Here is a 115343-nt window from a genome sequence, read left to right on the forward strand (position 1 = left end):
GGTTGCTCAGCGGGGGCAACCTGCGTCTCTTGTAGGAGAGATTCCACGGTTGTGTCCGCGGCCTGGGGTACTCCTGAGGTCACGCGGGGAAAAGACGGGTCGTCGAGTTCCTCTTGGTGATTGCGGCGGCTGGGAAGTGTGCGTGGCGTCGGCTCGGACGCGGGATTGGAGGACTGAGAGGGTGCCACCTGGGGCGGAAGTTCCGGGTTCGAGGGGGCTGGCGAGTCACTCTGGGGCAACGCGGCTTGACCGTGCTGCGCTAAATACCGGCGTCGGCGTCGCGGTCCCATCGATGCTAAATCTTCAGTGTCTGACATGTACTTCCCTCGTTACGTGGTTTACTCAATGATAACCAACTCGCCAGGTAAGTTCCCTGTTTGAGTCAAAGTTTCTAAAGCTCGAGTAAGGATGGTCACAGCGGCGAGTTGGTCAACCATCTCCTTTTGCCGACGGGAACTAACCCCGGCCTCGCGCAATTTGGAGTGGGCGTCAGCCGAGCTCAAACGTTCATCAATGAGATGGACCGGCAGTGTGTCAAGCCGTCTGACCAGACGTCGGGCGTAAGACCGCGCCATCCGGGCAGCCTCGCCCTCTTTGCCGCTCATCAATTTCGGTAAACCCACGAATACGGCCTGTGGGTCACTTTCCGTAATAATGTCCACCAGTTCGTCCAGCTCAGAACCGTCCGGCCTAACCTGCAAGGTTTCCACTGGCAACGCCAGGGACGTCCCCGCTACCGAGCGGGCGACACCCACGCGCGCCTTACCCACGTCTATGGCGAGAAAGTTTCCGGCGACCATCCTGTGCGTTATCCCCTATCGGTGTGCCGGTTCGGCGCAAAGCCCGAACCGGCAGTTGTTTACTTGGCGAGTACTGACTGCAATGCGGCCACTACGGCGTCCAAACCGGCTTCCGGTTTGCCTGCAGGAGCTCCGCCGCCTTGCGCCAAGTCATCCTTGCCACCGCCGCCACCACCCATGGCTGCGGCACCGGCCTTCACCAACGCTCCGGCCTTCACACCCTTGTCGCGAGCCGCTTCGTTGCTGGCCACGACCAGCATCGGTTTTCCACCGATATCGGCCGCTAGCGCAACGACCACGGGATCCGCGTTAGAGAACCGCCCGCGCAGAGTGGTGGCAGCCTGACGCAAGTCGTCCACAGAACCTGCCTGAGCGACCTGGTGAATGACCTGCACGCCACGGAGTGGTTCGGCGGATTTGACGTAATCGTCCAGATTGGACAGCAATGCGGCCAACCGGGTCTTTTCAAGTTCTTTTTCCGCAGCCTTGAGCCGATCCATCAGGGAAGTAATGCGCTCCACCAGGGTATCCTGCTTGGCGCCGACCAGCTGGGTAATCTGAGACACCAAGGCGTGCTCTTTGGCTTGGAATCCGGAAGCACCATTTCCTACCAGCGCTTCGATACGCCGTACTCCAGAACCAATCGACGATTCTCCCAACACCGCTATAGAGCCGATATGCCCGGTCAGCGGTACGTGGGTGCCGCCGCAGAACTCGCGAGACCAGCCATCGCCGATATCAACGATGCGCACAATCTTGCCGTACTTTTCCCCGAAAATGGCCTGAGCGCCGGTCTTTCGTGCCTCCTCAATGGGCATCTGGTAGTCGGTAACAGTCATATTGGTCTGGACTCGTTCATTTGCTTCTGCCTCAACGTCCGCCACCAAAGAATCCGGCAAAGCCGTCGCGTTACGGAAATCGAAACGGACGTGCCACGGGGCGTTTTCCGACCCGGCTTGGGTCGCGCCCTGCCCCAGGGAATCCAACAGAATTTGGTGAATGACGTGGGTAGACGTGTGGGCACGGGCAATCGCGCCGCGGCGCTCCACATCAATCGTGGCTTGGGCGTCCTCACCGAGAGTAACCTGACCTTCCGTCAAAGTCCCCCGATGCATGGGCAGTCCCTTCACTGGAGCTTGCACATCAGCCACATCCAGCACTCCGCCGCCCGCGAAGGTCACCTGCCCTTGGTCAGCCAGCTGCCCGCCGGCTTCTGCATAGAACGGGGTCCGGTCCAACAGGACTTCAACGGTAGCTGGGGCTGTTGCGACCGGTACCGGTTTGCCGTCCTGCAGAATGCCGACCACCCGCGCCGGAGCGCTGGTTTCGGTGTATCCCAGGAACTCCACTGTGTTGCTCTCACCAAGTTTTGCCGCCATCTCATGGTAGACGTGGGCGTCGACGTGACCGGTTTTCTTGGCCACCGCATCCGCCCGAGCGCGTTGCTTTTGTTCGTTCATCAACTCGGTGAAACGTTTTTCGTCCACCTTGACCCCAGCCTCTGCCGCAATTTCCAGCGTCAGGGAGAGAGGGAAACCGTAGGTGTCGTGCAGTTGGAAGGCGTCGTCGCCGCTCAGGGCCGCACCCGACTGTTTCGCTTTCGTCACAGCGGTATCCAATATGACGGTTCCGGCATCGAGGGTGCGGCGGAAAGCGTCCTCTTCAGCGTAAGCCACATCGGAAATGGTGTTCCAGTCCTTTTCAAGCTCGGGATAGGAGGCTTTCATTACGTTCATCGAAGCGGGTAGAAGCTGCGGCATGACGGCCTCGGACACGCCCAACAGCCGCATGGAACGCACCGCGCGACGCATGAGGCGACGCAACACATAGCCCCGTCCCTCATTGCTGGGACGAACTCCATCGCCAATCAGCATCAGGCTGGAACGCACGTGGTCAGCCACGATACGGAAGTGCACGTCCATCGGGTTAGGGCTGGAAGTGTAGCGGCGCCCGGACATTTCCTGAGCGACTTCGATGACGGGGAACACCTCGTCGATTTCGTACATATTGTCTTTGCCCTGGAGGACAAAAGCCAGACGTTCCAAGCCCAAGCCCGTATCGATAGCGGTTTGGTCCAGCTTGCCCAACAGTGGGTAGTCTTTGCCGGAGCCTTCGCCGCGCAGGAACTCATCAAAAACCAGATTCCACAGTTCCAGGTAACGGTCGCCTTGCGTGTCAACTTCCGGACCACCCTCGGGACCGTATTCAGGTCCGCGGTCCAGGTGAATTTCCGCACAAGGGCCGGCGGGGCCGGGTTGGCCGGTATCCCAAAAGATTTCTTCGCGCGGAAGTTTTTGGACGTGGGTCGGATCCAAACCGATTTGCCGCGTCCAAATATCCCAAGCGGCCTCGTCTTCCTCCCAAATCGTGACCCAGAGCTTGTCGCCGTCCAAGCCGTAGCCACCGTCCTTTTGACTTCCGGTCAGCAAATCCCAAGCATAATGAGACGCGCCTTCCTTAAAGTAGTCACCGAAAGAAAAGTTCCCGCACATCTGAAAGAAAGTACCGTGACGAGTGGTTTTCCCGACCTCGTCGATGTCGTTGGTGCGGATGCATTTTTGCACCGAGGTGGCACGCGGCCACGGCGCCGGTTCGGTTCCCACAATGTAGGGAATGAACGGAACCATGCCCGCAATGGTGAACAAAATCGAGGGGTCGGGCGAAATGAGCGGGACTGAGGGGCGAACCTCATGACCGTTCTTTGCAAAAAAATCCAGCCAACGCTGACGAACTTCCGCAGTACGCATGTATATGTATCTTTCCTTCGTGTCCGGGCAGTTCCCGGATTATCTGTCCTGGTCCCCCGGTCAGTTTGCTCCGGGCAACTTTCGTTTATTGTCAGTTAGTTTCGCTAAAAGTCCAGTTCGTCGTCCAGCGTGGAGTCACGGTGACGTCCCCGTCCGACTTTAAAGCCGCCGCGATCTTCCTTTCGGGCGCTCCAAGTGTCGTGGGCTTGCTCAATCTCTGAATCGCTGGAGCTCAGAGCCTCGATGAGTTCCTCCTCGCGCTGTGACATATCCGCACGAAACCCCTGGGTCATCTGATCGACAGTCTGCCGGAACGGGGTCACGGTAAAGTACGCAGCCAGCGCCGCTCCTGCGGAAAGCAGCAGCGTCGCCCCGACCGCTTTTGCTGTATTCGACATCGGTCCCCCTACTTCGATTTCTTCTTGTCGATACCCATGGCTTTACGCACCGCGTAGTTAAACGCAGCGACTTTAATGAGCGGCCGTCCCAGCGTTGCCGTAAACAAGGTCGTCAGAGCCGAGAGATCCTCCACAGAACGATTTGCCGCCGAGGTCATAGAATCGACCCGTTCCAACTGATTGTTGACCTGATCCAAAGACGTCTGTCCCTGTTTGACCGCCACCACCGCTTCATCGGTAACAGTTTTGATGGATTGCTCCAATTGGGAAAACACCCCGCCCAATTTCCACAGCGGCACTGCCAAAAATAGCACCAATACCGCGAAAGCCACGGCGGCAATAATCCCGGCAATTTCACCAATCATGTCATTCTCCTGTCCCGGTGTAGCGAGCGAATTCTGCGCTGTCTGCGCGAAACGCACCGTGATATTCTAACTTTAAACAAGTGACCCCGGGAAAATCCCGGGGTCACTGAAAGTTTTAGCGGGAATAGTGCTCCACAACCAGTTGCACTTCACACTGAATCGGAACTTCTTCACGCTTCGGCTGGCGATCCAGAGTAAAACGCAGCTTTTCCAAATCTACCTTGAGGTAGTCCGGTACAGGAGGCAGCACATCGCGGTGCGAACCGCGGGCAGCCACTACGAAGGGATCCTTGACCTGTGAAGACGGCTTGACCTGGACGGTCTGACCGGGACGCACCTTGTAAGAGGGGCGATCCACAATCTTGCCGTCAACCAAGATGTGACGGTGAGTTACCGCCTGACGAGCCTGGAACATGGTGCGTCCGAAACCGGCACGCAACACCAGGGCATCAAGCCGCGTTTCCAACAACTCCACCAGGTTGTCACCGGTCTGGCCTTCCATGCGGCGCGCCTCCTGGAAGGTCTTGACCAGCTGCGCCTCACGAATCGCGTACTGTGCGCGCAAACGCTGTTTTTCCTTCAAACGGACCGCGTAGTCAGATTCGCTGCGGCGACGGGCACGGCCGTGTTCACCGGGTCCGTAAGGACGACGTTCAAAGTACCGCTTAGCTTTCGGGGTCAGCGGCATCCCCAAGGCGCGCGACAATCGCACCATTTTCCGAGAACGGTTTCCCATTTATATTCTTCCTGTCTTATTGCAAAGTCACCCCGCGAGGGCATCTCGACGGGGAGGGGTCACCTTTATGGCTAAGACCCCAGGTGTCCGGACGTCGACCAATCGGGAGTTGGACAATGCGCCGGGCAACTTGGCTATCTTACCGCATTTTTTGAATCTTGCGTATTTTGGTCAGTCTCTCGCCCAAGGTGACTTCCCACCCGTGGGTGGAAGGTTCGTAATAAATCTTGTCTTTCAGCGGGTCAGGCAGGTATTGCTGCGCGACTATGCCGCGGGTGTCGTCGTGGGGATAGCTATAGGTCCCTAGAGCTTTCCTATCGGCGTCAGCCCCCGGATAATGCTGGTCACGCAGATAGGTCGGAACGACGCCTATGTTTCCGGCCTCCACATCGGCTATAGCGGTGTTGATGCCGACATAAGCCCGATTCGACTTCGGGGCCGTCGCTACCGCGACCACCGCCTCAGCCAGCGGAATCCGCCCTTCCGGCATCCCAATCAACTGCACCGCTTGTGCCGCCGCGACCGCGAGGGGCAGCACGGTGGGATCAGCCAACCCGACATCTTCGGCCGCCGCAATGACGACTCGGCGGGCAATGAAACGCGGATCTTCCCCGGCTTTAATCATCCGCGCCAAATAGTGCAGGGCGGCATCGGGATCGGAACCGCGCATCGACTTGATAAACGCCGAAGCCACGTCATAATGCTCGTCAATGCCGTAACGCACCACGGCCGTGTCCGCCGCAACCGCGACATCATCTTCAGTAATCTCGCTGGCGTCGCGGGAATCCGCTCCCCCGGCGGCAGCTTCCAACAGTGTCAAGGCTTTACGCCCGTCGGCGCCGGCCAATCTGATGAGGCTTTCCCTAGCGTCCGAGGTCAGGGTGTACTTTCCGGCCAGTCCGCGTTCATCCGCCAAAGCCCGGTCCATAATGGTCTCGATATCCTGGTTTGTCAGTGGTTTCAAAGTCAGCAGCAAGGAACGGGACAACAGTGGAGAGATAACGGAAAAAGCCGGATTTTCGGTGGTGGCGGCGACCAGGATAACCCACCGGTTTTCCACTGCCGGCAACAGCGAGTCCTGCTGCGATTTAGAAAACCGATGAACCTCGTCTAAAAACAAAATGGTTTCTTGACCGCTCAGGCTCAGCCGTTGTTTCGCCGCGTTAATGACCTCACGGACTTCCTTCACTCCCGCGTTGATGGCGGAAAGCTGGGCGTATTCCCGGCCTCCTGCCTGCGCCACCAGATATGCCAAGGTTGTTTTGCCAGTTCCAGGCGGACCGTAGAGAATCACAGACGAAGTCATCTCGCTGTCTGCCCGCAACAGCCGCTGTAACGGCGAATTGGGTGCCAATAGGTGTGACTGTCCCACCAATTCTGCTACGTTACGTGGACGCATCCGCACCGCCAGAGGAGCATCCGGACGAAACTCCGGAACTCCTCTTCCGGTGTCACTCAAGGAATCAAACAAGTCCATGAAACCACCCTAGTGAAAATTACCCTAAAGTGTGTGAGACAATGCATAACATGTTCCTGAAACTATATCGCCGTTTGAATCGACGCCCCCTGCCCACGGTGTTGATTTGGGCTTTGGTGATAGTCATCTGTGCAGTCTTTACTTTGACCGGTTTTGGTTTTGGAAGCATGTGGAATCGTGTTGAAAACCGCCTGGTTTCTATCCCCGGTTCGGAATCATACGTCGCGTCACAAATCCTCAATAACAGCCGCAGTTCCAACTATCAGGCTTACCTCATCGTCACCGGGGTGGACATGGATAAACAGCGTGCGGAAGTCAAAAACGTGTTGGACTCCGCAGCGGCGAGTTTCAGTGAGGTTCCGGGAGTCATTCCGGCGGGAGTACTGTATCCGTTTGCGAAAGGCGACGATGTTAATAACCCTGATGCAAAAACTTTGATGGACAAATTTATTGCCGCGGATAAGCAGGGTTTCATGATGGTGGTGCTGCTGGACTTGACCCAGTTCCCCCAACGTGCCGACGATATCCGTGCCATGACTGAGAACGCTTTGAGCCAAATTGCCGGTGATATGCGTTCTTTCGCACCTCACGCCGCGGGTATCGTCACGGATGAAGACCTGAATAATCAAGAAGTTGCCGCGAGTGCACACCATGATTCTCTCAAGGCGAATCTCATTGCCTTGCTAATGATTTTTGTGGTGCTGTTCGGGGCTATGGGACGTCTGCGTCTGGCTTTGCTTGCTTTCATCCCGAGCTTTTGCGGATGGATTGTGACGCGAACCATCGCCACCCTGGCTTCCCTCATAGTCAAGCCCGCTCCCGGTGACTCTGCCCTGGTCACCATGCTTTCGCTAGGCGTGGTGACCAGTTATACGGTGTTTCTCATCAGCCGCAGCCGCTCCCGTCTGGCAGTGGTCAAATACACCGCCGAAATTCCGCGTATTTCCAAGCCGAGCGAACGTCGGTTGCGCAAGCGCCGTGATTCCCTCACGCCGTTAGACGAAGTGTTTACCCACTCGGCTCCGGCCATGCTTATTTCCACGGCGCTAATTGTGCTGGGCCTGATTATGGTAGCTATCTTCCCTGCTAGCAGCCTGCGCTGGGTAGCTCTGGTTAGTATGTTCTCCATTCTGGGATGCTATGCAATTGGGACGACGTTGATTCCCTCGCTGCTGTACCTCGGCATCGGGTGGCTGGAATACCCGCGTCCGCAATGGCATCGGCGGATCTTTACCACGATTTCCTCCTGGTTCCGTTCTCTGAGCGACCGGCTACGGGCACTTTTCGACTCACGGAAACCTGCCAAACCAATCTTGACCGGTGTTCTGGTGGTGTTTCTGTTAGTGATGGCAATTCCCGCCTTCGGAATTACCTGGCACACCTCGGGGCAGACGACTTTTCCTCCAGGAACGAATGCCGCGAAGTTTGAAACTCTGCGCGCCGCTCACTACGGCACTACCGCAGCCACCCCGGATATCCAGATTCTAGGGAAAACTACGGCAGCAAATATGCAAAGCTGGTCTGTCGCGGTGGGCAAGATTCCCGGTGTCGATGCGATGACTGCCGGAAACACCGAAATCGCCGGGAACTACAGCGTTTTGGACGTTGATTTGAAACCGAGCGTCACCAATCGTCAAGCCGGGGAAATCGTGAAAACTATTCGCAACTTACCTTCGGATTTCCCAAAGTGGACCACCGGCCAGGCTGCCAACCAGGTTGACTTTGCCTACCAACTCACTAAGTTTGTTCCCCCGCTGGCCGGAGTTATGGTGCTGGCGACTTTTCTGGTCATTCTGCGCGCCACCAGGCGTGCTAGGGCAGCCGTATGGGCGACTTTGTTGAACTCCCTGAACCTACTGGTGGCTTTGGGGCTGACGGCTTTGGTGTTCCAAGACGGGTGGGGCGCGTTCCTGCCCAAACTGGCGCGTTCCGGAGGTGTAGACCCTAACGTGGCAGTGTTGCTGGCGGGTTTCGGTTTCGCACTATCCCTTGATTACCAGTTCTATGCCATGAATAGAGCGAAACACCATCTGCCGGAGGAACTGGCAGACCTGGACGACGACCCGCTGCTGAACGAGTTGACCCAAACCCGCGGCGCACTGTGGACACGCTCTGTCATCCACCTGGCTATTTTCCTGGCTTTCCTGCCAATGAACGCCATGCCCGTGAAACAGTCAGCTCTCGCCCTGGTTATCGTGGTGCTGCTCAACGTGCTGTTCAGCCGTCTGTTTCTCTCTCCCCTTCTGGAGCCCTACCCGGATCAAAAACCGCAAGACCCCGGTTTGGTGTGGGAAGACGACCTTCCGAATCTGTCCGATTCCGACACAGCGGACAACTCAACCGCGCTTGCGCACAATCAGCACATCGACACCGCCGAGAGCACCGGCGAGTAACCTACTGCAAGAAATCAACCGGACCGGCTCCCTCTCGGGTTACCACCGGGACGTCGTCCTCCATGTTGATAACGGTAGTGGCCTGGTCCGAACCAATCGGCGCGTCGACGATAATATCCAACAGGTGCCCCAGCTTGGCGATGACCTCGACCGGATCGCTCAGCGGTTCCGTATCGCCGGGCAGCAGCAGGGTGCAGGACAAGATGGCCTCCCCCAAGGCTTCTACCAGCGACAAAGCAACCTTGTGCGCGGGAATCCGCACGCCGACAGTGTGCTTCTTTTTGTTCAGCGTGGCGCGTGGGACTTCCTTGGTGCCTTTCAAAATAAACGTGTACGGCCCCGGAGTCAGCGATTTAATCAGCCGGTACTGGGAATTTGACACCATCACCAGCTGACCCAGCTGGGCAAAATCGTGGCACACCAGCGTGAAATGGTGCTTGTCATCGAGCTGGCGGATTTTCCGGATGCGTTCCAGGCCAGCCCCATTAGCCAGAGCACAGCCCAGCGCGTATCCCGAATCAGTCGGATACGCCATTATGCCGCCGTCCTGGATAATTTCCACAATCTGGTTCAACGAACGAGTCTGCGGATTTTCCGGGTGCAGTTCAAAAATTTTTGCGCTCATAGTTTCCCCTTGGTGAAGCCCTGCCAACTATTCCATCTATTGTAGAGGGGACAGTTGGCAGTTGAGAGACAACTCGCGGTGATTTTCCTCAGAAGTACCTTTTACAGCGTTTTTTCGCTGTCCTCGGCTTCCTCAGCGTCCTCGGCGTCTTCGTCATCTTCCGGCACGTAGTCCACGCCGGTTTCTTTGCGCTGTTCGTCCGTAATCGGGGCGGGCGCACCGGTGAGCGGATCTAAGCCGTCGCCAGCCTTCGGGAAGGCAATAACATCGCGAATCGACGGGGAACCCGTCAGCATTCCGGCAATGCGATCCCACCCCAGAGCCAGACCGCCGTGCGGCGGAGCGCCGTACTTGAAAGCGTCGAGCAGGAATCCGAAGCGCGCCTGCGCTTCCTCCTGCGAAAAGCCCATTACCTTGAACACTCGTTCCTGCACATCGCGGCGATGGATACGGATGGAACCACCACCGAGTTCCACCCCGTTGCACACGATGTCATACGCGTACGCCAAGGCATTGCCGGGGTCGGTATCGAAGGTATCGAGACATTCCGGTTTTGGCGAAGTAAATGCGTGGTGTACGGCGGTCCAGGCGGAGTGGCCCAGTGCCACATCGCCTTCCGCTACTGCCTCGCCGGAGGGTTTGAACAGCGGCGCGTCCACCACCCAGGTGAAGGCCCATGCCTTTTCATCAATGAGGTCGCAACGCTTCCCAATCTCCAGGCGAGCTGCCCCCAGCAACGTTTGCGAAGCGGTCTTGTCCCCGGCGGCAAAGAAAATGCAGTCCCCCGGCTGGGCTCCGGTGGCAGCAGCCAGACCGGCCTTTTCCGCGTCAGAAATATTTTTGGCCACCGGACCGCCTGCGGCACCTTGTTCGTCCAAGGTTACGTAGGCCAGACCCTTCGCGCCGCGGGCTTTCGCCCATTCTTGCCACTTGTCAAAAGTACGGCGTGGCTGGGAACCGCCACCGGGCATGACCACTGCCCCCACGTAGGGTGCTTGGAAGATTTTAAACGGAGTGTCTTTAAAGAATTCGGTCAAATCAACGAGTTCGTAGCCGAAACGCAAATCCGGTTTATCCGAACCGAAACGATCCATGGCTTCCTGGAAAGGCATCCGCGGAATCGGAGTGGTCAGGTCATAGCCGATAACTTTCCAAATCTCTTTCAGCAGGTGTTCGGTTACCTCGATGACATCGTCTTGGTCGACGAAACTCATTTCCATATCGAGCTGCGTAAATTCGGGTTGGCGATCGGCGCGGGAATCTTCGTCACGGTAGCAGCGAGCCAACTGGAAGTAGCGTTCCATACCGCCGACCATCAGCAGCTGTTTAAACAGCTGGGGCGACTGCGGCAGGGCGTACCACGAACCGGGCCGAATCCGCGCCGGAACCACGAAGTCGCGCGCCCCTTCCGGGGTGGAACGCGTCAAAGTTGGGGTTTCAATCTCAATAAATTCGTGTTCTTCCATAACCCGCCGGGCTATCTGAGAAATCCGCGAGCGCAGCACCAGATTGTCGTGCAGCTGACGGCGGCGCAGATCGACGAAACGGTAACGCAACCGGATATCCTCACCAACATTAGAGTCCTCGGCGTGTTCAGAAACTTGGAAAGGCAGCGTCGCGCAGGAGTTCAAAATCTCGACGTCATCGGCCATAACCTCGATATCGCCGGTGACGATTTCGGGGTTTTCGTTGCCTTCGGGGCGTTTGCGCACCTTGCCGGTGACCTTGAGCACGTATTCGTTACGAACTTCCCGGACCACTTCTTCGCTGACAACCAGCTGGACAATCCCGGAGGCATCACGCAAGTCCATGAAAGCTACCCCGCCGTGGTCTCGGCGACGATCCACCCAACCGCAGAGGGTGACGGTCTGACCATCGTGTTTCAGGTTCAATTCCGCACATTTGTGAGTTCGCAGCAACTTATGCCTTCCTTTGAAAGTTCGTCTCAAGTCAATCGGGGTGCGACACCCCGCTCCCATAAGTGGGCTCTCTAAAGTTTAACGCCTATCTGAGCTGAGGGGAAACCCTGGAAGCTGTTATGTGAACGGGTAGCAGACGAAAGCTAACCCGATTGGGTGTCGCGAGAACGCATTTCTGAAACCAGTTCGGACAGCTGAGGGTATAAATCCAAATTCTGGTTCATTTTGACCAAGAAACCCTGACGGGTCACTTCCTGGATGAGCGAGCGGAATTTGTCGGCACATTCCCTCCCGTAGTTTCGCGCCCCGCAGTGCAGTATCTTGGCTCCCACCAGGCTCCACACCAGGGTGCCCGCAACTGCGGCAACCAAGACCAGGAGAGGGAACGGCACCGGTCCGACCATCCACACGGCTGCGCTGGTACCAGCCCCGCCGAGGAACGCCACCCCCGCAACGAGACTCCACAGCAGTCCCACCGCTAACGCTGCTAACCAGAACCAATGTCCGAGTCGCCAAATCCGCCACCAGGTCCGGGCGGGACGAGCTGGGAATTTCCAGGATTCCAAGGCTAGGTTGAGGGCGCTGACCAGGTTGCCGGACAGTTCCACGGCCTTGAGCTGGGCAAAGTCCACCCATTTGGACGGGCGATGCGCACTGGCGGTCGCCGCGTAGGTACGAGCCGCGCTGGTAATTCCCGCCACGTTGACACGGGGGAAGAAACGGTTGAGCGAGTCGGTTTGCGGGGCTGCCGAAGGAAGGTCCGGGCCTGGAGTGGAGTCAGGTACGGCTGGGGTCGCGCTCTCGTCTGCCGTTTGCGCTGAGGAAGGGTCAGCCGAGCGAGCAACGGATTTGTCCTCGGGGGCTTCGTCCACAGCAGTTTCACCCATCGCAATTGTTAAGTCTTGATTGGAGCGAGCCAGGGGTTTGATTCCCGCCAACCAGTTCAGCACCGGCCACAGCGTCCAAAAGCCTCCCGCCCTCAGATATTGTTTGGAAAAGTTCGCTTCCACGGCCGGCAGACCGCTGACCTGGGTCACCTGGTCCACCAGTTTTGTTTCGGCAGGGGACGGCGGCGAAGCAACAGACGAAGCCTGAACCGGCTGCGTTGAGGACTCTCCGGTCATGTCGAGTTCTAGGTTTTGGCCTAGCCTCGTGGCGGCATGATGAATCGCCGCTTGTTCGCCTCTCCAGCGGGCTTCTGGCGCGTGAGACAACTCGGCTACCGTTTCGCGGAATCGCGCCAAACTGGGCTCATCGTAAAGCGAAATCTGCAAAATTTCAGGACTGACCCCTATCCGTTCGGCAATGGCGGCCAGCTCCTGGTTCAGGGTTTGTAGCTGAGACTCAGTCAAGCCCTCGGTGTGGGTCAGGACAAAGTACGAGTTCGGGTGGCGTGGGAATGCCGAAATTCGGCTATGGAAAGCAGCATCGGCATATTTTTGGGAATCCGTAGTCCACAAGATGAGATCCGCCGTGTCCAGGACCTGGGACGCTGCCGAGGTCAGTGCCGGAACCAGCAGTGTATCGGGAACTTCGACCACAATCGGGTGACCGCACTGTGTAAGAGCCGACCGTACCTGGTGACCCTCACCTACCATTCCCAAACTGTCCCGGAGTGGATTGGAACGGGTGGTACAAAACTCCACGCTGACACTGTGGGGAATTCCGCTCAGTTCTAAAAATGGTGCGGCAGTCACCTCTGCGTCAACATAGGCCACCAGCTCAGTTGTGGTCGGTCGGTGCATCCCCGTTGGCACCAAGTTGTTGCGACGGGCCAGAGTGTTTACCACCGTGGACTTTCCAGTGCCGCTCGGTCCGGCTACAGCTATCACGGTTACTCGGGGGTCTAAGACATCTCGACGTTCCAGCTGGTTCTCTATACGGCGCAAATCTTCGCGGGCTTGAACCAGGAACGTCTCGGAACTACACGTTCCCTGAACACCATCGAGGCACTCCGCCGCGCGGTGCAGGGCTGCTTGCAATCGAGTTTTGCGTTGTTCGGGATTATTCCGCGGCACTAGGACCACTCCTCTCGCAGGGTACGCAGCGTTTTTCGTCCCGCGGCGATTAGTTCAGAGTTGTCGGAATCAGGAATGCTTTGACGCAAGGTGGCGATACGCTGGTTGACTCGAGCGTGCAGCCCGCGGCGAAGCGTGGAGCGGCTCCACGACCGCAGTCGCAAACGTGTCGAGATATCAAAAAAAGTTCCCAGGAGCTCGTCAACCCGGGTGAATTGGCAAGTCTCGGGCGAGGCCATTCCGGCAAAGAGAACCGCCAGGAAGAGCGTCTGGGCATCGTCCGTCGAGAGCTTCTCATCGCGATTCCAGCCAGCTTGGCGGCAACATTCCGCAGGAGTCAGAGACCACTGCTCTAAGAGTTCGCTACCGTCCAAGGACTGCGCGGTTTCGTCTACAATCTGAACAGAGTTGGGCAACACAGAGTCCTGGAGAGCGTCAGCCATCATTTGCTCCATCTGAAAGCCGAGGTTCGACACGCTGCTCGCCACCGCCCGCTTTACAGCATCCAGCGCCGCATCGGGTTGAGGTTGCTGATTGAGCCAGACTTTTTTCCATTTCAGCCGCTGGCGTACCCAGCTGTTTTCAGCCTGGTACTCCTCGAGTTGGCAACGCACACAGGGCTCCAAAAGGTCAGCGGGCTCACCTTGAAACCAGGTGGGAGCCACAATCTGGGCATCAACAAATTCCAGTAGTTGCTGTTCCAGCTGATCCACGGTTTGCTGGACATCGCTGCGCATTTGTCCCTCAGTGGCGGCGGCATCGAACACTTTTTCGCTCAAATCCAGGACTTCATGCAGAGAACCAAACAGGGTCTGACGCGCCATGGCGGAATGCATCAAGGCGTCACCAGCCAGGTTATCGAGCCAGTTACGCAGGGAAACTAAATCTTCGGCGGGCAGTTCTCCGTCAGCAATTTGAGTTTCCATAATGGCAAAAATCGGAACATCTTTGAGGTTGCTAGCAGCGATTTCCGCGCTGAGATCCTGCTTAGCCGCCAGCAGGGATCCTTGTGTGACCCTGTTCAGCACCGCACCGATAGCAACATCACGCCGGGCAGCCTTCCGCAGCAGCTCCAGCCCCGGCTCGTCCCGGTAACGGTTGGCGGTAGTCACAAAGATCCACAGGTCAGCAACTTCCAACAGGTGCTGAGCTAATTCACGGTTCGTGTCCAGATAGGAATCCAAATCGGGACAATCGATGAGGCACATTCCTGGAGGCATCTGGGGAGTCGAACGCAAGATAAGCTGCGGCGCCGGCGCTGTCGCAGCCTCCTCCGCGGCTGGCACACGTTCCGGTACGGCAGACGCGACGGCGGGATCGTCCCAGGCATCGTCGTCTAACAGACGAATCTTTTCAAATCCTCCCAAGATGCGGTCTGCCGCCAGCCACAGCTCGTCGTCGGGATGGTACACGAGTACCGGGGTCAGAGTCGTGGGACGCCTCACGGAAGTTGGAACTTGGGCACCGACCAAAGAGTTCAGGAGTGTCGATTTGCCCACCCCGGTAGAACCGGCCAGTACCGCTACGAGGGGACCGTCCAGGTCAGTACCCCGCGCGCTAAGATGCTCACGCAGTCGAGAAATTGCCGTGTTTCGCAGCTTGATAGCATCAGCCTGCTCTGCCGGAAAACCAAAGTTCAGGTCCTCCAGCTGCTGAGCTAACTCATCCAAACTCTTCGATGGCGAACTACTCATAGTTAGCAATCACCTGCGGTTTCAAAAGTTCGGGGGCGGGGGTAAACGTGTCGGCTTGGGCACTTTCCTGGGTCTCGCTAATGAGATTCTTGACTTCCCCGGATTCCACAAACCACACGTAGGGTATGCCGCGGGTCACCGCGTATTTGATTTGTTTCCCATACTTGGCGGCGGTGGGGCTGACTTCCGTACTGATGCCACGAGCCCGTAACTGCCAAGCCACCGCCTCGGCTTGTCCCCGTGTATCCTCGCTATCCACCGCAACCAAAACACAGGTCGGAACCGGACGGGACACTTTAGCCCAATCATTAGCCAGAATAATCGAGATGAGCCGGGTCAAACCGATAGACATCCCCACCCCGGGAAAGTGGCGCTTACCTTGGGAAACCAAGTTATCGTAGCGCCCCCCGGAACAGATCGAACCATAAGATTCAGCCCCTGTAATAAATGTTTCGTAGACCATGCCGGTGTAGTAATCCAGCCCGCGGGCAATCTTAAAGTCCGCTACCACGTTGCCTTTCTCTTGGTCGGGAACGCTGCGCAGCATTCGCGCCACGTCCGACAGACCTTCCTCCAACAGGTCATCGTGCAGTCCCAAATCGCGCACCTGCTGGATGACGCGTTCGTCGGCGCCACTAATGTCTGCCAGGCTGACCAGGGTTTGTATCTGAGACGCATCGAGGCCAAGTTCGCTGAGCATCTGTGCGAAGTCTTCGGGGCGCACCTTGTCATGTTTATCGATGACTTGCAGAACCTCGTCCACTTGCGTGATACCTAGAGCGTTGCAGACTCCCTGCAAAATCTTGCGGGAATTCACGTGTACCACCGGGGTAGGAATCGGCAGAGATTCCAGCGCTTGAGCCATAATCAGCGGGGCTTCAATCTCAAACTGGGGCGGTAAAGTTTCCGCGGCGACCATATCGATGTCGGCCTGGACAAACTCGCGAAAACGACCTTCCTGGGGTCGCTCGCCGCGCCACACCTTTTGAATTTGGTAACGCTTAAAGGGGAAACGCAACAGGTGGGAATTCTCCAGCACGTAACGAGCCAATGGCACGGTCAGGTCAAAATGCAACCCGTTCTTGCGGTCCTCTTTGCCTTCCTTGTCCTGCAGCCGAGACAGTACGTAGACCTCTTTGGAGGTTTCTCCCTTGCGTTCCAGCTCGCTGAGAGGTTCGATGGCACGCGTCTCCAGGTGCGAAAATCCGTGCAGTTCAAATACCCTGGTCATACGGGAAATTAACTCGTCCTCAAGGATTTTTTCCTCCGGGGTGAACTCGGGAAAACCTGAAAGTGATGTCATCATGGGCATATTCTCTCATTTTCCCAAGTCATCTCAGAAATGGGTTATTCGCGAGCTCTGCCGCCCAGGTGGTCGTCTCTCCGTGACCGGGCAGCAGCAGAGTGTCGGGGTTGATGCTGATTTTGAGGGTTCGCAAGGTTTCCGTCATCACCTCAGGGTCGGAATGGGGCAGGTCAGTGCGACCAATCGAGCCTTTAAAAATTACGTCCCCGGACAAACAAAATGCCTGGTCGTCGCGGCCATCAAAGCCGAGCCCCTGACCGTGATCCTCGCCTTTGTCAGCACCAAAGAACATGGTGCATCCGGGCGAATGTCCCGGAGCCGGTAGGGCACGCAACATTAGATCGGGAATAATTTGCGCTCCCCCGCCGGTAAACAGCGCATCAGGTGGAGTTTGGACTGTGACCGGTTCCCACGCCCCGTCCATTTCGGTGAAGTAATTGTCAACACCTAGCTGAATCCCCGGACCGGGAGCATCCATCCAGAAATGATCCGGTTTTGCCAAGTAAATGGGTGCCTCGGGGTTGTAGGCAGCGACCTGAGCCGTATTCCACAGGTGGTCAGCATGGCCGTGAGTCAGCAAGATTGCAGCCAACTCAGCATTGAGCTGTGTCAATAGTTCCTTGATTCGCGTTGCGGTTTTCGCGCCGGGATCAATAACCAAAGCGGATTTGTTCGCAGTGACCAAAACATAGCAATTTTCCCCGTAAATCGGCGAAACAATCCGTAACACATCCATAGTTCAAGGCTAACTGATTTTTTCCGTCACGAATTTTCTTTCACCCAGTTTCCCGAAACCGTGTCTTTTCAAGTAAAGTAATCCTGGAAATATACTTACCAACGCGAACGGAACGTGCCGCGGCACCAACCCCGTCAGGAGGAAAAATTCATGGCCACGTCTGAACAGGAATCCATCACCAGCGAAATCAAGGAAACGCAGGAAAACCAACCTGATAAAACCTCAACAGGACCTGCCCAGACAGCAGCTGAGGCCGATAGCTTACCTCAGACTGAATCGCCAGCCGCTTCCCTCCCGGACCCCACGGCGGCACCGGAATCTCCCACCGTTCCTGCACCAACCCCGACTGAAGCATCTCCCGCGGCATCCGCGCCCCAGACTGGTGAAAAAAACCCGCAAATCACGCCGGTGCACCTTGAAGATGCCAATAAAAACAAGCCCCTGGGACCTATCGAGAAGATCGCTATGGACGAAGCCTCCAAATACGGGCGCGTTGATGACCAGGGTCGGGTTTTCGTCAAAGACGGCGATACCGAGCGGGAAGTCGGCCAATACGCGGACGGAATCCCGGAGCAACCGTTAGCGCTTTACGTACGTCGTTTCCTCGACCTGCAAGCCCAAGTCGATTTGGCTCAAGCACGTTTGGCAACGTTAAAGGCTCACGATATCGATGCCACCCTAAAGTCCTTAGACAAGGCGATGGAGTCCCCCATGGTGGTGGGCAACCTCGACGGTTTGCGTTCACGCATTGAAAAACTGCGGGAACTGGGTGCAGCTCGCAAGGAACAGCTGGCTGAAGAACGCGAAGTCGCCAAGGCACAAGCCCTGGAGACACGCAACAAGATCGTGGAGGCAGCCGAAAAAATTGCTGCCCAAAATCCGGAACGCACCCAGTGGAAGCAATCCGGGGAACGCTTGCGCGAACTGCTGGAATCATGGAAAGAATCCCAGCGCAAGGGACCGCGTATCGATCGCGCCACCGAGGACGCTTTGTGGAAGCGTTTTTCAGCAGCCCGCACGTCTTTCGACCGGCATCGTAAGTCATTCTTCTCACAACTTGATACCAAACGGGCAGAAGTCCGCAGTACTAAAGAAGCTCTGATTAAACGTGCTGAGGAACTGGCAAACTCGACCGATTGGGCGCGAACCTCCGCAGCATACCGGGATTTGATGACGGAATGGAAAGCTGCCGGGAGGGCTTCCCGCAAGGACGACGACGCACTGTGGGAACGTTTCCGCGCTGCTCAGCAGGTCTTTTTCGATGCTCGTAGCGCTGACAACGCCAAGACCAGCACCGAGGAACAAGCCAACCTTGAGGTGAAAGAAAAGCTGCTGGAACAGGCAAAAGCCCTCATGCCGGTGAAAGACTTGGAAACCACCAAGGCAAAATTCCGCGACCTATTGGATAAGTGGGATGAAGCCGGGCGGGTTCCCCGCGGCGATATGCAGCGTTTGGAAAACGGTTTGCGTTCCGTGGAACAGGCTATTGCGAAAGCTGAAAACGAGGCGTGGGTTAAGTCCAATCCGGAAACGAAAGCCCGCGCTGAGGGTCTGGTCGGGCAACTCGAAGAGAAAATCGCCAAACTCGAAACCGAGATTGCCGCTGCGAAACAAGACGGCAAGGACACCAAGAAACTCGAAGAAGATTTGCAGGCCCGCAAGGGCTGGCTCGACCAGGCTCGTAAAACCGCGGCGGAATAATCCGCCCCCGAGCGTCCCGCTGTTCTGCTGTATCTTTCTGGGTTATCGCCTCGCAGTCTAAGGCTGCGAGGTTGGCTCTGTGGCCCCGTTTTGTCCAGGGGTCACGCGAGTTGCGGAATATACCCCCGAAATGCGTCCCAAGTCATTGAGAATGTCTTGCAGATGGGAAGGCTCGGCCAGCTCAAAAGCCCATCGGGAATACGCTACCCGGTCGCGCGTGGTGGAAATATTGCCCGAGAGAATGTTTACATGATTGTCGGTGAGAACCCGGGTCACGTCGCTCAATAGCCCTCCTCGATCCAGAGCCTCGATTTGCACCTGAACGAGGAACGGAGTCTTGGAATGTTGCGCCCACTTAACAGAAATGACGCGTTCCTGTTGAGCCAAGCTGAGATTCTTGGCATTCACGCAATCGACACGGTGTACGGAAACCCCATGACCCCGCGTGACGAATCCCATGATTTCATCGCCGGGAACCGGGGTGCAGCATTTTGCCAGCTTAACCCACAGGTCGTCAGCGTCTTGACCATCGACCAATACCCCCGAACCCCCGGCATGAGATTCGGTCGTGGGCGTATGGGTGGGAACGGCTTCTTCCTCGGCCAAAACCTCTTCATCATCATCTTCTGTCAGGGAGCCGGTAAAGCTCAGCAAGCGTTCCACCACATTTTGGGCACTGACGTGGGCATCTCCGATGGTTGCATAGAGGGTATCGACGTTGGGTAATCCCAATTGGTTTGCCACAGATTCCAAAAATTCGTGGCTGGCCAATTGATGAATCGGCAACTTTTGTTTACGAATTTCTTTCGCCAGGATTTCCCGGCCTTTATCGATAGATTCCTCGCGGCGTTCCTTTGAAAACCAGGCTTTTATCTTTGATTTTGCGCGCGGGGTGGCCACGAAGGACAACCAATCCCGACTGGGGGACGCACCGGGAGACTTGGACGTAAAGATTTCCACCGTGTCGCCGTTTTCCAGTTTTGATTCCAGAGGAACAAGCTTGCCGTTGACCTTGGCGCCGACCGTCTTGTTTCCCACTTCGGTGTGTACGGAATAAGCGAAATCAACCGGAGTGGATCCGGCGGCCAGCACTACTACCTGGCCTTTCGGGGTGAACACATAGACCTGGGCGGAGTTAATTTCGTAACGCAGCGAGTCTAGGAACTCTCCTGAGTCTTGGGTTTGCTTTTGCCAGTCAACCAGTTGCCGCAGCCAGCCCATCTCATTTTCCAGATCCAAGACTTTGCCGCCCTCGGATTTTTTCAACGATTTGGCATTGGGATTTTCCTTGTATTTCCAGTGGGCGGCAATCCCGAATTCGGCGCGGCGGTGCATTTCATAGGTGCGAATCTGGATTTCGACAGGTTTTCCCTTAGGGCCGATCACCGTGGTGTGCAACGACTGGTACAGGTTGTATTTCGGCATTGCGATATAGTCCTTGAACCTACCAAGCATCGGAGACCACCGCGAATGCATCAACCCCAGCACGGCATAACAATCTCGCACGGATTCCACCAGCACGCGCACCGCCACCAAGTCGTAAATATCGTTGAAATCACGGCCGCGCACAATCATCTTTTGATAAATCGAGTAGTGATGTTTCGGGCGCCCGTTCACGGTCCCTTTGATTTTCGCGTTCCGCAAGTCGCCTTCAATAGTCTGGATGATAGCGCTGAGCTGTTCCTCCCGGCGGGGCGCGGCCTCCTGAATGAGCTTGTCGATTTCTTGGTAAATCTGAGGGTAGAGGGTTTTAAACGCCAGGTCCTCCAGCTCCCATTTAATGGCGTTAAGCCCCATCCGGTGAGCCAGCGGGGCATAAATTTCCAGAGTTTCCTTAGCTTTGCGCGCGGCACTTTCTTTGCTGACATAACGCCAGGTACGCGCATTATGCAGACGGTCAGAGAGTTTAATGAGCAGGACTCGGATATCCTTAGCCATCGCGACCAGCATTTTTCGGATCGTCTCTGCCGGGGCGGAATCCCCATATTTCACTTTATCGAGTTTGGTGACCCCGTCGACCAAAGCGGCAATATCTTCGCCAAAGTCACGCCGACATTGTTCCAAAGAATAGTCGGTGTCCTCTACCGTGTCATGCAGCAGCCCGGCCGCAACCGTTGTTTCCGACATGCCCAGTTCTGCCAGGATAGTCGCGACTGCGACCGGATGCGTAATGTAGGGCTCCCCCGACTTTCGGAATTGTCCCCGGTGGTAACGTTCAGCGGTCACATAAGCCCGCTCTAGAAGGTCAAAGTCAGCTTTGGGATGGTTTTCCTTGACTGCCCGCAACACGGGTTCGAGCTCGCGGTATGAACTACGGGAACGAACTAATCGAAACAGAGAGCCGCGCAGAGCACCAGTATTCTCACTGGGCTCGTTGACAATCTCCGGCGCTTGCTCCATACAGAGATTCTAATTCTTTTGCCCGGTAAACGTTAGTTTAATGGGGTGTGACCAGGATTTTTTTCTAAAAATCGAGCACGAAATCAACGAATTCCTCTGCCTATCCCCTTACGGGTGACAGATGCTGAGCGCGTTTACAGTTCCACGAGGGAGTGGAAAGGGGTATTGCCCAGGTGAGTGCGTCCGTTGAGGGCTTTCAGCTCCATCAACACCAGGATTTCGCAGACGTGTCCCCCTGCCTTTTCCAACAATTTCACGGAAGCGGCAGCGGTTCCCCCCGTTGCCAAGAGGTCATCAACCACCAGGATATTGTCAAAGCCCTGCACCGTTTCCGGTTGGACTTGAATCGTCGCAGAACCGTATTCCAAATCGTAGGATTCGCTAACCACGTGCCCGGGCAGCTTTCCGGCCTTACGCACCATAATCATGGGCACACCCAGTTCGACTGCCAGAGGAGAGGACAGGATAAACCCGCGTGACTCCAACCCGGCTACTGCATTGATTCGTCCCCGATAATGCTGGGCAATTCCTTGAATTAATTCCTGAAAAGGCTCCCCGGAAGCGAGTAGCGGGGAAAAATCCCGAAACAGAATTCCGGGCTGGGGGAAATCAGGAATCTCAGTCAGGTGCGAAACGATAATCTCGTGCAGGCGCGAGTCGAAGTCAACGGAGAAATTCATTTCTTGGTCTTCTTCCGTTTCGGTTGCGCAGACTGCCCCTTATGGTGTCCAGGAACCATGGGGGCCGCCACCACGGCGGGCGTGACCTCCTTGAAAGAGCCGTCCTCGTTGAGAGTAGCGGCACCCGATTCCACAGCGGCGGCGCGAGCCTTGTCAACCTTGGCGTTGTGGTCTTTGATGGCTTGCGAACGGCCTCGAATCAGCGTCAGCATCGGGGTGGCGATAAAGATAGAACTGAAAGTACCCACAATCATGCCGATGAACAGCGGCATCGAGATATCCAACAGAGTGGAGGTACCCAGGAGTGCCGCACCCAGGAACAGAATCGCTGACACCGGCAAAATACCGGTGATGGAGGTGTTGATGGAACGCACCATCGTTTGGTTGATGGACAGGTTCGCCAGCTCGTTGTACTTGGAGCGCGACTGATTGAACATATCGCGGGTGTTTTCGCGGATTTTATCGAAAACCACCACCGTGTCGTACAGGGAGTAACCCAGGATGGTCAGCAAACCTATAATCGTTGCTGGAGTAATCTCAATCTGCGTGTAGGCAAAAACCCCCAAAGTAATCAGGAAGTCATGCAGCAACGCGAACAGTGCCGAGAATGACATGGTCCAGGTGCGGAAGTATGCCATCAGCAGCAGTGCAATCATGCCCATGAATACCAGCAAACCTACTAGAGCCTGCTTGGACACCGAAGCCCCCCAAGACGGACCAATCGAAGTCTTAGAGACTTTCGATATGTCCACGTTGTAGGCTTTGGCCAGCTCCTTTTGAATCTTCAGTTCCACGTCGGTGGGTTGCTGACTGGTTTGGACGCGCAGACCGTTCGTACCCATCTGGGCAACCTTGGTCTGTTCGTTCAAGCCGGCGGCTTTCACTGCATCGTAGGCGGGTTGCTGGGGCGGATTCGATGCTGTGTTAGTGACTACGAACTCGGCACCGCCGGTGAACTCGATAGACGGATTCAACCCAAAAACCGCGATTCCGATGGCGGAAATAGCCATCAAAATAGCTCCGACAGTGAGTGGAATTCGGCGATTCTTAATGATTCCGTAAGACTTTTTCCCGGAGTAAAGCGCATTACCCCACTGGGCGTAACTCATCATTTCGCGTCCTCCTCTGTCTGGGTGGATTCATCTTTCGGGGCGGCATCCTCGCTTCCATCGGATTCCGCAGTTTCGGAAGTGGATTCTGCTGGGGAAGTGTCCGACGGTTCTTTCGCGATAGTCTCCGGTTCGGTGTTCTCAGCCGGGGTCGCGGACGTTTCCTCAATCTCGTCTTCCTCATCAGCCTGAGGCAGACCAGCCTTTTGGCGTGCCAAAGAGATAGTCGGCGCGGCGACCTTTTGCGCAGATTTCTTTTTACGGGGCGAAGATACCGTCGAGGCAGACTGCATATAGATACGGTCGCTGCTGGCACCGAGGTGTAGCGGATCCAGACCACTGAATTTCCGACCTTCACCAAAGTAACGGGTCTTGATGAGCAACGACATCATCGGGTGGGTGAACAGGAAGATGATTCCCAGGTCAACCAGAGTAGTCAAACCCAAGGTAAATGCGAAGCCCTGCACGCCGCCAACAGCCAGAACGTAAAGGACCACCGCAGCCACAATGTTCACGATATCGGACACCACGATGGTTCGTTTCGCGCGGTTCCAGCCGGTTTCCACCGCCGTAGCCAAGGGCTTACCGTCACGTACCTCGTCTCGAATACGTTCGAAATAGATGATGAATGAGTCCATGGTCACACCGACGGCCACAATCAAACCGACCACGCCCGCCAGAGACAGACGGTATCCCATAGACCACGACAGGATAGCCACAGCCAGGTACACGATGCCGCCCGCGAGGAACAGGGAGGCCGTCGCCAAACCTGCCAAAGCGTGGTACTGCTGGAGCAGGTACAGCACAACCAGAATCAAACCGACAATAGCGGCATAGAACCCGACTTTCAGGTGTTCGCCGCCCAAGGTCGCCGAGATGGTCTGCTTGGACTGCTGTTCAAAGTTCAAAGGCAGAGAACCAAACTGGAGCTGGTTCGCCAAAGTGGCGGAGGATTCCCGCGTCAAAGAACCCGAAATAGATGCGGAGCCGCCAAACGCCGGAGCGTTAACCCCCGGGGCGCTAACGACCAAAGAGTCCAGCACAATCGCGAAACGGTTATTGTCAGGATTGCGGTTCGTTCCCTTGGATTGGTTTGGGTACAGCACCTTGGCCACTTCATCGAATTTCTTGGCGCCATCAGCATCGAGTTTCAGCGCAACTTCCCACTGACCGGTGGCGTTGCCCTGCTGGTTGGTTCCCATCCCGGAAGAGGCGGAAACCAGGTCGGTACCGGAGAGGACTTCGGGGCCCAAGATGTATTTCTCGAAACCTTCCTTAGAGCAGGCGACCAGATTCTTTTTCGGGTCGTCCAGTGAGCCGCCCTTGAGAGAGGCCGGGTCGGTACAATCCAGGTGGTTAAAGATGAACATGTCCCGCACGGTAATGTGTTTGCGGTCATTGATGACATTGGACTGGCCAGCCGGGGTGTCGGGATATTTTTCCGCCTCTTTCATGAGTTCATCGAAAGGAATCGCCGCGGAGGACGGCTGTTGCGCAGCCGGGGTGTTAGCGGGGGCAGTCTGGTTCGGGGCGCTCGGGGTGGGGGTAGCGTTGGGATCCGTTGAGTTGAACACCAGGGACTGCGTCTGACCTGTCTCGGCCGGTGCAGACGGCGGTATCGTCACGGTGTTGTTGCCTTCACCTACCGTAGTCTGAGTCTTTTGGTCACCAGTTTCGCCCCCCGCTGGCTGGTTTTGCCCGGCAGGAGCCGCGGCACCGGTCAGCTGCCCCAAGAGCGCTTGGGGATCTTCGTTGTTCGTGGCGTTGCCAGGCGCGCTAAGCAGGACGGTACGGAAACGCATGACCGCGGACTGCTGAATCAAAGCCAAAGTTTCTTCACTGGGGTTGCCTGGAATACCAACCGAAATGTTCTCTTGACCGTTACGAGCAATCTCAGCTTCGGCCACACCGGAAGCGTCAATACGCTGGCGAATAACCTCAATAGCCTGTTCAATGTCAGCATCCGAGATGGCCTTCGCTTTGGCTTCCGTATTCTTCGGGGTGAGAATCAGCTGGGTTCCGCCTTCCAGGTCGATTGCCAGCTTCGGGGCGTACGAGCCATCTGAGAATATGGTCGAACCGACCAAGGTCCCAGCCAGAGCCACCACAATCACGGCGAAAAATATGAGTGTGCGCAACGCCTTGTTCTTAGTCTTCTTGGCAGCCACAGATTTTCCTTCTTTTATCTAACTTTCACTGTCTGTTTAACGAATCTTCGGGTCAATAGGTGTGACCCTCACCTTTTTCGGTGTCATCACCTAACGAGGAATCGTCCCCCATATTGGAGCCGAAACCAGATTCTTCCGGCTCGGTGTCAGGCGTTGCCGGGGTGGACTCAGACGCTGGGTCTGCCTCCGCTTCCACCGCAGAATCGGAATCGGAGTCGGCGACCGTTCCAAAATTCGGATCCTCAACTTTGGCGATAGCCTTGAGATCCCACAATGTTTCCTCACCGGTCAGATTAGCCAAGGTAATAACTTCCCCACTAACTTCAACGACCTTGCCAAAGAAACCGGAGGTGGTACGCACCCAGGTTCCAGGAGTCATCATCTGTTCCATGCTCTTACGCTGCTCTTCCATCTGAGACAAGCGTTTCTGGCCGGAGCGGCGCATAAAAACAATCATCAACACAAACGCGAGACCGAGTATCACCCACGTAAAAATGGGATTTTGAGAGCTGGTTGCAGCATTTTGAAATGGCAGCACAGATAAACCTTCCTTAAATAGGCGACCGTCCAAGTCTAAAGCCTGCGGGTTAAAAACGGAAAATATACCCTCTAAAACAGGGCATTTTCCGCCGGCGGGGTGACCCCGAGGTGTTCGCAACCCTTCGGAGTAATGGCACGTCCCCGGTTGGTGCGCACCAAAAGGCCCTCTCGAACCAAGAACGGTTCCACGACTTCTTCAATCGTCTCCGGTTCCTCCCCGACCGACACCGCGAGGGTGTGCAGCCCGACCGGCCCGCCGGCAAACCTCTCTATCACCGCCCGCAAAACACTGCGGTCCAAGCGATCCAAGCCGAGTTCATCGACCTCAAAAAGTTCTAGGGCACGGCGAGCCGATTCCAGGTCGCACCGGGGATGGTCGTGGACCAGGGCGAAGTCAATAACCCGGCGCAGCAAGCGATTTGCCACCCGCGGTGTGCCGCGCGACCGACGGGCGATTTCCTCTGCTGCATCCTCGGTAATTTCAGCACCCAACAAACTGGCGGAACGCTTCACGATGAGAGCCAAATCGGGAGGCTGGTAAGGCTCCAGATGGGCGGTAAAACCGAAACGGTCGCGTAGCGGGGCAGGTAGCAAACCCGCCCGGGTCGTGGCTCCGACCAGAGTGAAGGGCGGCAGCGTCAAGGGAATCGAAGTTGCTCCCGGACCTTTGCCCACCACGACGTCGACCCGGAAATCTTCCATCGCCAGGTAGAGCATTTCTTCGGCGGGACGCGCCAACCGGTGAATTTCGTCGATAAACAAGACATCGCCCTCCTGCAGGGAGGACAGTATGGCCGCTAAATCACCAGCGTGACCGATAGCTGGCCCGGAAGTCAGACGCAGCGAGGAGGACATTTCCGCGGCGATAATCATTGCCAGAGTCGTCTTGCCCAGCCCGGGAGGGCCCGCTAACAGAACATGGTCAGCTGCTTCGCCGCGTTCTTTGGCCGCCGAGAGGACCAGTTCCAGCTGAGTTTTAACCGTTTCTTGACCGATGAAATCGCTGAGCGTCTTTGGTCGCAGAGCCGCTTCGGCGGCGCGTTCCGCATCGGGAGCGGAGGAATCAACCAAACGCTGCTCGTAGGAAAAATCTGTATCTTCAGCCACGTTTGCTCCCCAGGTACTTTAAGGCTTCCCGCAGCGCGGTGGGGGCATCACTGGCCTGCACCGCATTGACGGCTTCGGTGGCGAGGGCTTGGTTGTAACCCAGATTGCTCAGTGCTTCCACAACGGTGCTGGCGTTAAACCCAGATGCCGTCCCCGCGGGCGCCACCGCGCCGGGACCGCCACCGAGTTTGTCCCCAATCTCCAGAATCATCCGTTCGGCAGATTTCTTGCCGACTCCGGGAATGCTTTGCAACGTGGTCACGTCATTGTTAGCCACCGCCACAGCCAAAGCTTCGGGACTCAAAACCGACAGGGCGGCCAAACCGAGCTTGGGACCTATGCCCTTAACCTGCATCAGAGTCGCGAAAGTATCGCGTTCCGAGGCGGTAGCAAATCCATAGAGAGTGAGGGAATCTTCGCGGACCACCAGGTAGGTTTGCACTGTGGCGACCGTATCTGGGACCAAAGTGGCCAGAGTGTTGGGGGTAGCAAAAAATTCCAGCCCCAGTCCCCCCACCAGTACCGTGGCACGGTCCAGAGTCTTGGAGACGACTTCCCCTTTAATTATCGAAATCACTGATTGTCCTCGCGGTTGGCAATTCGAACATTTGTACTATAGCGGTTTCTGACGCCGCCGCGGATCCACCGCGCCGGAACGTCGAGTTTTCGCTTCCGCTTCTGCCCACAAGCGTTGGGCGGCGGTCAAGTGGGTTCCGGCCGGAGTTTTCACTTTCCCACTGAGGCTGACACTAAAGTCTCCATCTGAACTGGCGCCGAGAATCCCCGTGCCACGCCAGGCTTGAGTGATGGCGATTGCCAACGCATCTGCCGCATCGGCGGGTTTCGGAGGTTTATCCAGTCGCAGGATTCGCGCCACCATGGCTTGCACCTGCGCTTTCGAGGCGCTCCCGTTGCCACTCACGGCTGCTTTCACCTCCGAGGGAGTGTGCACCGCCACGGGCAGACCTTGACGAGCTGCCTCAACCATCGCGATTCCCATAGCCTGCATGGTGGTAGCCACGGATTGACGATTTTCTTTCGCGAAAGGACGCTCCAAAGCCACAATGTCCGGCTGAAAGCGGTCGATTGCCTCCGCTATGCCCTGCGAAATTTTCAACAGCCGAAACTGGGTGGCAGTGTTCGGGTCGCTGCGCACCACATCGACATACACCAAGGTACACTGCCGGCTCGTGTCAAAGTCAACGACCCCGATACCACACCTGGTGATACCGGGGTCGATGCCCAAAACTCTCATGTAGACGTTTACTCTTCAGCCTCGTATTGCTCAATGACGTCATCGGAAGCATCGCCGTTCATATATACGTTCTGAACGTCGTCGCTGTCGTCAAGAGCATCAAACAGGCGCATGACCTTGCGGTAGGCTTCCAAGTCCAGGTCAACCTTGACCGAGGGAACGAACTGGGATTCAGCCGAATCGTAGTCGATTCCCGCGTCTTGCAAAGCGGTCCGCACTGCCACCAAATCCGTCGGTGCGGTCTCAATGATAAAGAGTTCACCGGCATCTTCTACGTCATCGGCGCCAGCGGCCAGCACCGCGTCAAAAATCTTGTCCTCGTCCAAGCCGTCAACTTTGGCGACCTCAATGACCCCGCGGCGGGCAAACTGGTAGGACACTGAGCCGGAATCAGCCATGTTGCCACCGTTACGGCTAAAGATGGTACGCACTTCAGACACGGCGCGATTCTTATTATCGGTCAGGCACTCCACGATGAAGCCCACACCACTGGGTCCGTAGCCTTCATAAGTGATGGACTGCCAGTCGGCACCGCCGGATTCAGCACCGGAACCGCGCTTCACCGCGCGATCGATGTTATCCGCAGGAACGGAAGATTTCTTGGCTTTCTGAATGGCGTCAAAGAGGGTCGGATTGCCGGCAGGATCGCCGCCGCCGGTACGCGCCGCCACTTCGATGTTCTTAATCAGGCGCGCAAACAGCTTGCCGCGCTTGGCGTCAATGGCAGCCTTCTTATGTTTCGTGGTGGCCCATTTTGAGTGACCCGACATTGGTGTATCTCCTTAAACTTATTGCCTATAACGAAGACATTTTAATAAAACATTCCTCGAATCGTCTAACTGAGGTTACCGCAAATCCGACTCAATTCCCGAACCACAGTCGCGCCGAACCCAAATTTCAGCTCCCCAGCGAACCTTTCTCAGCATTCCACAACATTGACCGCCAGTCCCCCGGTAGCGGTTTCTTTGTATTTCGAGCTCATATCCAAGCCAGTTTCGTACATAGTTTCAATGACTTCGTCAAAGCTGACCCGATGCGTTCCGTCTCCCCACAAGCTCATGCGGGCGGCATTAATGGCTTTGACCGCGGCAATCGCATTGCGTTCGATACAGGGCACCTGCACCAGTCCCCCGATAGGGTCGCAGGTCAAGCCAAGATGATGCTCCATGGCGATTTCAGCTGCGTTCTCAATCTGATGGGGACTACCCCCCAGAGCCGCCGCTAAACCTCCCGCAGCCATCGCCGCCGCGGAACCGACTTCACCTTGGCAGCCGACTTCTGCCCCGGCCACGGAGGCATTCGTTTTAATGATTCCTCCCACGGCACCGGCCACCGTCAGGTAGTCTCGTTGGGCCGGACCGCATTTCGTTTCCACTTCAGGACAAAACCACTGCAAGTAGCGTCCCACCGCGGCTACAATACCCGCCGAGCCGTTCGTGGGGGCTCGCACCACCATTCCACCAGCCGCGTTTTCCTCGTTCACCGACAGTGCCCACAGGTTCACCCAATCCATCGCCCGCATGGGGTCTTGAGCGAAACTACGCCAAATGGCGGGAGTTCCGGGTTTGCCGTCACGAGCCCGCAAGTGGGTGAACAGTCGATGGGCTCGGCGTGGCACGGACAACCCGCCCGGCAGGATGGTCTCCACGTTTGCGCAGCCGTTATCGATGCATTTGTTCATCATCTTGCGCAAATTGTCCAGCCCGTGTCCCAACTCCGCACGGGTCATGCGGCTCAACTCGTTGGCACGCACCAGTTCGCCGAGGGATTTGCCTTCGCTTTGCGCCAGTTGCAAAAGGTCGTCCATAGAGTTGTACGGGTACGGCACGGCAGTTGCGGCGGCACTTTCATCTAGCGAGGTCAACTCTCCGGGTTCCCCAAAATCCGCCTCGTCACGGGTGACGAAACCTCCGCCTATCGAATAGTAGCGTTTCGAAAAGGTAACCTGCGTATCGTCATAGGCCCGAATGACCAAAGAATTCGCGTGGAACGGGGCAATCGTTTGCGGCCGATAAAGCAGGTCCCGCTCAAAGCAAAAAGGCACCGTCAACCCGCCCGGCAAGACTAGTGACCCTTCGGGTGTCACCGCATCTAACAAACGTGCGACCCCACCAGGCTGTACCGTGGCTGGAACGAAACCGGAAAGCCCACATAGCACAGCGCCGTCGCTGAGGTGTCCGCGACCGGTAGCCCCCAGAGAACCCTGGAGCTCAACTTCCAGACGCTGGAAGGGCTGCCCGGAATCAAGCAATAGTGCCACGAAATCAGCCCCGGCTCGCATCGGACCGACGGTGTGCGAAGCGGAGGGGCCGACACCGACTTGGATAACATCAAACACGGAAAGCGAGGACGCGAGCATGAATCCAAATTTTAGCCTGAAAGCCCCCATCGGGATAGCCCCACGCACCTGTAGCACGTTTCCAGGCCAAGCCCACGTTGCCCGTAAATTCAGTACCGTTAAGTTTGCACCAACCTGCAGTCCACCGAAATCGCACATATCCTGGAGTTTTACGGGTAGAATAGGTCCGGGCTGCGAATTTTCCGGTCCTTCCCCATTTTTGTCAAGGAGGCCTCAATGAAGCTCAGCTCCCTCGTTAAAATTTCTTACGCTCTCATTTCACTATTCGCAGTTCTCGCGATTTTCGCGACTGTATTCAGCCAGGTGCAGTTCGGAACCATGCGCGGGGACATCCAAGAAAAGGCTAGTCAGACAGCACAAGCGGCACGGGTTTCTACCGCCTCAGCCAACCTGACGAACTATGTTCAAGAATACGTTGTAACTTTGGACCCCAAGTGGTTGGACATGTACTGGAAAGAAGTCGCGGCTAACAATAAGGCTGATGCCGTCCAACAGCTGGAAAAGCTGGGCGCCCCCGCTTCGGAAACCGATTTGGTTAAGCAGGGCATGGCTAACTCAGATCATTTGGTGGATTTGGAGACTCGCGCCCAGCGGCTAATTATGGATTCACAAGGGATGGACACCAGCGAGATGCCTCCTGCGGTCGCCGAATGGCAGGTCAGCCCGGAAGATGCCGCCCTAGACCCCGACGCGAAACAGGACTTGGCTCGGGAGCTGATTTTTGGGGACCAGTACAACGATGAGGTCGAAAAAATCATGACCCCAATCCAGAAGGGCGTGGATCACATGAACCAGCGTTTGGACAGTAGCGCCCGGGCCTCGGCTACCGGTGCCGGGGTAGCTTTGTGGATTCTTTCTATCGTGGCGATTGCCCTGGTAGTTGCCGTAGTCGTGCTGCTGCTCATGTTTAATCGGACTACTGCCCGCCCGGTGCAGGAATTCCGTCGAATTTTGGAAGCCCACGATGCCAAGGATTTGACGGTGCGGCTGCGTTCCCTGGGTGTTCAGGAAACCCAGCAGTTGGCGCAAACCATCAACACCAAGAATTCCAGCATTGCTGAGTTGATTTCCGTCATCGCAACCAGCGCCCAAAGCCTTGAGAAACACACTTCTCAGATTGAAGACACCACAAACAAGATGAATGCCGAAGCACGGCAAGCAGCCGAAGAAGCCAGCAAGACCGCCGCCAACGCCAATGGGGTTTCCGCCGCTATCTCTACTGTCGCTGCCGCTTCGGAAGAAATGGGTGCTTCTATCCGCGAGATTTCTTCCAATGCCACCAATGCCGCGGAAGTCGCCAATCATGCAATGGAAGTCGCATCTCACACGACAGAAATCATGTCCAAGCTATCCGATTCCTCCCAGCGTATCGGTGAAGTTATTGCTTCGATTACCCAGATTGCAGAACAAACCAACCTGCTGGCTCTCAACGCCACTATCGAAGCCGCCCGCGCCGGGGACGCCGGCAAGGGATTCGCGGTCGTTGCTGGGGAAGTGAAAGACCTCGCTTCTCAGACCGGCACCGCGACTTCAGATATTTCCGCCCGGGTGCTGTCCATCCAGGAAGATACCGCGAACGCGGAGCAAGCCCTGCAACAGATTACGGAAGTCATTAGCAAAATCAACGAATCTCAAACGGTCATCGCGGCGGCGGTCGAGGAACAGACCGCGACCGTGAACGAAATTTCTCACTCCGTACAGAGCGCTGCCGAGGGCTCGGCCGGAATTGCCTCAGATATTGAGATGATAGCCGGGGCCGCCACGAGTAACTCTGAGGAACTGGAGAAAGTCTCGGAAACGATGCAAACCGTGTTGAGCATCTCTACCGACTTGGCTGAATCCGTGTCCGGGTTCAAGGTGGATAACCCCCCAGCTGCCACGTCTGACGAATCGCCTACCGAGCAATAACTTCGGTCGAATAAATGCTTTTGGTGCCTGGTCTTTGACCAGGCACCAAACGTTTAACCGGCGCAGTGGGGTTTCCCCACGGTCCCTTCGCTAATCTCCGGGCACGTCCCGTCCCAGCCTCGCACCCAGCCGCGAGCTAGGGAAACCAAATCCAACGGGTAAACCACCGCCCCGTCATCTATTTCATGCTGTAAAGCATCGAGGTCCCACCATTTCAGTTCATCTAAAACTTCTCGTTCGACCTCAGTAAATCCATCACGCACAAACACGGTCGCCCCGGGAAGCCTGGTGAAATAGAAAAGTTCGTCCTGACGGCAGGTGAGTGCGTGAAAATCGAAGGTAGCGTGCCGGCGCAGCACCGGCCCAACCAGCTCATCCGGATTCAGGCGGTAGCCGGTTTCTTCAAAGAACTCCCGCACGGCCCCGTCTCTAGGGTCCTCCCCCACCTCCAGTCCGCCCCCGACGGTAAACCACCACCAGTGCTCAAAGTCTGAAAAGTCGTGCCCGCGCAGCAACAGCAGCTCATCGTGGCTGTTGAAAGCCACAACTCGGGCTGCCTGACGATGGTAATAGCCAGCCTCGTCCCGAGGCCATTCCCGCCGGAAATAGTCGTCAATAGAGGCTTCGGTATCGTTGTCAGGTCCAGCGACCGGCTCAGTTGCGTGGTGTCCGTGTGAGTGCAAAACCTCGTCCATGACCTGTTCCCTCGCCTTTCGGCATCGTCTCAGTTGGCTTGAGTTTTCACAAGGTCCAGGAAGTAGCGGTGTACGCGCAGGTCGTCGGTGACTTCGGGGTGGAACGAGGTCGCCAGCAGCGGGCCTTGGCGCACTGCCACCACTCGCGGAACCGACTGCGGGGTCTGCTGCCAGGTCGACAGTACTTCCACCCCCGCTCCTACCGATTCCACCCAGGGGGCGCGAATGAATACAGCTGGGAGGGGTTGGTCGCCACCAAAAGAACCGGGGTCGACGAAGCTTTGCGCCGAATCGACTTGCCGGCCAAACGCGTTGCGCCGCACGACCACGTCCAATCCGCCCAGAGTTTCTTGGCCGTCTATCCCGTCAACGATGTGGTCAGCCAGCATAATCATGCCCGCGCAGCTGCCATAAATGGCTTTTCCGCTGTGGACAAAGGCTTTCAACGGGTCGAACAGGTCGAAAGCGCGCGCTAGCTTGTACATGGTGGTCGATTCCCCGCCGGGAATAATCAAACCGTCCAAATCCTGCAGGTGGGAAGGAATTTTCACCTCCACCGGCAGGGCTCCCAGCGTGCGCAAAGCCCGCGCGTGTTCAACCACCGAACCTTGCAGAGCGAGGACGCCCACCCGCCATTGATTTTGCTCCAAAGTCATCCTTTTCTCTGGTGTCTCCACCAAACTCAGCAATACCGCGGATTACCAGCCGCGCTGAGCCAAGCGCGCGTCATCGGGAATGTCGTGAACATTGATGCCGACCATAGCTTCACCCAAAGAACGGGACACCTCAGCAACGACTTCCGGTTCGTTATAGCGAGCCGTGGCCTTCACGATTGCCGCCGCGCGCTTCGCCGGATCGCCCGACTTAAAGATGCCAGAACCCACGAACACACCTTCAGAACCCAGCTGCATCATCAACGCCGCGTCAGCCGGAGTGGCAATACCGCCCGCGGTAAACAGCACGACCGGCAGCTTCCCGGTTTCCGCAACCTCTTTGACCAGCGGATAGGGAGCCTGCAATTCCTTAGCGGCATCAAACAGTTCATCGGGACGCATGGTGGTCAACCGGTTGATTTGCGAAGTCATGGTGCGCATATGGGTCACCGCGTTGGACACGTCCCCGGTACCAGCTTCACCCTTGGAACGAATCATGGCAGCGCCCTCGCTGATACGGCGCAAAGCCTCACCGAGGTTAGTGGCTCCGCACACAAAAGGCACGGTGAAATCCCACTTGTTGATGTGATGTTTGTAGTCAGCCGGGGTCAAAACTTCGGACTCATCGATGTAGTCCACCCCCAGGCTCTGCAACACCTGAGCTTCCGCAAAGTGACCAATCCGGGCTTTGGCCATCACGGGAATAGACACCGCGTTGATGATGCCGTCAATCAAATCCGGGTCGCTCATGCGCGCGACGCCACCCTCGGCTCGAATATCCGCCGGCACACGCTCCAAAGCCATCACCGCCACGGCACCGGCATCTTGGGCAATCTTGGCCTGCTCCGCGTTAACGACGTCCATAATGACACCGCCCTTGAGCATCTGGGCCATGCCCCGTTTCACCAAATCAGTCCCGGTTCCTTGCGCCAGTTGATCAGACATTTTGCCTTCTTTCCTTGTTCAAATTCAGGTTACGATTTCTCAGTCGTCCCCATTTTAGCGATTACTGCACGATATCGGCGAAACCGGCCGACACCACTTGTGCCAAATCCTGAGGATTGACCACAATTTGCCGGCCACGCAACCCTGCCGAAACATAGAACTTATCTTGCAATACGGCGGTTTCCTCGATGACGGTGGGGAACAATTTTTTCATCCCCAACGGGGAGCAACCCCCGCGAATATACCCCGTCACGTCCCGCAGCGTCCGCCAGTTGATGAGCTGGACATGTTTCACGCCGAAATGCGCGGCGGTCTTTTTCAAATCCAGCTCAGCATCGGCGGGAACAACCGCTACATAGTGTCCGCCCTGCCCGTCCTCCAACACCAGGGTCTTGTAGATGAGTTCGGCGGATATCCCCAAGACTTCGGCGGTGTGCAGCGCACCGATGTCACCGTCCGTGGGGTAGCTCGAGGTCTCATAAGCTATCCCGGCGCTGTCCAGCAGTCGCATCGCGTTAGTCTTAGTGGTTTTCATCGTAATTGAGCTGCAGTTTCTCAAGTCCCGTACCGAGAGGTTTTCAGATTTCGCGCGACTGCCAGTCTCCGAACGCCTCAGCCAGAATCTGGCGGGTCTGGCCCAACAACTCCGGGACAGCTTTCGTGCGCGCTACGATGGGGAAAAAATTCGCGTCCCCCGCCCAGCGCGGCACGATGTGTTGATGCAGGTGACCCGCGATTCCGGCACCCGCGACCGTGCCTTGGTTCATTCCCAGGTTAAAGCCTTGCGGCGCTTTGACCTGGCGAATGACCTCCATAGTATGCGCGGTCAGCTCGCCGAATTCGATACGCTCAGCAAAGTCCAAATCGGTGTAGTCAGGAACGTGCCGATAAGGCAAGACCAAAATATGACCGGGATTGTAGGGAAACAGGTTCATCACCACAAAGCAAGTCTTGCCCCGATACACAATCAAGTTCTGTTCGTCATCACCTTTCGGGCCCTCGCAAAACGGGCACGCTTGTACATCACGATGCGGCCCATCGTCGATGTACACCATTCGGTGCGGCGTCCACAGGCGCTCCAGTCCGTCAGTTTGCGCACCGAAGTTCTCGCTTGATTCCGCGGGTAATTCAGTCATATTAATCGTTCCTGCGGTTGCGGATGGCCTCCAGGATTTCCGCTATTGCCTGGTCAATCGGGACACCGTTCTTTTGCTCCCCGCCGCGGTACCGGAAGGACACCGCGTTCGCCTGTGCGTCCTCGCCACCGGCAATGAGGGTGAAAGGAATCTTGTCCTTGGCGGCATTGCGAATCTTCTTGCCGAAACGGTCATCTGTCGTGTCGACCTCGACCCGCACACTTTCCGCCCGCAACCGGTCCGCAATGTGCTCACAGTAATCATTGAATGCCTCTGCTACCGGCACCAAACGCACCTGCACCGGCGCCAGCCAAGCCGGGAACGCTCCGGCGTAGTGCTCGGTCAGCACCCCAAAGAAACGTTCGATAGAACCGAATAGGGCACGGTGAATCATGACGGGACGCTGCCGGGTGCCATCCGCCGCGGTGTATTCCAAATCGAAACGTTCAGGCAGGTTGAAGTCCAGCTGAATAGTCGACATCTGCCAGGTCCGCCCAATCGCATCGCGGGCTTGCACGGAAATCTTGGGACCGTAGAACGCCGCTCCCTCAGGATCTGGCACCAACTCTAAGCCCGAGGCTGTGGCGACTTCGGCCAGTGTATTGGTCGCTTCCTCCCAGATCTCGTCCGTACCCACGAACTTGTGCGGATCCTTCGTAGAAAGTTCGAGATAAAAGTCATCCAAACCGTAGTCTTTGAGCAAATCCAGCACGAAGTTCAACAGTTTCGTCAACTCGTCTTTCATCTGTTCACGCGTGCAATAGATGTGGCTGTCGTCCTGGGTAAAGCCGCGTCCGCGGGTGAGGCCGTGAACCACACCGGATTTCTCGTAACGGTAAACGGTCCCGAATTCGAACAATCGCAGCGGTAGCTCCCGGTAGGAACGCGAGCGGGATTTATAGATGAGGTTATGCATGGGGCAGTTCATGGGCTTCAAGTAATAGTCGAAGCCTTCCTTCGTAACGTTGCCGTGGTCGTCGCATTCCTCGTCCACGCGCATGGGCGGGAACATGCCGTCTTTGTACCATTCCAAGTGCCCTGACGTTTCAAACAGCTGACCCTTAGTGACGTGCGGAGTGTAGACGAAAGAGTACCCCTCCTCCAGGTGGCGACGCCGAGAATAGTTTTCCATCTCCATGCGCACCATCGCCCCCTTAGGGTGGAACACGGCCAAACCGGAACCGATTTCCTCCGGGAAACTGAACAGGTCGAGCTCATTGCCCAACCGGCGGTGGTCACGTTTGGCGGCCTCCTCCATGCGGGTCACGTACTCTTTCAGGTCGTCTTTGGTCGCCCAAGCGGTGCCATAGATACGTTGCAGAGAGTCGTTGGCCTGGTCGGCACGCCAGTACGCGGCCGACACCTTCATCAGCTTAAACACGCCGTTCAACAGACGAGTCGAAGGTACGTGCGGGCCGCGGCACAAGTCCTTCCAGGCGACCTCACCGTTCTTGCGCACGTTGTCGTAAATCGTTAGTTCGCTACCACCGACTTCCACCGAAGCCCCGGCAGCAGCCTGGTCATTGTCGGCATCCGCTCCTTTCAAGCCAATCAATTCCAGCTTGTAGGGCTGGTCGGCGAGTTCCTGGCGGCCTTCCTCTTCGGTGACGACCCGGCGCACAAACTTTTGGTCTTCTTTGCAGATTTGCGCCATGTATTTTTCAATGGCTTTCAAGTCCTCCGGAGTGAAAGGTTCGTCAACGCCGAAATCGTAGTAAAAGCCGTTTTCGATGAAAGGTCCGATACCGTACTTTACGTTCGGGCGCACTTGCTTGACCGCCTGAGCCATCACGTGAGTGCAGGAGTGGCGCAAAATGTTCAAGCCCATCTCAGAATCAATAGTGATGGCTTCGACTGTGTCCCCATCGTGAAGTTCGCGATACAGGTCGCGAGCCTGACCGTTGATGAAGTAAGCAATGACTTCTTTGCGATCCCGGTACAGGTCCTCGCCGGTGATGGTGGATTGAATCTGGGTTGCTTTCCCGTCAATAGTGACGTTAATCTCGGACACTTTGCGCCTTTCTCAGTCTTGGTTTACTAAACAATCTTATACGCGACGCAATTAAACGGAAAAAGTTTTAGCTCCAGTCCTCTAACGACACGACCGGAGAAAGACACAAAATTCGGGAAAAAATCTACTCAAAATTGAACGTAGCCCACACCGCAGTGCCAGCAATTTTGCTACGCAAAATTGCGCGCCACTTCCTTGGCCTCGGATAAAGCCGCCAGCGGGTCCCCCGCTGACGTGTTTTGGTTTTATGGACCTTTGCAAGCAAGCTTGCCCGGTCCATCAAACCAAAACACGCAGGTCGCGGCTTTATCCTCGACCTGCGTCGTGGTGGGCGATACAGGACTCGAACCTGCGACCTCTTCCGTGTCAAGGAAACGCGCTAACCAGCTGCGCCAACCGCCCGTCGAAGTGGGTACCGGATTCGAACCGGTGTATACGGCTTTGCAGGCCGCTGCCTAGCCACTCGGCCAACCCACCAATGTGGTTTTGAGTATTTTACTCTACAAAAGGAACTCGAACCCGGTACACATCACGAACCCGGCACGAGCCCTCAGACAGCCAATTTTTGAGGGGAACCGAACCGAGGCTCGATTCCCCCAAAAACCGAGCGGATGACGGGACTCGAACCCGCGACCCTCACCTTGGCAAGGTGATGCTCTACCAACTGAGCCACATCCGCGACAAGCCGGAAAAATCCAACCCCAGTATCTTACACATAAGTGAGCGGGGGTTGCAAATACTCGACACACCGAAATTGCCCAACGGAGAAAATGCGAGAATCGGAGCTTAGCAAAATCCTGTGGTACCGCCGTTTACTAGCCGCATGTTCACATGTTTGACCCGCTTGTCCAAACGGGACCGATGGCGAATCTGGCTAACCAGCTGACGCACGGCTTCCGTGCCAATCTTTCGGTAAGGAACTTCGAGGGTGGTAGTTCTGGGCTGGTGCAGCCGTCCAATAAAAGCATCGCCGATAGCTACAACGGAAACATCGTGCGGCACCGAGACTCCCAGAGATTCATCTAACTCCTCCATAAAACCGATGGCGGAGAGGGCTCCACAAAAGACCGCGGCACTGTCCAGATGCTTACGCCAAGCCGACACCGCACGATGCCCTGATTCCAGGCTATCCCCGACGTTTCCCACCGTATGCAGAACTAAACCGTCCCGTTCGCACCCAGACCGCAAAGCCTGCAAAATACTCCGGCTCAGCCAACTATCTTTGGCGTAAAAGTAAGTTATGGATTGATGCCGCAACGACGTCAGATGCGTCAGCAAGGCTGCAACCCCCTGTTCCGTATCCGGCACGACGCAAGTCGCTTCGTCCATCAAGCAGTTCGTCACCACTAGAGGCTCGGTATTGGGGATTTCCAGGCGCATACGTCCGGGAATCTGGGGATTATCAATAATCAACCCATCGACGTTATTGAACTCCCGTTTAACGGTCTGCAGGACTCGCGTAGAAACAGCGGGATACAAAACCGGTAAGTACTGCTCCAGAATCAATTTGTCCTGTATCGCAGCCAACATTTGGTACTCTTGGAGACGAATCGTGACCCCGATTTTTTGGGTCAATACGTGTGTTCGTCGCCAATAATTTTCCGGTCGTTCATAGCCCAAATCGTTCGCAACTTGGCGCACCAAGGCTTCCGTCTCAGCATTTATACGCCCCGGACGGTTCAAGGCCCGCGAAGCGGTAGAGGTCGCCACATGTGCCACCTTTGCCACATCATCCAAAGTCACACGCCTTTTGACGGCAACAGCAGAATCTGAAACCTCATACATGTCAGAATTCTAAACGTACCCTGTAGGATTTCTGAAAATTATCTGGGCATTTGTCTTAACATATACGGTTTGCTAATTTGAACCTAGACCGGCTTTGGCTAAAACTCGGGGATACAGCCCAGCGCTTTTTCTCAGGTTCGCAATAGTGTTCCCGAAACGCACCGAATCGAAGGAAACTGCCATTGCGCCGCAGTACACCGAGGTTTTGCGTTCAGAGCTGCCTAAGGCTAAACTTGATAAGCCTTGGGCCATTAGCGCAGCGGTAGCGCGCTTCCTTCACACGGAAGAGGTCACTGGTTCGATCCCAGTATGGCCCACCAAACTTGTTTTTTGCGCGCTTAAAACGGCGCGAGCCGGGTAGGCTAGTGTCGTGGCCGCCAAAAAGATTTCTGTCGATACAGTACTTGAACTGTTTCGTGAGTTACCCGCTTCCTCAAAAGTTTCCGCCCTCGCCGCACTGGGAACGTCATCATCCCTGGTCTGGGCAGGCACCGCCGCTGCGGGGATGTGGAAAGTCCATCAAGAGGTTTCCAGTCACCGTTGGTTCTGGGAGGACCACGTCATCTCCGGGCTGGCAAAGCTGGACGAACTGGGGATGCTGGCAAATCCAGAACTCTATACCCCCGGCTTCGAGATGTTTTCTAACGGTGCGCAACGTTATATGCATCGCAGCGACTGGTACTCCAACAAGCCGATTTTTCCACAAACCGGTCAAAATCTGCATCGACCCTCGAAAATTAAGAACGCCCCTCCCCTGATTTACGTCGCTCTCGGTGATTCTGCCGCACAAGGGGTGGGGTGTGAGGACGTGCAGGACTCTTACGTAGCACTGTTTGCCTCCTATCTGCGACGGGCCACGCAGCGACGGGTTATCGTGCTGAATTTTTCCATCTCCGGAGCCATCGCCTCGACCGTAGTCAACACGCAAATTCCGCAGCTGCTGGCCACGGGCTTAACGCCGGACATCATCACCCTGGACATAGGCGGCAACGATGTGTTTGCCTCTGAAGGGCAAAGCACCGAAGATTTCCAGCAACAGATGGAAATTATCCTGAAATGCCTGCCTGCTCGCGCTTTTATTGCTGAAGTTCCCCCCGCAAAACCCCTCCCCGCAGATAAACGCGCCATCGAAATGAATGACATCGTTATCAACTCCGTTTCTCAGTCGAACCACATTTTGGTCCCCATGCGCCACTTAGGAGATGTGCCGCTGTGGAGAACTCTCATGATTCGAGCCGAGGACGGTTTCCACCCCAACACCGACACCTATCGCCAGATTGCTGCCGAATTCGTGCGCATGGCCGAACCGCTACTGCAGGAACGCGGCTGGTGGCAAGCCTCGACTGCCGACATAGTTCCCCCGCTGCCTGACGAAACGGAGGCCAGTCGTTCCAACCCATTAAGCGGACTTCTGAAACTCAATTCCACCGAAAAAGACGACGTCCCGCCCGGCGAGGAACAGCCCTGATAACCCACATTCAGCACACCACGCTGGAGTATGAGATATTTGGAATATGGAAATTTGGCCAGGAAAACCTTATCCGCTGGGGGCAACTTATGATGGGAGCGGAACAAACTTTGCACTTTTTTCAGCCAACGCTGAAAAAGTGGAACTCTGTTTAGTAGAGGACGACGGACGGGAAACTGAACGTTTCTCTTTGGAAGAAGTCGATGCCCACGTGTGGCACGGCTACATCCCGAATCTCCGTCCCGGGCAACACTACGGATACCGGGTCCACGGCCCCTATAACCCCACCAATGGGCAGCGCTTCAATCCGAGCAAACTGTTGCTGGACCCTTATGCCAAAGCCATCGCCGGTGACTTAGACGGCGACATGTCCATTTTTGCCTATCCGGCCGGGAATCCGGATGGCTATTCCGAGGCGGATTCGGCCGCGCACACAATGCATTCAGTCGTCATCAACCCCTTCTTTGATTGGGGCAACGACCGTCATCCCCGCTTGGACTACCCGGACCTGGTTATTTATGAAACCCACGTCAAGGGGATGACCATGTTGAACCCTGCCATTCCCGAAGCGCTGCGGGGCACTTACGCAGGAATGGGACATCCGAACAACATTTCCTATCTGAAACACTTGGGCGTCAACGCCGTGGAGCTCATGCCGGTGCACCAATTCGTCACCGATCCTTCCCTGGAGGCAAAAGGCCTGAAAAACTATTGGGGTTACAACACTATCGGCTACTTTGCCCCGCATAATGGCTACTGTTCGGATCGTCGCGGCGACCGCCAGGTCGAGGAATTTAAGCAAATGGTCAAAGACCTGCATTCAGCCGGTATCGAAGTCATCCTCGACGTCGTCTACAACCACACCGCTGAGGGCAACCAGATGGGACCGACACTGTCTTTCCGAGGCTTGGACAACGAAGTGTACTACCGCCTGGTGGAAGGCGACCGGGAACACTATTTCGACACGACCGGAACTGGCAATTCCCTGCTGATGCGCTCCCCTGCGGTGCTGCAGCTGATCATGGATTCGCTGCGCTATTGGATTACCGAAATGCACGTAGATGGTTTCCGGTTCGACCTCGCGTCAACCCTGGCCCGGGAACTCAGCTCGGTTGACAAACTTTCGGCATTCTTTGACATCATCCACCAAGATCCGATTATTTCCCAGGTCAAGCTCATTGCCGAACCTTGGGACGTCGGCGAAGGCGGCTACAACGTGGGCGGTTTCCCGATTTTGTGGTCGGAATGGAACGGGAAGTATCGCGATACGGTGCGGGACTACTGGCGTGGCGAGCCCGCCAAACTGGGCGAATTCGCGTCCCGGTTCAGCGGTTCGGCAGACCTCTATGCCCACACCGGACGCCTGCCGGTGGCCTCCATTAACTTTGTGACCGCTCACGACGGATTTACCCTGCTTGACCTGGTCTCCTATAACGATAAACACAATGAAGCCAATGGTGAAGGCGGAGTTGACGGAGACAACAACAACAAATCTTGGAATCACGGGGAAGAAGGTCCGACCCGCGACGAGTCCATTAATGAGCTACGCCGCCGCCAACGTTTCAACTTCCTCACCACCCTGCTGCTGTCCCAAGGGGTTCCCATGATTTCTCACGGAGACGAGTTGGGGCGCACCCAGGGCGGTAACAACAACGGATATTGCCAAGATAATGACACCACCTGGATTCATTGGAACGAAGACGCGCGTGACCAAAAGATGTTCGACTTTACCCGAGCTCTGATTCACCTGCGCAACGAGCACCCGGTGTTTCGCCGGCGCCGGTTCCTGGCTGGGGACGCAGCCCGCGGCGGAGAATCGGATCGTGGCGACATCGAGTGGTTTAGCGTCAACGGCGAACATATGACCGATGAAGAATGGACGACCGCTTACGCTAAAGCCCTAACCATTTCCCTAAACGGGGCTTCTATTGACGAGCCGGGCAAACGCGGTGAGCGCGTGGAAGATGATGATTTTATCCTCATGTTCAACGCCTCCGAAAAAGACTTGGAGTTCACTATGCCCCAGTGGGCTCATGATTTGCAGTGGTATCGGGTCATCGACACGACCGCGGAACAGCCGATTGAGACGGATTTCATACGGGCCGACCTCTTAGGTTCCCCCGAGACCGTTACGGTGTGTTCGCGTTCCATTGTGGTTTTGGCCTCTCCCTTGGCCGACCGTTCTCTCTAGATTTGAGGCGTCGGGCAGCCCGAAAAGGTATTTCGGGTTTGCAGGGCGTGGTACGGTCGGTTTTCCCTCTCTCTCGCTTACGCTGAGAGGGTGAGCGAGGCGAGTTCAACGGCACGGACGCAGGTACCCCCGGCGTGGGAACTTGCTCTTTTGTCGCTGCGCCAAGCCACGGTGCCGCCCCGGGTCTCCGTTCACGAGGTGCCTGCCCCGATGAAAATTGCCCCTTATGCGGTGGCGATTAGCGCAGAAACGGCGCTGCACGTGGAGGCGGAGGCCCCCGCTACCGGCCGGTTCGTGTGTCTCTACGATCCGCAGACCCAAGAAGGCTGGGGCGGCGAGTTTCGGGTTATTGCTCTGGTGGCGACCGATACGGAGTTAGCTTTGGGTGAAGATCCGCTAGCCGGAGAAGTCGCCTGGTCTTGGCTACGCGAGTGTTTAGCGAGCCGAGACGCTGATTACGGACATCTGGTCGGTACTGCCACCACGACCATCAACCGTTCTTTTGAGGGCTTCGCACTGCGCGCCACTTCCGCTACCCTTGAGATTCGCGCTTCTTGGACTCCTGGCAGTCCCGATTTGAGCGCTCATTTCCTGGCGTGGCTGGACACCATGCTACAGTCGACCGGGCTCTCCCCCGAGGAAAACGTCACTCAGCTGCGACATTAGAACCCTCCCGACCGCCCTTGTGCGCTAACGAACATTACCCCAGAAACACCCCTACGGTGCGGCAGGACGGGGGTAAGTGCGACAGGTTATAACATAGAACCGTTATGTCAAGCACCACCTCAAAACTGCAATCCCCCCGGCTGGTCACCCGTACTCGCGAGCCTTTGGCTCCGATTGTGGACACCCCCGCAGCCCTGCAGCACGTTTGTGAACTTGTCGCTGCCGCCGCGGGTCCGGTGGCGCTCGATACCGAACGTGCCGGATCATTTCGCTACTCACAAGGCGCCTACCTGGTGCAACTGCGTCGCGAGGGCGTGGGCACTGTCCTCATCGACCCGATAGCCTTTCCCGATTTGAAGCCCTTGAACCGGGCTATTGGCAAGGCGGAGTGGATTTTGCACGACGCGACCCAAGATTTGCCCTGTCTGTCGGAACTGGGGATGCGCCCGCAGCTGCTGTTTGACACGGAACTGGCGGCAAAACTGTTGAACTTTGAGGGGTTTGGCCTGGCCGCGGTGATGGAACAGGTGCTGGGCATCACCTTGGCGAAAGAACATTCTGCGGCGGATTGGTCCACCCGCCCCCTGCCCTCCGACTGGCAAACCTACGCTGCCCTGGACGTGGATTACCTCATTGACCTGCGCAATCAGCTGTGGCTAAGACTGCAAGACGAGGATAAAGACGACTGGGCGGAGCAAGAATTCGACTATCTCTTGGATTTTCAGCCCCCTGCACCCAAACCCGATCCGTGGCGTCACGTCCCCGGTTCTGGAAAAGTTCACGCCCCGCGCAACCTCGCCGCCTTGCGGGAACTGTGGTATTCCCGCGATGAACTGGCCCAAGACGAAGATTTGGCACCTACCAAAGTGCTGACGAACGCGGCGATGATTGCCTTGGCGGCGGGGCTGCCAAAGGGGAAACGCTACATGGGGGCTTTGGAGGATTTTCGCCACGACCGGGTCGGTCGGAAACGAGCCGACCGCTGGTTTGCAGCCTTGCGCAGGTCCTATCAGCTGTCCACCAAGGAACTCCCCCCGCGGCGTGCCCCGCGTATCCCCGGCGAGGTTCCAGATTCGCGTACTTTTACGCACAATCACCCCCTGGAGGCCGATCGGTGGCGGCGTTTGCGTGAAACCGTGGCCGGACTGGCTGCCCAGTTAGATGTCAACTACGAGGTCATGCTAGAACCGAAAACCATCCGCAGGCTGGCTTGGGTGCTGCCTGACGATGCCCCGGAGTCCCAGGTACTGGAAGTGCTGCAGGCCAGTCAGGCGCGGCCTTGGCAGATTGAAAATACTTTGGATTCGCTGGTCCAGGCCCTTAAATCCGAGAATTAATGGAATCAGCCAGCGCGCTGGGGGTCAGCCCCAGTTCTTCCCGAATTTCGTCACGCGTGGCATGGTGCAAAAACTGTCGCGGAATCCCATAAGACAACACCGGAGTAAAGATGTCCTGCGCTGCTGCCGCGTTGCGTAGCTGGGACCCGAAACCGCCTTCCACCAGGCCGTCCTCCAGGGTTACGACCCGGTCGTAGGCTCCTACCGCCGCCACCAAGTCGGTGGGCACGGGAATGAGCCACCGCGGATCGACGACGCGCACCGCCAGGTTGTTGAGGGCCTGGAGTTCCTTCGCGACCTCCACTCCCAGGTGGGCAAACGCTCCGGTCGCAACAATCAAAAGGTTCTGGGGCCGGTTTGAGCTGGCAGTTGCCTCGCGGGTCGGTGCTGACGGTGACACGAAGTCAGCCGATTCCCACAGCACATCGCTACCGTGGGCCCGTTTCCAGGCCGGCAAAGGCTTGGGCAGCGAACCTTTCGGATAGCGCACGATGGTAGGTCCGTCCTCAACTTCCAGAGCCTCGCGCAGTTCTTCACGCAAGGTCGCGGCATCGCGCGGCGCGGCCAAGCGCAGACCGGGCACTGTCCCGGCCAGAGCTATATCCCACATTCCGTTGTGGCTGGCGCCGTCGCTGCCGGTAATCCCGGAACGATCCTCGACAATCGTCACCCCAGCCCGGTGTAGCGCGATATCCATCAGCAACTGGTCATAACCCCGGTTTAGGAATGTGGAATACAGGGCGATGACCGGGTGCATTCCGCCGTATGCCAAACCGGCGGCGGTGGCCAGGGCATCCGCTTCCGCGATACCAACATCGAAAACCCGGTCGGGGAATTCTCGTTGCATCGGGCACAACCCTACGGGCCGAAGCATCGCGGCGGTCAGGGCGACGATTTTTTCGTTCTCACGCGCCAGGTTGCAGATTTCCTCGGCAAAAACCTGGGTCCATTCAAAGCGTTCCGGCTCTATGGGCAGGCCGGTTTCGGGATGAATCCGTCCGATTGCGTGGAAGTGGTCGGAGACGTTTTCTTCTGCCGGGGTGTAGCCGCGACCTTTTTGGGTGATGACGTGAATCAAGACGGGCTTCTTGGCAGCTTTTGCCCTGGTGAAGCTAAACTCCAGGGCGGCAATATCGTGTCCGTCAATGGGACCGGTATAGGTAATACCCAGCTCGTCAAACAGGACCCCTTCGGCGGAGGCGACCATGTCGCGCAGCCCGGCTTTCGCGGCATGCAACCCGGAATACACCAGGTTCCCCACCGGCCCGCCGCCTTTCAGGGTTTGTTTGCCCCACTTCAAGGCTTTGTCGTACTGGGGTGTAACCCGCAAGGCGTCCAGGTGATGCGCCAGCCCGCCGATGGTCGGAGCGTAGGAACGCCCGTTGTCGTTCAAGACAATAATCAGCCGGCCTTCGTTTTCTTCGGCAATGTTGTTCAGGGCCTCCCAAGCCATACCGCCAGTCATCGCTCCATCGCCGATGACAGCTACGACCCAGCCTCGTTTGCCGGTCAGGCGGTTTGCTCTGGCAATCCCGTCCGCCCAGGACAGCGCAGCTGAAGCGTGGGAGTTTTCCAGCACATCCGTATCAGATTCCGCCCGCGAGGGATAACCAGACAGGCCGCCGCGTTGACGCAGCCGGGAAAAGTCTTGACGTCCGGTCAGGAGTTTGTGGACGTAAGTCTGGTGTCCCGTGTCAAAAACGAAAGTGTCTCGGGTGATATTAAACACGCGGTGCAGGGCGATGGTCAGCTCGACCACGCCAAGGTTCGGCCCCAGGTGTCCCCCGGTCTTTGCCACTGATTGCACCAGGAATTGACGAATTTCCTCGGCCAGGCGATTGAGTTCCTGGTGGTTTAGATTCCGCAAATCGCGCGGCGAAGAAATCGTCGGCAATAGGCGCAGCGACATCAAGTCAGCGTTTTGCGCGTTTACGGGTTCAAGTTGGGACATAGAATCGTAAAACTCCTCATGAAGATACCGTCCCATTCTATCCGGTTTTTACGTTTTCTTTCATGTCGTGCCAGTTTGGAGCGGTGGCCGCGCAACGGTTTGGCCGGTAGACCGAAAAATAGCTCCCCGAACTGACCAGAGGGCAATTCGGGGAGCTATAAACGGTTGAACCGCTAGCACCTAGGCTTTCACCAGGTTACGCAGCACGTAGCGCAAAATGCCGTCGTTGCGGTAGTAGTCGGCTTCTCCAGGGGTGTCGATACGTACCACCGCATCGAACTCGACCTTGGAGCCGTCCGTCTTGGTGGCGCAGACTTTCACCGTCTCCGGAGTCTTACCTTCGTTCAAAGCGGTTACACCGCTGATGTCAAAGGTTTCCGTCCCGTCCAGGCCCAGCGAGTCCGCGGACTGTCCCTCCGGGAACTGCAGTGGCAGGATACCCATCCCAATCAGGTTAGAACGGTGAATACGTTCAAAGGACTGCGCGATAACGGCTTTCACACCCAGCAGGCGGGTACCTTTTGCGGCCCAGTCGCGGCTAGAACCCGTGCCGTATTCCTTGCCGCCCAGCACGACCAGCGGAATCCCGGCGGCCTGGTAGTTCATGGAGGCATCATAGACGTAGGCCTGAGGGCCGCTTTCCTGGGTAAAGTCGCGGGTGAAACCGCCCTCAACCCCGTCCAGCAGCTGGTTCTTAATGCGGATGTTGGCAAACGTGCCGCGCATCATGACTTCGTGATTGCCACGACGCGAACCGTAGCTGTTGAAGTCCTTAGGCTGCACCCCGTTGCCGGTCAGGTACTGGCCAGCAGGAGTTTCAGGCTTGAAAGCGCCGGCCGGAGAGATGTGGTCGGTCGTGACGGAATCGCCCAGTTTCAGCAAAACCCTGGCGCCGTGGATGTCCCGCACCGGTTCGGGCTCCATCTTCATTCCGTCAAAGAACGGTGCCTTGCGCACATAGGTCGAGTCATCGTCCCAGGTGAAGCGGCTGCCTGCCGGAGTCGGCAGGGACTGCCAACGCTCATCACCGGCAAACACGTTTGCATAATCCTTCGTGTACATATCGCGGTTAATGGTTTCGTCGATAGTCCGTTGCACCTCAGCGGGGTCGGGCCAGATGTCACGCAGGAACACATCGTTGCCGTTTTGATCCTGCCCCAGGGGCTCCGTCTCAAAATCGAAGTCCATAGTACCGGCCAGGGCGTAGGCCACAACCAGCGGCGGGGAAGCCAGGTAGTTCATCTTAACGTCGGGGCTGATACGCCCCTCAAAGTTACGGTTACCCGACAGCACCGCTGTAACGGCCAGGTCGTTGTCGTTGATGACCTTCGAGATTTCGGGCGGAACCGGACCGGAGTTACCGATGCAGGTCGCACACCCATAACCCACCAGGTTAAAGCCCAGCTCATCAAGGGGACCCCACAGACCGGCCTGGTCAAAGTAGTCCGTGACGACTTGGGAACCGGGAGCCACCGACGTCTTTACCCACGGCTTTGACTTCAGTCCCTTAGCGCGGGCGTTGCGAGCCAGAATGCCGGCAGCCATCATCACCGAGGGGTTGGAGGTGTTCGTGCAAGACGTGATGGAGGCAATGACCACGCGGCCATGATCCAGGTTCGTCTTGGTACCGTCAGCGGTGGTCAGGTCCACTAGCTTGTGCGCCTCTGGAGCGTAGGTCGGCACCAGGGTCTGCTCGAAGGTCTGCTTGGCTTCGCTCAGCTTGATGCGGTCTTGCGGACGCTTCGGACCGGCAATGGAAGGCACCACAGTAGACAGGTCGAGTTCCAGGTACTCCGAGTACTTGGGTTCGAAGCTCGGATCGTGCCACAAGCCCTGTTCCTTGGCGTAAGCCTCCACCAGAGCGCAACGTTCCTCGTCACGTCCGGTCAAGCGCAGGTAGTCCACGGTGACCTGGTCGATGGGAAAGATGGCGGCGGTCGAACCGAATTCGGGAGACATATTGCCGATAGTGGCGCGGTTAGCCAGCGGCACCTGCGTAACTCCCTCGCCATAGAACTCCACAAACTTACCGACCACGCCGTGCTCGCGCAGCATCTGGGTGATGGTGAGCACCACGTCCGTAGCGGTAGCGGAGGCAGGGATGGAACCCTTGAGTTTGAATCCGACCACGCGCGGAATCAGCATGGACACCGGCTGACCGAGCATAGCGGCCTCGGCTTCGATACCGCCGACGCCCCAGCCCAGCACACCCAGACCGTTGACCATCGTGGTGTGGGAGTCGGTGCCGACGCAGGTGTCGGGGTAAGCCTGCACCGTGCCATCGGGCAGTTCTTTGGTGAACACGGAACGCGCCAGGTACTCGATGTTGACCTGGTGGATAATGCCGGTCCCCGGCGGCACTACGCGGAAGTTGTTAAAGGCACCTTGGCCCCAACGCAGGAACTTGTAACGTTCCGAGTTGCGTTCGTATTCCTTATCCGTGTTGAGTTTTAGCGCGTCAGGGCGGCCAAAGTAATCAATCTGGACCGAGTGGTCGATGACCATCTCTGCCGGAGCCAAGGGGTTGATTTTCTCCGGGTCCCCACCCAGGTCTTTCACAGCTTCGCGCATAGTGGCCAAATCAACCACGCAGGGCACGCCGGTGAAGTCCTGCATTACCACGCGAGCCGGGGTGAACTGGATTTCCGTGTTGGGCTGCGCATCGGGATTCCACGCCGCCAGAGCCTTAATTTGGTCGGCAGTAATGTTGGCACCATCCTCGTTACGCAACAGGTTTTCGCCCAAAATGCGCAGCGCATAAGGAAGCTTTTTTAAGCCTTCCACGGCATCGAGAGAGAAAATCTCGTAAGATTTACCTCCCACCTGCAAAGTCTTGCGAGCATTTAAGCTGTTCAAACTGGCCATAAATAACCTCCTAAAGGGTGGCAGCAACGCCACGAAGAATTTATCTCGACATCAAGATATATTTTATTTCGTCATTTCACAACACATTAGAGGTTGCGCCGCGGACAATTTTTCATTGCCGCCTCAGATACATTCTCCAAATAGGCTTTTACCTGGGGCGATAGGTTGCAAAACGGCTCGCCTCGTAACTGCGTCTCGAATTCACAAGGGCGTTGCGCGCCGATTTGTCGGTCCTCTAGCGTGAGCAATTCGCAAAACTTCTGTTGCGCAAATCCCAATCCTTTGCGCTTTGCTTTCCTATGTTCCTCCGGAATTCTCCCACAGCAACCCGGCAATTGTCCGCCAGCATACTTAGCGGCAGGTGCATCCAGAAGAATCAATCTAATTCTGCGTAGGCATTCGTACTAACAAAAGACAATAATAAGGTAGCTAATGCTATGAAAACAGCTAAAAGACCATAAGCGATGTTCGTATGGAACGCGCCCAGGGACCACAGCGCAACCAAGCAATAACCGTAAATTACGGCCCAAAAAATCCCCAGAACGAAGTCGTGATTCCCTCGTATAGTAAAAGTATGCCAGCGTTTTGCAATCTGGGTTACCATCTTCACCAATATGGCTATCCACAGTACTAAGAATGCGACAACGGCGAACCACTCATCGCTGATTTTGTTTAGCAGCAGAGACAAACTACTGCCCACGCCTACGGTAATAACTGCTCCCATTCCTGCGCCGAGGACGGTAAGGATTGCCATCAGCCGGGATTTTTCAGAGAGTTTTTTCAGACGCAATGTTAGGTAAACGACTGCCGGGGTTTCGAACAGATAACCCAGGAAGTTTACCCAAATCACACTCATGAACACATGATGATTGATGTCCCAGGAGAGAACGCGTCCGTCCCAAATCCAAAAACCCCCGTTGAGTCGGATGGCGGCCACATCCAGTAATAAATCCATCGAAACGACTAGCCAGCCAGTAAAAAGGCTGATTTCAAAACTGCTATCGGAAAATTTCGTCGCGATTCTGAAACCGCAGACGGCCAACGCACCCCACATTAATCCACCAAATACAGGAAACTGATTGGGCGGCGCGCCGATGCTGAAAAAATAGTCGTTGCTGTAGTGATAGATATCCGTGGCTCTCACAGCCAGAATTTCAAGGATGAATCCCGCCATAGTCGCCGCTAAGAACAGACGCAGTTCCACCCGGTTGCGCTGCTTGGCAATGTCTCCTAGCAACAGAACGGTTAGCAGGTAGCAAATAATTTCAAAGGCATTAATCCAGTTCACCGCACCTCCCAATAGCCTTCAATGCACTGTAAACGAACTCTTTAATCCCGATTTAACACCGCAAGGGTCTCCAGCCGCAAACAAAGTTTGTTATCATTTAAGTGACTTTAAATAATCTTTTTGTTTCGGTGTAATGCGGTTACTCTCACGGGCTTTCGTTATTGCCTTATTGTGAGTCCGTGTATCTAACTGATGATCTTCGATGTGTTCTATTGTCATGTCCTCCAGACTATTTACTGCAGTTATGGTGAAAAGAACCACCGCCTCAACCCTTCTGCCGGAAACGGTATTGCCCTTTTCCCGCCATTTAAGACTCTTTTTGTTCAAAATATTCTGAGTTAAAATAATAGACGTTCCCATCACCCTCATAATCATCTAATCCAGGATAATGTTTCAGACCGAGCGATATAGCGGTACGAATGGAAGGTAGATTTGTATTCAAGGTCAAGGCAACAACTATACGAGATTGGGGCGAAGGACATTCCGCCTCACCCGCCCTATCTGACCCATCATCTTGAAGCACAGTATCAATAATTGCTCGGGCTGCTTCCTTAACATATCCGCGGCGCATTTTTTCTGGAGTAATCCGGTAATAGAGATTCAAATAGCGCTGCTCTTGAATAAAGATGTGTTTAAGCCCACAAACACCCACGTAACCACTATCGCTTTTATCGATAATGACATAATACCCAAAACCGTACTTCTCGTGGTGTTCAATCCACGTCTTCAATTCTTGCTGAAAAGTCTCACGGTCACGCACTGGTCCAGCTGGGTTATAGCGATTAGTAGCTGGATCCGCATGGATTTGAAATAGAGGTTCTAAATCCGATAGTTCAGGTTTCCGCAGTATCATGCGTGGTGTTTCGATAACCTGCATACATTTACCTAACCTGAGCCGATAGTAAGCATAAACTCTCTACGTGGCTGGTGTAGGGGAACAGGTCGAAAGCTCGCCAGGTCTTAACCCGGTAACCCAACTGGCGCATGGTTTCCAGGTCCCTGGCACAGCTAACCGGGTCGCAGGAAAACAGTGCCACTAAATCCGGATTCTGCTCACAAATCGCTCGTGCCACTGCTTTACCCAACCCCGAGCGCGGCGGATCAGCCACCACCAACGTGCCGGCACTGACCATCTCGCCCAGCGGCAAGGAACGCAACAACTGCGGGGAAACGTTACCGCGCTGCACCTCAACGTGCTCGAAACCGGCCTTTGCCAGATTATAGGCAGCCGATTTCGTCGCCGGACCGTCGCCCTCCACCGTGGTCAAACGCCCTTTTGCACCCACGGCCTGAGCCAGGAACGGAGAAAACAACCCCGAACCGGAATACAGCTCCCACGCTTCAAACCCCTCGACCTCACCGATGGCATCCAACAGTGCGGCCGCGAGAGTCGCGGGCGCTCGCCGGTCAGTTTGCCAAAAGGACCCGGCAAAAATCCGATACGTAAAAGTCCGGTCCCCGACGCTGACCGTTTCCCGTACCCGCGATGTTGTCGGCTCGCCGTCCACGCTGAAAGTCTGACCCTCAACGAACAGCACCGGCGCGGAACTTGACGGGGCAATGACCCGCAGACGGGTTCCCGGCGCAAATTCCCAATGCCGCCGGAACAAATCCAAGTCGACCAGCTCGGGTACCATCAGCGGAAAAGAACGCACGGTGTGGACGTTGTGCGCTGCAGCTTCATACATCCCTAGTCCCCCGCCCTCGCTGATGGTAAAGCTCACGCGGGTGCGCCCCGGCTCGGGCCCCAACGATTCCACTTCCCACCCGGGGTGAGCTTGGTCCAGCTGTTCCAGCAGTTCCGGGCTACCATTTCGCCGGATGGCGTCACGCACCACGTCACGCTTCCAGCGCAGCTGGGCTGGATAGGCAACGTGTCCCAGCTCTACCCCGCCCAGATCCTTCGCCTCGCCTTCGGGCCAGATATGTGCGACCCGGTCCGCGCTGGCGGCTTTCACCTGCACAACCCGCCCATAGGCAACTTTGGAACGCTCCGAGGTGACCTCGACCTCGACAGTTTCGCCCGGCAGTCCTCCCCGCACCATAACGACTTTTCCTGATGTCAAACGGCCCACGCAATATCCGCCGTGAGCCGGCCCGCCCAGTTCGATTAGTTCAGTTTGCATATATTTCCCTTCAAGCCGTCAAGGTGACCCAGGTAATCGTCACTCGTTCTAGGCGTGCCAAGTGGCGGGCATAAGTACGTTCAGCCGCGTTGTGCAGCCATCCCAGAGCTCTGCATTTCGGGACGTACCGCGGCAAATAGACCGAGATAGAGGTCAGAGAATCCATATCGAGTTTGGCGTTCAGATATTTTTGAACCGACCCCAGGTGATTGCCGCCCTCGTCAGGAATCAGGGTCAGCGCAGCGGTGATTCCCAACTCCTGCCACTGGCGGCGGACCTCAGTTTCGTCCTCATCTGGTTCAAGCACGTGCACGACCTCGACATTAGGGTGGTGCGCGGCCCACGCGTAACGAATAGTTTTTAGGGCAGAGGCGTCAAAACGCGGCACCAGCACGAGGGCGAGAGTATGTTTCACCGGGGTTTCGGCGTGTTCCAGCTGCGACATTTTGTTTTGCACCCTCCGGTAATAGAAGTTGAGACAATAAATCAGCAATCCCAGGCCGGCCCAGGCGGCCAGCACATAAAGTTCAAAAATGGAATTGAATGCCACCGAAACCACAAGCAGGATAATCAGACTGATAATAACGCTGATGATGGCGATGCGATAGTACCGCTTGGATTGGCGGCGCTGTGCATACGTTGCCCCGCTGTGGAATCGAGAACGCCACATGCGCATCCGGGCGACTTGGCCCAAGAAGCTGGAGATGGCCACGAAAGTCACCCAGGTCAGCGCTGCCACCCCCATGCGGCTGTGTACCGTCAGCGCCAACGCAAACGTAACGACCATGAACGTTAAAATCGAAGCCGAACGCCCTCGGCGCATCCAAGACACTGGAACCTGATGGACCGCCAGGTCATGCCCGCTCAAATCCGTTAGCAAAGTGGAGACGCTAGAGACATAAATATAGGCGCTGATGAGGCATCCCACCGCGAACAGAGACATGATTGGGACGACCAGCCACCCGTTCTTGTCCAGCAAAACCCTCAGCAATAAAGCCAGGTTGCCCGGCCCTTGAATGACCGTATCCAGGCGGGTCCAGTGGAATCCGGCGACCGTAAACGACAGATATACCGTAGCGGCAAACATGGCGGCGGCGGAACCACCCAGAACTCTGAACATGAGACCAGAAAGCGGCTGACGGCTTTCGTTGCGGAACAGTGTCACCGCCGGAGTCACCGGAACCAGCAGTAGCGCCGCTACGGCAGCAGCTTTCCAACCGGACTGCAGGTTGGCATCGGCGACCGCGTTCTTGGCTTTCGTAGTGGAACTAAGCAGCTCCAACAAACCCGGCTTGGCTCCGTTACGCAGGTAGTGCCAAAAACCATAGGCCAGCAACAGGAAACCCACTACGAATATCACCAGGGTAAGCCACGGAATCGCTCTGCGTATAGGTTCGGGGAAAAACAGCGCCAGCAGTAGCAAGACGAAACCGGCAATGAGAATCCACACGCGATAGTCTTCGGACAAATCCGCGGAAACCACGATGAAGGTGGTTGCGGTAGAGACCAGGGCTGCTACGGCAACGACCATAGCCAGCAGCGAGGCTACGGCAGTGAGAGCTCCAAGGAAAGACCCCAAGTAGGCTTGCACCAGAGCAGCCGTGGAATCTAAACGGTGGGTCTGGCCTAGTGAATACCCGTGGGCCAGCGTTGTTATCAACCCGGCTATCAGGACAAACGCCACAATCCACAGGGCTACCGCGGAAAAAATCGGTCCCGAATACGCAATCAGAGACGGAAAAACGGAGGCCGCAATGAGGGCTGGAAACCAAAATTTGGGTGCGAAGAAAGCCAGCTGGGTAAAGGTCTCCAGCCAACCCTCCTTCGGAGTCAGATTCTTCAGCACGTCTCAACTTTAGCCGCTCGGATTCAAACCGGAAAGAATTTCCCTCCCCAACCCGTGAAATGTAGCCGAATTTGTGCCTTTCAGGTTATGTTTTAAGAGTGCATTTTGTAATCATGGGCTGTGGACGCGTCGGAACCACGCTGGCGAAAGCGATTGAGGACCGGGGACACACCCTGGCAATTATCGACAACAACACGGATTCTTTCCGCCGACTTTACAAGAATTTTCAAGGACAAAAGCTGACTGGTGAAGGGTACGACCGCAATACACAGTTGCAGGCCGGTATCGAAGATGCCTACGCTTTTGCGGCGGTGGCTGATGATGACAATGCTAATATCCTGGCGGCACGCGTAGCTCGCGAGATTTATCACGTAAAGAAGGTGGTGGCGCGCATCTCCGATCCGCGGCGCGCCGAGGTTTACGAACGGTTGGGTATCCCCACCGTGGGCTCTGTGGATCGCACCGCCGCATTACTGCTGGCGCGGGTGTTACCGCTACCCCCAGATGTCGTGTTTACCGAGGATACCGGGCAATTGAGCCTGTGCCGCGTTCCCGTGGGACCCAGCTGGGTCGGTCAGGAGGTTTCCGCTTTAGAGACTGAACTGGAGATTCGGGCCGCTTATGTGCTGCGTTTTTCTAAAGTGTTGATGGTTGAAGCCTCGACTGTGTTACAGGAAAACGACGAGTTGTTCTATTTTGTTTCCGAGTCTCAACGCGAAGCGGTGGCCTCCCGTTTGGCCCGGAATTTCAAGGAGTAAAGATGCTGATTGTTATTGCCGGGGCGGGCTCAATCGGCCGCTCCATCGCCAGGGAACTGCTAGCCAGGGGACACGAGGTCACAATCGCCGACTCCAGCCCCGAGGCGATGAAAGTTTCCTCCGTGCCGGACGCGAACTGGATTCTGGGAGACTTATCCACTCCCGAAACGATGGAACAAGCGGGCGGGGCGCAAGCTGATGTGGTCGTCGCAACTACCGGAAATGACCAGGCTAATCTGGTTATTGCGCTGCTGGCAAAGACTCAGTTCGGGGTGCCCCGCGTGGTCGGACGGATTAATAATCCCAAGAACGAGTGGATGTTCAATGAGTCTTGGGGCGTGGACGTGCCGATTTCTACCCCCCGGATGATGACTGCCCTGGTCGAGGAGGCTCTGAGCGTAGGTACCCTGGTGCCGATTTTCCGGTTCTTTAACTCCCGCAACAGATTGTTCTCAATAGTCCTCTCCTCTGATTCCCCGGTTTTGGGACGTCCCGCGGGCGAGTTGGAGTGGCCGATGGGGGTTTTGTTGACCGCAGTTATACAAGACGGGAAAGCACTGGCTCCCCACGCGGTCGCGAACTTACATGCCTCGGATCAGTTGCTGTTCCTGTTCCCCGAGCAAACTGAGGATACCGTTGAACAAGTTGGAAAACTATTGACGGCCGCGGATACCACGGATTCAGCAAGCACTGTCGGGGGTGTCGGCCTTACCGGTGTCGAGGGTGCCGGTGTCGGGAAGGCCGGAGTCGAGGAACTTCCCGTGAGTGCGGCGCAGCAGGAGCCAGCTGAGGTAGAGCGCCAAAGCAAATAGCGGCACGCCCAACAAAATCTGGAAAGTTCCCAGCCAAGGGACATTTCCTCCCAGGTAGAGAGGCGTTTTTACAGCCAGACGAAGCAGGAAAACGCCCAGCCAGATGACGGTCACAGCGTAGTATGCTTGCTTATCCGCTTTCAGCCTTGAATCTGTCCGCCAGCTCAAGCCTTGGGTGCGAAACCACCCGACCAGCAGACCGATAACGGGGAAACGCACCAAAATCGACACCAGAATCACGCTGGCATAAACCGCGTTAATGATTAAGCTCATCAAAAAGTAGTTTTCGCCTTTGCCGCTGAACATGGCCCACAGCACACCGATGATGACGACCCAGAATCCCGCAAACGCCTGCATAATCGAGGAATGCCCAATGAGCCGCGCGATAATCAAACCCACGGCAAATCCCAGGGAAACCGCCCCGGCCTTCATGACGTCCCAGCCAGCCACGAACGCCACCACGAACACCAGCGTGGGGCCGATGGACTCGACTATGCCGCGCCACCCTCCTACCGCTTGGCGCAGGGAGAATTCTTCGGCGTCCAGTCTGCCCCCCATGTTTCGACCCAGAGCATCCTTGAATTCGTTGAGTCCAGCTGTGACTGCTTCCTGGTCTTTTTCCTCGCTCATTTGTCCCCCAAGAAGTGATAATCCGGGTTTATCAGTTCCACCCCGTCCTCGCCCTGCAACGGGATTCCACACACTTGCAGGCGGCGTCCCAAGGTCACTCCGGGAACTTCCATCCGTCCCAGCCAGCGCACGTTGATGAACCCTCCTGCGGTCTCCAGGCAAACCCGGAAAGACGGCACGTCAGAAGGAGACAGGAAAGACCTGGAAAGCACGGTGCCGACCCGGGTTATCTGTTGACGCGGTGACATGGTGAACTCGCTTTGTTTGCGCTGCGGCTAGGCCTGTTGATCGCGCAGAGCCGCCAGCTGACGCGCCAAGTCGTCGGGCAAAACCACGGGAATAACCGAGCGGGGGCTCATCGGCCGAGAACCACGCACCACCACGACCTGACGAACAGCCTGTTCTAGGGCTTGCAAATCCGGGTCCTCGGCTTGCACCATGCCGTTAAAGACTAGACGCACAAACCAGTTCGGGCCGTCCACTCCGCAATAGCGAACCTGCACGCGCCCCCGGTTGCCTTGGGCGTCTTGCGCCGCTAACTGCACAAACAGTTCCGTGCCGAAACTACCCTCGCGTTCATCACAAGTGTTGCCCGCAGCGGTGGTTTCTCCGCGTACCTGCGCACGAAGCTCGGGCCACAGGCGTTTCGACTTAGGTGCAGCTACCGCCAGCAACTCTACCGCCGCCTTACCAATCTGCATGGTCAGAGAGCCAAAAGTTTTTTCATCCAGGGGAGATTCGGGATGAACCGCCAGCCCAGGAATCTGTGGCAGCAGGAACACTCCAAAGTCCGCATACTGGGAGGTGTCCTGGTCACCAAGTTGTTTGACGTCCAGGGGTCCTGCGGGCTGTTCTTTCGTCCCCGGAGCATCAGATGCGGTCGACACCGAGGCGGATGTATCCGTTTTTACTTCGCTGGCGGAATCGTCCTCGAGCTCACTGGGGGATTCATCCGTCTTACGTTTCTTAGAGAACAGTCCCATCAGGCTACACCCGCACAATCCATGCACACCGGCTGGCCGTTTTCTTCCCCAGCCAGCTGGGACGCATGATGCACAATGAAGCATTGCGAACACACGAATTCATCGTCTTGCTTGGGAACTACGCGAACTGAGAGTTCTTCGTTGGAAAGGTCCGCGCCAGGCAACTCGAAGGAATCCGCAGCTTCATTTTCGTCCTCATCAACGGAAGCATCTTCGGAATTTTTTCGCTGAGTTTTTAACTCCTCGAGAGATTCCTCCGGGTTTTCCTCGTCTCGCTTGCGCGGGGCATCGTAATCGGTAGCCATTGCACTCCCTTAAAATAATAGTTTTGGTGCGTCGCGATATTAGCACTACTTTAAGGAAATTGCGACCTCTCGGCAACGCTACGGCGGGTTGACGTGAAAACTGCCTATGATTTTGGCAATGTTTAGTTTAGGAGGAAATATGCGCAGTCTTTCTTTGCTTGGAATTCACACCGACGGCGAACACCTTGTCTTGGTTGACACAGACGGTGAGCGCTTTCTTTTACCCCTCGACGAAGAGCTGCGTTCCATTGTGCGCCAACAGCGCCGGAAAGTGGTGGCAGCCCTGTCTGCCTCTGACACTCAGGACTTGCGTCCCAAAGACATCCAAACCTTGATTCGCGGCGGCGCCACCGCCCAAGAAGTCGCCACTAGCGCCGGTCTGGACTTGGATCAGGTCAAACGATACGAAGCCCCGGTTATGGCGGAACGGATTTATGCCGCCCGTCAGGCTCAAGAAACTCGTGTAGCTCCGGACAAAGATGCTCCGGCCTTGGGTGAACTGGTGATAGACCGCCTGGCCACCCGCGGGGTCAGCCCATCTTCCCTAATTTGGGATGCTACTCGGCAGCCCGGCGAAAATTGGCTGGTCCACCTGGAGTTTGTACAGGATGCCAAAGCGCTGGAGGCGAACTGGGATTTTGACCACGAAAACCACACGTTGACGGCGTTGGATGAACAGGCGCGCTGGCTGACAGAGACAGCCACCCCGGCCGGTTCGGACGCTCTGTTGAGCCGGGGACATTTCCATTTCGGTTCCACCCCAGAGGCCGAGGCCTCCCCCACCACGGCTACGAAACCCGTCCCGGCACAGTCTGCGGAAACCAGCGCTACCGAAGCCTTGCTCGATGAGCTCAATGCCGCCCGGGGAACCCGTCTTTCCGTAGTGACCGGCGATGAAGAGGACGATGTTTCCGCGATGGAGGCAGCTATTGCCTCCGGATTTTCCCCCGATGCTGAGGCCGCTCCGCCAGCCGCCCCCGCCTCGGATGCCTCCTCAATCCAGCCTGATGCAGACGTCCTATCCCTCGATGCCGCGAAACGCCAGTCCTCCAAATCTGCTCAGCCACCCGCGCAGCCGACAGAAACCGGTCTGCTACCGGGCATGGAAGATTTGCAGCCGAATCCGGCTTCAGCCCCCGCCGACAGCGGTAAACACACCGCACGCCGGGGACGTGCCGCCATGCCCTCATGGGACGAAATTTTATTCGGCTCTAAAGCCGACTGAGATAGACTCTCAGCTGCAATAACGCAGCATCGGGACGCGCATTTCCTGTTCACTCAAGCCTCCGTGCAGGCCTTTCATCTGGAATACCTGACTTTTGAAAAAGCGTGAATCCAAGGTCTGACCTGTCCCTGCAGCGAATACGACCACGTCTCCCAACAGTTCCCGCCGGCGCACCGTGGTGCCGTTATAGGAGGCAAATAACGTCTCAGTTTCGTCTCGATTTAAGACTTTGGCTGGCCCCAACAGCGTCTGCAGACTAACTTGCAGCGCCGCGGCGGCTCCCGGTTTGGCGTGGAGGTGCAAGGCGCGTCCCTCTCCGCTGGCGTCCGCAATGAATTCTGCCGCCGCAGTGTTCGCCAAATCCACGGTGACCTCTGGGGACGTGTTTAACATGCCGTGGTCCGCGGTAACGATGACCCTCACGCCAGGAGCCAGACTGTCCAGCATGATTCCAATGGCGCGATCAGCCTTTTCCAGGTTTTTCACCCACTTATCCGACCCCACCCCGTAACCGTGTCCGGCATGATCGACTTCTGCCATATAGAAATATGTCAGTCCGCCCTGCTTGGACACGGTTACGGCGTCACGGGCTCGCGCATCCAAGTTTTCCGAAGCCACATATGTGGCGCCCCGCAGAGCAGCCCGCGTCAGTCCACCGCCGATAAATTTTTTCGGCCCCAACGCGAAAGCCGGAATTTTCGCGGCGTTGAGGCGTTCAAACCAAGTCGGTTCGGTTTGGAATTCCTCCACCCTTCCCGGGTACTCCTCGAAAGTAATCAAGCTAAATTTCGCCCGTGCTACCGGGTCTATCAGCTGATAGGACAACATATTGTGACGTCCGGGGACCAGCCCGGTCAGGGTGGAAGTAATAGCGGCTGCGGTAGTGGAGGGGCACACGCTGCGGCCAGTCAGAGGCTGCCCTGAGGCAGCGGCGTTTTTCACCAAAGCACGTAAGTTCGGCGCGTGTCCCAAATATTCGTTCAGGTTCCACCACCCCAGTCCGTCAATCAACACGAGGACGATGGGGACACCAGCGGGGTTGCCAGCCGCATCAGGTTCCGCAGTGAGCCCCTGGGGCAAGGGAGACCAGCCGGCAGCCGCGAACTCGCTTTCCAGTAGGGCATCAAGGCGTAAATCAGGATCGTTCGCAGCCATGATTTCGGTGTGAAATTCCGTCTCACTCACCCTTCCATTCAATCATTTCCGGCCTCGCCGGTGTGGCAAGCGGCGCAAGAGCGGGAAACTTCGTAAGAATTAGTGTCATGTCTGACTCCTCCCTCGAACGCATCCAAGACATCGACATTAACGAGGAAATGGAGCACTCCTTCCTGGAATATGCCTATTCAGTCATTCACGCGCGCGCCCTGCCCGATGCGAAAGACGGGCTGAAACCGGTCCAGCGCCGCATCCTGTTCCAGATGAAACAGATGGGCTTGACCCCGGACAAGGGGCACGTGAAGTCGCAGCGCGTCGTGGGCGACGTCATGGGCAAACTGCACCCGCACGGAGACTCAGCCATCTACGATGCCCTGGTGCGTCTGGCGCAACCTTTCACCATGCGTGTGCCGCTTATCGATGGTCACGGCAACTTTGGTTCGCTGGATGACGGTCCTGCCGCCGCGCGCTACACCGAGGCTCGTCTGGCTCCCGCCGCCCTGGCTCTGGTGGACGACTTGGACGAGGACGTCGTCGACTTTGTGCCGAACTATGACAATCAGCTCACCCAGCCCGCGGTACTCCCCGCCGCTTTCCCGAACCTGCTGGTCAACGGCGCGAACGGTATCGCGGTAGGCATGGCCACCAACATTCCGCCCCACAATGTAGGTGAAACCATCAACGCCGCCATCTACCTGCTGGATCATCCGCAAGCCGATACCGCGGAACTCATGAAGTACTGCCCCGGCCCGGACCTTCCCGGCGGCGGAATTATTGTGGGCTTGGACGGAATCCGCGAAGCCTACGAAACCGGCAGAGGTATCTTCACCACTCGTGCCCGGGCCACAATCGAGCAAGTCACTGCCCGTAAGCGCGGCATTGTCATTACTGAACTGCCTTACCAAGTCGGCCCCGAAAGGGTCGCGGAAAAGCTGAAAGAAACCGTCAGCTCCGGCAAGGTCAAAGGCGTTTCGGGCTGGCAGGATTTGTCCGACCGGACTCACGGAATGCGCCTGGTAGTCGAAGTCAAGAACGGTTTCCATCCCGAAGCTGTTTTAGCTTCGCTGTACAAGTACACTCCCCTGCAGGAATCTTTCGGCATCAATACCGTCGCCCTGGTCGATGGTCAGCCGCGCACGCTGGGTCTGAAAGCAGCGCTGCAGGTGTTCGTCGATCATCGTGTTGAGGTCACGCGCCGACGCAGCGAATTCCGCCTAAAGAAAAAACAGGAACGCCTGCATCTGGTCGATGGATTGCTCATTGCCGTGCTGAACCTGGATGAAGTCATCGAGGTCATTCGGACCTCCGATGATTCCACCGCGGCCCGCCAACGTTTGATGGCGGTATTCGATTTGTCCGAAGCCCAGGCGGAGTTCATTCTGGAGCTGCGGTTGCGCCGTTTGACCAAGTTTTCCCGGCTGGAACTGGAGGCGGAGGCTGACGAGCTGCGCCAAGCGATTGCCGAGCTGGAACAGATTTTGGCGTCAACGGAGAAACTGCATGACGTGGTGCGAACTGATTTGCGTCAGACTGCCGCGAAGCTGTCCACGCCGCGGCGTACCGTGTTGATGGAGGAGGACGGTTCGGCGGTGGCGGCCTCTGAAGATGCCGCGTTGCCAGTTCTGGGGGCGATGACGGTTACGGATGTGCCTTTGGAGGTCCCCGATGTGCCGTGTCGGATTGTCCTGGGTGCCGACGGGCGGGCTATCCGCTTGGCTCATACCGGTCCCGTGACGCGCTTAGAGGGATTCAACAGCACGATCGCCGGCTCTATTCTGACCCATACACGCGGTTCTTTCGGTGTCGTCACCTCATCGGGTTTTGTGGTGCGTCTGGACGTGTTGAATCTTCCTCCGGGGGAAAAGTCCCCGCTGGCGAGCTCTGCCAGCTCCGGCGATGCCGAGTCCACAGATTCGGCTCAGACGGCGAGCGGGGAGGCCAACGTTGTGGAGAGCCTCGCAGAAAGCGCACCCCCTTGGTCTTTTGACGGCGCTCCGCAACTGTCAGCCGCAGCTCGACTGGAGGATGGGGAAACCGTGGTTGGCATCCTCACCTTGGATGAAGATGAAACGGTGGGAATGATGACTGAACAGGGCATCGTGAAGCGGATGCGGCCGGACTATCCCAGTACCCAAAACCGCTTCACCATCATCAATCTGGAAGGCACGGACCAGCTGGTCTACGCCGGAGCTTGCCCGGACGACGCCCAAATCGTGATGATTTCAACGGATGCTCAGTTATTGCGCACCCCAGCAAATAAAGTTCGGCCCCAGGGCCGCAACGCGGGCGGGGTCGCAGGCATGAGCCTGAAAGACCATACGCAGGTCATTGCCGGAGCTATCGTCCCTGATGAGCTGGTTGCGGCCACCACCGTGGCTACCGTCGCTGCCATCATGAACGCCATGCCCGGAGCAAATCAAAGTTCCATTAAGCTCACGCCTTTGGATCGCTATCCCGTGAAGGGCCGGGGCGCACAAGGGGTGCGAGTGCAGCGTTTCCTCAAGGGCGAGTACGCGCTCGATATGGCCTTTGTTGGTCCGGATCCGATTCATGCCGTAGATGCCAAAGGAAAACCGGTCAAGCTGCCGGAGTTGGATGAACGCCGCGATGGTTCCGGCTCGAACTTAAAATCTAACATCGCCTATTTCGGTTGATACCGGATTTTAATATATTTCCTTTTCGGCTTGGTGGAGTCCGCCGAAGGCGGTGGCGTTGCGCGCGCGACGGGGTTTAGAGAGCCTTACGCCCCGTTTTTCTCTCTTTTTCTAGTCGGCAACGCGGCGGCTGACTGACGGTTCATCTGGGCGACTTCTTCGCGTAAAACTGTGGGGTCCACGGGTTTTTGTTCCTCAGCAGGCAGGTTCACCACCCACTCGGTCGAGCCTCCCGTAACTTCATACCCAAAGTCAGTATAAAGTTTTGCGACTTCGGTCGGGTTTTCTTGATCCAACCCCACCGCCGCGAACTGCATTCCCGATTCCTGGTAAGCCGCAATGGCGTGTGACAGCAGTGCCGCGGCGACCTGTGTTTCCGCATAATCGGGCAAAACTCCCAGGATTTCGGTATAGCCTTGGGTGAACCCCATCGCCTCCCAGTCCTGCTCGTAGCGAGCGGAAAGCAGATAACCCGCGACCTCGGCGACATCGCTGGACTTGTCCAAGGCTATAAAAGACCACTGTGGAGCAAAGAAAGGCCGATTCGACTGCCACGTTTGCAAATCTTGGGCGGGAGCCCCCGTCGCCAGAGCCATCAACTCATTGTGAGCCCGGCGCACATGGTCATCGAAATCCGCAGACCACGGGATAATTTCCAGATACTGGCCGGGTGCCACCAGTTCCCCCGGTGCTGCCAAATCTCGGCGCAGTTCCAGGTAAGTATGGGCGGGCTGAAAACCATTCTCCTGCAGTTGGTGCGCCGCATCTCTCGCCGCTCGATCCACGAAACACACAATCTGGGCCGGTCGCGGCTTTTCCGCCAGCATGGCGTGAGCGGTTTGAACTTCCCATTGGAAAATGATGGAACCGACTCCGCGATTCCGCCAACTCGCCTCCACGCCCCCGGAACAAACCGCCTGGAATCCATCGGTTTCCTCGACACGTACGATGGCGTAGGCGACCATCCGCGAGTCCTGGTCCCAAGCGCTCAGGCCACAAAAATCGGATTGAAAAATCGAATCAACTTCTGCCTGCGAAGTGCGATAGGGCGGATTGTCGATACGTTCCATATCGACTATGAGCCGCATCAGGTCCCGCTTATGCGCGGCTTCCAGCGGTTTCCAGGTGATGCCTGGAGTGGCAGCTGGATACGCAAAAAGTTGAGCCAAGTCTCTCCCTCGCTTGTTAGGAGCCGTTGCCGTGAGCTCGGTTAATGCGACCGGTGAAAAAACCGCATATAAACCTGGAGCTTATCTGACGATTCTAGGCGTCAATCATCTCGGCGTCCAACTTGGAGGCTCCCTCGATGATGAATTCCCGCCGCGGCGGCACCGCCGAACCCATCAACAGTTCAAAGACTTCTTCCGCCCGGTTGACAGCGGCTTCATCACTTAAACGGATTCTCCGCAGCGTGCGATGTAACGGATCCATGGTCGTTTCTGCCAACTGGTCGGCGTCCATCTCGCCCAGGCCCTTGTAGCGCTGAATGGGTTCCTTATAGGTTCGCCCGGTCTGCTCCAGTTTCCCCAGTTCTTTGTGCAGCTGTTCCTCGGAATAGGTGTAGCGGAACTCGCCCGGCGTCTTGCCTTTCGCGTTGACCTGAATCCGGTGCAGCGGCGGAACGGCCGCAAAAACCCGACCTGCGGCAATCATGGGCCGCATATAGCGGAAGAACAGGGTCAACAGCAGCGTGCGGATATGCGCCCCATCCACGTCCGCATCCGTCATCATGATGACTTTGCCGTACCGGGCTTGTGAAATGTCAAAAGTCCGCCCCGACCCGGCCCCAAGGACCTGGATAATCGCTGCGCACTCCGCGTTCGCCAGCATCTGGGCGGTTCCGGTCTTTTGCACGTTGAGGATTTTGCCGCGAATCGGGAACAGGGCTTGGAATTCGGAGTTCCGGGCGGCTTTCGCGGTGCCGAGCGCAGAATCGCCCTCCACGATAAACAGCTCGGATTTCTGAACATCGTCACTGCGGCAATCCACAAGTTTCGTCGGAAGGGTCGAGGTTTCCAACGCGTTTTTCCGCCGCGTGATTTCTTTGGACAGCCGGGCGGACAGGCGCGAACGCATCTCGGCCACGATTTTGTCCAGAAGGGCGGAAACTTGGTTCTTGTCCTCGCGCTTCCGGGAATTCAGTTTCGCTTCGAGCCCCTCAGTTACGACTTTGGTCACAATCGGCTTAACTTTGGCGCTGCCCAGGGCTTCTTTCGTTTGCCCCTCAAATTCCGGTTCGGGCAGGCGCACGGTGATGATGGCGGTCATGCCCGCCAGAATGTCTTCTTTCTCGATTTTCGATTCTTTAGCGCCCAGTTTCAGGCGCCGCGAGTTGGCTTGGATTGCCGCGCGTAGGGTTTTCACCAGTCCTGCCTCGAAGCCGGCCAGGTGCGTGCCACCGACCGGGGTCTCGATAATGTTCACGTAGCTTTGTTCCACGGTGTCATAGCCCACTCCCCAGCGCAGCGCCACGTCAACCTCACAGGTGCGCTCCATCTCTTTAGGCTCCAAATGCCCCGTCTTTTGGTTCGGTACTTGCACAATCTCCGTAAAGGTACCGCTCCCCTGCAGCTGCCAGGTGTCAGTGATGGCCCGGTCCGGCGCGAGATAGTCCACAAAGTCGACCGTACCGCCCTTGTGCAAGAACGTATCGGTGAGGGGTTCCTCCCCGCGCAGGTCGGTCACAGTGATGGCTAGGCCGGGAACCAGGAACGAAGTTTTGCGCGCCCGGTTGGACAGGTCCTCATAACTGAAGTCAACGTCCTTGGGGAAAATCTGGTAGTCCGCCCAGAAGCGGACCCGAGTCCCGGTGGTGCCTTTCTTAACCTTGCCAAGTTTCGTCAACTTGGAGGAATCCTCGAAAGGCCGGAAATCGTTGTTGGGGTTCAGTTCCTCCGTGTCACTGAACACCCCGGGTTCGCCCCGGCGAAACTGCAGACTGTGAGTATAACCGCCCCGGTCTACCGCCACGTCCATACGGGCGGACAGGGCGTTGACCACTGAGGCTCCCACCCCGTGCAAGCCTCCCGCGACCTTGTACAGTCCGGCATCGAACTTGCCGCCCGCGTGCAGTTTTGTGTACACGACTTCCACACCGCTCAAGCCCGTGCCGGGCACTTCGTCTATCGGCACCCCGCGTCCGTTGTCGCGCACTTCCGCCGAATGATCGGGATAAAGCACGACTTCGATGTGGTCACAGAACCCCGCCAGGGCCTCATCAACCGAGTTGTCGATGATTTCCCACAGGCAGTGCATGAGTCCTCGCCTGTCGGTCGAGCCGATATACATAGCGGGACGCTTGCGCACCGCCTCCAGCCCCTCCAAGACGGAAAGGTGGTGGGCGGAGTAATCAGAGACATCTTTTGCTGTAACCACGGGCTATATCCTATGCGTACCGACGCCGCGGTTCAGGTTGCCTTGCCGAGCAACCCGCTTTTTGTCCCCCGTGCTCTCGGTTTTCGCTCTGTGTGGTCCAGGTAAACCGCTGGTAGACTAAAAGGCCGATAAGGCATGAAACCCACGACACAGGAGGCGTCACCTTTGGAGCTGAAGGTTAAGACTTTTGCGCAGCTTAGTAACACGGAACTGTATGCAATCTTGAAACTCAGGGTTGATGTTTTCGTAGTCGAACAGGCTTGCCCCTACCCGGAAGTTGATGGGCGCGATGAGGATTCTCTGCACGTGTGGCTGGAACAGGACGGCGAGATTCTGGCTTACCTGCGCGTCTTGGACCGCGGCGTGGAGAGCGAATATGTCGCAATCGGCCGCGTCATTGCCGCGCGCCGCCGCCAGGGCTTGGGGTCTGAAATCATGAAAGCGGGAATACGCGTGGCCCAAGAGCGTTTCCACGCCGAAGCCATCTATCTGGAGGGACAGGTCTATGCCCAGGGGTTCTATGAAAACCTCGGGTTTCGCCAGATTTCTGAGCCCTACTTGGAGGACAATATCCCCCACATTAAGATGCTGCGCGAGTCTGACCCGAGCTGAGCACCGCCCGCACCGGCTGGCACCGCGCCAAGAACCGCGCGGAGATTTTGTATAGTGCTGCTGGGCTCCGGGCAATAATTTGTGCTCAATTGTTGGCATAAATGTGTTGGGGGTGTCTGCCATCTGGCAGACACCCCCAACATGGTCAGGAATGCGAGTTTCTGACCATCAGCCAGTTTCAGATGCTGTAATCTATAAAAAACCAGTGCGGATTGTTTTCGAACGAGTAGGAACAAAAACTCAGGACGCTTCAATTATCGTTCGCTGGAAACATCAGGTCCGCCATTGCAGCTGAAATTGTATTTATAATAAGCTGGATTAGAAGGGTTCTGGTAATGTATTTCCCCATCATAGAGCGAGAGAGTATATTTTAATACTGCTCGATTCGCAAATTCTTCGAGGCTAATTACCCCCTTCATATATGCTATTTCATTATCATCAGTTGATTCGACTCCAAATATTTTAACGCTACCTCCAGAATTGACCATAAAGTAATGCATAATAGAAAAAAAGGCTTGAGCCTGAATTTCCTTCTCATACTGTGACACACGCAGCGTATCAAGCATAATCAATGTATCAGGAGGGATAGTAGAGGCTGCATTAATTATTTCCGATTTTATGACATCTTTATTGATCGGGCTCTCGAAGCCCATAAACGCATCTGAAGGAGATGAAGAAGTCGGCGAGGCATTAAACTCAAATACGGCATATTTCTTCGAGACCTGATTAATGCAATTTGTCGCATATTTATCAAGCACAGCGGCACTACCAAACCTTTCATAATGTTTTTTAACTGACAATTCGGCAGTTTTCGTATAAACTAATCCCCCTGCAGAGCCTAATGATATGTCTATAAGAAAATCTCGTTGGTCTGTCACGTATTTTTTGCCATTATTTAGCATAATAGGAAGCTGCTTGGCATCTTCCCAAGTCATGTCTTTAACTGAAATTTGAGATCTCGGGATGATGCCGGTGGTGGCGGCTTGGACGGTAGCATCGGGCATGACTCCGGCCCCGCCGATAATCATCAGTTTGCTAGCACCCAGGACGTCAGCTTTTGCTTTCACACCCTCCCCGTTAGCCGGACTCAACAGGATGACCCCGTCTTTGGCGGCTCCAGCGACCATCGCGTCTTTCAACCCAGTACCCGACGCCAGGTACACGACACTGCCGGACTTTTGAGCCTTAGCATACTTAGCGATAGTGAACGCGGTCTCATACCGGTTCGCCCCCGCCAAACGAGCCGTCGCCTTACCACCAGCAGCCGTGTTCAACACACTATCGGGCACGACAGCCCCACCACCCAGGGCAGTGACTTTCGGGGCTTTCAACTCAGAGACAACCCCGGGCAAGGCTGCCGCGGAAGTCTCAGACGTAAACGTCAAAATCGGGCCATCACGCAGTACGCTCGCTGCGACCGCGTCAGGAGAACCCGAACCAGTATTCTTGGTAATGTAAACATTCTTCGGGGTACCGTTAACCTTCACCCACTGTTTCGCGATAGCCCCCGCCGTAGCATTACGATCCGCACCCGCCAAACGAACGACTTCCACACCGCTGGCTTTCGCCTGGTCCTCAATAGCCTGCGGCACCGCACCCACGCCACCAAGCAACACAATCTTGCCGGGTTTCACCCCACCCAGATTCAGACTCTTACCATCAGTCAACACCACCGGACCGTCCCCAATAGTCGCTGCCGGTAGCGCATCCACCGGGTTACGATTAGACGCCACATACACCACCGACCACGTGGTTCCCCACGTATGTTTCGCCACCGCCAACGAGGTCTCCACCCCAGACGGGCCAGCCAAACGCTCATGAGCCAACTCACCAGCCACCGCCGGTGCTACCGACACACCAGCCAAACCAAGCATGGAACCAGCCGCAACCAGCCCCACCAGCCATCTCTTCACACCCATAACCAAACTCCTAACGTTAGAAAAAACCTGGGTAACAAAATGCTAAGAAAATACCCCCCCCCCCCGCATGCTGTTCACCACCAGCGAACACCACACCGACACAAAACCAAACCCCTCACCCCGGCTGGGAGGGCATATGCACTAACGACCGATTTCAAACCAAAATCCGCCCCGCGGCTCCCCCGAGCTTTTGCAAAGTCACTGGTAGACCCGTTTCCAGCTGAATCAGGGTGCGCCAAAGCGAAAAGAAATAGGTCATTCATGCACACCTGCTAGATTCCCCTGCGTGGATAACTAGGGAGATTTGGGCTGCAGCTGCCAATAATGGCAGCTGCAGCCCAAATCCCACATTTTATCCGCAAACGCAAGACGAACTGGGCGTCGGGCGCGACCGGAGCAAGGGGGCGACTCAGCGAGAGGCTGGGGGGTGAGCGTTTTGCGACAATAGTCGTGCAAAACGCGAGGGGGCACTCCCCCTTCCGCCTCTCGCGAGCGCCCCCAGCGACGAAGCGCCCACCACTAAAACCGATACGCCACTAACGCGATAGTTCTTTTCTGCTTTGGAGCTACGGCGGCGCGACGTCCCCCGGACGTCGCTTTTAGCCGCCTCCGCCATTAACGCGATGGCTCACTCACTACGCGATGCCATCGCGCACAGGGGTCGCTATTAGTTCAAGTAATCGCGCAAAGACTGAGAACGAGCCGGGTGGCGCAGCTTGGACATCGTCTTGGCCTCAATCTGGCGGATACGCTCGCGAGTGACCCCGTAGCGGCGCCCGATTTCGTCCAACGTCTTGGGCTGACCATCTTTAAGACCGAAACGCATGGCAATCACGCCGGATTCCCGCTCGCTCAACGTGTCCAAGACACGCTGCAGCTGTTCTTGGAGCATCATAAAGCTGACCGCATCGGCGGGAACCACTGCTTCGGAATCTTCAATCAAATCCCCGAATTCGGAGTCTCCGTCCTCGCCCAGCGGGGTGTGCAGGGAAATCGGCTCGCGACCGTATTTCTGGACTTCCACGACCTTTTCCGGGGTCATCTCGAGTTCTTGCGCCAACTCGTCTGGGGTGGGTTCGCGTCCCAGATCCTGCAGCATTTGGCGCTGCACCCGCGCCAGTTTATTGATGACTTCCACCATGTGAACGGGGATACGAATCGTGCGCGCCTGGTCCGCCATCGCGCGGGTGATGGCCTGACGAATCCACCAGGTTGCGTAGGTCGAGAACTTGTAGCCCTTGGAATAATCGAACTTTTCCACCGCGCGAATCAGGCCCAGGTTGCCCTCTTGAATCAAGTCAAGGAACAACATACCGCGCCCGGTATATTTCTTTGCCAGTGCTACCACCAGACGCAGGTTCGCCTCCAGCAGGTGGTTCTTGGCCATTTGCCCGTCTTGAACCACATAGTGCAGTTCCCGAATCTCTTTCGGAGTCATGGTTTCCTGCTTGGTTTTCAACAGGTGTTCCGCGTAGAGTCCAGCCTCAATTCGCTTGGACAGGTCCACTTCCTGTTCCGCGTTCAGCAGCGCGACTTTACCAATTTGCTTCAGGTAATCCTTAACCGGATCGGAAGTCGCCCCAGCTACGGTAACTTTTTGAGCCGGCTCGTCCGCATCGTCTTTTTCTGAAAGGGTGTATTCCGCACTCGTCGAGTTTTTAGTTTTAGAATCCTGCTTGGCGTCGCTGTCTTTCGACTTGTCCTCGCGGGAAGTGTCCTCGTCCTCGGTTTCTTCAGCGTCTTCTTCGCTGTCTGAGTCTTCTTCCTCGTCAGTCTCGTCGTCGTCCTCGAGGTTTTCTAAGTCCTCATCCGCGATTTCCGGGTCTTCCAGTTCGCCTTCATCAGGTTCGTTGTCTTTGTCTTCGACTTCTTCCTCGATTTCGTCCTCAGGGTCTAGCGCCTGAGTTTTTACAGACTCTTCGGGTAATTCTTGATCTGTTACTGACTTCTTCCGCTTCGCTCCTGTGCCAGTCGCTGTGGCGCTTGCCTTGGTGGCCCGGGTTTTACGGGCGGTACTCTGTTTATTCGCTGCCTGCTTGGTCCCGGCTTTCGCGGTTGTTTTAGCAGCAGAGCGCGCGCTGGCTTTCGGTGTCGTTTTCTCGCCAGATTTTGCACTAGCCTTGGTGGTCGCTTTGGCCGTAGTCTTCGTGGAGGTCTTAGCGGCCGGTTTAGAGGTAGTTTTCGCAGAAGTTTTCGTGCCAGTCTTTGCACTGGTTTTCGCAGTAGTCTTGGTGGCTTTCGCTGCGGTGCTCTGGTTTCCGGTCGTGGCCTTGGCTTTCGTCGAAGACTTGCCGGTTGATTTCGTATCCGACCGTGTCGTCGAGGCTTTCTGTCCTGCCGCAGACCTGGTGGTGGCTTTTCTAGTAGTGGAACCAGCCTTGGTGGCTGCTGCTGACTTACCGGCAGTCTTACGAGTGGTGGAAGTGCTGGTTTCGCCTTGATTTTCAATAGGCTTTTCGCTGGTAGACACCGAGAACCTTTCGCATTGAGGATTTGTTTCAAAACGTACAAGGCACAATTATAATTTCATACTAACAAAATTGCTCATGACATGGTAAATTTGGGTCATGCTCGAGGAGATTTCCCTAATAGCTGACGTGCGCTCTGAGGTCAGCGCCCGCCTCACTGAACCGTGGAAATATTGCACCAGCAAAGCCTTAACTATCACCCAACTTGACGAATTCTCTGGTCCCACTATCGGCCTACTCGCTCGCGGTAAGCGTTTCCGGGCTATCGCCGCCTACATGGGGTGGATTAGCGCCGCTGGCCCTCTCAAAACGGATGAAATTCCCGACCAACTTCTGGACCTGGGCACCAGCCTCGAGCTTTTCCAGGCTTCGGCCCTAGTTCACGATGACATTATTGACGATGCCATCAAACGCCGTGGCCTGCCTTCCGCACAAATCGCATTTATGACTTCTTTCCCCATGGGTGGACCTCGTTTCGGCGACTCCGCCGCTATTCTGTGGGGTGATTTGCTCTATGCGGCAGCGAATTCTTACTTTTCCCAAGCTATCAGCACGCTCTCTACGGAAAATGCGCGCCGGGCCAGCAATCTCTACGTTTCGATGCAAGCCGAAGTCGCCTACGGACAGTTCCTCGACCTTTCCGCTGAGACTCGCGAGATTTCCCCCGATATGCCCCCATCTCGGGACGCGGCTATGGAAATCATCAAGCACAAGACCGCACGTTATTCCGTGGTGATACCGCTGTTGTTGGGGGCGGCGTTGCGCGGTGCCAGTGATTCCCTGATGGAACAGTTGGAAGGTTTTGCCACTCCTCTGGGGGTGGCTTACCAGCTGCGCGATGATGATTTGGGAATTTTTGGCGATCAAGAACTGACCGGGAAACCAGCAGGCGATGATATTCGTTCCGGCAAACGCACCGCACAGCTCGCCCTCGCTTGGGAAATGACTGATGACCAGGGACGGGACTACTTGATGCGCTATTGGGGAGCGCCAGACTTAACTCCGCCCATAATTGACAATATTTGCGCCATCATCACCGGTTCCGGAGCTCGTCGCGCCATTTCGGATTTGATGAATGAACATCTGGAACAATCCCAGAGATTCCTTGATGCCATGCCGTGCGATGCGGAAGTGAAACGGCAACTTGCAGACTTCGGTTCCTCCCTGGTGAACCGCGCTAATTAGAGAGCCAGGGCTCCAGCCACTCGGCGCACAGCTTTCTTGCGCCCCGCCCGCAGAGCATTCAGCGGGGTGTCCCCCAAACTGTCATCCTCGCTCAACATCCAGTTCATCGCTTCGGCATCACTGAACCCGCCGTCACGCAGCAGGATTAGGGTGCCCCGCAGAACCTCCAGCGGACCGCGGTAGTCCCCCTCAGACTCGGCAGCCACCAGGAAAACCTGGGGAATGCGCAACTTTCCGTCCTCTGGGGAAGGCAGGGCCAGCAGGGATACATCTTTCAGCCAGGAGCGAATAGCCTTCGCTTCCACGCCCAGATAAGCCGCCGCTTCACTGATAGTCAGCCAGCTAAATTCCTTCCAGATATCACTCACAATGCAAAACTAATGCAAAAAGCGGCGCGTCACGGGGAGGGACACAGAAATACCGGACAATTTAACCTAGACTTTTGGGCGTGAGTGACAAAGAAAAGGAAAATTTTGACGGTACCGGAGCCACGACCGCGGTACCGGCGCCAAAACCGACTTCTACGGGACGTCACTCTAACGGCAAGATGCCCGACTCTTTCCCGCCAGCTCAGCCCGCCGCAGCCCTCAAAGCCGCGCCTGAGCCTCCGGATCGCCTGGTAGGACAGACTATTGATGCCCGTTACGTCATTGAAAAGCGAATTGCCCGCGGCGGGATGGCAACCGTGTACCGGGCGCGAGATACGCGCTTAGACCGGCCGGTGGCCTTGAAAATCATGTATCCTCACCTGGCGGAATCCGCGGACTTCGTCGCCCGGTTCCGCCGGGAGGCGCGGGCAGCGGCAAAACTGACCCACCCCGGCGTTGTCGCCGTTTATGACCAGGGCAGCGCCCAGGGTTCCAGCTACCTGGTAATGGAACTGATAAAAGGTCCTAACCTGCGTACTTACCTGCGTTCGCAGGGATGCCTGCCGGTGGGCGAGGCTCTCAAAATCACCAAAGAAATCCTCCAGGCTCTCGCTGCCGCTCACCGTTCCGGCTTGATTCATCGTGATGTAAAGCCAGAAAACGTGCTGCTGCCAGAAACCGGCCAAGTTAAAGTTGCCGATTTTGGTTTGGCGCGCGCCGCCTCCGAAGTCACGGCTGCTACTACCGGCTCAATCCTGGGCACGGTAGCGTATCTATCTCCCGAAACTGTCTCTGGAACCGCCGCAGATTCCCGCGTCGATGTTTACGCGACCGGCATAATGCTTTTCGAACTCCTCGCGGGAGTTCCCCCGTTTTCTGGCGATTCTCCCATCCAAATCGCTTACGCCCACGTGCATGAAGACGTCCCGCATATCAAAGAGACGCAGCCTTGGGTACCGCAGCCCGTCGACGACCTGATTGCGAAACTCACAACACGCGACCCTGCCAAACGCCCTTTGAACGGGGACGCCGCCCTGGAACTGGTCAACCAAACCATTGCCGAACTGGACCCCACCGAGATGGAACTGCGCGGGGATACTCCACCGGCAACCACTCCTGCCGATTCAGACTCTGACCAGGAGCTGACCCCGACTCTCAGCGAAGTTCCGCTCCCTGGTGCCCCTGGTTCTCCCTCGCATCACAAGTCCTGGTGGAAGAGTCACCGGGGACGGCAATCAGAGTCCGCGCTGGACTCCGCAACTCCATCCGAAGGCACCACCCGCAGCAAAACACGGGGACGTTTGATTGGGGGAATCGTCGGCGCTATAGTCCTCTTGGCCGCCATCCTGACCTGGTTCTTTATGTGGGGACCGGGATCGTTTAGACCCATGGTGGACGTGGTCAATCAACAATGGCCGGATGCCTCCAAATCCCTTACCGCTGCTGATGTGACTTTTGAACGAGTAGATGTGTTCGATGACAACATTCCGGCCGGTAACGTGGCTCGCACCAATCCTGCGCCCGGTAAACCGCTGGGGCGTTTTCAGACTGCAAAGATTTTTGTGTCCAAGGGCATCGAAATGCTGACTATGCCCGATTTGACCGGAAAAACCCGTGAGGAAGCCCTGGAGTTGGTGAAAAAGGCTCGCTTCAATACTCCGCAAATCAGCGAGGACTTTCACGACACCGTACCGGAAGGCCAAATTTCTTCCCAAGACCCGGCTCCCAATGCCAGCGTGGCACACAACACCATCGTAAAAATCACGGTTTCCAAGGGACGCCAACCGGTTTCAATGCCAGATTTGGTTGGTAAACCGAGCCAGGAAGCTCAAAACGAGTTGACGAAGGTCGGTTTGCAGCCCCAGGTCACGGAAGACTTCTCAGATAACGTTCCCAAGGGCAAGGTCATCAGCCAAAGCGTGGCGCCCAACACCACGGTTCACCGTCTGGATCAGGTGAATCTGGTTATTTCTAAAGGTCCGGAAGTAGTGGCGGTGCCGAACGTCTTTGGCAAGAGTGAAGGCGATGCTCGCGCCGCCCTAGAATCCGCTGGCTTTACGGTCAATGTAAAACGGACTTTCGGGGATTCCAAACGGGTTTTGAATTCCAATCCTAGCGCCGGAACTCAGGCAAGAGTCGGCTCCACGGTGACCATCACCCTGTTCTGAGCGCGCTTGATACCTGGCAAACCGGAGTCTGTCACTCGAAAATCCCCAACAGGTTAACGCCGCGCCGCGCGCAAGGCACGGATTAAAAACCTAGAGCCGGGAAGTTCTCTAAGTCCGCCGGTTGGATTCCCGGCTTCGCCTGCGCCAGCATTTGCGCCACCAGGAAGGCCAGTTCCAGTGCTTGTTGATGGTTCAGACGCGGATCGACCAAGGTTTCATAACGGTTCGCCAGAGCGGATTCATCGATGGTTTCCGTACCGCCAACGATTTCGGTCACGTCCTCGCCCGTTAGTTCCACGTGAATGCCCCCGGGAACCGTCCCCACTGCCTCGTGCGCAGCAAAGAAACCCCGCACCTCGTCCAGAATCGTCTCAAAGTGACGAGTTTTGTAGCCCGAACCGGTCTTTACCGTGTTGCCGTGCATCGGATCGCACATCCACACAATAGGGGTGCCGGTGTCTTTGCCTGCTTGTAACAGGGCGGGAAGTTTTTCCCTGATGTTGCTAGCCCCCATCCGGGTAATGAAAGTCAGGCGTCCCGCCAGCCCCTCCGGATTCAACCGTTCCACGAGCCCTGTCACGTCATCGGGTGTCGAGTTCGGTCCCAGCTTAACTCCCAGGGGATTCTTCACTTGAGACAGCAAAGCCACGTGCGCCCCGTCCAGCTGGCGGGTGCGTTCCCCAATCCACAGGAAGTGCGCAGAAGTGTCATACAAATCGCCACTAATGGAATCCACACGAGTTAGGGCGCTTTCGTATTCCAAAAGGAGCGCTTCGTGTGAGGCATAGAAATCGGTGGTTCGCAGCGCGTCTGAGGGAACCCCGGTAGCTTTCATAAACTGCATGGCCGCGTCGATCGCGGTAGCTAGGTCGTCGAATTTCGAGTAAGCCCGGTTGCGCATAAAGCCTTTGTTCCACTCGTGGACTCGGCGCATATCCGCGTAACCGCCCTGGGTGAAGGCTCGAATCAGGTTCAGCGTGGCGGCTGAATACTGGTAGCAGGACATGAGCCGGCGCGGGTCGGGAGTGCGCGAGTCTGCGTTGAACTCATGTCCGTTGACGGCGTCTCCTCGGTAGGATTCCAAAGTCACCCCGTCTCGGGTTTCCGTGTCAGAAGAACGTGGTTTGGCGTACTGGCCAGCCATACGGCCCATTTTGATGACGGGCAGCCCCCCGCCATAAGCCAGAACGACTGCCATTTGCAGGATGGTCTGAATTTTTAGTTTCAGGTGGTCAGCAGTGGATTCCGCAAAAGTTTCAGCACAATCCCCGCCGGTCAGCACGAAAGCCTCGCCGACACAGGCTTGGGCCATCAAGTTTTGCAACTCGTTGACCTCTCCGGCAAAAACCAGCGGCGGGCGCTGCTTCAGAGCGGCACAGACCTCAGTGACCTTGGCCGGGTCGGGATAGCGTGGCTGCTGGAAAGCAGCTGCGCTGCGCCAGACAGTTTCAAAATCCCGTAGTGTATTCAAGACCATTTCCCGCGTTCTCATTTCGTGTTTGCCATTAAAAGCCCTCGCTCCGGGCAACTTTCCTATAGTTTAACCCGGAGCGAGGCAGGTGAGAAAACCTGAAAAGCCTAGGCTTGGCCAATCTCCTGGAGCATCTGACGGAACCACGGCAGGTTCACGTCGAAAGGCTTGCCGCCCTTGATACGCTGGAAATCGATACAGCTCAAACGGTTGCCATTTTCCTCGTCGTGCCCAATGACCCCGGATTCACCGGCGATTGCACACTGCACGCCCAGGTCCACCATGCCCTTGATGAGCTGCAAGTCAGCTTGATTAGACGGGGCTGAACGTGCAAAGTAGCCGGATTTTTGAACCAAGACTTTTTCAGCGTCTAATGCCTTGGCAAACCGCTTGGCAAAGTATTGTCCCGGATTGATTTCGTCGAGGCGTACATGGCCGAACGCGTCACGATTGACGACCTGGTTCTGAGCCTCCATCTCGGCCACAATGTCCATGACTCCGGCGCCTTCGGACAGGAAAATGTTTACGGTGTCATTTTCGTCCATAATTTTCTTGAGGCGTTTGCCTTCGGATTCGATGTCCATATGCATCTCCGGCACGTAGATACCGTTAATATCCCAGTGTTTACGGTCCAACCCCACCGAAGGCACAAAGGTTTGTTGGTCCAGCCACTCGCGATACAGCTTTGCCGAGTACGCCGTCAGCCAGCCACAGTTACGTCCCATTACCTCGTGCACAATCAGCATCCGCGGAGAGACCCGGGATTCGGAAATGATGTGCTGGGCAAAAATGGAAGTATTTTCGGCTGCTGTGTAGGCACCCAAAGATTGACGAATCGGCACTACATCGTTGTCAATAGTCTTGGGCAGTCCCACCACCGTGAGATGATATTTGTGCGCTTCCAGGTAGGCTGCTAAATCGGCCGCGGTCGTGTTCGTATCGTCCCCACCGATGGTGTGCAGCACATCAACGCCGTCCTTTACCAGCTGGTCGGCAGCGACTTTCAGGGCGTCCTCACCCTCCTTGATGAGACCGCGTTTCACCAGGTCGGCGGTGTTTGTCAGCTTGACTCGGGAGTTACCGATGGGCGAACCACCATAGAGCTGCAAACGGGAGGCATGTGCCCGGGCATCATCATCAATCTGCAAATACTTGCCGGTCAGCAGACCGTGATAGCCGTGCTCGTAAGCGATGATTTCCACCTCCGGTTCCAACTCGGTGTACCGTTCAATCAACATGCCCACCGCGGTGGACAGGCACGGCGCAAAACCGCCGGCTGTCAACAGAGCTACTCGCTTCAAAGCCATATTTCTGCCTTTCTCGTTATCTGATTTCTTAACATTCTAAGATTCATCGCCGGGTTGGGTGGCTAAGTCCGGTGTGGTATCCGGCTGTTCCTCGGAAGGGGAAATATCCGGAGTCCCCGCCTCACTCGCGGCTGTTTCGGAGTCTTTGCCAGCGTCCCTGCTAGTTTTTCGCTGTGCCTCCAGGCGTTTTTTCACATTGGCGGCATATTCATCAACATATTCCTGACCGGACAGCAGCATCAAGTCATACATGACTTCATCGGTTATGGAACGCAACACGTAGCGATTATTCTCCATACCCTTGTATCGTGAGAAGTCCAGAGGCTTTCCAATGATGACCCCGATACGCTCCAGCTTGGGGATGGTCTTGCCGATAGGCTGCGATTTGTTCGTTCCCACCATCGCCACCGGAATAATCGGAGCGCCGCTAATCAGCGAGAGCCGGGCAATCCCAGTTTTGCCTCGATAAAGCCTGCCGTCCGGCGAACGCGTGCCTTCGGGATAGATGCCGAACAAACCGCCGCGTTCCAGGACTTGCAGACCTTTATCCAAAGCGACCTGGGAGGCTTTGCCGCCGGAACGATCTACCGGAATGACCCCCACGGACTGCATAAAATGCTTGGTAATCCAGCCTTTAAAGCCGGTGCCGGTAAAGTAATCGGACTTCCCGACGAAAGTAATTTCTCGCTTGCTCATCAACGGCAGGAACACCGAGTCGATGACGGCGAGGTGATTGGAAGCCAAAATTGCCGGCCCGGTTTCGGGAATGTTTTCCGCTCCGCGTATCCACGGCTGAAACAAGAGGCGTAACAACGGTCCGGCGACAAACTTTGAGAATCTGTACACAGTCGATACCTCCAGTGCCCCAAGGGCTTCATGTATAGTTCAAATATGACGTTTCGTAAACGAAGCGGTCACAAGGATCGCGATGAGGAAACCCCTGAGGAGGTCAATCGCCGTTTCGAGCAACTCGCGGCGGCTACTCCTGAGCTCGGAGGTTTCGGACCTCGGGACTGGACTCCAGCGGAAGACAACGAAGGCTTCGTAGCACCCAATCCCCCTTTACCGACTTTGCGCACTCGCACTAAGGTCGGTTGGCTGCTGCTGGTTGCCGCCATCATCGGCTTTATAATCCTGGGGATTACCCAACCGGCTTATTCGGCAGTGGCAGCCACTATATGTTTACTGGCACTAGCGGTGGGTTTGGGTTTGCTCCTGCCCATCCGCCGTCGCTAAGGCTCTCAAGTGGTCTGTGAAAGAGCCTGTCTCAGAGCAGCCATCACGGCATCAGCCTCATAGGGAGCCGGTACGTTATAGCTCGCCCCGGACCAGCGCGACATCCATTCGTCCTGTTGGCGAGCCACCAGCATAATGATGGGCGGAACTTTATCCGCATGAATATTGAGCCAACGCGCCACTGATTGCCCGCCCTCTTGATAAGTTTCAGCATCAAGCACCAGAGCCGCATAGCGGTTCTCAGCGAAATTTTGTTTCACCGCATCCGGGGTCGCCACTTCCTGCCAGTCTATCGGCGGTATATCGAAACTACCGCTGAGTCCGGCTGCATCCATGACGGCTTGACGGGTATGGGGATTGCCACTGAAAAGCATAACTTGCACGGCATCGGTGCCTGCTTTTGCTTCCATAGAATTCGCTCCTTTACCAAAGACATGAACATTTTACCTACCGATTGGGTGCACGCCAAACAGTTCTGTGGGCGCCCCCCGATGGGTGCCGGCCAAACTCGCCGACTCGAAAATCCTGGTGACAATCCCCGCCCTATCCCAAAGTCGGGAGGGCGATTGCGTCTACGATATCGACAATCTGGACGACCCCACGCGGCGCTGATTTGTTCGGAGGCCCCACCATCACCAGTCGAGAACCGACGGTTTTACCCACGGCTTTCATGGTTTCCGCATCCGCCCACAGCACGCCCTGACCGTTAATCCAGGTCGAGACGGGCTTGTCTCCCCAAGAACCGGAAACCACTACATATCCGACCTGGTCGCCGGCCTGAATGGGCTGTCCCTGCCCTTCCAGAGTCCACACGTTCGCGGGCTGGCCGGGAACTTTTGAACCTTCGATGTAGGCCGGCTGAGGTTCTGCACCGGGGCCGCAATAGATTCGCAGACCGTCAGGAAGTTTCGCCCCGGTAGGCTGTGATTGAGCCAAAAGCTGGGTGTATGCGGCCAACTGGGTTTCTTCCGTCACCGGAGGCGCGAACAGAATGTCGATAACAAAAACCAAAGTTTCGCCAGCCAGCGGGTGATCCTTGCCGGGTAGAGGCTGCCCGGCGTCTTTCGCGGCTTGTTCCCGTTCCGTGAGTTCCCCGTAAGCTAAGCGCGGCGGAATGACGAGCTCAATCCGATCCCCCACATTGCGCCCGGCCAAACCCCAGGTCCAACCCTCGATGATGTTGCTACCTAGAGAGAAGTGGGCGGGTTCGCCCCTTTGCCAGGAGTCGTCAAAGACTTCGCCGTTCCACTTTTGTCCCTTGTAATGGACGATGACGTCAGCGTTCGCGGAAACGACGGTCCCGGTGCCTTCATGCAGCACCGTGCGGATGAAGTCTTTAGGAGCCGGTCCCGTTCCCGCCGCAATGTTTGGTTCCGTCCCGAAGCTATCGGGTGAGTCCACCGCGGGAACCGGTCCGTTTTCTACCGGTTTTACCGCCGCTGGTTCCGCAGATGCGGCTGGGGTAATGGTCTTAACGCAGCTCTTCGGGGTGGCTAGCGGGGCGTTTTGTTCTCTGGGGGCCTCTTGGCAAGCTGTCAAACCCGCGACTGCCAAAGCAAACAGGGAGAGTACCGCTAGTTGTTTCTGTAGGTGTTGCAAGATTGTACCTCTTTTTCCAAAATTCAGGTTTCGTGTCCCTCGCCCTGCGGTGTTAACGGTTGGTATCGTAGGCGGCAACCAGCTGCAACAATGTTGCCTGGGGATCAGCCGTGGGCGTAGCCGGGGTGACTACCAGCACCAAACTACCCAACGGTAAATCGGCTAGTTCTAAAGAATCAGCTGAAACCGAGGTCAGCTCACCGGCATTCCAGTCAGCCGCGGTGGTCTGGGTGTTCCAATCCGTACTGACTCGTTTCACGATGACGCCCTGCCCCACTTTGACTGCCGGACCGTCGCCGGTGGCGTAGACCGAGGTGGATCGTTGAGACGGATACGACCCTGCCGCCACAGCGTTGACAGTGTAGGCACCCTGACCGTCCGCTTCGATGCTAATACCATCCGGCAGCGGGTTATTGGTGGGAGTGACCTGGAACTTGGAGGCTGCGTCCGCGGACACCGCTAAACGCACGTCCACCACGTAGGCCAGCGTGTCGCCCTTCTTAACCCCGATACTGCTGGCACCCATCTCGCCGTAGGCTTTACTCGGGGGCAGAATCAGCATAACCCGCTGACCGACCTTGACCCCACGCAGCTCTTTCCATCCTTCAATCGGCGGGTGAGCCAGCGAAATCGCACGCGGTCCGGCCGCATCGGTGATGGTGGAATCAGGCATCAAAGCTCCACCCCAAACTTTGCCGTAGTAATCCACAACGACAAGGTCGCCGTCCTTAACCTCCTCGCCTTTTCCGTTGCCGTCATCAAGCACCTTCATCACGGGTACTTCAGGCGGGGGGGCTGCCGGGAAATTAATCTCCGGTACCGTCCCGAACTGGGGTGAAGCCACAGTAGGCATCTCGCTACCAGCGGGTTTAGAACAGGAAGACAGTAACAGCGCGAGGCTGGCGGCCGCTAGGGCGAAAGCAAATTTTCGTAACACGATACTCCCCAGAATACTCAAGTTCAGATTCGTTTAAACTTGATTTTACCTTGAATAAGTCGGTGTCCGAGCCTAATCGTTGTCGACTTTTCTACTTTATCGCTCCACCCAGCCGTTTATTCTGCTTCAGAACTGTAAAAAACGGCGAGCCCAGATAACTAGGCTCGCCGCGACACTTAGTAGTTTTTCTCTAGTGGAAAGATCCTCCACATGAACAGGTATTGACCGCATTGGGGTTATCGATAACGAACCCGGTCTGGGCCAGAGTGTCCTGGAAATCAACTGTGGCGCCAGCCAGGTAGGGCACGCTCATTTTGTCAACGACCAACTCAACGCCATCAAAATCCCGTACCGCATCGTCTTCGGACAGCTCATCATCGAATTCGAGCTGGTAAATCAAACCGGAACAACCCCCGGGAGCTACCCCCACGCGCAGCCGCAAATCATCACGGCCTTCCTGTTCCAGTAAGGATTTAATCTTGGCTACTGCGGCATCAGTCAAAGTGACCTCGTGGGTCAAAGAAGCGGTCTCCATCTATATTTCCTTTCCTGCAAAAAACACTGCAACTTAGTCTAACCTTATTTATGTCGTTTTTTCTTCCTCAGTTTTGGTATCGCCCTGACCTGGGCATATTGCCGCCTGACGGGCAACCGTTGCTCTCAATCGGGCAGATGCCAGGTTTGGCCCAGGATACGTCCCCACTCAGTTGCCCCGCGCTGGGGATGTTCGGCGAAGAAGTAGGCTTGCGCGATGCCTGATTCTTGCAGCTGACGGCGCGAAAGCGGGGAATCCGCGGCCAACACCACCACAGGTTGAATGCCTCGCCGCGCCGCCCGGGCCACGACCAGGTTTGCCAAGTCAGCCGGCCCGGGCGCATCGGTGATTTCCGGCTGAATGACCAGGTACAAATCGGCCTGCGCATCCAGCCGGACTTGCCGAGGGCTGGCAATGGTCAGTCCTTTCACAAGCGCGGTGCCGGTGCTGTCCGGGTCGGGTACGGCCGGGCTCACACTCTGCGCTTGTGCCAGCTGCAAATTCGCCACGTCTAGGTGCAGGGTGTCCGCCGGATGGTACTGGCTCCACGCCTCGCAAAAGTCCTGGGCAAACTCGGCGAATTTGGGAGTCGCCAGAATCTGAATCCGCACCGGGCTGAGCCTAACTGAGCGCCGGGACAGAGCCGTTAGACAACCGCCCCAACAGCAGGGTTTCGGCCAGCACAGCCCCTTGCAAATCCGCTAAATCTTGAGATTCATTTTCCGAGTGGGCGTTGGTGTAGGGATCCTCGACCCCGGTCACGAGGACTTCGGCAGCGGGGAAAAACTCCTGGAACGTGGCTATAAACGGAATCGAACCGCCTTGCCCGATATTGACGCTCTTGACCCCAAACGCATCGGTCAAGGCTCCGTGCATCAAAGCCAGCACCGGAGAATCCAGATTGGCTGCATAAGCCGGACCGGTCTCCAGGCACTCCACGTTGACTTCGGCACCGAAAGGAGCGTTAGCTACCAGGTAATCCGATAGCACTTGCGCCGCCTTTTGAGGATCCTGACCCGGTGCGATACGCATCGAAATCCGCGCTTTCGCCTGCGGGATAATCGTATTCGAGCTGGTCGCGATGCTGGGCGCGTCAATCCCGATGACACTGATGGCTGGTTGGGTCCACAGGCGGGAGGCGAGGTCACCAGTCCCCGTCAGTTCCAGCCCCGCCACAGCACCCATTTGTTTCCGCAAGTCATCTTCCGGGTAGTCCACGTCCGCCACCGGGTTCGCCACCAAACCCGGCACCGCCACACTGCCCTTCTGATCGTGCAAAGTGGCGATGAGCCGACACAGGCAGGTCAAGGCGTCTACGGTGACCCCGCCAAAAGCCCCGGAATGTACGGCGTGATCCAAAGTCTTGACACTCACGTCTACGCTCAACACGCCGCGCAGACCGGTGGTCAAGGCCGGCTGGTGAACGTCCCAGTTTCCGGAATCCGTCACGATGATGACATCAGCCTGCAGGAATTCCTGATTCTGTTCTAGGAAGGCGGTAAAGGTTGGAGAGCCGACTTCTTCCTCGCCTTCGATAAAGATTTTCACGTTGACGGGCAGTTCGTCACCCCATGCGCGCAGCATCCCCAAGTGAGTCGCCACCCCGGCTCCATCATCGCTGGCACCGCGGCCATAAAGACGGCCATCGCGCTCCACCGGCTCAAACGGATCCGAATCCCATTTGTTGAGATCCCCGGTGGGCTGCACGTCATGGTGCGCATAGAGCAGCACCGTGGGAGCACCGGCCGGTCCGGACTTTTCAGCCAAAATTGCGGGGCGAGAAACTAACCCGGTTTCCGAATCCGTCACGGTCACAATGCGTGCCGCAGCCCCGGCTGCCTCCAGATTTTTCACAATGTATTCCGCACTGGCCTGCATGTCCGAAGCATGTTCCGGCAGCGAGGACACCGCGGGAATCCGCACCAAGCCTTTTAAGAACTCGACTAGATTGTTGAAATCGGCAGTTGCACGTTCACGCAAGGTTACTTCCTCCACCGTATTTTCCTTTCCCTATTTTTGTTTGCCGGTCGCTTTCCCGGTTTTCCAACATAAAAAATCTGTGGCATGATTTGCCTATCATGAGTCTATTAAAAAAGCAGCAGCCAAGCGAAGCTGAAAACACGGGCGAATCGAAAACCGCCGCCAATCCACGCCAAAAGAAGGGGCCCACCCCTTCGCGCAAACAGCAGGAAGCCCGCAACTACCAAGGACTGCTGGGTGTTGACAAGAAAGTCGCGAAGGAACGGGCGCGCGCGGAATCGCGCCGCCGCTACGAGCGTGAACAGGAAGGTCTGCGCACGGGTCGCGAGGATTTGTTGCCTTACCAGCATCGCGGTCAGGCTCGCCGAATGACCCGAGATTACATCGATTCTCGCTATTCTTTTGCCGAATTTATGATTGTGACGATGCTAGCGCTCATGGCTCTCAGCTTGATTGCTGTGTCTATTTTGAACCGGCAAAACTCGGATTTGGCTCAAAAAATCAATACCTGGACCTTGATTGGTTCTTATGCTGTCTTGATTCTGGGCATGCTTGATGCCGGTTTCATTGCGGGACAAGCCCGGCGCAAAGTGGTGAAGCGTCTGGGCGCGGACAATGTGCCGCGCGGACTGCGCTGGTATGCCTTTACGCGCGCTATCATGATTCGCCGGTGGCGTAGCCCGAAGCCACAGGTGGGGCGCGGCAAGGCCGCTAAACAGCAGCGGGATTCCTGATAGCTGCCCCAATTTATTGTTAAATTGGCGTAAATTCAGCGTTTACCATCCGTTAACAGTCGCGGTCATGGCCCTGTAGCTTATAGACTGACATCATGGACACACGTTATTTAGGCAACTCTGGACTCAAGATTTCTTCGCTGATTCTCGGGAACTGGCTCACTCACGGAGCCCAAATAGAGGACAAAACTGCGGAAAAAACCGTTCGGACCGCCCTTGAGAACGGAATTTTTACATTTGATACCGCCGATGTTTATGCCAATGGTGCCGCTGAAAAAGTCTTAGGGCGGGCTTTAAGGGACGTGGATCGTCAAGACTTGGTGCTGATGTCCAAGGTTTATTGGCCAGTTAAGGGCTTTGGGCCGAACGATGCCGGGCTGTCTCGCAAACATATTTTTGAATCTTGCCATAACTCCTTGAAGCGACTGCGCACGGATTACCTGGATGTCTATCAGGCACATCGCTTCGATTACGAAACTCCGCTGGAAGAAACCATGCTGGCTTTTGCCGACTTGGTGCGAGCCGGGAAGATTCTCTACGTTGGGGTTTCCGAGTGGTATCCCGACCAGATTCGCGATGCGGCGCATTTGGCCCGCGAACTGAAGATTCCCCTAATCTCTAATCAGGCTGAATACTCTCTGCTGTGGCGAGTCGTCGAGGACGGGGTCGTCGAGGCTTGCGAACACAACGGTATGGGACACTTGTGCTTTTCTCCCCTGGCACAAGGGGTGTTGACCGGAAAGTACCGTCCCGGGGAAACTCCGAAGGAAAAAACGCGTGCCGCCAGCAAAGTTGGAGGAAAGTTCATGCACCGCTGGATGCAGGACGACCTGCTGGCCGCAGTACAGGGATTGCGCCGGGTAGCAGAAGAAGCCGGTTGCCGCATGAATCAGCTAGCTTTGGCCTGGCTGCTGGCTCGCCCGAATGTTTCCGGCGTCATTATTGGAGCCTCCAAAGCGTCCCAGATTGAGGACAACTTGGGAGCTCTGGACGTGACGATTGACGACCATTTGAACGCTCTCATCGATGATGTGCTGGGTGATTTTGTGGTTCATACCCAGCCCGATGATTGCCACAAGTCTCCGTTGAAGCGTCCTTAGGGTCGTTCCTTTTCTGTCCCCGACTAGACTTGTCTCTATGTACAAGTTTGTGTTTCGTCACCTTTTCGTGAAGCTCGATGCCGAATGGGTGCATCGCCGCGCTATCGACTGGCTGGAGTTCTGGGGGCGGTTTAGGTTGGCGCGCCAGGCGGCTTCCCGAGTAGTCCGCCGTAGCGAACCAACCTTTATCTGGCCTCTCCCCCGCCCCAATTTCGACCCCGACCTTTCGGGTAGAGAGTTTCGCACTTACGGCCCTCTGGGCTTGGCGGCAGGCATGGACAAAGAAGCCCGCGCGGTCGCCATGTGGGATGCGCTGGGCTTTGGATTCATGGAAATCGGTACCATCACCCCCCTGCCGCAACCCGGCAACGACCGTCCGCGCTTGTGGCGTATGCCCCAGCAGCGTGCGCTACGCAACGCGATGGGCTTCAATAACGAAGGCGCGCGAGTGGCAGCCCGCCGGTTACGGCGCTGGCGAGCCGAATATGGGGAGCAAATCATCATCGGGGCCAATATCGGTAAGAATAAGGTCACTCCCCCCGAAGAAGCCGCGACGGATTACCGTAAAGTTACGCGAGTATTGGCTGCCCTCGTAGATTTCCTAGTCATCAACGTGTCCTCACCAAATACCCCCGGATTGCGGGACCTGCAGGCAGTTTCCTCCCTGCGCCCCATCGTCAAAGCTGTGCGGCGCGAACTGAAACTCCAAGGACTATCCGAGCTGCCCGTGTTTGTAAAAATCGCCCCGGATTTGGCTGATGAAGATGTCATTGCCGTGGCACAGCTGGCTATGGATGAGGGCTTAGCTGGAGTGGTGGCGACCAACACGACCATCAAGCACGATTTGGGTGCTGGCGGAGTGTCGGGCGCGCCGTTGCGGAGCCGCGCCCTGGAGGTCGTGAAAGTGTTGCGAGCGAACCTGAGCCCTGAGCAAACCATTATCGGGGTCGGCGGCATCTCGACCCCTGACGATGCCCGAGCCATGCTGGCTGCCGGCGCGAACCTCATCGAAGGATTCTCGGCTTTCATTTATGAAGGCCCCGTCTGGCCGGCACGCCTCAATCGGGAACTGACCCCCAGCTAGCTTCTGACCGGTTTTAGACGCCCTGCCCACCTCGCGTTGAGCCTAACTAATCCCACCAAAAACGCCACAGTTGCCGATTGAGATGCCGATTATAAAAGACGCTGACTTCATCGGGACAGGCGTCCTCACCTAACTCAAACCGCTTCAAACCAGCATAGGCCGCATGCGGATCCTCATCGTCAGGACCGAGCCCCAGCAGATGCGGCGAGACGAAAATGGTATCTATGCTCAAACGCTCATCAAAGCGCTGGGGTCCAATCATGTAGCCGGAAAAAAATGTTTCAGCGGGATGCTGAGCCACGAGCTGCAGCAAATCCTCCACCCGCGGAGCGTAGTTTTGCCGCTCGTCCAACGCGTTGGGCGGTATCACTTTCAACAGTTGGGTGGCTAGCCACGCATCCCCATCTGAGTATGGCAAATAGTCAACCATTTCCTCCACATCCACGTCGGGATATTCGCGAGCCATGTCAAACCACATCCAATCCGAATAAGGCAGAGTCAGGGTGGTAACCCCCTCCAGCACCGTCCAGCCCCGTGGCCCGTAAATGCCCGGATCCAGCTGAGGATTACCGATGAGTCCCCGCAGACTTTCCAAAGACATGGTCTTTGCTAAGTTACAGCGCTCACAATCGCAGCTAACGTCATGATGCGGTACTTCCTTTGCCCTCCAATTCCGTAGTTCTTGCATAATTTCCAAAGTCGCCATATGTGTTCCTTTCTGTCATTTCCCCCAGGCCCGGTTGGCGCCGCGCCTTCTGGGATTTAGTGTTCTGAAAACCGGGGCGGGTGTCGAGAACAGATTTTCTTACCTGTGGAAAACCCCCATTTCAGCCACCTTGTGGAAAACTCTGTAAATCCGCTTGTTTTCGGTCTAAAGTTGGGAATTTTGGGGATTAAAAGGCACAATTAAGCGTGCTAATTGACCTGGAATCCCTCACTGCCTACCCGGAATTTCTCCGTGACTACACCCAGTTAAAAGACGTGAATCTGCGCCGCAGTCTGGAAGCGGAACAGGGACTGTTTATGGCGGAATCCAACGAAGTCATCGGCCGAGCCCTGCGCGCCGGATATACCCCGCGCTCCCTGCTCTTAGCCCCGCATTGGCTGGAAATTATCCGCCCGCTGCTCGCCGCCAGTCCCGCCACCGGATTTGCGGACGACGGCGGACCTATCCCCGTGTTTGTGGCTCCGGAAGACCTCTTGGAACGCCTGGTGGGTTTCCATCTGCACCGCGGGGCGATAGCGGCCATGCAGCGCAAACCGGCCCTGGATCCGCGCGAAATCCTGAACCGTTCGTCCCGAGTCTTAATCTTGGAAGATTTGGTCGATCACACGAATGTGGGAGCAGCGGTGCGCAGTGCCGCGGCCTGCGGCTACGACGCCATCATGGTCACGCCCTCGTGCGCTGACCCGCTGTATCGCCGGGCGGTACGGGTTTCGATGGGCACGATTTTTCAAGTGCCTTGGACCCGGTTGGAACGCTGGCCCGACCCGGCGTTATTTCACGAGTCTGGTTTTGAACTGGTCGCGCTGGCGCTGCGCGAGGACTCTCAGGACTTGCGAGATTACGCAGCGGAACTGGCCACTGACCCGACTCGAAAGGTGGCTTTCATTGCAGGAGCTGAACGGGATGGATTGAAACCGCGGACGATTGCCCGCGCCGATAAAGTGGTGCGCATCGCGATGGCTCACGGGGTCGATTCCCTGAATGTGGCCGGGGCTATCGCTATCGCCTGCTGGGCGACGGCCGCGAAACCGCCTGTAAACGGCTCATCACCAACCGAAACTTGGAATCGCTAGGCCAGCAACCGCCGCAGCCAGGCCAAAGTGTCCGCGGGACCGCTCACCGCCTGACACGGCACCCCAGTCGCCAACACCGGGTAATCATTGCCCCGCTCGTCGAGACGATCCCCCAAGAACACAAGGTTGAGCGGGGTGTACCCAGTCGATTCCATTAGGGAGCGGATGCCGTAAGCTTTGTCCACTCCGCGTGCTGTGACGTCCACCGAGGTAGCCCCGCCGCTACGCACCTCCAGCTGGGGCAACTGCTTTCCCAGCGCCTGCACCAACGCGGCTTTCTTCGAGCCGTCGGGGTCCCAGGCTCGTTTTGCCGCGAGGGGCGCTTGCTGACCCAAGGCGGAAAAGGTCACCTGGGTGCCGCGGTCCTCGATGATGTTTCCCCACGGTGAGGATTCCCAAAAGCCAAGTTCACGAGCAGTTGTTTCGATAGTTTCAACAGTCTGTCGCCGCAGGTCTGCCGCGAGGTCTCGGCGGTAGACGCGCACCAGTTTGTCCGGGTCGCTTCCCGGTTCCATCCGGTAATACTGGGTGCCGCAGGTGGGCAGCAGATGCAGCGTGTGCTTGGGAGCCGGCTGGTCGACGAGTCGAGAAAGAACCTGGGTTTGGAACTGAGAGAGCTGGCCGCCAGAAATGATGGCCGCTTCATACCTGTTCAGGAGCTTGGCCAGGGCGGCCGCCATTTCGGTGTCGAGCGGCATTTTTGAGGGTGCCAGCGTGTCGTCCAGGTCGAAAGCAACCAGACGCAGGGCTTCAGAGGTGGTAAATTGCAAACTCACTAGACAATCCTGAGGAGGCTAGACCGTAAACCTAGCCATTCGCTCGTCCAGGGTCGAGACGGCGTCTTGCACCACGTTCATATGCTCTTGGAACTGCTCGGATTGAGCGTGGGCACTTTGTGAGTGGGACGCTAAGGATTGCGAATGGGTGAACAGTTCATTAGAAAACGAACGCACCTCATCGATGCCGGTATTAGCTTTGGACAAAGCGATTTCTTGACGGTTCACGTCCTGGTTGACGGCCCGCTGCGAGGCACTCAATGCCTCCAGCTGGGTCAACAGAAATTCGATGCGCTGTTCCCCGGCTTCCGCTTGGGTCTGCAATTGGGCGACCTGGCTGATGACCTCACCAGTGGTTTCGGCAGTTTGCGAAGCCAAATCTTTCGCCTGATTGGCGACCACGGCAAAACCGCGCCCGGCTTCCGCACTGCGGGCAGCCTCAATGGTAGCGTTCAGTGCCAGCATATTGGTTTGCTCCGAGATCACAGAAATATCCGTCATCAAAGCCATAATGTTTTCCACCGAGGTTTTCAGCTCGGTTACCGCGGTGTTCAGATTGCGTGCCGCCGCGATACCGTCGGAACGCAAAATTTCATTGCTGGAGGCGATTTCGGACAAATGCGCGATATCCCCCGCCACCGCGATACCGTTGTCTGTCAAAGTTTGCGCCGTTTGTCCCAGTTGCGTCCCGGTCTCAGACAGCCGATTGCTGCTATCTAGAACCCGGTCGTTGCCCGTTTTGACGATCTCGGCCTCGCTGCCGGCGACCGCGGCAAAATTCCGCAATCCGTCCACACCGCTGCGCAGATTGACCACCAAGGAGGATAGGGAAACCATCGCTTCGTTGACTGCCTGCGACAAATCTGCGATTTCGTCTTTGGTATAGATTTGGGCACGGTTCGTAAAATTGCCCGCCGCGGAATCTGCCAGGGTCAGGGATACGGCTTTCACCGAGCGGCGGATTCGAGCTCGCATGGTAAAACCAATGACCGTTCCCAAGATTGCCAAAATCACTATCAAAATGACCTGGATGATGATTTGGGTGAAAATTTCGCGCTGTTGAACCTGGGGTTGGTCTCCCAGAGAGAGGATTCGATTCAACCCCACCAGTAGCAACACCACTGAAAGCGCGGAGAATCCAAAGCTCAAGTAGGCAGTGAGCCGGAACTGTCCGGCGATGGAGACCAGATTTCTGTTCATGACTGTTCCTCCGATTCCCCCAGCTCTCGCAGATTCAATTCACCCGCGTCCTCAACCATCTGGAGGTTGTGAATCATAGCGCGGATGGTAGAAATAATTTCCTCCACCTTGTCAGATTCTGAGTCAATGTTTTGCAGGCTGGTTTGAGACTGGACGGCAGCCTCGGTGATAGTCTCGATCTCCTCGCTCAGGGCGCGACACTGGTCGAGAGCTCCCGCGCAGGCTGCCTCCATCGAGGCCACTACCGCGGCCTGATCAGCCACGGCTTGGGCGGAAACTTGCTGCGAGTCATTAATTTGGTTCAATTTTTCGGAGACGTCGGCAGTCACACCCACAGCCCGGTCACAGCGTTCCTGGATTTCTGCGGAAGCCTCCGTCACCGCCGCCGCCGCGGTGCTGGTTTGCACGGCAAGTTCTTTTATCTGGCCGGCTACGACCGCGAAACCCGCCCCGATTTCCCCGGCTTTCGCCGATTCAATGGTGGCGTTCAAAGCTAACAGGCTGGTTCGCTCTGCGATTTGGGCAATCTGATTCACAGAAACAGAAATGTCCTGACTGTGGGACTGAAATTCTTGAATAATCTGAGAGAGCTCAGCCAAGTCCTCCACTTCGCTGTGTCCAATGGTTAGGGCTTCCTGAGTGTGGCGGGCAATGTCACTGCGGGAGGAGGAAATCTCGGCAGCGGCATCCGCCAGTTGTGCGGCAGACTTGGCGAGCATCCGGGCTTGTGGCATCACCGTGTCGACTTCCTGGCCGACCTTGCCACCGGCCTCTCCCAAGGCATCGACCGCACCGTTCAATCCGGTTTGTTCCTCAGAAACCTGATGGTACACGCTGCGAGTTTCATTCATCAGCTGGCTGAGCGCCAAACGAGTTTCATTCATGACCCGCGCCAAATCGGACAGCTCGTCATTGGTCACTCCCCGCGCCGCAACCGTAAAATCTCCCGCCGCTATCGCCTGGGCACTGCGCCGCACCGAGTTGGCCGCATCGGTAATGGAACGGGAAATGAATCTGATGAGTAACCATGCCCCGGCGGCTCCGGCAGCTACCACAACAATCAGCACCCCAACCACCACGGTAAGGTTCACGCTGAGCTCGCCTTGGGTACTGCTGCCAGCCCTCCTCAACAGGCGAAACAGGACCACCAGAGAAACTAAAAATATCAGCCCCGGAGTTAGCAACACGGCAACCCCACTGACCAGGTTTTTCGCCAAAAGGTTAAACCTGATTCCGCGCAGACGCAGCGCAGTCGGGTTATCGGACATGCGTTAATTCTTACCAGAATTCCCGGAGTTGTTCAGGAATGCCACGAGGTTTTCCGCTGTTTTCAAGCCAAAACCGGGGACTTGGGCAATCTCGGAGGCGCTGGCCTCACGTAAACGCTTGACCGACCCGAACTGTTTGAGCAACGCCTTTTGCCGGGCGGGACCAACTCCCGGGGCAGCATCCAGAATCGAACGGGTCATGGCTTGAGCGCGTTTTTTGCGATGCGCGCTGATGGCAAAACGGTGGGATTCGTCACGCAAATATTGCAGCAGGTACAGGGCTTCGGAGGTTCGCGGGAAGATGACCGGAAAGTCATCGTCTACCCGCCAGACTTCCTCCAATCGCTTTGCCAATCCAACGACAGGAATATCCCACACCCCTACCTCATCCATCGCCGCCCGAGCAGCATGAACTTGGGGCAGTGCTCCGTCCACCACGACCAAATCGGGACGGTAGGAAAACCGCCGCGGTTCTTTTTCCGTTTCCAAGGGGGGTATAGCGCCAGATTGTGCCGTCTGGGGGGAAGGATTCGTCGTTTCGACAAGCTCCGTGCCGCTTGCCGTGGCTAGCGCATCGGTTCCGGGAAGTCCCGCGCCCGGGCTGTTTTCCTCTTGAATGAGGCGTTCAAAGCGCCGGCGCAGCACCTCGTTCATGGCGGTTGTATCGTCGGGGGTACCCGTGCCGTCAGCGCCCCGGATTGAAAACTTCCGGTAAGCGTCTTTGCGGGGGGCGCCGTCCTCAAACACCACCATGGAACCCATCTGAAAGGTTCCTTGCGTGTGAGAAATGTCGTAACACTCAATCCGCAGCGGCGGATCAATGTCGAGTAGGCGTCCCAGCTCATTCAAGGCCAGGTTTCGCTGGGTCAAATCCCGGACTCGCCGAGTCTTGTACAAGCGCAACCCCTCCACCGCGTTGAGCTGCACTCGGGACAAGGCTTCGCGTTTCGCTCCCCGTTGTGGCACCCGAATACTCACCTGAGACCCTCGCAACGCGCTCAACCAGCGCTGCAGTACACCCACATCGGTTGGGGAAACGGAAACCAGAATCTCCTTGGGAATGACGGAAGTATCGAAATGCGCCGTATCGTTGGCGGAGCTGGGACCAACCCGCCGCGGCCGCGCAGCGCTCCCCTCACGAGCAAGGTCTGCCGCCGCTTCTCCATAGATTTGTTCCAAAGCCCGCGCCATCAGGGAGGGCTCGTCCAGGTCCTCTTCCCGCGCGCTCACCCAACCGCGCTGCCCGCGAATTCGCCCCGCCCGCACATAAAAAACCTGGACAGAAACCTGGAGTTCGTCGGCCTCAAGGGCGAACAAGTCCGCGTCCGTGTCGTCGCTGAGCACCGCAGCGTTTTTTTCTAAAACCTTACGCAGCGCCTCCAGCTGGTCTCGTTTCCGGGCCGCGTCCTCAAAGCGATAAGCCTGGGCATCGTCCCACATGGCAGTCTCGATTTCGCGCAAGAACCCGGCATCACGCCCGCTCATGAAGTCGCAGACCTTTTCGGCTAGTTCACGGTGCTGTGCAGCGCTGACGCGGCCGATACACGGCGCGGAGCATCGTCCGATATAACCCAGCAAACATGCCCGGTTAGCGGCTTGAGCCCGGGCAAACACCCCATCAGAGCAGGTCCGCACCGGAAACACGGTTTGCAACAGCTCCAGGGTTTGACGAATTGCCCATACCGCCGTGTAGGGACCAAAGTAACGCACTCCGCGTTGATGCGCGGTACGCAGCACTCCCATGCGCGGATATTCCTGGTTCATCGTCACCGCAAAGTACGGGTAGGACTTATCGTCCTTAAACATCACGTTGAACTTGGGGTCGTGTTCTTTAATCCAGGTGTATTCCAAGGTCAGGGCTTCAACCTCGGAGCCGACCACTACCCAGGACACCGAAGCGGCACTGGCAACCATTTTCGCGGTGCGCGGGTGCAGACGCGCGGGGTCTACGAAGTAAGACGTCAGCCGATTACGCAGATTCTTGGCTTTACCCACATAAATAACCCGGTCGCGGCCGTCGCGCCACCGGTACACCCCCGGTTGCGTGGGAATCTCGGATGCCTTGGGAAAGTCTGGCGCTTTCATGGAAACCTCACGTCGCCGCAAACGAGGTTGCTCGGATTCGGGCTCAGAGTTGCGGCGGTACCACCGGCGATATTCATGAGTCCAACACTTCGGAATTCAACCCAGATTCGGTGTCGGGGATTCCCAGCTCCTCTGCCCGTTTATCAGCCATGGCCAACAGGCGGCGGATTCGGCCCGCCACCGCGTCTTTCGTCAGCTGCGGTTCACTGAGCTGACCTAGTTCTTCCAGTGAAGCCTGCTTGTATTCCAGGCGCAAACGCCCTGCGGAAATGAGATGCGGAGGAATGTCGTCCCCTAGGATTTCAAAAGCCCGGCGCACGCGTGCCCCCGCCAACACGGCTGCCCGGGTGGACCGGCGCATATTGGCATCATCAAAATTCGCCAACCGGTTGACTTCCCCGCGCTTCTCACGCTTTTCACGCTTATCTGCCCACTCATGCAAGGCCGTTTCCGCGCCCATCTGGGTCAGCAAAGCCCTGATTGAGTCGTTTTCCCGCACGGCTACCCGAAACAGTTGACGCACCTCGCGTGACTTGGCGTTCGCCCCCATCCGTCGAGCCATGCCTACCAAGGCGAGGGCCGCCTCAGGGCCGGGCGCCGTCACTTCCAGCGCTGAGGACCGGGTTGGTTCCGTCAGTGAACCGCGAGCTAGGAAAGCTCCCCGCCATGCGGCGACGCAGCCGGATAGGGGCCCGGACACGATTTCCGGGGCTAACCCCCGCACTGGGCGGCCCTGTTTATCCAACAGCCCGGTTTCTTTTGCCAGCTTCTCTGCCCCGGACACGACTCGCACCACGTAGCGATCTGCTTTGCGGATTCCGGTTCCACTGACCACCACCACGGAGGAGTTCGTGTGGTACAGATTCAGCAAAGCCTGCTGCAGCCGTTTCGCGCTATTGGCGTGATCCAACTCCGCTTCCACCACTATGGAGCCGGCCACCAGGTGGATTCCCCCCGCAAACCGCAGCAGCGCAGAAATTTCAGCGCGAAAATCAGCTCGCGACTCGACGCGAACCCCCGCGAGTTCATCTTTCGCGACTGCCGTCAGGGACATAGTTTAACTTCCTCCTGGTTGTGAAAACCGGCATGGTTGAAAGCCGGTCAGTGAGTCCAATCACTATTCTAACTAATGATTGTCGAGCTCTTCGATACTGGACAAATCTCCCCAGTTTCCGCTCATGGCATCTCTGAATGCGGCTGCCAATCGCAAGAAGTCATGACGAGCGGTGCCGTCCCCGACCGAAATTTGGCGCAACATGACCTGACATCCCAGTTCGTTAGCGGCATTTTGCAAGTCGTCGATGTCCGTCACCGAAACGGGATCACCAATCACCACTGAGAGCCGCAGCTCGGGGACAATTCGATGTAAAACCCGCAAATGATCGGGAAGGGTCAGGTCTTGCGTTTCTCCGCGTTGGCGGCTGAGATTCAGCACCAGGGCTTTCCGCGCCGGCGAGTGCACCAGCGCTTCCCGCAAGTCCGCAATCAGCAGATGCGGCATCACCGAGGTGTACCAGGAACCCGGACCCAACACGACCCAATCCGCACTTGCGACCGCCTGCAGAACCTGCGGGGTAACCGGCGCATCGGGAGGATCCAAGCGGATTCCCCGCACCACCCCCGGTGCTTTCGCAATCTTGGATTGTCCGCGTATCGTTTGAATCCGCCCGTCCTCTTCTAAGTCAGCTTCGATAGCCATCGGGACGGTAGACATCGGCAACACCCGGCCTTGCGCATCCAACAACCGAGTCATCCATTCCAGACCCGCGACCGGGTCATCGAGAATCTGCCACAAACCAGCCAGCAACAGGTTGCCCAGGTTGTGTCCGTTCATCTCCCCGTTTGATTTAAACCGAAACTGCAAAATATCGCGCCAGGTCAGACCCCAATCGGATTCATCGCACAACGCCGCCAGCGCCATGCGCAAATCCCCCGGAGGCAGCAGGTCAAACTCTTGACGTAAACGTCCGCTGGAGCCTCCGTCATCGGCCACGGTGACGACTGCAGTGAGATCTGTGGTGAGGTGGCGCAAAGCCGAAAGCGTAGCGTACAGCCCGTGTCCCCCACCAAACGCCACCACTTTCGGGCCGGTCGCGCGTCCGGGCCACACGGAATCTTGGGGAGGCTGAAAATAATGTCCCTGTACATTCATACCTATCTCACCCCCGAGTCATTCCTTGCCGATATCACGATGCACGGTGCGTACCTGGAAACCTTTAGAGCGCAGCAGGTTGGACAGGCGTTCTGCCATCGCCACCGAACGATGCTGCCCCCCGGTACACCCCACGGCAATTGTCACAAACGGCTTTAACTCGTGCAGGTAACCGTTGAGCACCGGGGCCAACGTGTCAACATAATGCTGAGCAAACTCGCTGGCTCCGGGCTGACTCAAGACGTATTTCGCCACCGCTTCATCCCGACCAGTCAAGTGCCGCAGCTCCGTCACCCAGTAAGGATTGGGGAAAAATCTCACATCCACCACGTGATCGGCGTCCATGGGCAGACCGTATTTAAACCCGAAACTCATCACTGTCACGTTCAATCCATTGACGGTTTCCCCGGACACGAGTTCACGAATTCGCCGGGCTAGGTCGTGAACATTCATGTGGGTCGTGTCCACGTAGATATTGGCGCGGTCGCGGATAGGCCCGAGCAGTTCCCGTTCCGAGGCAATTCCGTCCATAATCCGACCTTCACCCTGCAAGGGGTGGGGGCGGCGCACCTGTTCGTAGCGGCGCACCAGCACCGCGTCAGAACAGTCAAGGAACAAAACTTGCAGGTCAACCTGGGCTTCCTGCAAAGCATCCAGGGTAGACATGAATTCCGAAAAGAAACTGCGCGAACGCACATCAACCACCACGGCCAGACGGTGCACGCCATCCCCGCCGGGAGTCATCATGCGCGCCAAAGGACCGAGCATCCGGGGAGGCAGATTGTCCACCACATACCAGTTCAAATCCTCCAAGACCTGAGCGGTTTGGCTGCGTCCGGCCCCGCTCATGCCGGTAATAATCAGCATCTGGGCACGTTCAGTGACATCGCGCACGGACTGGGCATCCAGCTCGGGAATACCCGATGGCACAGTAGGGGTGGGGTCTTCACTCATGTTTCCAGCTTATCGAGTTGTCGAGGGAAGTTCAGGCTTTGCAGATACCCAAATCTAAAGCTCTTCCGCCGCGTCCAGCCATTGCTCCTCAAGTTGTTCGACCTGACGGCGGGCAGTTTGCAACTCTTTTGCCAAATCCGCGAGTTTTTCATAATCGGCAGGATCCGTGTCAGCCAGCTGTGATTCGATTTGGGCCACCTGCGCGGTGGCTTTGGCAATCTTACGTTCCAGGGATTGCAGACGTTTTTGGGTTTCGTAGTCGGCTTTGGAACCGGTTTTTCCATTCACAAGGGGTTTCTGCGACGTCGACGGCTCGTCAGACTTCGGTCGGCTGGTCGGACGTGCCTGTTCGGCCAGCTCCAAGTATTCGTCCACCCCTCCGGGAAGGTGGCGCAAACCGTGTTCAATGACGGCGTATTGATTATCGGTAATCCGTTCGATGAGATATCGATCGTGGGAGACGACCAGCAACGTTCCCGGCCACGCATCCAACACGTCTTCCAGCGCGGTCAAGGTATCGGTATCAATATCGTTGGTGGGCTCGTCCAGAATCATCACATTCGGTTCTTCCAGCAGTAGCAACAAAATCTGCAGACGCCGTTTCTGTCCCCCGCTCAGCGCCCCCACTTTGGCTTGCAGCTGGGAGGAGTTAAACCCCAAACGTTCCAGCATCTGGGCGGGGCTCAGCTCCTTACCTTCCACCTCGAAAGAGCCTTTGAGCTTACCTAACACCTGATAGACACGATAATCCGCAATCTCGCGCAGCGCCCGAAATTCCTGGTCCAAGATACCAATCTGGACTGTCTTGCCTTCGCGACGCCGCCCCCGAGTCGGGGTGAGATCCCCCGCCAGCAAACCGAGTAGGGTCGACTTCCCGGCCCCGTTAGCCCCCAAGATTCCGGCGCGCTCCCCCGGCGCTACCCGCCAGGTCACATCGCGTAAAACCGGATGGGAATCGTCTGGCTCCTCGTAGGAAAAATCCACGTCCACCAGGTCCACAACAATTTTCCCAAGCCTTCCGGTGGCCAGTTTCACCAGCTGCACCGTGTCGCGCACCGGCGGAACATCCTCAATGAGTGCGTTGGCGGCATCGATGCGAAACTTCGGTTTGGAAGTTCGAGCCGGGGCTCCGCGCCGTAGCCAGGCTAACTCTTTGCGTAACAGATTTTGGCGCTTTTCGGCGGCGAGGGCGGCCTGCCGGTCACGTTCCACGCGAGCCAAAATATAGGCCGCGTATCCCCCCTCGAAGGGTTCCACCATACCGTCGTGAACTTCCCAAGTGTCGCGCGACACCGCATCGAGAAACCACCGATCGTGCGTCACCAGCAACAGGGCACCCTCCCGGGCTGACCAGCGGCGATTAAGGTGACGCGCCAGCCAGGCCACCCCTTCCATATCCAGGTGGTTCGTGGGCTCATCCAGTCCGATGACATCCCAGTCGCCAATCAGGAGTTTCGCGAGGGCGAGGCGTCGACGCTGTCCCCCGCTCAGCGCCTCTACCGGCGATTCCCACGCGATGGCAGGCAACAGCCCGTCCAGCACTTCGCGAATCCGCGGGTCACTGAGGACTTCGTGGTGTTTAGAACCTGCCAGCAACACCGTCTCCACCGTGTCGGAGCCGCTCAGAGTGTCCTCCTGTCCCAGCAAGGCGACTCGCAGCCCGTTGCGCCGGGTCACGAGCCCGGAATGCGGCTGCTGAGTTCCAAACAGCACCCGCATCAACGTTGATTTGCCGTCTCCATTGCGCCCGACAATCCCGATACGATCCCCGGCAGAAACCCCGACCGTGACATCGTCAAGCAGCAGCTTGTCCGGGTACTCCACGTGCAGGTTTTGCCCACCCAAAAGGTTACCCAAAACGCCTCACTCCAAAACCTGCCGGCAGACCCCGGCAAAACCGGGCAGACTGCGAAAAAACCGGGAACTACCCTTGTGAAACCACAATATCGGCGTCAGCGGAATCCGTATTGATGACTCCGGTGGAAGCGGCCCGGCGATGGCGGCGGCGCGGCGCGGCGCTCTCCGTGGAGCCGTTGGCGCTGGTGATTTCCAGGCGTGTTTGCGCCCCGTCCAGAGCGAGTTTCTCACTGGCTTTATCCAAGGAGGGCTTTTCGTCGGGTTGTTCCAGAGAGGGCTTTTCCGGGGGTGTTGTCAGTAGTTTCTGCTCCTTGGTTCGCGACGAGTCGGATTGCTCGGGTGCGGGCTCGTGCTCCTCGGAGGCGTGCGCGGCGGTAGCAATTGCCGCCATAGTCTGACGCACTTCCGGATTCGTTTCTTTCACGGATTTAGCGCGAGAGCGGGCACGCTTCGAACTGGAACCAGACGAGGATCCGCGCCGAGGCGAGGGATGGGACACCACGTCTTCCGGGGCTTGCCCGTTGTTCTCGACCGGCACATCGTGAACGATGAAGCCGCGTCCGTCACAGCATTCACACTGGGTCGAAAAGGCTTCTACCAGTCCCTGCCCGACTCGTTTACGAGTCATCTGAACCAAACCTAGGGAGGTCACTTCGGTGACCTGGTGACGAGTCCGGTCACGTCCCAGACATTCCACCAAGCGCCGCAGCACCAAATCCCGGTTCGACTCGATAACCATGTCCACAAAGTCGATGACGACAATGCCTCCAATGTCGCGCAGCCGCAGCTGACGCACGATTTCTTCGGCTGCTTCCAAGTTGTTCTTGGTGACGGTTTCTTCCAGGGTTCCCCCCACACCAATGTAGCGCCCGGTATTGACGTCAATAACCGTCATCGCTTCGGTCCGGTCAATAATCAGGTAACCGCCGCTGGGCAACCACACCTTGCGTTCGAAGCCTTTCGCGAGCTGTTCATCGATGCGGTGGGCTGCAAAAATGTCGTCCTCGCCTTCCCAATGCTTCAGGCGGTCCTTTAACTCTGGAGACAAATCGCGCACATATTTGGAAATGGTCTTCCACGCGTTGTCACCTTGAATAGTCAGAGAGCGGAAGTCCTCATTAAATATGTCACGCACGACTCGCACGGCCAGTTCCGGTTCCCCGTGCAGCAGGACCGGTCCGTTGCGGGTCTTGCGCTGTTTTGTCTCGATTTCTTCCCAAATTCGAGTGAGGCGTTCCACATCAGCGCGCAACTGTTCTTCCGTAGCCCCCTCAGCGGCGGTCCGTACGATGACTCCGTAACCGGCCGGAATCATCGTTTTCAGCAGAGTCTTGAGACGTTTGCGTTCTTCCTCGGGCAGCTTGCGCGAGATTCCGGTCATCGCCCCGCTGGGCACCAACACCAGGTGACGGCCCGCCAGAGTAATCTGAGATGTCAAACGGGCACCTTTATGTCCAATTGGATCCTTTGTGACCTGCACTAAAACCAGGTCGCCGGGGTTGAGCGCGTCCTCGATACGCCCGGTTTTGGCATTCAGACCGGCAGCGTCCCAGTTCACTTCTCCGGCATAGAGAACGGCGTTGCGTCCCTTGCCGATGTCCACGAAAGCTGCCTCCATCGAGGACAACACGTTTTGCACCTTGCCCAGGTAGATATTACCCACGGCCGTCTCTTGGGTGTGCCGCGAAACGTAATGCTCGACCAGCAACCCATCCTCGAGAACGGCAATTTGATTCAAACCGTCGCGCTCGCGCACGACCATTTCTCGCTTCACGTTCTCTCGACGCGCCAGGAATTCTGCTTCCGTGATCGGGGTCCGTTTGCGACTTTCTTTACGCCCCGCCTTACGGCGAATCCGTTTCGCTTCCAGCCGCGTGGAACCGTCCAGTGTCTTGACTCCCTCGCCTTCCCCGCCATCGGAACGAGTCCGGCGCCGCCGCCGACGCGTCGTGCTGTTTTCGTCCTCTGAAGTCGTGTCTTTCTCGGCGGCGGGCATGTTCCCGCTTTCAGACTCATCGTGCGCCGAGGTTTTTTTACGGCTGGAGGTTTTCGAATTGGCCCGAGAGCTCGATGCCGACTCGTTCTTAGTAGAAGAGGACTTCTTTCGGCTGTGGCTTTCCGGCTCAGTTTCGGCGGCAGATTTGGCCTGATTAGAACGGTTATTACGAGTCCGTTTTTCTTCAGCTGGTGCTGCCGGCGCAAAGCTGGACAGGTCCGGAGCCTGGAACAGCAAGCTGGCAGCGGGCAGGGACACTCCCGCGCTCGGCGCACTGACGGCAGACGGCGTTTCTGAAGCCGAGAAAGTCGGACTGGCGTCCTTTACCTTCCTTGAGGATGTATTAACTTTTTGAAAAGTCTGGTCTTTCGTATCTTTAGTCGCGGAGGCACGAGTACGAGTTCGTGCCGTACCGGAATTACGCGAAGTTTTTCTAGTAGCCGCATTTGTTTCGGATTCTGTTGTCTTATTCACTTTAAAGCTCCTGCAAGAGACCGGCTAGCAACCTGCCAGTCTATTTAGTTATCAGTCATCACCAAACGGTGGAAAGTCTATGAGAGATAAGGGATAAACCGGGCTAATGAAACCGTGAGACCGGGCTCACAAAGGATTCCGAGTTGCCGACTTGGGCTGCTCAAGACATCCCTATCTCCGCTCAACATCCTATCGCACAGTCGGATTTTTACCCAGAAAAAAACTTCCGATGAGGCGCGAAATGTACATGTTGGTAAAATTTTAGGGTAGATTTAGGGAGTGGCTCAGGTTCACTTGGCGATTACGCTATGTGACCACGAAGTAAATCTGGTCCTAAATGCAATTTCTATAAATTCTACGGAAAGGCGGAAAAGGTGACCGTCGTCTCAATGGGGCTTGAAAGCCTCGACTTGGCGCGGTGGCAGTTCGGTATTACAACCGTCTACCACTTTATCCTGGTTCCGTTCACCATCGGCATGTCCTTGCTGGTAGCACTGATGGAAACATTGTGGTACCGCACCGGCAAGGAATACTGGCTGAAGGCGACACGGTTCTTTGGAAGGCTGTTTATTGTTAACTTTGCCCTGGGCGTTGCGACCGGTATCGTGCAGGAATTCCAATTCGGCATGGGCTGGTCCGAGTACTCCCGCTTCGTCGGTGATATCTTCGGCGCTCCTCTGGCTTTTGAAGCTCTGCTCTCATTCTTCATGGAGTCCACGTTCCTCGGGGTGTGGATTTTCGGTTGGGGCAAGATCTCCAAGAAAGCTCACGTTGTCGTGTCTTGGCTGGTAATGGTCGGCGTCAACACTTCTATGTTGTGGATTATCGGCGCTAACTCCTGGATGCAGCGCCCGGTTGGTGCGGTCTTTGACCCGGCTACCGGTCGTGCAACTTTGAACGGCGCTACCGCGTTCTTCCAAGTTGTTACCAACTCCACCATGTGGCTCGCTGTGTTCCACGTGGTAACTTCTTCTATCTTGCTGGCCTCCACCATCGTGGCTGGCATTTCTTTGTGGTGGATGGTTCGCGCCGCCAACGCTGGCGGTATCGGCGATACCGAAGCTCGCGAAGTCTGGCGTCCGATTGCCCGCTGGGGCATGACCATCATGTTGGTCGCTGGCGTCTTGACCATCGCTTCGGGTCACCTGCAAGGCCAGCACCTGGTTTACTACCAGCCTGCCAAGATGGCTGCCGCGGAAGGTCTGTGTGCTGGCGAATCCGGTGCCCTGGCTCTGGTAGCTTTCTCGGACTGCCCGCAAGACATCCAAAAGAACGACGACGGTACTTGGCCGTTGACCGAGGTCGGTATCGGTAAGATTCCGGGTCTGCTCGGTTTCGTCGCGCACAACTCGTTCTCTCGTTCCATCGCTGGTATGGCTGACTCCTCCGAGCGTACCCAGACCATGCTGGAGAACGCAGCGGACAAGTTTGGTGATAAGGCTCCGAATATCGACACCGCTAACACTTCCGGGATTAAGGGTGAAACCGGCGTTTACACCTGGGCTCCTTACTCTCCGTCCGTCCTGCTGGTGTTCTGGTCCTTCCGTTTGATGATGGGCCTGGGGTTGTTCTGTGCAGCCTTGGCTCTGGTTGGTCTGTACCAGACTCGCGGCGGCAAGGTTTCCACCTCTAAGGGTCTGAAGCGTCTCGCCCTGATTACGCTGCCGATGCCGTTCCTGTCGGCGTCCTTCGGCTGGATTATGACTGAGTTCGGTCGTCAGCCGTTCATCGTGTACCCGAACCAGGATGCCTTCGGTTCTGACCTCGCGGTTAAGACCGATGCTGCCGGCGTATTCATGCTGACTGGCGATGGTTTGTCTGGTGTAGTCAACCCGCTTGAGTTCTTGATTTCGTTGATTCTGTTCACTTTGGTTTACCTGGTGCTCGGTATCATCTGGTTCAAGCTCATGGTCCGTTACTCCAAAGAGGGCATCAACACCCCGGCCTCCGATGGTGGTCCGAACGCTGCCTCTCAAGACTTGTCGTTCGCATACTAAGGAGGAATTCGGACAATGACTTTTCTGCAAATCCTTTGGTTTATCCTCGTAGCGGTCCTGTGGGCTGGCTATCTCGTCCTGGAAGGCTACGGCTTGGGTACGGGCATGTTGCTGCGTATCATCGGTAAGACCGATGACGAACGCGGTCAGATGGTTCGCGCCATTGGCCCGCACTGGGACGGCAACGAAGTGTGGCTGCTCACCGCTGGTGGCGCGACCTTTGCTTCTTCTCCCGAGTGGTACGCCGTGATGTTCTCCGGTATGTACATCGCTCTGTTCCTGGTTCTGCTGTGCCTGATTGGCCGTATCGCGGCTATCGAATGGCGTAACAAGGTTGACACGCCGCAGTGGCGTGGCCGCTGGGACACCATCCAGACCATCTCTGCTTGGCTGGTTCCAGTTCTGCTGGGTGTGGCCTTCGGCAACCTCGTGGCTGGCATGAAGATTATCGTGGCCGACCCCAAGACCCCGTTCGTCGAGGTCGGTCCCGAGAACGTCGACATCGCCAACGCTGGTATGTCTCAGATTCACTCCTTCATCGGTTTGGGCGAGTTCCCCTTCAGCCAGCTGCTGAGCTTGCTGATTGGCGGTTCCGGCTTCGCGATTCTGGGCGGTTTGGTGATTGCCTCCCTGTCCTTGGTCCAAGGCGCCAACTTCTTGGCTCTTAAGACCGACGGAGCTGTTCAGGAACGCGCGGTCGCGTTTGCCCCGTGGTTGGGTCTCATCTCGACCATCCTGACCGCAATCTTTGCGGTGTGGGGCACCTTCGTCTTCAAGGGCGCTGGTTTCATCTTCTCGCTGATCTTCCTGGTCCTCGCGGCAGTCTGCCTCATTGTCAGCCTGCTCTTCGCGTTCAAGGGTGCTTCGGCAAAGGCTTTCACCTTCAACTCCGTTGCGATTGCAATGTGTGTTGCTTGGGTGTTCGCCATGCTCTTCCCCAACGTGATGAAGTCCTCGATTGATCCAGCCTATTCGCTGACTATCGCTCAGTCTGCGGCTTCCGCCAGTACCCAGATTGTGATGACCGTAGCGGCCATCATTCTGGTCCCAATCGTGTTGGGCTACACCATCTGGTCTGTCTACATGTTCCGCGCTCGTATCAGCGTGGCACCTGCGGGCGGCCTGGAGCCTGACAAGATTCGCGAAGGCGCGAACTTCCTGGTTGGCTAAATAAAGCGACGACGGTCTGAAACCGTTGCGGGCGGGTCACTACGGTGGCCCGCCCGCACCAGTTTAACCAGGGCTTTTAATCCCCGTAGCAGTCCCGCTTTGTGGAGTTTTTTTCTAAAATGTGGAAAGCTGAGGGGGTGAAACCAATGGATCCTCGACTGCTAAAGTACGCTAAATCTGCGCGCGGATACATCATCTTTATCACTGTTTTTGGTTTTCTTTCAGCAGTTTTCATCATCGCTCAAGATTGGCTCATCTCTAAAGCTGCGACTCCGGTCATCATGGAACATCAGCCTTTGTCTTTCATCGTTCCCACTCTCGTCGTGTTGGTTTTAGTTCTTTTGGGCAGAGGGCTGTCCCTGCTGATTCGGCAATGGTTTGCGCACCGGGCAGCAACGGGAGCTATCCGAGAAATCCGAGAGAAAGTCCTGACCCATGCCACCAAGCTCGGCCCCCGCTGGCAGACCCAACACGGTCAAGACACCGTAACCACGGTCGTGCGCGCTTTGAAAGACCTCGACGCTTACTTCGTCTTTTTCCTCCCCCAGCTTTTACTCTCGGTGACGGTTACTCCCCTGACGTTGTTGGTAATCGTCTACCTCGACTGGATTAGTGCCATTTTCGTACTGGCAACTATCCCGCTCATCCCCCTGTTCATGATTCTCATCGGAATTTTGACCCAGGAATATTCCGACAAACGCCTAGCTTCCATGAAACGCATGGGAGGACAGCTGGTGGACCTCTTGGCTGGCCTGGCTACCCTAAAATCCTTGGGACGCGAGCAAGACCCGGCCAAGCAGGTGAAACGGGTCGGCTATGAATATTCCCGTTCCACAATGCAAACGTTGCGCGTCGCGTTCATGAGCGGCGGTGCTCTGGAATTCCTGACCACCCTGTGTGTGGCTCTGGTCGCGGTCGAAGTTGGGATACGCCTGTTGAATAACCAACTCGACCTGTTCACCGGGCTGCTGGTCATCATGCTGACCCCGGAGGTCTTTAGCCCGCTACGTGAAGTCGGCAAGCAATTCCACGCCTCCTCCGACGGTGTCACCGCCGCAGAAGCTGCATTTGCCATCCTTGAGGAACCACTGCCGACAACCGGGAACCTCGCGGCTCCTGACCTCACGAAAGCCACCATCCAGTTGCGTGACGTAGGCGTGAAGGCTCGTGGTATGTGGGCCCCCGCCAGCCTCACAGCCAGCCTCGAACCAGGAAAAATTTACGCCCTGACCGGCGCCAGCGGTTCCGGAAAAACGACCACGGCCATGAGCCTCCTGGGACTGCAAACCGTGGACCAGGGAGAGCTAACGGTGAGCGGACCTGGGGGCGACGTGCCGCTACACGACATCGACCCGGCCTCGTGGTGGGAACAATGCGCCTGGGTTCCCCAAAATCCCGCCATCCTGCCCGGAACAGTGCTGGAAAACTTGGGCGAATCCGGAGAGAACCCCAGCCCCGCCCTTATGGAAGCCAGCCGCATCACTCACTTCGATACGGTGGTGCAGGGGCTGCCAGACGGTTGGCTGACTCAACTCGGCGCCGGGGGTTTGGGCCTGTCTGTCGGTCAGCGGCAACGCTTGGCACTGACCCGCACCCTGACCCAAAAGGCACAGTTTATCGTGCTGGACGAGCCGACCGCGCACCTGGATGCAAACCTGGAAACCCAGGTTATTGCCGGGATTAAAGCCTTGAAAGCCCAAGGGAAAACGGTGGTTGTCATCGCCCACCGCCAAGCCGTGCTAAATGTCGCCGACGTGTCCATTCCGGTCGACACCAGGATTTTCACCGCTGTCGAGGCAGAACAGGAAGCCCGGGCGGCAGCAGACGCGAAACCAAAGCCACGGGAGCGCAAACGTAAACCGGATGGGCGTGAGGATTTACCCCCGCTCATTTTGAACCTGGATTTTGCTGATAACGAGGTGCGCGCATGAGTAGCGACAAGTCAACTTTCCCCGTCGAGCTTATGGAATCAGCTCCGGGATTCTCCGGTTCCACCATGAAAAACACCGCGTTTATTTCTCGCGAAGAGCTGCGTAACCTGCGCTTGACCTACCGGATGATGCGCCTGAATCGCACCAATATGGCGCTGGCTATCCTCCTGGGTGTCTCGACATTAGCCTGCGCCATCGGGTTGTCGGTGGTGGCGGCATGGCTCATTGCCCGTGCAGCTCAGATTGACGCCCTGTGGATGGACTTGGCAGTTGCAGCCGTAGCCGTGCGTTTCTTTGGAATTGGCCGGGCGCTATTCCGCTATCTGGAGCGCCTAGCGTCTCACAAGGTCGCCCTGTTGGGGGTTGCCGATTTGCGTCACACGGTTTACCGTATTCTGGCAGGTCGTCCCGCAAAAAACATCGCGGCCTTGCGGCGCGGGGAAATCCTGGCCCGTACAGGTGGCGATGTCGATTCGGTCGGAGACTTTGTGGTGAAGTCCGTCCTTCCCGGAATGGTTACGGCCATCACCGCTATCGCCACCGTTATTCTGTTCTGGTTTCTGGCTCCCCTGGCGGCACTCACGCTGCTGATCTGCCTGCTGATGGCGGGAGTGGTAGGGCCTTTGCTGACGATTCGTTCCGCCCGCATCGCTGAGCTGGCTTCCCAACAGGCCCAGATTGAGCTGACCGCCAGCGCCCAAAACCTGATGATGAATGCCAGCGAACTGGCGGTTTCCGGACGTTTGCAGGCCGCGCAAGACCACCTGAACCAGGTCGAACAAGTCATTCAAAGCCTGAAAGACAAGGCCGCTCGTCCCTCTGCCATCGCCGCCTTTATTGACAATATTTCGATGGGGGCAGCAGTCCTGTGCGGTTTCCTAATCGGCACTCCCCTGGTTGTTAGCGGCCAGCTGTGGGACGTGAACCTGGCGATTTTGGTGCTGGCCCCCCTGGCGGCTTTTGAAGGGACCTCCCAACTAGCTGCCGCCGCGGTACAGCTGGTGTCCTCCGGTGCTGCCGCCACCCGGCTGGTGGATTTGATGGGCGGAGCTGACTACGTCGAAGCCGCCCTGAAGCAGATTTACGCAGCAGACGCCGCCCCAAACAGCAATGCGGCCCCGAAAGCGGCAGTCAACGTGGAGGGACGCAGCACGGAAATCCCCTCAACGACCGAAGTTGAGGCTCACCTGGTGGCCAAAGACCTGGAGATTGGGTGGCCCGGCGGGCCGATTATTGCCAGCGGGATTGACCTGGAGCTACGCCCCGGCAAGGCTTTGGCAATTGTGGGGCGCTCTGGAATCGGCAAATCCACGCTGCTTTACACCCTGGCAGGTTTGATTCCACCGCGAGGCGGTAGCCTGACGTTGGGAGGATTCGACATCACCGCGCTGCCGCGACCCATCTTGAGTGAAAAAATCGTCATGACCGCGGAGGACGCCCATATTTTCGCCACCACCGCCCTGGAGAACATTCGGGTTGCGCGAGCCAATGTGGGGAGCGTGGAGGCGGAAAAGCTGCTGCAAGAGGCAGGAATGGGGCCGTGGCTCCAGGCCGCCCCGGATGGCCTGGATACCCAGCTCGGCATGGACGGGGCCGCGTTGAGCGGCGGGGAACGCCGACGCATCCTGTTAGCGCGAGCTTTAGCAACCCCGGCGCAGCTCCTCGCCCTGGACGAACCCGGCGAGCACCTGGACGGAGCTCTGGCCGACCAACTCGTGTCTGACCTATTGGCGACCGGCAAGAGCGGGGAACGCGGCGTGCTGCTGGTCACGCATCGGCTCAGCGCCTTGGACGGAGCCGACGAAGTCATAGTTCTTGGTAAGCTGGATAGCGAAAACGATGAGGGCGTGACCCATATCACCGCTCGCGGAACGCACGCCAGTTTGGTCGACACCAACCCCACCTACCGTTGGAACCTAGAACAGGAGAAGAGCTACGTCTGAGCGAGTCAGCCCCAAGGTCAATAAATATTTGGGGGAAAGCCACGCTGTTTTGCGTGAAAAAATCAATGCGCTGAACTTGGAGCTCGAAACTTTGCAGCGGTGGAACCACATGAGCCAGAGCATCACCACGGCGCTGCTGGAAGATACCGATGAGGAAGAAGCGCTGTCCCTCATCGCCTCCTCCGTGCGCAGGGTGGCAGAAGCCGATACGACCCTGATTGTGCTGCCCAGTTTAGGTGGAAAATACATCTGTGAAATTGCTGACGGCGAGGCTGGCGAACAGATGATTGGTTTGGAATTTCCTCCCGAAGGACGCGCCCAGTCGGTCATTCGCAACAATGTCGGTATCATCGTGGAATCTATGGAACGCGCGAACTTACTGCGGGTTCCCGAACTGTCCATTTTTGGGCCGGCTCTCTATGCCCCCATGAGCGAGCGCGGAGCCGCCGGCGGGGTCATTATCCTGTTTCGTAACCCCGGCAGCCCCGAATTTACCGTCTCAGATTTGCGAGCCGCCGAGAACTTCGCAGCCCAAGCCACTTTGGCGCTGCGTCTGTCTGGCGTGCGGCAGTCCGAGGACCGCGCGGAACTGCTGGAAGAACGCCAGCGCATCGCCCGCGACCTGCACGACCTGGCTATACAACAGCTATTTGCGACCTCCCTGCACCTTGAAGCCTTAAAAGAGGACCTCAGCGATCAGGAACTCACAGCTCAAACAATTCGCACCACCCTGGATGAAGCGCTGCGTTCGGTGGGTGACTCGGTGGGGGAAATCCGCCGGATTGTCAGCGAGTTGAAAGATCAAGACACCGCGGAACCGGAGCTGTTGGGCGGATTGCGGATGGAGGCTTCGCTGTCTCGGCGTTCCCTCGGATTTGCGCCGTCGCTCATTGTGCGCGTAGACGATGAAGTTTGCACCCTGGACAATATGGAACGACTGGAGGAACGGCTGCGCCGGAAGCTGCCGGAATCCCTCATCTCGGATGTTTTAGCAGTCGTGCGTGAGGGCCTGACGAACGTGGCTCGCCACGCTCACGCGACCGAGGTGCGTCTGGAAGTCGATATTTGGTTCAATCCTGAGTTGATTCCTCCCCGATGCGCCCTTACCGACGCGAGCGTACCCACACCAACCCAGCCCAACGGACTGCTGCGAGTGGAAATTCAAGACGACGGGTGCGGGATTGATTCCAAGATAGACCATCATTCAGGCTTGGCTAATATGACCGCGCGCGCCACGATTCACCTGGGGATGATGCGCATCGGAAAACGCCCTGACGGTGCCAGCGGAACCCTTTTGACGTGGTGTATCCCACTTAATTAACTAGGGACTAAAGCCGCGTGCCGGGCAGATTCACAGTTCCGAACGCGGAGAGTTCTTGCGCCACTCGGCGGAACGCTGCGAAGCAACCCATGCCGCCACCTGGGTACGCCGCTGCAAACCCATTTTCGACAGCAGTGCGGTAATGTGGTTTTTCACGGTCTTTTCGGCCACACCCAGAGTGTCTCCAATTTCTCGGTTAGACAGGCCATCGCCGATTAATCCCAGGATTTTCTTTTCAGTGGGGGTCAAGTGTTCGGTAGGGTCGCTGCGGTTAGCGCTGGTGCGGGTCACGGTACGTTCATCAAGCAGGGTGCGCCCCGCCGCCACGGCCTTGATGACGTTCGTAATTTCCACGCCTGCCACGGTTTTCAACAGATAAGCGGCCGCTCTCACTTCCAGGGATTCTGCCAACGCTTCGTCATCGTCAAAAGAGGTCAGCACAATCATGCGCGCGTTTGGTGTCAATACTCGCAGCTGGCGAATCAAATCGATGCCGGTGCCGTCGGGCAGTTGCAGGTCCACCAAAACCACGTTCGGGTTGGCCAACTCGGCCCTCGACAGGGCTTCGGCAACCGAACCAGCTTCGGCGACGACCTGCAAACCTGGAGCTCTGTCCACAATCTCGGCGATTCCACGGCGTACAATCTCGTGGTCGTCAACAATCATGACGCGAATCTCCGACAGCTCAGTCATCTTTGGTCCTTCCTAACGCTTTCGCTGGCAGCGTGGGCAGAACACGCTGGAGCGACCGTCAATAGTCATCTTATCGAGCCGGGTCCCGCAGCGGCGGCAATTTTGGCCGCCCCGACCGTAAACCTGCAACTCTTTCGCGAATTCACCAGGGTTACCCCAAGAATTCACGTACAGGCGGTCAAATGAAGTACCTCCGAAATGCAAAGCCTGCTCCATCACCGCCCCCACGGCACTCAGTAATTCCCGTAGTTTCCTCTCGCTGAGTGACCGGCCGGGCGTAGCGGGATGTATCCGGGCCGCAAACAGGCCTTCATCTGCGTAAATATTACCAATACCGGAGATGATGCTCTGATCTAATAGCTTGGTTTTTATAGCTCGGGCACTGGCGCGAGTTTTTTTCACGAACTCCGTTGTGTCGCGGCTCGGATCCAGCACATCGCGGGCAATGTGTTCCACGCCCTGCGGCAACAGCGGTTCCGGGGCCCCCGTTCCTCCGGGGGCACCATCCGCGGTGAGGCGCAGTGGCCTGAGTTCGACATGTCCAAAGGTACGTTGGTCGCAAAATATCAGGTCTTTCCCGTTGTCAAGGGTGAAGCGGAGGCGCTCATGGGTGAAGGAACGAGCCTCCCCCTGACGTTGCTGGGCGGTTTGCGCTGGAGTGGCTGAGCTGGCCGAGTGCTGAACTGTGCCTCCGGATTCGACCCGCAGCTGACCCGACATGCCCAGGTGTATCACGAGCGCAAGCGAACCTTCTACACTGGTGACATCTGTCGCCAGGGGAAACCACAAAAACTTTCCGCGCCGTACTGCCGCCCCCAGACGCGCTCCCTCCAGCCCCGCGCGCAACCCGGCGATTCCTTCCTGCTGGTTACGCAAAGTCCGCTCATGGGTGGGGTCGCTGACGCTCAGGATCCGCGCACCCACCACGGTTTGTTCCAGATTCCGGCGAATCGTCTCCACTTCGGGAAGCTCAGGCATCCGCCACCTGATCCCCGAAACGGTCTTGCAGCGCCTCAAAAGCGGCCTCGGCAGCGCTATGTTCGGCGGATTTCTTGGAAGTGCCCTGACCTTCGCCCAGGACCTCACCCTCCAAGCGAATTTCGGCTCTGAATACACGGGCGTGATCCGGGCCGCTGCCCTGCACCGTGTACTCCGGTTCGCCCAGCGAGTTAGCGGCGGCAAACTCGCTCAGATGGGTCTTCCAATCCATTCCGACCGCCCGGCGCGGCGCGTTACGCAAGTATCGCCGCAGGTGACGCTCTATGGTAACGCGTGTCGATTCCAAACCTGAAGTGAGGTAGGACGCGCCAATCAGGGCCTCTAAAGTGTCGGACAAAATGGAGTCCTTTTCCCGACCTCCCTGACGGTCCTCGCCGATTCCCAGCAGGACGTAATCGCCCAGGCGCAGCCGTCGCGCAACTTCTGCCAGCGGGGTTTGACTGACGGTGGCGGCGCGCATCGGAGCTAACTCCCCCTCGGGAACATCGGGAAAGTTGCGGAACAGGTACTCGGTGACCACGATTTGCAACACCGCGTCCCCTAAAAATTCCAGTCTTTCATTTGTGCCGGCCGAGCCGGTTTTCCCGTGTTCGTGTGCAAAAGACCGGTGGGTCATCGCGACCACCAAAAGTTCTTTATCGACCGGCTGCCCCCAGTCGGCAAGTAAACGTTCCAAGGTGGCTCTGGGTTGACCCGGTTCTCCGATTTTGTCTGTGTTTGGTGAGGACTGGTTCACGAGGTTTCGTCCCCTCCAGCTTCCTGAGCTCGCAGCTCATTGGCTAAATCCCCCAGCACGGCCCAGCGCGGATCCAAGACTTCGTGATGGTGATCGGGGGGCAAATCCGCAAACTTTTCCCCGCAATCCGGGCATAACCCCCGGCAGTCGGGGTTGCACAGCGGCAAAGTCTCCATGCCCAGCACCAGGGCATCGCGTAGCACCGGCTCGAGGTCAACCTCATCGTCGGCGCTCACTTCGAGGATGTCCTCCCATTCCTCGTCACCCTCCTGGCGGGCAGCTTCGCGAGCGCCAGGAAAGAAGAACATCTGGGTTTCGTTGACTTCTACTGTCCCCGGAACCGGGTCTAAACAGCGCGAACATTGGGCATCTGTCGGTACCGTACCCCGCAGGTTGACCAAAATTCCCTCGTGCAGGGACTGCAAACTGACCTCGAAACTGCCTTCATCCTCCTGCAGGGTCACGACTCCGTTCGTCCAGGTGTCCGGCAGTGGCAACAGGTAATCGTGCAGTTCGAGTGTCTTTCCGGGATTGCCTGGCAGGGAGGTTAACGCAATGCGGTAGTCAGACCCGGCATCCTGATTGTCTAACCGAGCCGACTTTTTCCCGGCATCATGCGCTTTGGTACCGCTAGTCATGTTTGGCCTCCGGGGTTTCCGCCTCCGGTTGGGGCAAATCATCGGGGTTAAACCGGGCGCGTTCACTCAAGACTCGCCTTCCTGCCGCGGACTGTTCCTTTAGCTTGTCCAGAGTTTCTTCCAGCGCCGTCAGCTTTTCCTCACAATAGCGGTCAGCTCCCGCAGTCAGGTCGGTCGCCTGACGAGTCGCGGCCTCAATTATCATCTCGGCGCGTTCCTTGGCCATAACGACGATGCGTTCCTGGTTGACCAGTTCGTCAGCCCGCGCGTGAGCATCGGCTTGGATTCGTTCTGAAGTGGAATTGGCTTGCGCTAAGGCGGCTTCAGCCTCTTCCTGGGCACGTGCGATGACCGCATTGGCTCCGGCCACAATCTGGTTCGCGATGCGAATATCGGTAGGCATCGCCTCGCGCGCTGATTCCAGCAAAGAGAGAGCCTGGGCTTTATTAACCAGCACGGATGAACTCATGGGCAGGGAGCGCGCCTGGGCAATTAAGGCTTCCATCTGGGCTAATACATCCAACAGCTCCGAGCCCTTGTAATCCTGGGCGTTCAGTGCGGCCACCATTTGCTCTGAGGTTAAGGCTTCGGGCTCTACAAATTCTGCTTTGTCGGCTTGGTCCGTCGCTGTCGAGTCCGAATCTGGACCGGGGGTCGTGGAGGTCGCCTGCCCGTGATCGGGTTCATCTGAACTGTCCTCAGCAGTGGCAGGTAAATCCGCTGATTCCATCATTTGGTCGTCCCTGTTTTCCTCGCTCATTTTTCTCCCTAGCTGTTGTACTTGTCGAAACGGGCTGATATGACATTATTATCCCGGTTTGGGGGGCTAACTTGGTAAGCCTCATACAGAGCTTGCGCGGTATCAGCACAAACCATCGTATAGACATCAGCTCCATAACTGGCGACTTCCTTAACCATAGAACTTGAGACGTGAATCAACGCCGGTTTGCAGCCCACAAACACGGTCGGCGGAGCCCCGATTTGGCGATTCATCTGACTCATCGGATTTTCGTAATCAAAGTCCTGGGAGGTTCGCAGTCCTTTTGCAATAACGTCAATATGATGTTCTTTACAGAAATCAGCTATCAGTCCTTCCACGATTTCTACGTTGACGCGGGTATCGAGTTTCGCTTCCCGAATCGTGGTCTGAGCCAATTCGATGCGTTTATCCAACGAAAACAGCGGAGTTTTCTTTGAATTCTCGGCGATTCCAATGACTACAACATCTGCAAAGGTCAAACATTGGCGCACCATATCGAGGTGTCCATAGGTGAACGGGTCAAAAGTTCCGGGGCAAAGCGTTTGAGTCACATATCCAGATTACCGGCAAATCGGCTAGGCTGTGGTCT

At 56.8% G+C, this 115343-nt stretch carries 94 protein-coding genes, 4 tRNA genes and 1 pseudogene (1 of these 99 only partly in view); 25 read left to right on the plus strand and 74 right to left on the minus strand.

What is annotated here, in order from left to right; translation table 11 throughout:
- The 7 genes from mltG to Q0V70_RS03085 all read right to left on the minus strand — a co-directional run.
- On the minus strand, window positions 1–317 hold the start of the coding sequence (gene mltG, locus Q0V70_RS03055) for an endolytic transglycosylase MltG (protein WP_297588241.1). The gene continues 1132 nt to the left of window position 1, outside the view; only the first 317 of its 1449 coding nucleotides appear in the window; its start codon is at window positions 315–317; its stop codon lies beyond the left edge, outside the window.
- A gap of 21 nt (window positions 318–338) precedes the next feature.
- The gene (gene ruvX, locus Q0V70_RS03060; RefSeq protein ID WP_297588243.1) at window positions 339–800 is read right to left on the minus strand and encodes a Holliday junction resolvase RuvX; all 462 of its coding nucleotides are present in this window, start codon (window positions 798–800) and stop codon (window positions 339–341) included.
- A 59-nt stretch (window positions 801–859) separates the two neighbouring features.
- Window positions 860–3547, minus strand: a complete 2688-nt coding sequence (alaS, locus tag Q0V70_RS03065) for an alanine--tRNA ligase (protein ID WP_297588245.1) — start codon at window positions 3545–3547, stop codon at window positions 860–862.
- Between the two features lie 104 nt (window positions 3548–3651).
- Window positions 3652–3945, minus strand: a complete 294-nt coding sequence (locus Q0V70_RS03070; RefSeq protein WP_297588248.1) for a hypothetical protein — start codon at window positions 3943–3945, stop codon at window positions 3652–3654.
- A gap of 8 nt (window positions 3946–3953) precedes the next feature.
- Window positions 3954–4310, minus strand: coding sequence for a DUF948 domain-containing protein (locus tag Q0V70_RS03075; RefSeq protein WP_297588251.1), 357 nt, complete (start codon window positions 4308–4310; stop codon window positions 3954–3956).
- 115 nt (window positions 4311–4425) lie between these two features.
- Window positions 4426–5046 carry a 30S ribosomal protein S4 gene (rpsD, locus tag Q0V70_RS03080; protein WP_297588253.1) on the minus strand — a complete coding sequence of 207 codons (621 nt, stop codon included), beginning with the start codon at window positions 5044–5046 and terminating at the stop codon, window positions 4426–4428.
- A 139-nt stretch (window positions 5047–5185) separates the two neighbouring features.
- Complete coding sequence (locus Q0V70_RS03085) at window positions 5186–6523, minus strand: replication-associated recombination protein A (RefSeq protein WP_297588255.1); 1338 nt, start codon at window positions 6521–6523, stop codon at window positions 5186–5188.
- Between the two features lie 50 nt (window positions 6524–6573).
- On the opposite strand from Q0V70_RS03085, the gene Q0V70_RS03090 reads away from it, so the two are divergent.
- Window positions 6574–8916 (plus strand): MMPL family transporter, encoded by a 2343-nt coding sequence (locus Q0V70_RS03090; RefSeq protein ID WP_297588258.1) that lies wholly within the window; start codon window positions 6574–6576, stop codon window positions 8914–8916.
- A 1-nt stretch (window position 8917) separates the two neighbouring features.
- Here the strand turns inward: Q0V70_RS03090 and Q0V70_RS03095 are convergent, their stop codons facing one another.
- The 6 genes from Q0V70_RS03095 to Q0V70_RS03120 all read right to left on the minus strand — a co-directional run bounded on the left by Q0V70_RS03095 (window position 8918) and on the right by Q0V70_RS03120 (window position 17214).
- The gene (locus tag Q0V70_RS03095) at window positions 8918–9541 is read right to left on the minus strand and encodes an L-threonylcarbamoyladenylate synthase (RefSeq protein WP_282921624.1); all 624 of its coding nucleotides are present in this window, start codon (window positions 9539–9541) and stop codon (window positions 8918–8920) included.
- A gap of 101 nt (window positions 9542–9642) precedes the next feature.
- Window positions 9643–11460: an aspartate--tRNA ligase gene (gene aspS, locus Q0V70_RS03100; RefSeq protein WP_297588261.1), complete on the minus strand. Its 1818-nt coding sequence runs from the start codon at window positions 11458–11460 to the stop codon at window positions 9643–9645.
- Between the two features lie 143 nt (window positions 11461–11603).
- Entirely contained in the window at window positions 11604–13478 is a 1875-nt protein-coding gene (locus Q0V70_RS03105; protein WP_297588264.1) for an ABC transporter, read from the minus strand.
- Window positions 13478–15172: a dynamin family protein gene (locus Q0V70_RS03110; RefSeq protein ID WP_297588266.1), complete on the minus strand. Its 1695-nt coding sequence runs from the start codon at window positions 15170–15172 to the stop codon at window positions 13478–13480. Before Q0V70_RS03110 ends, Q0V70_RS03105 begins: the two co-directional genes overlap by 1 nt.
- Window positions 15165–16484 carry a histidine--tRNA ligase gene (gene hisS, locus Q0V70_RS03115; protein WP_297588268.1) on the minus strand — a complete coding sequence of 440 codons (1320 nt, stop codon included), beginning with the start codon at window positions 16482–16484 and terminating at the stop codon, window positions 15165–15167. Before hisS ends, Q0V70_RS03110 begins: the two co-directional genes overlap by 8 nt.
- 19 nt (window positions 16485–16503) lie before the next feature.
- Window positions 16504–17214, minus strand: coding sequence for an MBL fold metallo-hydrolase (locus Q0V70_RS03120; protein ID WP_297588271.1), 711 nt, complete (start codon window positions 17212–17214; stop codon window positions 16504–16506).
- 150 nt (window positions 17215–17364) lie between these two features.
- Between Q0V70_RS03120 and Q0V70_RS03125 the strand changes: the two genes are divergently transcribed.
- On the plus strand, window positions 17365–18915 hold the full coding sequence (locus Q0V70_RS03125; RefSeq protein WP_297588274.1) for a DUF349 domain-containing protein: 1551 nt from the start codon (window positions 17365–17367) through the stop codon (window positions 18913–18915).
- A 57-nt stretch (window positions 18916–18972) separates the two neighbouring features.
- On the opposite strand, the gene Q0V70_RS03130 is transcribed toward Q0V70_RS03125, so the two are convergent.
- The 10 genes from Q0V70_RS03130 to Q0V70_RS03175 form a co-directional block, all read right to left on the minus strand.
- Complete coding sequence (locus Q0V70_RS03130) at window positions 18973–21315, minus strand: bifunctional (p)ppGpp synthetase/guanosine-3',5'-bis(diphosphate) 3'-pyrophosphohydrolase (protein ID WP_297588276.1); 2343 nt, start codon at window positions 21313–21315, stop codon at window positions 18973–18975.
- Window positions 21316–21449: 134 nt separating this feature from the next.
- Entirely contained in the window at window positions 21450–21995 is a 546-nt protein-coding gene (locus Q0V70_RS03135; RefSeq protein ID WP_297588279.1) for an adenine phosphoribosyltransferase, read from the minus strand.
- Window positions 21992–23107: a protein translocase subunit SecF gene (gene secF / locus Q0V70_RS03140; RefSeq protein ID WP_297588281.1), complete on the minus strand. Its 1116-nt coding sequence runs from the start codon at window positions 23105–23107 to the stop codon at window positions 21992–21994. The genes Q0V70_RS03135 and secF overlap by 4 nt, the downstream gene beginning before the upstream one ends.
- The gene (secD, locus tag Q0V70_RS03145; RefSeq protein WP_297588283.1) at window positions 23104–25272 is read right to left on the minus strand and encodes a protein translocase subunit SecD; all 2169 of its coding nucleotides are present in this window, start codon (window positions 25270–25272) and stop codon (window positions 23104–23106) included. The genes secF and secD overlap by 4 nt, the downstream gene beginning before the upstream one ends.
- Window positions 25273–25324: 52 nt before the next feature.
- Window positions 25325–25810 (minus strand): preprotein translocase subunit YajC, encoded by a 486-nt coding sequence (locus Q0V70_RS03150; RefSeq protein WP_297588286.1) that lies wholly within the window; start codon window positions 25808–25810, stop codon window positions 25325–25327.
- Between the two features lie 71 nt (window positions 25811–25881).
- Window positions 25882–26919: a Holliday junction branch migration DNA helicase RuvB gene (gene ruvB / locus Q0V70_RS03155; RefSeq protein ID WP_282921636.1), complete on the minus strand. Its 1038-nt coding sequence runs from the start codon at window positions 26917–26919 to the stop codon at window positions 25882–25884.
- Window positions 26912–27496 carry a Holliday junction branch migration protein RuvA gene (gene ruvA / locus Q0V70_RS03160; RefSeq protein WP_297588289.1) on the minus strand — a complete coding sequence of 195 codons (585 nt, stop codon included), beginning with the start codon at window positions 27494–27496 and terminating at the stop codon, window positions 26912–26914. The genes ruvB and ruvA overlap by 8 nt, the downstream gene beginning before the upstream one ends.
- A gap of 36 nt (window positions 27497–27532) precedes the next feature.
- Window positions 27533–28174, minus strand: coding sequence for a crossover junction endodeoxyribonuclease RuvC (ruvC, locus tag Q0V70_RS03165; RefSeq protein WP_297588292.1), 642 nt, complete (start codon window positions 28172–28174; stop codon window positions 27533–27535).
- A gap of 8 nt (window positions 28175–28182) precedes the next feature.
- Window positions 28183–28944, minus strand: a complete 762-nt coding sequence (locus Q0V70_RS03170) for a YebC/PmpR family DNA-binding transcriptional regulator (RefSeq protein ID WP_297588295.1) — start codon at window positions 28942–28944, stop codon at window positions 28183–28185.
- Window positions 28945–29093: 149 nt separating this feature from the next.
- Window positions 29094–30671: an L-serine ammonia-lyase gene (locus Q0V70_RS03175; RefSeq protein WP_297588298.1), complete on the minus strand. Its 1578-nt coding sequence runs from the start codon at window positions 30669–30671 to the stop codon at window positions 29094–29096.
- Between the two features lie 78 nt (window positions 30672–30749).
- Here Q0V70_RS03175 and Q0V70_RS03180 point away from each other — a divergent pair, with 78 nt between their 5' ends.
- Window positions 30750–32441 carry a methyl-accepting chemotaxis protein gene (locus Q0V70_RS03180; protein WP_297588300.1) on the plus strand — a complete coding sequence of 564 codons (1692 nt, stop codon included), beginning with the start codon at window positions 30750–30752 and terminating at the stop codon, window positions 32439–32441.
- Between the two features lie 53 nt (window positions 32442–32494).
- On the opposite strand, the gene Q0V70_RS03185 is transcribed toward Q0V70_RS03180, so the two are convergent.
- From Q0V70_RS03185 to Q0V70_RS03230, 10 genes are all read right to left on the minus strand, one after another.
- The gene (locus Q0V70_RS03185) at window positions 32495–33136 is read right to left on the minus strand and encodes an NUDIX hydrolase (protein WP_297588303.1); all 642 of its coding nucleotides are present in this window, start codon (window positions 33134–33136) and stop codon (window positions 32495–32497) included.
- 29 nt (window positions 33137–33165) lie between these two features.
- Window positions 33166–33792 carry a pyridoxal 5'-phosphate synthase glutaminase subunit PdxT gene (gene pdxT, locus Q0V70_RS03190; RefSeq protein WP_297588306.1) on the minus strand — a complete coding sequence of 209 codons (627 nt, stop codon included), beginning with the start codon at window positions 33790–33792 and terminating at the stop codon, window positions 33166–33168.
- A 42-nt stretch (window positions 33793–33834) separates the two neighbouring features.
- A complete protein-coding gene (pdxS, locus tag Q0V70_RS03195; protein ID WP_282921644.1) occupies window positions 33835–34734 on the minus strand; it encodes a pyridoxal 5'-phosphate synthase lyase subunit PdxS in 900 nt (299 codons plus the stop codon).
- Between the two features lie 61 nt (window positions 34735–34795).
- A complete protein-coding gene (gene ybaK, locus Q0V70_RS03200) occupies window positions 34796–35269 on the minus strand; it encodes a Cys-tRNA(Pro) deacylase (RefSeq protein WP_297588308.1) in 474 nt (157 codons plus the stop codon).
- A gap of 43 nt (window positions 35270–35312) precedes the next feature.
- Window positions 35313–35870 (minus strand): HIT domain-containing protein, encoded by a 558-nt coding sequence (locus Q0V70_RS03205; protein ID WP_297588310.1) that lies wholly within the window; start codon window positions 35868–35870, stop codon window positions 35313–35315.
- 1 nt (window position 35871) lies between these two features.
- On the minus strand, window positions 35872–37881 hold the full coding sequence (gene thrS, locus Q0V70_RS03210) for a threonine--tRNA ligase (protein WP_297588311.1): 2010 nt from the start codon (window positions 37879–37881) through the stop codon (window positions 35872–35874).
- Between the two features lie 325 nt (window positions 37882–38206).
- Window positions 38207–38283 (minus strand) — tRNA-Val (locus tag Q0V70_RS03215).
- Window positions 38284–38287: 4 nt separating this feature from the next.
- Window positions 38288–38358, minus strand: a tRNA-Cys gene (locus tag Q0V70_RS03220).
- Between the two features lie 129 nt (window positions 38359–38487).
- Window positions 38488–38560: transfer RNA gene (locus tag Q0V70_RS03225), tRNA-Gly, on the minus strand.
- 107 nt (window positions 38561–38667) lie between these two features.
- Window positions 38668–39666, minus strand: coding sequence for a LacI family DNA-binding transcriptional regulator (locus tag Q0V70_RS03230; protein ID WP_297588312.1), 999 nt, complete (start codon window positions 39664–39666; stop codon window positions 38668–38670).
- A 245-nt stretch (window positions 39667–39911) separates the two neighbouring features.
- Here Q0V70_RS03230 and Q0V70_RS03235 point away from each other — a divergent pair.
- The 5 genes from Q0V70_RS03235 (at window position 39912) to Q0V70_RS03255 (ending at window position 45328) form a co-directional block, all read left to right on the plus strand.
- Window positions 39912–39986, plus strand: a tRNA-Val gene (locus Q0V70_RS03235).
- A 50-nt stretch (window positions 39987–40036) separates the two neighbouring features.
- Window positions 40037–41134 carry an SGNH/GDSL hydrolase family protein gene (locus Q0V70_RS03240; RefSeq protein WP_297588314.1) on the plus strand — a complete coding sequence of 366 codons (1098 nt, stop codon included), beginning with the start codon at window positions 40037–40039 and terminating at the stop codon, window positions 41132–41134.
- A gap of 46 nt (window positions 41135–41180) precedes the next feature.
- Window positions 41181–43325, plus strand: coding sequence for a glycogen debranching protein GlgX (gene glgX / locus Q0V70_RS03245; protein WP_297588315.1), 2145 nt, complete (start codon window positions 41181–41183; stop codon window positions 43323–43325).
- Between the two features lie 90 nt (window positions 43326–43415).
- The gene (locus Q0V70_RS03250; RefSeq protein WP_297588316.1) at window positions 43416–43991 is read left to right on the plus strand and encodes a DUF3000 domain-containing protein; all 576 of its coding nucleotides are present in this window, start codon (window positions 43416–43418) and stop codon (window positions 43989–43991) included.
- A 104-nt stretch (window positions 43992–44095) separates the two neighbouring features.
- On the plus strand, window positions 44096–45328 hold the full coding sequence (locus Q0V70_RS03255; protein WP_297588318.1) for an HRDC domain-containing protein: 1233 nt from the start codon (window positions 44096–44098) through the stop codon (window positions 45326–45328).
- Here the strand turns inward: Q0V70_RS03255 and dxs are convergent.
- The 6 genes from dxs to Q0V70_RS03285 all read right to left on the minus strand — a co-directional run bounded on the left by dxs (window position 45312) and on the right by Q0V70_RS03285 (window position 55404).
- A complete protein-coding gene (gene dxs, locus Q0V70_RS03260) occupies window positions 45312–47315 on the minus strand; it encodes a 1-deoxy-D-xylulose-5-phosphate synthase (protein WP_297588320.1) in 2004 nt (667 codons plus the stop codon). The genes Q0V70_RS03255 and dxs overlap by 17 nt on opposite strands.
- Before the next feature lie 144 nt (window positions 47316–47459).
- A complete protein-coding gene (gene acnA / locus Q0V70_RS03265) occupies window positions 47460–50144 on the minus strand; it encodes an aconitate hydratase AcnA (RefSeq protein WP_297588321.1) in 2685 nt (894 codons plus the stop codon).
- A 376-nt stretch (window positions 50145–50520) separates the two neighbouring features.
- On the minus strand, window positions 50521–51432 hold the full coding sequence (locus tag Q0V70_RS03270; RefSeq protein WP_297588322.1) for a hypothetical protein: 912 nt from the start codon (window positions 51430–51432) through the stop codon (window positions 50521–50523).
- Window positions 51433–51739: 307 nt separating this feature from the next.
- Window positions 51740–52309: a GNAT family N-acetyltransferase gene (locus tag Q0V70_RS03275; protein ID WP_297588325.1), complete on the minus strand. Its 570-nt coding sequence runs from the start codon at window positions 52307–52309 to the stop codon at window positions 51740–51742.
- 4 nt (window positions 52310–52313) lie between these two features.
- Window positions 52314–53558, minus strand: coding sequence for a class I SAM-dependent RNA methyltransferase (locus Q0V70_RS03280; protein ID WP_297588328.1), 1245 nt, complete (start codon window positions 53556–53558; stop codon window positions 52314–52316).
- Window positions 53559–53568: 10 nt separating this feature from the next.
- Window positions 53569–55404 carry an amino acid transporter gene (locus tag Q0V70_RS03285; RefSeq protein ID WP_297588330.1) on the minus strand — a complete coding sequence of 612 codons (1836 nt, stop codon included), beginning with the start codon at window positions 55402–55404 and terminating at the stop codon, window positions 53569–53571.
- Between the two features lie 98 nt (window positions 55405–55502).
- Here Q0V70_RS03285 and Q0V70_RS03290 point away from each other — a divergent pair, with 98 nt between their 5' ends.
- Together Q0V70_RS03290 and Q0V70_RS03295 are read left to right on the plus strand one after the other, a co-directional pair.
- A complete protein-coding gene (locus Q0V70_RS03290; protein ID WP_297588332.1) occupies window positions 55503–56162 on the plus strand; it encodes a TrkA family potassium uptake protein in 660 nt (219 codons plus the stop codon).
- A 2-nt stretch (window positions 56163–56164) separates the two neighbouring features.
- A complete protein-coding gene (locus tag Q0V70_RS03295) occupies window positions 56165–56974 on the plus strand; it encodes a TrkA family potassium uptake protein (protein ID WP_297588335.1) in 810 nt (269 codons plus the stop codon).
- A 12-nt stretch (window positions 56975–56986) separates the two neighbouring features.
- On the opposite strand, the pseudogene Q0V70_RS03300 reads toward Q0V70_RS03295, so the two are convergent.
- The 4 genes and pseudogenes from Q0V70_RS03300 to Q0V70_RS03315 all read right to left on the minus strand — a co-directional run.
- Window positions 56987–57604, minus strand: a pseudogene (locus Q0V70_RS03300) (DUF3159 domain-containing protein); the annotation flags it as partial.
- Window positions 57601–57852, minus strand: coding sequence for a hypothetical protein (locus Q0V70_RS03305; RefSeq protein ID WP_297588337.1), 252 nt, complete (start codon window positions 57850–57852; stop codon window positions 57601–57603). The pseudogene Q0V70_RS03300 and the gene Q0V70_RS03305, both read right to left, overlap by 4 nt.
- Before the next feature lie 27 nt (window positions 57853–57879).
- A complete protein-coding gene (locus Q0V70_RS03310) occupies window positions 57880–58587 on the minus strand; it encodes a DUF3710 domain-containing protein (RefSeq protein ID WP_297588339.1) in 708 nt (235 codons plus the stop codon).
- Complete coding sequence (locus Q0V70_RS03315; protein ID WP_282921665.1) at window positions 58587–58892, minus strand: DUF4193 domain-containing protein; 306 nt, start codon at window positions 58890–58892, stop codon at window positions 58587–58589. Before Q0V70_RS03315 ends, Q0V70_RS03310 begins: the two co-directional genes overlap by 1 nt.
- Before the next feature lie 139 nt (window positions 58893–59031).
- Here Q0V70_RS03315 and sepH point away from each other — a divergent pair, with 139 nt between their 5' ends.
- A complete protein-coding gene (gene sepH, locus Q0V70_RS03320) occupies window positions 59032–60117 on the plus strand; it encodes a septation protein SepH (protein WP_297588341.1) in 1086 nt (361 codons plus the stop codon).
- 9 nt (window positions 60118–60126) lie between these two features.
- Here the strand turns inward: sepH and Q0V70_RS03325 are convergent, their stop codons facing one another.
- Window positions 60127–61302 carry an alkaline phosphatase family protein gene (locus Q0V70_RS03325; protein ID WP_297588343.1) on the minus strand — a complete coding sequence of 392 codons (1176 nt, stop codon included), beginning with the start codon at window positions 61300–61302 and terminating at the stop codon, window positions 60127–60129.
- Window positions 61303–61379: 77 nt separating this feature from the next.
- Between Q0V70_RS03325 and Q0V70_RS03330 the strand changes: the two genes are divergently transcribed.
- Complete coding sequence (locus Q0V70_RS03330) at window positions 61380–63926, plus strand: DNA topoisomerase (ATP-hydrolyzing) subunit A (protein ID WP_297588345.1); 2547 nt, start codon at window positions 61380–61382, stop codon at window positions 63924–63926.
- A gap of 86 nt (window positions 63927–64012) precedes the next feature.
- Here Q0V70_RS03330 and Q0V70_RS03335 read toward each other — a convergent pair whose 3' ends face one another.
- Both Q0V70_RS03335 and Q0V70_RS03340 read right to left on the minus strand, forming a co-directional pair.
- Window positions 64013–65095: an N-acetyltransferase gene (locus Q0V70_RS03335; RefSeq protein WP_297588347.1), complete on the minus strand. Its 1083-nt coding sequence runs from the start codon at window positions 65093–65095 to the stop codon at window positions 64013–64015.
- Window positions 65096–65189: 94 nt separating this feature from the next.
- Window positions 65190–67301: a type IIA DNA topoisomerase subunit B gene (locus tag Q0V70_RS03340; RefSeq protein ID WP_297588349.1), complete on the minus strand. Its 2112-nt coding sequence runs from the start codon at window positions 67299–67301 to the stop codon at window positions 65190–65192.
- Between the two features lie 135 nt (window positions 67302–67436).
- Between Q0V70_RS03340 and Q0V70_RS03345 the strand changes: the two genes are divergently transcribed.
- The gene (locus Q0V70_RS03345) at window positions 67437–67913 is read left to right on the plus strand and encodes a GNAT family N-acetyltransferase (RefSeq protein WP_211575656.1); all 477 of its coding nucleotides are present in this window, start codon (window positions 67437–67439) and stop codon (window positions 67911–67913) included.
- Window positions 67914–68167: 254 nt separating this feature from the next.
- On the opposite strand, the gene Q0V70_RS03350 is transcribed toward Q0V70_RS03345, so the two are convergent.
- Window positions 68168–69832 (minus strand): cell wall-binding repeat-containing protein, encoded by a 1665-nt coding sequence (locus tag Q0V70_RS03350; protein ID WP_297588355.1) that lies wholly within the window; start codon window positions 69830–69832, stop codon window positions 68168–68170.
- Window positions 69833–70499: 667 nt separating this feature from the next.
- Window positions 70500–72302 carry an RNA polymerase sigma factor gene (locus tag Q0V70_RS03355; protein ID WP_297345977.1) on the minus strand — a complete coding sequence of 601 codons (1803 nt, stop codon included), beginning with the start codon at window positions 72300–72302 and terminating at the stop codon, window positions 70500–70502.
- Between the two features lie 97 nt (window positions 72303–72399).
- On the opposite strand from Q0V70_RS03355, the gene Q0V70_RS03360 reads away from it, so the two are divergent.
- The gene (locus Q0V70_RS03360) at window positions 72400–73485 is read left to right on the plus strand and encodes a polyprenyl synthetase family protein (protein WP_297588358.1); all 1086 of its coding nucleotides are present in this window, start codon (window positions 72400–72402) and stop codon (window positions 73483–73485) included.
- Here Q0V70_RS03360 and Q0V70_RS03365 read toward each other — a convergent pair.
- On the minus strand, window positions 73482–73853 hold the full coding sequence (locus Q0V70_RS03365) for an Rv2175c family DNA-binding protein (protein WP_297345975.1): 372 nt from the start codon (window positions 73851–73853) through the stop codon (window positions 73482–73484). The two genes, Q0V70_RS03360 and Q0V70_RS03365, sit on opposite strands and share 4 nt — an antisense overlap.
- A gap of 80 nt (window positions 73854–73933) precedes the next feature.
- Between Q0V70_RS03365 and pknB the strand changes: the two genes are divergently transcribed.
- Window positions 73934–76021 (plus strand): Stk1 family PASTA domain-containing Ser/Thr kinase, encoded by a 2088-nt coding sequence (pknB, locus tag Q0V70_RS03370; protein ID WP_297588360.1) that lies wholly within the window; start codon window positions 73934–73936, stop codon window positions 76019–76021.
- 82 nt (window positions 76022–76103) lie between these two features.
- On the opposite strand, the gene Q0V70_RS03375 is transcribed toward pknB, so the two are convergent.
- The 3 genes from Q0V70_RS03375 to Q0V70_RS03385 all read right to left on the minus strand — a co-directional run bounded on the left by Q0V70_RS03375 (window position 76104) and on the right by Q0V70_RS03385 (window position 79645).
- Complete coding sequence (locus Q0V70_RS03375; RefSeq protein WP_297588362.1) at window positions 76104–77498, minus strand: class II 3-deoxy-7-phosphoheptulonate synthase; 1395 nt, start codon at window positions 77496–77498, stop codon at window positions 76104–76106.
- A 101-nt stretch (window positions 77499–77599) separates the two neighbouring features.
- Window positions 77600–78799: a pyrophosphate--fructose-6-phosphate 1-phosphotransferase gene (locus tag Q0V70_RS03380; RefSeq protein WP_282921678.1), complete on the minus strand. Its 1200-nt coding sequence runs from the start codon at window positions 78797–78799 to the stop codon at window positions 77600–77602.
- 36 nt (window positions 78800–78835) lie between these two features.
- Window positions 78836–79645, minus strand: coding sequence for a 1-acyl-sn-glycerol-3-phosphate acyltransferase (locus Q0V70_RS03385; protein ID WP_297588364.1), 810 nt, complete (start codon window positions 79643–79645; stop codon window positions 78836–78838).
- A gap of 45 nt (window positions 79646–79690) precedes the next feature.
- Here Q0V70_RS03385 and Q0V70_RS03390 point away from each other — a divergent pair, with 45 nt between their 5' ends.
- The gene (locus tag Q0V70_RS03390) at window positions 79691–80035 is read left to right on the plus strand and encodes a hypothetical protein (RefSeq protein ID WP_297588366.1); all 345 of its coding nucleotides are present in this window, start codon (window positions 79691–79693) and stop codon (window positions 80033–80035) included.
- A 5-nt stretch (window positions 80036–80040) separates the two neighbouring features.
- Here the strand turns inward: Q0V70_RS03390 and Q0V70_RS03395 are convergent, their stop codons facing one another.
- From Q0V70_RS03395 to Q0V70_RS03420, 6 genes are all read right to left on the minus strand, one after another.
- Window positions 80041–80445, minus strand: a complete 405-nt coding sequence (locus Q0V70_RS03395) for a DNA-binding response regulator (RefSeq protein WP_282921681.1) — start codon at window positions 80443–80445, stop codon at window positions 80041–80043.
- A 133-nt stretch (window positions 80446–80578) separates the two neighbouring features.
- Entirely contained in the window at window positions 80579–81634 is a 1056-nt protein-coding gene (locus Q0V70_RS03400) for an FKBP-type peptidyl-prolyl cis-trans isomerase (protein ID WP_297588369.1), read from the minus strand.
- Window positions 81635–81686: 52 nt separating this feature from the next.
- Window positions 81687–82571, minus strand: coding sequence for an FKBP-type peptidyl-prolyl cis-trans isomerase (locus Q0V70_RS03405; RefSeq protein WP_297588371.1), 885 nt, complete (start codon window positions 82569–82571; stop codon window positions 81687–81689).
- Window positions 82572–82761: 190 nt separating this feature from the next.
- Window positions 82762–83106 carry an iron-sulfur cluster insertion protein ErpA gene (gene erpA / locus Q0V70_RS03410; protein ID WP_282921684.1) on the minus strand — a complete coding sequence of 115 codons (345 nt, stop codon included), beginning with the start codon at window positions 83104–83106 and terminating at the stop codon, window positions 82762–82764.
- A gap of 125 nt (window positions 83107–83231) precedes the next feature.
- Complete coding sequence (locus Q0V70_RS03415) at window positions 83232–83717, minus strand: hypothetical protein (RefSeq protein WP_295027562.1); 486 nt, start codon at window positions 83715–83717, stop codon at window positions 83232–83234.
- A 10-nt stretch (window positions 83718–83727) separates the two neighbouring features.
- A complete protein-coding gene (locus Q0V70_RS03420) occupies window positions 83728–85101 on the minus strand; it encodes a dipeptidase (RefSeq protein WP_297588373.1) in 1374 nt (457 codons plus the stop codon).
- Window positions 85102–85184: 83 nt separating this feature from the next.
- On the opposite strand from Q0V70_RS03420, the gene Q0V70_RS03425 reads away from it, so the two are divergent.
- The 3 genes from Q0V70_RS03425 (at window position 85185) to Q0V70_RS03435 (ending at window position 88004) form a co-directional block, all read left to right on the plus strand.
- Window positions 85185–85820: a DUF3043 domain-containing protein gene (locus Q0V70_RS03425; protein WP_295027560.1), complete on the plus strand. Its 636-nt coding sequence runs from the start codon at window positions 85185–85187 to the stop codon at window positions 85818–85820.
- A gap of 95 nt (window positions 85821–85915) precedes the next feature.
- Window positions 85916–86920 carry an aldo/keto reductase family protein gene (locus Q0V70_RS03430; RefSeq protein WP_297588375.1) on the plus strand — a complete coding sequence of 335 codons (1005 nt, stop codon included), beginning with the start codon at window positions 85916–85918 and terminating at the stop codon, window positions 86918–86920.
- A 37-nt stretch (window positions 86921–86957) separates the two neighbouring features.
- The gene (locus Q0V70_RS03435) at window positions 86958–88004 is read left to right on the plus strand and encodes a quinone-dependent dihydroorotate dehydrogenase (RefSeq protein WP_295027558.1); all 1047 of its coding nucleotides are present in this window, start codon (window positions 86958–86960) and stop codon (window positions 88002–88004) included.
- A 46-nt stretch (window positions 88005–88050) separates the two neighbouring features.
- Here Q0V70_RS03435 and Q0V70_RS03440 read toward each other — a convergent pair whose 3' ends face one another.
- Window positions 88051–88710, minus strand: a complete 660-nt coding sequence (locus Q0V70_RS03440) for a hypothetical protein (RefSeq protein WP_297588378.1) — start codon at window positions 88708–88710, stop codon at window positions 88051–88053.
- Window positions 88711–88916: 206 nt separating this feature from the next.
- On the opposite strand from Q0V70_RS03440, the gene Q0V70_RS03445 reads away from it, so the two are divergent.
- A complete protein-coding gene (locus Q0V70_RS03445) occupies window positions 88917–89804 on the plus strand; it encodes an RNA methyltransferase (protein ID WP_297588380.1) in 888 nt (295 codons plus the stop codon).
- On the opposite strand, the gene Q0V70_RS03450 is transcribed toward Q0V70_RS03445, so the two are convergent.
- The 9 genes from Q0V70_RS03450 to Q0V70_RS03490 all read right to left on the minus strand — a co-directional run bounded on the left by Q0V70_RS03450 (window position 89801) and on the right by Q0V70_RS03490 (window position 101966).
- Complete coding sequence (locus Q0V70_RS03450) at window positions 89801–90550, minus strand: HAD-IIB family hydrolase (RefSeq protein WP_297588613.1); 750 nt, start codon at window positions 90548–90550, stop codon at window positions 89801–89803. The two genes, Q0V70_RS03445 and Q0V70_RS03450, sit on opposite strands and share 4 nt — an antisense overlap.
- A 48-nt stretch (window positions 90551–90598) precedes the next feature.
- Entirely contained in the window at window positions 90599–91780 is a 1182-nt protein-coding gene (locus Q0V70_RS03455; protein WP_297588383.1) for a methyl-accepting chemotaxis protein, read from the minus strand.
- Window positions 91777–93048 (minus strand): methyl-accepting chemotaxis protein, encoded by a 1272-nt coding sequence (locus tag Q0V70_RS03460; RefSeq protein ID WP_297588386.1) that lies wholly within the window; start codon window positions 93046–93048, stop codon window positions 91777–91779. The genes Q0V70_RS03455 and Q0V70_RS03460 overlap by 4 nt, the downstream gene beginning before the upstream one ends.
- A 3-nt stretch (window positions 93049–93051) precedes the next feature.
- Entirely contained in the window at window positions 93052–95133 is a 2082-nt protein-coding gene (gene uvrC / locus Q0V70_RS03465) for an excinuclease ABC subunit UvrC (RefSeq protein ID WP_297588389.1), read from the minus strand.
- Window positions 95134–95206: 73 nt separating this feature from the next.
- Window positions 95207–96187, minus strand: a complete 981-nt coding sequence (gene whiA / locus Q0V70_RS03470; RefSeq protein WP_297588393.1) for a DNA-binding protein WhiA — start codon at window positions 96185–96187, stop codon at window positions 95207–95209.
- 72 nt (window positions 96188–96259) lie between these two features.
- Entirely contained in the window at window positions 96260–97285 is a 1026-nt protein-coding gene (gene yvcK / locus Q0V70_RS03475; RefSeq protein ID WP_297588396.1) for a uridine diphosphate-N-acetylglucosamine-binding protein YvcK, read from the minus strand.
- Between the two features lie 18 nt (window positions 97286–97303).
- Complete coding sequence (gene rapZ, locus Q0V70_RS03480) at window positions 97304–98239, minus strand: RNase adapter RapZ (RefSeq protein WP_297588398.1); 936 nt, start codon at window positions 98237–98239, stop codon at window positions 97304–97306.
- Window positions 98240–98293: 54 nt separating this feature from the next.
- Window positions 98294–100096: an ABC-F family ATP-binding cassette domain-containing protein gene (locus Q0V70_RS03485; protein WP_297588401.1), complete on the minus strand. Its 1803-nt coding sequence runs from the start codon at window positions 100094–100096 to the stop codon at window positions 98294–98296.
- A 67-nt stretch (window positions 100097–100163) separates the two neighbouring features.
- Window positions 100164–101966, minus strand: a complete 1803-nt coding sequence (locus Q0V70_RS03490) for an Rne/Rng family ribonuclease (RefSeq protein WP_297588616.1) — start codon at window positions 101964–101966, stop codon at window positions 100164–100166.
- 989 nt (window positions 101967–102955) lie between these two features.
- Here Q0V70_RS03490 and Q0V70_RS03495 point away from each other — a divergent pair.
- The 5 genes from Q0V70_RS03495 (at window position 102956) to Q0V70_RS03515 (ending at window position 110928) form a co-directional block, all read left to right on the plus strand.
- On the plus strand, window positions 102956–104563 hold the full coding sequence (locus tag Q0V70_RS03495) for a cytochrome ubiquinol oxidase subunit I (protein WP_297588403.1): 1608 nt from the start codon (window positions 102956–102958) through the stop codon (window positions 104561–104563).
- A 15-nt stretch (window positions 104564–104578) separates the two neighbouring features.
- On the plus strand, window positions 104579–105733 hold the full coding sequence (gene cydB / locus Q0V70_RS03500; RefSeq protein ID WP_297588406.1) for a cytochrome d ubiquinol oxidase subunit II: 1155 nt from the start codon (window positions 104579–104581) through the stop codon (window positions 105731–105733).
- 146 nt (window positions 105734–105879) lie between these two features.
- The gene (gene cydD, locus Q0V70_RS03505) at window positions 105880–107664 is read left to right on the plus strand and encodes a thiol reductant ABC exporter subunit CydD (RefSeq protein ID WP_297588620.1); all 1785 of its coding nucleotides are present in this window, start codon (window positions 105880–105882) and stop codon (window positions 107662–107664) included.
- Window positions 107661–109607 carry a thiol reductant ABC exporter subunit CydC gene (gene cydC, locus Q0V70_RS03510; protein ID WP_297588409.1) on the plus strand — a complete coding sequence of 649 codons (1947 nt, stop codon included), beginning with the start codon at window positions 107661–107663 and terminating at the stop codon, window positions 109605–109607. Before cydD ends, cydC begins: the two co-directional genes overlap by 4 nt.
- A gap of 49 nt (window positions 109608–109656) precedes the next feature.
- Window positions 109657–110928, plus strand: a complete 1272-nt coding sequence (locus Q0V70_RS03515; RefSeq protein ID WP_297588412.1) for a histidine kinase — start codon at window positions 109657–109659, stop codon at window positions 110926–110928.
- Window positions 110929–110958: 30 nt separating this feature from the next.
- Here the strand turns inward: Q0V70_RS03515 and Q0V70_RS03520 are convergent, their stop codons facing one another.
- The 6 genes from Q0V70_RS03520 to coaD are packed head-to-tail and all read right to left on the minus strand — an operon-like array spanning window position 110959 to window position 115305.
- A complete protein-coding gene (locus Q0V70_RS03520; protein ID WP_297588415.1) occupies window positions 110959–111621 on the minus strand; it encodes a response regulator transcription factor in 663 nt (220 codons plus the stop codon).
- A gap of 12 nt (window positions 111622–111633) precedes the next feature.
- Window positions 111634–112599, minus strand: coding sequence for a bifunctional DNA-formamidopyrimidine glycosylase/DNA-(apurinic or apyrimidinic site) lyase (gene mutM / locus Q0V70_RS03525; RefSeq protein WP_297588417.1), 966 nt, complete (start codon window positions 112597–112599; stop codon window positions 111634–111636).
- On the minus strand, window positions 112592–113356 hold the full coding sequence (gene rnc / locus Q0V70_RS03530) for a ribonuclease III (protein WP_297588418.1): 765 nt from the start codon (window positions 113354–113356) through the stop codon (window positions 112592–112594). Before rnc ends, mutM begins: the two co-directional genes overlap by 8 nt.
- Window positions 113353–113994 (minus strand): DUF177 domain-containing protein, encoded by a 642-nt coding sequence (locus Q0V70_RS03535; RefSeq protein ID WP_297588421.1) that lies wholly within the window; start codon window positions 113992–113994, stop codon window positions 113353–113355. Before Q0V70_RS03535 ends, rnc begins: the two co-directional genes overlap by 4 nt.
- On the minus strand, window positions 113987–114754 hold the full coding sequence (locus Q0V70_RS03540) for a hypothetical protein (protein WP_297588423.1): 768 nt from the start codon (window positions 114752–114754) through the stop codon (window positions 113987–113989). The genes Q0V70_RS03535 and Q0V70_RS03540 overlap by 8 nt, the downstream gene beginning before the upstream one ends.
- A gap of 8 nt (window positions 114755–114762) precedes the next feature.
- Window positions 114763–115305: a pantetheine-phosphate adenylyltransferase gene (coaD, locus tag Q0V70_RS03545; RefSeq protein WP_297588425.1), complete on the minus strand. Its 543-nt coding sequence runs from the start codon at window positions 115303–115305 to the stop codon at window positions 114763–114765.
- Window positions 115306–115343: the final 38 nt, after the last annotated feature.

This window comes from uncultured Mobiluncus sp., assembly GCF_947087965.1.
In the GTDB taxonomy this organism is placed as follows: Bacteria; Actinomycetota; Actinomycetes; order Actinomycetales; family Actinomycetaceae; genus Mobiluncus.

Coding starts and splice junctions, on each gene's coding strand:
- ruvX (WP_297588243.1), bottom strand. CDS start 800: ATGGTCGCCGGAAACTTTCTCGCCATAGACGTGGGTAAGGCGCGCGTG.
- alaS (WP_297588245.1), bottom strand. CDS start 3,547: ATGCGTACTGCGGAAGTTCGTCAGCGTTGGCTGGATTTTTTTGCAAAG.
- Q0V70_RS03070 (WP_297588248.1), bottom strand. CDS start 3,945: ATGTCGAATACAGCAAAAGCGGTCGGGGCGACGCTGCTGCTTTCCGCA.
- Q0V70_RS03075 (WP_297588251.1), bottom strand. CDS start 4,310: ATGATTGGTGAAATTGCCGGGATTATTGCCGCCGTGGCTTTCGCGGTA.
- rpsD (WP_297588253.1), bottom strand. CDS start 5,046: ATGGGAAACCGTTCTCGGAAAATGGTGCGATTGTCGCGCGCCTTGGGG.
- Q0V70_RS03085 (WP_297588255.1), bottom strand. CDS start 6,523: ATGGACTTGTTTGATTCCTTGAGTGACACCGGAAGAGGAGTTCCGGAG.
- Q0V70_RS03090 (WP_297588258.1), top strand. CDS start 6,574: ATGTTCCTGAAACTATATCGCCGTTTGAATCGACGCCCCCTGCCCACG.
- Q0V70_RS03095 (WP_282921624.1), bottom strand. CDS start 9,541: ATGAGCGCAAAAATTTTTGAACTGCACCCGGAAAATCCGCAGACTCGT.
- Q0V70_RS03110 (WP_297588266.1), bottom strand. CDS start 15,172: ATGAGTAGTTCGCCATCGAAGAGTTTGGATGAGTTAGCTCAGCAGCTG.
- hisS (WP_297588268.1), bottom strand. CDS start 16,484: ATGCCCATGATGACATCACTTTCAGGTTTTCCCGAGTTCACCCCGGAG.
- Q0V70_RS03120 (WP_297588271.1), bottom strand. CDS start 17,214: ATGGATGTGTTACGGATTGTTTCGCCGATTTACGGGGAAAATTGCTAT.
- Q0V70_RS03125 (WP_297588274.1), top strand. CDS start 17,365: ATGGCCACGTCTGAACAGGAATCCATCACCAGCGAAATCAAGGAAACG.
- Q0V70_RS03130 (WP_297588276.1), bottom strand. CDS start 21,315: ATGGAGCAAGCGCCGGAGATTGTCAACGAGCCCAGTGAGAATACTGGT.
- Q0V70_RS03135 (WP_297588279.1), bottom strand. CDS start 21,995: ATGAATTTCTCCGTTGACTTCGACTCGCGCCTGCACGAGATTATCGTT.
- secF (WP_297588281.1), bottom strand. CDS start 23,107: ATGATGAGTTACGCCCAGTGGGGTAATGCGCTTTACTCCGGGAAAAAG.
- ruvC (WP_297588292.1), bottom strand. CDS start 28,174: ATGAGAGTTTTGGGCATCGACCCCGGTATCACCAGGTGTGGTATCGGG.
- Q0V70_RS03170 (WP_297588295.1), bottom strand. CDS start 28,944: ATGTCGGGTCACTCAAAATGGGCCACCACGAAACATAAGAAGGCTGCC.
- Q0V70_RS03175 (WP_297588298.1), bottom strand. CDS start 30,671: ATGTGCGATTTCGGTGGACTGCAGGTTGGTGCAAACTTAACGGTACTG.
- Q0V70_RS03180 (WP_297588300.1), top strand. CDS start 30,750: ATGAAGCTCAGCTCCCTCGTTAAAATTTCTTACGCTCTCATTTCACTA.
- Q0V70_RS03185 (WP_297588303.1), bottom strand. CDS start 33,136: ATGGACGAGGTTTTGCACTCACACGGACACCACGCAACTGAGCCGGTC.
- pdxT (WP_297588306.1), bottom strand. CDS start 33,792: ATGACTTTGGAGCAAAATCAATGGCGGGTGGGCGTCCTCGCTCTGCAA.
- pdxS (WP_282921644.1), bottom strand. CDS start 34,734: ATGTCTGATCAACTGGCGCAAGGAACCGGGACTGATTTGGTGAAACGG.
- ybaK (WP_297588308.1), bottom strand. CDS start 35,269: ATGAAAACCACTAAGACTAACGCGATGCGACTGCTGGACAGCGCCGGG.
- Q0V70_RS03205 (WP_297588310.1), bottom strand. CDS start 35,870: ATGACTGAATTACCCGCGGAATCAAGCGAGAACTTCGGTGCGCAAACT.
- Q0V70_RS03230 (WP_297588312.1), bottom strand. CDS start 39,666: ATGTATGAGGTTTCAGATTCTGCTGTTGCCGTCAAAAGGCGTGTGACT.
- glgX (WP_297588315.1), top strand. CDS start 41,181: ATGGAAATTTGGCCAGGAAAACCTTATCCGCTGGGGGCAACTTATGAT.
- Q0V70_RS03255 (WP_297588318.1), top strand. CDS start 44,096: ATGTCAAGCACCACCTCAAAACTGCAATCCCCCCGGCTGGTCACCCGT.
- dxs (WP_297588320.1), bottom strand. CDS start 47,315: ATGGGACGGTATCTTCATGAGGAGTTTTACGATTCTATGTCCCAACTT.
- acnA (WP_297588321.1), bottom strand. CDS start 50,144: ATGGCCAGTTTGAACAGCTTAAATGCTCGCAAGACTTTGCAGGTGGGA.
- Q0V70_RS03275 (WP_297588325.1), bottom strand. CDS start 52,309: ATGCAGGTTATCGAAACACCACGCATGATACTGCGGAAACCTGAACTA.
- Q0V70_RS03280 (WP_297588328.1), bottom strand. CDS start 53,558: ATGCAAACTGAACTAATCGAACTGGGCGGGCCGGCTCACGGCGGATAT.
- Q0V70_RS03295 (WP_297588335.1), top strand. CDS start 56,165: ATGCTGATTGTTATTGCCGGGGCGGGCTCAATCGGCCGCTCCATCGCC.
- Q0V70_RS03305 (WP_297588337.1), bottom strand. CDS start 57,852: ATGTCACCGCGTCAACAGATAACCCGGGTCGGCACCGTGCTTTCCAGG.
- Q0V70_RS03310 (WP_297588339.1), bottom strand. CDS start 58,587: ATGGGACTGTTCTCTAAGAAACGTAAGACGGATGAATCCCCCAGTGAG.
- Q0V70_RS03315 (WP_282921665.1), bottom strand. CDS start 58,892: ATGGCTACCGATTACGATGCCCCGCGCAAGCGAGACGAGGAAAACCCG.
- sepH (WP_297588341.1), top strand. CDS start 59,032: ATGCGCAGTCTTTCTTTGCTTGGAATTCACACCGACGGCGAACACCTT.
- Q0V70_RS03330 (WP_297588345.1), top strand. CDS start 61,380: ATGTCTGACTCCTCCCTCGAACGCATCCAAGACATCGACATTAACGAG.
- Q0V70_RS03345 (WP_211575656.1), top strand. CDS start 67,437: ATGAAACCCACGACACAGGAGGCGTCACCTTTGGAGCTGAAGGTTAAG.
- Q0V70_RS03350 (WP_297588355.1), bottom strand. CDS start 69,832: ATGGGTGTGAAGAGATGGCTGGTGGGGCTGGTTGCGGCTGGTTCCATG.
- Q0V70_RS03360 (WP_297588358.1), top strand. CDS start 72,400: ATGCTCGAGGAGATTTCCCTAATAGCTGACGTGCGCTCTGAGGTCAGC.
- Q0V70_RS03375 (WP_297588362.1), bottom strand. CDS start 77,498: ATGGTCTTGAATACACTACGGGATTTTGAAACTGTCTGGCGCAGCGCA.
- Q0V70_RS03380 (WP_282921678.1), bottom strand. CDS start 78,799: ATGGCTTTGAAGCGAGTAGCTCTGTTGACAGCCGGCGGTTTTGCGCCG.
- Q0V70_RS03390 (WP_297588366.1), top strand. CDS start 79,691: ATGACGTTTCGTAAACGAAGCGGTCACAAGGATCGCGATGAGGAAACC.
- Q0V70_RS03395 (WP_282921681.1), bottom strand. CDS start 80,445: ATGGAAGCAAAAGCAGGCACCGATGCCGTGCAAGTTATGCTTTTCAGT.
- erpA (WP_282921684.1), bottom strand. CDS start 83,106: ATGGAGACCGCTTCTTTGACCCACGAGGTCACTTTGACTGATGCCGCA.
- Q0V70_RS03425 (WP_295027560.1), top strand. CDS start 85,185: ATGAGTCTATTAAAAAAGCAGCAGCCAAGCGAAGCTGAAAACACGGGC.
- Q0V70_RS03430 (WP_297588375.1), top strand. CDS start 85,916: ATGGACACACGTTATTTAGGCAACTCTGGACTCAAGATTTCTTCGCTG.
- Q0V70_RS03435 (WP_295027558.1), top strand. CDS start 86,958: ATGTACAAGTTTGTGTTTCGTCACCTTTTCGTGAAGCTCGATGCCGAA.
- Q0V70_RS03440 (WP_297588378.1), bottom strand. CDS start 88,710: ATGGCGACTTTGGAAATTATGCAAGAACTACGGAATTGGAGGGCAAAG.
- Q0V70_RS03455 (WP_297588383.1), bottom strand. CDS start 91,780: ATGAACAGAAATCTGGTCTCCATCGCCGGACAGTTCCGGCTCACTGCC.
- Q0V70_RS03460 (WP_297588386.1), bottom strand. CDS start 93,048: ATGTCCGATAACCCGACTGCGCTGCGTCTGCGCGGAATCAGGTTTAAC.
- uvrC (WP_297588389.1), bottom strand. CDS start 95,133: ATGAAAGCGCCAGACTTTCCCAAGGCATCCGAGATTCCCACGCAACCG.
- whiA (WP_297588393.1), bottom strand. CDS start 96,187: ATGTCCCTGACGGCAGTCGCGAAAGATGAACTCGCGGGGGTTCGCGTC.
- yvcK (WP_297588396.1), bottom strand. CDS start 97,285: ATGAATGTACAGGGACATTATTTTCAGCCTCCCCAAGATTCCGTGTGG.
- rapZ (WP_297588398.1), bottom strand. CDS start 98,239: ATGAGTGAAGACCCCACCCCTACTGTGCCATCGGGTATTCCCGAGCTG.
- Q0V70_RS03495 (WP_297588403.1), top strand. CDS start 102,956: ATGGGGCTTGAAAGCCTCGACTTGGCGCGGTGGCAGTTCGGTATTACA.
- cydB (WP_297588406.1), top strand. CDS start 104,579: ATGACTTTTCTGCAAATCCTTTGGTTTATCCTCGTAGCGGTCCTGTGG.
- cydD (WP_297588620.1), top strand. CDS start 105,880: ATGGATCCTCGACTGCTAAAGTACGCTAAATCTGCGCGCGGATACATC.
- cydC (WP_297588409.1), top strand. CDS start 107,661: ATGAGTAGCGACAAGTCAACTTTCCCCGTCGAGCTTATGGAATCAGCT.
- Q0V70_RS03520 (WP_297588415.1), bottom strand. CDS start 111,621: ATGACTGAGCTGTCGGAGATTCGCGTCATGATTGTTGACGACCACGAG.
- mutM (WP_297588417.1), bottom strand. CDS start 112,599: ATGCCTGAGCTTCCCGAAGTGGAGACGATTCGCCGGAATCTGGAACAA.
- Q0V70_RS03535 (WP_297588421.1), bottom strand. CDS start 113,994: ATGACTAGCGGTACCAAAGCGCATGATGCCGGGAAAAAGTCGGCTCGG.
- Q0V70_RS03540 (WP_297588423.1), bottom strand. CDS start 114,754: ATGAGCGAGGAAAACAGGGACGACCAAATGATGGAATCAGCGGATTTA.